The organism is Corynebacterium gottingense (genome assembly GCF_003693265.1).
Lineage (GTDB): Bacteria > Actinomycetota > Actinomycetes > Mycobacteriales > Mycobacteriaceae > Corynebacterium > Corynebacterium gottingense.
The window spans coordinates 1-112,214 of sequence record NZ_RDRE01000002.1 but is presented as its reverse complement, the minus strand read 5'-3'; the positions used below and the strand labels follow the sequence as shown (position 1 = coordinate 112,214).

Below are 112,214 nucleotides of genomic sequence, written 5' to 3'. Positions count from 1 at the left end.
AGTTCAGGATGACGACGACGCCCATCAGCGTGGCGTCGAAAAGCAGTGCCCGAAGCGGCAAGCCCTTCTTGGTGGTGGCGGAGAACCAGGCGGGGGCCTGGCCGTTGCGGGAGAGGTCGCGGAGCATACGGCTGCCGGAGTACGTCATGGTGTTGCACACCGAGGCCACCGCCACCAGGATCACCAGGTTGAGCAGGTGCGCTGCGCCGTCGACGCCGACCGCCGTGAGCACGCGGATGAACGGGCTGGCGGAGGAGCCTTGCTCGTCCCACGGGGCGAGGAGCAAGATGACGCTCATGCCGCCCAGGTAGAACAGGAGGATGCGCCAGATGACCGAGTTGACGGCGCGTGGAATGGACTTCGACGGGTCCTGCGCCTCGCCCGCGGCCGTGCCGATGGACATGATGCCGCCGAACGTAAACGTGACGGCAACCAGGGAGAACAGGACGCCGGTGACGCCGCTGGGGAAGAACCCGCCGTGGATGAACAGGTTGTCGGTGCCCACCGCGGGTTCTGGTCCCAGTCCCAGGACGAGCACGACGCCCAGCACAATCATGAGGGTGAGCGCGATGACCTTGATCAGGCTGAGCCAGTACTCGGCCTCCGCGAATACGCTCACGCGCGCCGCGTTGATGGTCACCACGACCAGGAGCGTGACCAGGGCGGTGAGCCAGTGGGGGATGGAGGGGAACCAGAAGTCGAGGAACGTGCCCATGGCGGTCAGCTCGATCATGCCCACCACGATGGTGGTGAACCACCAGTTCCAGCCCGCGATGAAGCCGGCGCGCGGGCCGATGAACTCGCGGGCGTAGGCGGCGAACGAGCCGGAGACCGGGCGGGCGACCGCCATCTCGCCCAGCATGCGCATGAGCAGGTAGACGATCGCGCCGACGATGAGGAACGCGAGCAGGACCGCGGGGCCGGCGTAGTTGATGGACTCGGCGGAGCCGAGGAACAGGCCGGTGCCGATCGATGAGCCAAAGGCGATCATCTGCATGTGGCGCTGCTTCACGCCGCGCTGCAGGCCACCATCGCTTTCTGGCGGTGTTGCTACGTCGGACACGGGACTCCTCACAATTCATTGCGGCCCCCGTACCGGCGTGCGGTCACGGGGGCTTATGGGAAAGTACGGCGGTGGGCTACTACGCCTGGCCCTCGAAGAGGGTGGTCACCGAGCCGTTTTCGAAGATCTCGCGGATCGTCTTAGCCAGCAGCGGGGCGATGGACAGCACCGTCAGGTTCTTCCAGCCCTCGGTGGACTGCGGCAGGGTGTCGGTGGTGATGACCTCCTCGGCGCCGCACTGGCTCAAGCGCTCGCGTGCCGGGTCGGAGAACACGCCGTGGGTGCAGGCGATGACGACGGACTTCGCGCCCGCCTCCTTCAGCACGCCGACGGCGCCGGCGATGGTGCCGCCGGTGTCAATCATGTCGTCCATGAGGATGCAATCCTTGCCCTTGACGTCGCCGACGACGCGGTTGGACACGACCTTGTTCGCGGCGTCGATGTCGCGGGTCTTGTGCACGAACGCCATCGGGGCGTCGCCCATCGCGTTCGCCCACTTCTCCGCAGTCTTCACACGGCCGGCGTCGGGGGAGACCACGACCAGGTTGTCCATCGGGTACTTGGACTTGATGTAGTCCACCAGGATGGGCTGGGCGTGCATGTGGTCGACCGGGCCGTCGAAGAAGCCCTGGATCTGGTCGGTGTGCAGGTCCACGGAGACAATGCGGTCGGCGCCGGCGGTGGTGAGCAGGTCCGCGATGAGGCGGGCGGAGATCGGCTCGCGGCCGCGGTGCTTCTTGTCCTGGCGGGCGTAGGGGTAGAACGGCAGGATCGCGGTGATGCGCTTCGCGGAGCCGCGCTTGAGCGCGTCGATCATAATGAGCTGTTCCATCAGCCACTTGTTCAGCGGCTGCGCGTGCGACTGCATGACAAAGCAGTCGGCGCCGCGGACGGACTCCTCGAAACGGATGAAGATCTCCCCGTTTGCAAAGTCGCGGGCGGTGGTGGGAACGAGGTCAATACCGAGCTCGTTGGCCACCTGGTTCGCCAGCGCCGGGTGGGCGCGGCCCGAAAAGACCTTGAGGTCCTTGTGGCTTTCGGTTGAGTATCCAGTCATTGCGATCCTTTAGCTCTCGCGTGCGTTCTTGGCAGCCTTCGCAGCATCGGTGTCCGGGCGGCGCTTTTCCACCCATCCCTCGATGTTGCGCTGGCGGCCTTCCTTGATGGCGAGTGCGCCTGCAGGCACATCTTCCGTTACCACTGTACCCGCGCCGGTGTAGGCGCCATCACCGATGTTCACCGGGGCGACAAACATGGTGTCGGACCCGGTGCGGCAGTAGTCGCCAATCGTGGTGTGGTGCTTGTTCACGCCGTCGTAGTTGGCAAAGACGGAGGAGGCGCCGATGTTGGACTCGCGGCCCACGGTGGCGTCGCCGATGTAGGTGAGGTGCGGGACCTTGGAGCCCTCGCCGATCTTCGCGTTCTTGGACTCGACGAACCCGCCGAGCTTGCCGCGCGCGCCCAGCTCGGTGCCGGGGCGGATGTAGGTGAACGGGCCGACGGTTGCGTCCTCGCCGATCAGGCCCAGCTCGCCCTGGGTGCGCACTACCTTCGCGCCGGCGTGCACCTCCATGTCGGTCAGCGTGGTGTCCGGGCCGATCTCGGCGCGGTCGCCGATCGAGGTGGCACCCCACAGCTGCGTGTTGGGGTAGATGATCACGTCCTGGCCGATCTCCACGTCTACGCCGATCCAGGTGGTCGCCGGGTCGACCACGGTGGCGCCCCCGCGCATCGCCTTCTCCACCTGGCGGCGGTTCAGCTCCTTGCCGGCGGCAGCCAGCTGCACGCGGTCGTTCACGCCGGCCAGCTCGCGGGCGTCGGGCGCCACAAAGGCCGCGACGGTCTTGCCGTCGCCGCGGGCGATACCGAGCACGTCGGTGATGTACAGCTCGCCCTGCGCGTTGTCCGAATTGATGCGGGTCAGCGCGTCGCGCAGCACGGCGCCGTCGAACGCAAAGACGCCGGAGTTGACCTCCTTGACGGCCTTCTGCTCGTCGTTGGCGTCCTTCTCCTCGACGATCTCGCGCACGTCGCCGGACTCGTCGCGGATGATGCGGCCATAGCCGGTGGGGTTCTGGAATTCCAGGGAGAGCACCGTCACGGCGGCCTGCGCCCGCTCGTGCTCGCTGATGAGCGCCTCGATGGTCTCCGGCTGCAGGAGCGGGACGTCGCCGTTGGTGACCACGACTGTGCCGTCGAAGTCGGGGATGGCGGTCAGGCCGCACTGGACCGCGTGGCCGGTGCCGTTCTGCTCCTCCTGCACCGCCTGGAGGATGGTGGTGTCCATCTCCTGGGCAATCTCGTCCACCGCCGGAGACACTTGGTCGCGCTGGTGGCCGACGACGGCGACGACGTGCTCCGGGTGCACGGAGGCTGCGGCATGCAGCGAGTGGGAGAGCAGGCTGCGCCCACCGATCTCGTGCAGCGTCTTCTGCTTCGTCGACTTCATGCGGGTACCGGCGCCTGCGGCGAGCACAACGACGGCGCACTGGGAGTGGTTTGGCACTCTTGGCTCCTTATGTATGGCTTTGAGTTGAGTAACTATCGTCCTGTTTACGTTAACGCATAACGCCTACGCGTTGCGGGCAGAGACATCCTTCAGGTTCGCGGCGGAGAACACACCAATGAAGCCGACGAGGGCCAGGAACACCAGCGTGGTCTGCGGTCCGAGCACCGAGATCGCTGAGGAGATCGCGCCGACCACCAGTAACACCACGCCCATCACGGTGTTCGCGGCCCCCGTGATCATCGTGCGGCGGTCGCCGTCCGCCATGTCCACCAGGTACGTCTTGCGGCTCACGCGCACGGCGGTGTGCGCCAGGTTGACCACGAAGAAGCCCAGCGGCATGATCCACGCGTTGGCGGCCGCGGGCAGCAGGTTTGCGCTCGCGACGAGCAGGAGCAGGCTTATCGACGCCACCGCCGCCGCCCAAGCCATCGTCGTCTTCGACGACTTATCGGACCAGATGCCGGAGATGCGCCCACCAATGAGCGCCGCGCCGCCAGAGGCAATGATGAACGAGCCCAGGTTGGAGAGGTTCGCGCCCTCCGATTGCGCCAGCACCACGATAAAGGGGGTGGACAGGGCGGTGACCAACATCAGCGAGCGCACGACGAGGAACTTCTGCAGCTGGCGGTCGCCCTTGACCAGGTCGTAGGTGGCCTTCGCCCAGTTGGTGTTGGACGCAGGAGTCGGCTCCTCGGCGGGCTCCTTGATCGTGCCAAAGACCAGCGAGGCGAACGCCCACGTGGACGCGCCGCCAGCCAGCAGCGCCACGATCACCCACCGGGGCAAGTCGTTGGGGAGAAAAGTGAGGAGGAGGCCGACGGCGAGGGTGAAGCCGCCGGACAGCGCGGCGGCGCGGCCCGTGATCCGGCCGCGGCGCCCCTTCTCAATGGTGCGCCCCTGCACGTCCTTGCCCGCGATGGAGCACAGCGCGCGGAACACCGCTTGCGCTGCGAGGAGGACGATGACTGCGGCGCCGAGGGCGGTGCCGTCGATAAGCATTGCACTGAGCGCGATCAAGCCTGCGGAGATCGCCTGGCCCCACGAGCCGATGAGCCAGGCGCGTTTGCGCTGCGCCTGCGAGGTGACCCACGGGCTGAGCGCGGCCTGGGGGAGCATCGAGCCGGACTCGCGGATCGGGACGAGGAAAGAAGTGAAGACGTGCGGCACGCCTGCCGCCGTGAAGAGCCAGGGCAGGACCGTTTTGGGGGCGACGATCTGGTCGCCGATGCCTTGCAGGCCGTTCGACCAGATGAACCTGCGCGCGTTGTACTCCTGATGTGGTTTCGGGCTGTTGCTCATGTGGGGAATAGTAGAGTTGAGGGGTGGCGTGCGCAGAATGAGGCGCACCAAACTTTTCGGCTGAGCAGGAGGCTTTGACCGTGGCACGCGGTATCAATCGGCGGACCTTTTTCCGGGGCATCGTCCTCTCGAGTGCGGCGGTACTCGCCGCTTGCGCGAGCGGGCAACCCACCCCGCGCGGGGCGAAAGAGGAGGCACGGCCCCTGCCTATCCCTCCGTTGGACCAGGGCCGGTTGGTCGGGGGAGCGCGCGAGTTCGAGCTGACCGCGCAGGAGGGGCACGCTGAGATCCTGCCCGGGGTGCGCACCAAGACCTGGGGCTTCAACGGCGATTTCCTCGGGCCGACCCTGTACATGCGCAACGGCGAGACCGTGCGGATGACGGTGCGCAACCAGGTGAGCGAACCCACCGTCGTGCACTGGCACGGCATGCACCTTCCCGCTGATGCGGACGGCGGCCCCGCGCTCGCCTTCGCGCCGGGGGAGCAGTGGCAGCCGGAGTGGACCGTGCGACAGGACGCCGCCACCCTCTGGTACCACCCGCACCCGCACGGGGTGTCCGCGCTGCACGCGTACCGCGGCCTCGCCGGGGGCATCGTGATTGCCGACGACGGCGCGGACGCCCTCGGCCTTCCCAGTACCTACGGCGTGGACGACATCCCGGTGGTGATCACGGATGCCAAGTTCACCGACGACGGCCAGCTGGACGAGACGATCGACCCGACCTACGGCCTGCTCGGGGACACCCCGCTGATCAACGGCATTACGAAACCGAAGCTGGAGGCCGAAGCGTCGCGGCTGCGGCTGCGCCTGCTCAACGGGACCACCATGCGGTTCCACAACCTCAGCTTCGGCACGCCGGTCCACGTCATCGCTACGGACCAGGGCTTGCTGGAGCGCCCCGTCGAGGTGGATTCGATCCTGCTCAGCCCGGGCGAGCGCGCCGAGGTCATCCTGGACCTCGAGTCGGGCAAGACCGCGAAGCTGCGCAGCATCGGGGTGCCGGACGGCGGCGGCCTCCCGGACGAGGAGGTGGCTAACGGCTTCGGGCTGGGCGACACGTTCGACCTGCTGGAAATAACCGGGCCTGCGTCCGGGAGCAACGGGGACCTGCCGTCGGAGCTCGCCGCGGCGCCGGAGGTGAGCTCCGACGATGTGCAGGCAGCGGTGGAGCGAGAGTTCCGCCTCAACGGGTTCCAGATCAACGAGCAGTCCATGGACATGGACCGGATCGACTTTGTCATTGATAAGGAGGGGCCGGAGGTGTGGACCGTGACCAACGAGAACGCGGATTGGCCCCACAACTTCCACATCCACAACGCGCGCTTCCGCGTGCTCGGCGTGGAAGGCGGCGAGTTAGCGTTCACGGACGGCTGGCACGACACCGTCTACATCCCGCCGCTGGCCACGGTCCGCCTCTACGTGGACATCCCGTTCCTCCCCAACCCCGAGTACGCCTTCATGTACCACTGCCACATGCTGTTCCACGAGGACGAGGGGATGATGGGCCAGTTTAAGATTTTGGACCGTCCGCAGTAACCTCCGCGTCCTTCGGGATGTCGCTGGTCTCGATGCCTTGTGGGAATGCGTGGGACAGTGCTGAGGCGAAGTGCTTCCCGCGCGCGTCGTTGCCCGTGGCGTTGTAGTGCACCTCGTCTCCGGCCAGGAACCAATACAGGTGGCCGCGGGCCTCGGACGCCCAGTCGTAGACCACGACGTCGCGACGCTCTGCCGCGACCTTGCGGAGTGCGTCGTTGAACTCCTGCATGTTCTCGTTGGAGTAGAAGCCGTTGCTCGGGTTGCCGGTGGCGGCGGTCGGCCACATGACGCGGTAGCCGTCGAGAAGCTCGAGCATCGTGCGAATGTTGGTCTCGATCTCGCCGGTGGTGTCGTAGCCGTAGGAGCGGGCGGCGTCCGCGTTGGCCGCGTCATTGACGCCGGTGGCGATCACCCAGCAGGTGTCCTCACCGGGCACGCCCATGTTTTGGAGCTGCTGGACGGACTCGATGGCAGACGGATAGTTTTCGCCGTTGCCGCTAAACCCTTGGTTGGTGGCGCGAGCGCCGAAGACGCTCGTCTCGACGCTGTCCGCCCCGGCGTCCAGGTAGCGGTCGATCGCGGTTTCCGCGCCCTCGGGGAGCTGGCCGGGGTCGAACATGCCGATTGAGGTGGAATCGCCCACGTGGATGACCTGGCCGCAGGCGGTGGTGACGTCTGCGGCCTGGTCGCTCCACGACGCCGCCTGCTCAGTGGTAGTCATAGATTCGGTCGTTTCCTCGGCCTCCTGTTCCCTGTGACCGCTGCTCTTCGCGGAGTTGGGCAGCGCCATCGCCGGCTTCGCGGGGCTGCCGGTGTCCGTGGCGAACAGGGCGGGGATGCCGATGGCGATCACGCTGATCAACGTCACCGTGGACCCCAGCGATACTGGGCGCAGCGCCTGCAGCGGCTTCGTCTTGTACGCCTTGAGTGGGCCGAACACACCGTGGCGGCGGATCGGGTTTTCAAACAGGGTCCAGCTGAGCGCTGCGAGCGCCACAGACAAACCGACGGTGAGCACGGAGGCCCAGAACAGGTGCTCCTGCAGCCACGTATCCGGCATGAAGTAGATGACCGGCATGTGCCACAGGTAGATGCCGTAGGAGCGTTCGCCGATCCAGCGCAGCGGCTCCCAGCCGAGGATCGCGGGCCAGGGGCCGCGCGTGCCCAAAACGGCGTAGATGGCCAGGACAGTCGCCGCGTTGAGCAGGAGGATGCCACCCTTGTACAGGAACATGTTCTCCTGGGCGACCACCATGCTCAGCGCGATGATGCCGGCAAAGCCGACTGCGCCGACGAGCGTGCCGGCCACCGGTGAAGCAGCCACCTGCTTCCCGGCGTTGCGGCGCGCAGCGACGATGATGGCGAGCGCCGCGCCCAACAGCAGGCCGCCGGCGCGGGTGTCGGTGCCCTCGTAAATGCGGGTCGGGTCCACGTCGGGTGTGGCCAGTGCCCACATCCACCCGAAGGAGGCGGCGGCGAGGAGGACGGTGGCGGTGGCGACGAACCAGGGGCGGCGCAGCACCTTGAGCAGGACCCAGAGCAGGAGCGGCCACAGGAGGTAGAACTGCTCCTCGATGGCAAGCGACCACATGTGGTCGAGCGGGCCGGGCCCGTTGAACTGGTCAAAATAGGACGTCCCGGTGGCGATGTTGTGCCAGTTGTTCACGTAGAACACCGAGCTGATGGCCTCGAAGGCGCGGTCGCGCAGGTGCTCGGCGTCGAAGGCGACCGAGAGGAGCAGGACCGTCAGGACGGTGGCCAACATCGCCGGCGCGAGACGACGGAACCGGCGTAGCCAGAAGGTGCCCAGGTGCAGCGAGTTGTCGCGCAGGTGGCCGTTCATCAGGTTGAGCGTGATGAGGTAGCCGGAGAGCGTGAAAAAGACGCCGACGCCGAGTAGCCCACCGCCAAAGCCCGGGAGGTTCAGGTGGTACGCAATGACCAACAGCACCGCGATCGAGCGGAGCCCGTCGAGCGCAGGGACATACCGGGTTGAGCCGTGAATTGGGCGCGGCATAGGGGAGGCCTTCCGACTAGCTGTTAAAACAATGGCAGTGTAGTCGGAAAAGGATTAAATTTACTATTTGAGCCACGCGAACCCGCTGCATAAAAAGCTTCCCCACCAGGACTCGAACCTAGAATGACGGTACCAAAAACCGTAGTGTTGCCGATTACACCATGGGGAATGACAAGAAGATAGTCTAGCGTATTGCGCGCGATTCCATAAAATGTCTCCAGCGGTGAGGCCTCGACGGGTGCGGGCCGCGCGGACGTAAAGTAGTACGCATGGCTCGTCAGCGAATGACCGGCAAACAGCGCCGGGACCAACTCATTGCCGTGGGCTGCGCCGCCTTCGCGGAGCGCGGCCTCGACGGCATCTCGGTGGAGGAGCTCGCCAGCCGGGCCGAGGTGTCCAAGCCGGTCATCTACGAGCACTTCGGCGGCAAGGAGGGGCTCTACCGCGCCGTCATCGACGTGGAGATGCAGAAGCTGGAAACGCGGATCTCCGCGGTGATCCAGGATGGGCGGTGGCGCGAGCGCATCGAGAAGGGGGTGGTCGCGGTGCTGGAGTACGTCGAGGAGGAAACCGACGGGTTCATCATTATCGTCCGCGGCCAAGCGCCGGGGGAGGAGCCCACTTACACCACACTGCTCAGCCGCGTCACCTCGCAGGTCTCCGCGCTGTTGGCGCAGGCGTTCCGCCAGCGTGGATTAGATGACTCGGTTGCGGCGTTGTACGGTCAGGCGCTGGTCGGCACGGTTTCCAACACCGCGCTGTGGTGGCTGGACGAGCGCCAGCCGGACAAGTACACCACCGCCGCCCATATCGCCAACATGTGCTGGAACGGGCTCCGCGGCCTGGAGGCGCAGCCCCACATCGTGCCGTGTGAACTTTCGGCTGCGGGTGGGGGCGGAGAAGGTGGCGTCGAGAAGCACTACAAGCCCACGGATGGGGAGAAGGACGAATGACACAGGACACCGTGCCCGCGCTTGGCGGGCTGCTCACCATGGCCATGACCGACCCCAAGCTCAAGGGGCTGGTGGCCAACGTGGGGATGGATTCGCTGCACGTGACGGGGCTGGACCAGGCGCGCGCCTGGGCAGCCGGGGCGATCGCGCGCGAGGTGCCGCTGCTGCTCATTACCGCCACGGGGCACGAGGCGGAGGACCTCGCTGCGGAGCTCAAGGCGCTGCTCGGCGAGGCGAAGGTGGGGCATTTCCCCGCCTACGAGACGCTGCCGCACGAGCGGCTCTCGCCTGCGCCGGACGTTGTGGGGCGGCGCTCGAAGGTGCTGTGGGAGATGCCGCGGGTGATCGTGGCCGCCGCGCGCGCCGCGTGCCAGCCCGTGCTCCCCGCGACGGAGCCGATCCGGATCGAAGCCGACCGCGAGTACGACTTTTCCCAGCTCACCGAGCAGATTTCCCTGTTCGGCTACGAGCACGTGGACATGGTGGCCAAGCGCGGCGAGTTTGCCACCCGCGGCGGCCTCATCGACATTTTCCCCACCACCGCCGAGCAGGCCGTCCGCATCGAATTCTGGGGCGATGAGGTCACCGACCTGCGCAGCTTCTCCGTCGCAGACCAGCGCGCCATCGACGAGGTCGCGGCCGTCGAGGTGTTCCCCGCCAGGCAGTTGCTTATCGACGCCACCGTGTCCGCCAAAGCCGACGAGCTTGCCAGGAAGTTCCCGTCCAACCCGACCTTGGTGCAGCTGCTCACCCGCGTGTCCGAGGGCATCCACGCCGACGGCATGGAGGCGCTCATCCCCGCGCTCACTGAGCAAAAGTACGCGGCGCTGCCGGAGCTGATGCCGTCCGGCGCGATCGTGATGGTGACCTCTCCGGAGAAGGTGCGCACCCGCATCGCCGACCTGGAGGCCACTGACCACGAATTCCTCGAGGCCGGCTGGGAGGCGGCCGCCATGGGCGCCGAGGGACCCGTCGCCGTGGAGGGCCTCGACCTGTCCGCGTCCTCCTTCCGTTCCTACGAGTCGCTGGAGGTTTCCGCGCGCAACGCGGGGGCGGCGTGGTGGACCTTCGCGCCGCCCGGCATGTTCGCCGCGGACGACACGGAGACGCTCCCGCTCGAGTTCGAGCCCGCGCCCGCGCCGAAGGGCGACCCGAAGGAGATTGAGAAGCTCTACGCCACCCTGAAGCTGCACGTGCAGCAGAACCACGGCAAGGTCGCCTTTGTCGCCCCGGCGAAGGGCTCAGTGGAGCGCACCGCGGAGCGCCTGCGCGAGCACGGCGTCTCCGCGCGCATCGCCACGCCGGGGCTCGAGCCCGTCGACGGCGCCGTGACCCTCTACCAGGCGCTCAGCCACGCGGGCATGGTGTTCCCGGGTCCGAACCTGGTCGTGGTGACCGAGACGGACGTGACCGGCAACAGGGTCGGCGACATCGCCGGCGCCAAGCGCCGCGCCCCGCGCCGCCGCAACCGCGTCGACCCGCTCGCGCTCACGCCGGGCGACTTTGTCGTCCACGACACGCACGGCATTGGCAAGTTTGTGAAGATGGCCGAGCGCACCATCAAGACGGGCGACGAGGACTCGCGGCGCGAGTACATCGTGCTGGAGTACCAGCCCGCCAAGCGCGGCCAGCCCGGCGACCAGCTGTGGGTCCCCATGGAATCGCTGGACCTGCTGAGCAAGTACACCGGCGGCGAGGCCCCGCGCGTGAGCAAGATGGGTGGCTCGGACTGGAAGAACACGAAGCGCAAGGCCCGCGCGGCCGTGCGCGAGATCGCCGGCGAGCTCATCGAGCTCTACGCCAAGCGCCAGGCCGCGCCGGGCCACGCCTTCGCCCCGGATACGCCCTGGCAGCAGGAGATGGAAGACGCGTTCCCGTTCGTGGAGACGGAGGACCAGATGGCGGCCATCGACGCGGTCAAGGACGACATGGAGAAGCCGACGCCGATGGACCGCGTCATCGTCGGCGACGTCGGGTTTGGCAAGACCGAGGTAGCCGTCCGCGCCGCGTTCAAGGCCGTGCAGGACGGCAAGCAGGTCGCGGTACTCGTGCCGACGACGCTGCTGGCCCAGCAGCACTACAACACCTTCGCCGGACGCATGGACGGCTTCGGGGTGACGGTCCGCGAGCTGTCCCGCTTCACCTCGGCCAAGGAGGCGAAGGAGATCACGGGCGGGCTTGCCGACGGCTCCGTGGACGTAGTCATTGGCACCCACCGCCTGCTCACCACCGGCGTGCAGTGGAAGAACCTCGGCCTGATCATCGTGGACGAGGAGCAGCGCTTCGGCGTGGAACACAAGGAGCACATCAAGGCCCTCAAATCCCACGTGGACGTGCTCACCATGACGGCGACGCCGATCCCGCGCACCCTGGAGATGAGCCTGACCGGCATCCGCGAGATGACCAGCATCACCACGCCGCCGGAGGACCGCCACCCGGTGCTCACTTACGTGGGCCCACAGGAGGACAAGCAGGTTGCCGCGGCGATCCGACGCGAGCTGCTGCGCGACGGCCAGGTCTTCTACATCCACAACAAGGTCTCCGACATTGAGAAGACCGCCCGCACCCTGCGCCAGCTCGTGCCGGAGGCCCGCGTGGTGGTGGCCCACGGGCAGATGAGCGAGCAGGTGCTCGAGCAGACCGTGCAGGGCTTCTGGGACCGCGAGTACGACGTGCTGGTGTGCACCACCATCGTGGAGACCGGCCTGGACATCGCCAACGCGAACACGCTCATCGTGGAAAATGCCCAGAACATGGGCCTGTCGCAGCTGCACCAGCTGCGCGGGCGCGTGGGGCGCTCCCGCGAGCGCGGCTACGCCTACTTCCTCTACCCGAAGGAAAAGACGCTTACAGAGACCTCCTACGACCGCCTGGCCACGATCGCCCAGCACAACGACCTGGGCGCGGGCATCGCGGTGGCGCAGAAGGACTTGGAGATGCGCGGCGCCGGCAACGTGCTGGGCGCCGAGCAGTCCGGCCACATCGCCGGTGTCGGCTTTGACATGTACGTCCGGCTCGTCGGCGAGGCGGTCGAAACGTTTAAGACCATGATGGACGGCGGCACCGTCGACGGCACCGACCAGGGCCCCAAGGAGATCCGGGTCGATTTGCCTGTCGACGCCCACATCCCGGAAACCTACGTCAACGCAGAACGCCTACGCCTGGAGATCTACCGCAAGCTCGCCGAGGCGCGCGAAGAACAGGACCTCGCGCGCGTCACCGAGGAAATGGTGGACCGCTTCGGGCCGATGCCGGTCGAGGTGTCGCGCCTGATGGCCGTGGCGCGGCTGCGCCACCAGGCGCGCAAGGCCGGGGTCTCCGACATCCTGGTGCAGGGCACGCGCATCAAGTTCCACCCCGTGGAGCTGCCGGACTCGAAGCAGGTGCGGCTCAAGCGCCTGTACTCGGGGGCGAACTACCGCGCCGCCGCGAAGACGCTCCAGGTGCCGATGCCGCGCGAGTCGAAGGCCATCAACAGCCCGAATCTGCGCGACGTGGAACTCGTCCAGTGGGTAGCCGACTTCCTGTCCAGCATGTTCGATGTCGAGGAGATTGACGTCAACGGCCCCAAGCCTGCCGGAGGGGAGGGCAAGAAGGGCAAGAAGAAGGTCATCTCGGTCAGCGAGTAAGCAGCCGATTCGGGGAGCCCGAATGGGGCCGGGTACGATGTTTGCCTGTTGCCCCTATAGCCCAATCGGCAGAGGCAGTCGACTTAAAATCGATTCAGTGTGGGTTCGAGTCCCACTGGGGGCACCGATTAGCTCACCGCGTCAACGGCGTCCTGCAGCAGCCGCGTGACCTGCTCCGGGTCCTCGCCGGAACCGGTGATTTGGACAACGGTGTTGCCAAAGCGGCCGTAGACCGTCTCTCCGGTGTAGGACATTGCGCCCTCGACGGTGGTTACGCCGGAGAAGGAATCGTCCGCGCCCTCAAACTTCAGGTCCGACTTCTCGTACGTGTTGTGGGAAGAGACGGCCTGCTCTCCGGTGCCGGACGTGATCGTGATGTCCGTGCAGTCGCCGCTGTAGACGTCGCTGCGCTTCAGCAGATCCTTCGCGTCGTCCTCGTTGCCAAATTCCGCGACGACCAGGTCCACCGACGGACCGCTTTCGGGCATCTCTGCCGGCTTGGACAGCAGGGTGGACTTCGAGTGCTTGGTCATGAGGTTGTCCAGGACCTTGGTCTCGTCTGAGAAGTCGCACTGCGGCGGATCCACGGTGACATCGCTGGGCGTCTCCATCGACTGGTCGTCGCCGCCCATCTGCTCGTAGAGCGCATTCAGGTCCGTTTCCTCCGCGGTGGGGTACTGCTCCTTAAACGCGGCGATGACCTTGTTGGCTTCCTCGCCGTACTCGGCGGGCGGCTCGCCGGTGCCTCGGTCTTCCGCCGGCGCAGCTTCCACGGGACTCTCAGTGCTCTCAGACGCTGGGGACTCCTGCGATGCCGTTGCGCTCGTGTCGGTGCTGGTCGAGTCATCGGCCGAGCAGCCGGCAAGCGCCAGGCCCACCGAGGTCAGCAGTGTCGCGGCAATTACGGTGTGTCGTTTCATGCGCCCGACCATACGTGATCGACGCCGTCAGGCGGTAGGTAAAGGCCCAGAACTTTTGTCGCCGCGGAGCCGTTTCACCACGTTCTCGGCAGAAATGAGGCACATCGGCACGCCTACCCCCGGCACCGTCGTCGCGCCCGCATAGTAGAGGTCGTCCAGTGTGCGAGACGCGTTGCGCCCGCGCAGAAACGCCGACTGCCGCAGCGTGTGCGCCGGGCCGATCGCGCCTCCGGACCACGCGCGGTAGCGGTCCGCGAAGTCTGCGGGCCCGACCGTCTTATGCACGACGATCCGCTCGCGCAGGTCCGGGATGCCGCACCACTCCGCGATCTGCGTCAGGGCAGCGTCGGCGATCGCTTCGACGCTTGTCGACGCCCCGCCTCCGTACGCATCTCCGCCCCCAACATCCGTCTGGGCGGGCACCGGGACGAGAACGAAGAGGTTCTCGTGCCCCTCGGGCGCCGTGCCGGGGTCCGTGGCCGACGGCTTGGATACGTAGATTGAGCGCGAGGCGCCCAGGGGACGCGCGTTGACGGGGCCGTCGAACACCGCGTCAAAGTCCGTGCCCCACTCGCGGCTGAACAGCAGGTTGTGGTGCGCCAGCTGGGGCAGTGCTCCGCGCACCCCCAGGGTGAGCAGGACGGCGCTGACCCCGGGGTTGCGCTTGGCAAAGTAGGGCTCGTCGTAGGTCCTCTTGTCCGCCGGGAGCAGGCGTGTTTCGGTGTGGTGGAGGTCGGCGGCGGAGACGGTGGCGTCGAAAAGCAATTGCTCCGTGCCAACGCGCACGCCCGTGGCGCGGCCGCCGGAGTGCGTGATGGCGGTGACCTCCGTGCCGAGGCGGAAGCGGACGCCCTGCTCGCGGGCGATGCGGTAGATGGCGTCGACGACGGCGGCGAATCCGCCCAGCGGGTAGCGCACGCCCTGGGTGAGGTCGGTGTGGCTCATCAGGTGGTAGAGCGACGGGGTCTTCGACGGGTGCGACGACAGGAACACCGCCGGATAGGTGAGCATCTGGCGCAGGCGGACATCGCTGAAGCGGCGCGCCACGAAGCGGTCGAGCGGGGTGGTGAGGAACCTGGCCAGGTCGGCGTAGCCGGCGCGCACCTCCGGCGCGAGGAACGCGGCGGGGGAGGAGAATGTGGTGTAGAGGAAGTGGCGCAACGCCAGGTCGTAGGTGCGCTCGGCGGAGTCGAGGTATTCGGTGAGTTTCGCGCCCGCGCCGGGCTCAATGGACTCAAAAAGCGCCGCAGCGCGCGCGGGGTCCGCGGGGACGTCGAGTGGCGCCTGCCCCTCGGGGAACAGGCGGTACGCGGGGTCCAGCGGAACGAGGTCGAGCAGCTCCTCCGTGCGGTAGCCAAAGAGCGCGAAGAAGTGGTCAAACGCGTCCGGCATGAGGTACCAGGACGGGCCCATGTCGAAGCGGAACCCGTCGAAGGTTTCCTCCCCGGCCCGCCCGCCGACTGCGTCCAAGCGCTCGAAGACGGTCACCTCGTATCCCTCGCGGGCCAGGAGCGCGGCGGTGGCGAGGCCGGCGAACCCGGCGCCGATCACGGCTGCGGTTGGTGACGAGGCTGAAGTGGACACGGGAAGTACACCTTTCTTTTCGAGGGGGCTAGAAGGCCTAGAGAGCAGTGTATCCGCCGTCGACGAGGTGGTAGGAGCCGTTGACAAAGGAGGCTTCGTCGCTGAGCAGGAAGCGGACCATGGCTGCGACCTCCTCAATGATGTGCCGCGATGTCGTCGTAGGCCGCTAACGCCACCTTGCGGGATGTCTGTACATCCACCATCGGCCCAGGATAGGCGGGGGTACTCACCTCGGGTACCCAGCGGCTGACGTACGCGCCGTCACGGTCGAACTTCTGCTGCTGCGTGAGCGGATTGAAGATACGGAAGTACGGCGCGGCGTCGTCCCCGCAGCCCGCGACCCATTGCCAGTTGAAGGGGTTGGAGGCCACGTCGGCGTCGACAAGCGGCACGCCCGTCTCCCCGCGCTGTCAGCGGGCGAGCTGCTCGAGGTGTTGCGCATCGGGGTCCATCTCTGGGTGCGCGACCGCGTGCCATACGGTCGCCGGGGGTGCAGTGCGCCGCAAGCGTTGCGCTCGACTCGGGCTCGTCCACGCTTGTCGACGCCCCCTCGACCCCCTCCAATCCCTCAACGGCAGGGGCGGGTGTGGGGGACGGAGGGGCGTCGAGAAGCATGCCCTGTGCCTTCTTGGAAAAGGGCGTGAATACGCGGTAGGGCGTGCCGGATCCAGTGCGGACCTCCCAGGGCTCGGTGAGCAGGAAGTCGGGGTGTGAGACCGCGCCGGTGGCCTCCTTGACCTGCGCGTCGATGTCGGTGAGGTGGTAGCGGCGGTTCCACGTCACCGCGCCGCCCAAGCAAGCGCCGCATTGTCGTGCAGGCGCAGGTCATCGCGGAACCACATGAGGGTGGTGGGGGCGTCTGCTTCGTGGCTCATTGCACCGATGCTCGTGCGGTTTAGCGCTGTGTATCCACGACGTGCAACTCGAGCGGGGCGGTGACGAGCCGGTACGTCCCCGGTTCCGCGTCCAGTTTGGCCAGGATTTCGTTGCGCACGTCCGGGGAGGTGGGCACGCGCAGACCGTCCTCCTCTGCAGTGATGGCTCCTGGGAGGTCGGGGTCGAACAGCAGCCAGTTGTGCTCTGCGACCAGGGCGAAAGGCCTGCCGAAGGGGAGGCGGTGGCGCATGGCGCGCAGGATCGCGCGGGCGCCGTCGACGGAGACGTCGATACGCCCGGTGCCCTCGACGCCGAGCAGCCGCGACTCGACGGCGCCCACGGTCGATCCCTCGCGGGCGGTGGCCGCGGCGACAATGCGGCGGGCGGCGCGGTGCGTGGCTACATCCGCGCGCGCCGGATCGCTCAGCCCGAGGGGGAACGTGTCTCCGAGTACGCCCGTGAACTTCAGCGGGTCCCACGCCAGCGCGTCCTCGAGGTCGCGCGCGGTCAATCCCACGGCGTAGGTGAAGCGGACCACGGCCAGGCGCGAATCGACGACGCCAAGCAGCGGGTCCGCGACGAAGCTGAACGCGGAAAGCCGCGCGCCATCTGCGACCGGCGCGTGGAAGTCGAAGTAGTGGCCGGGCTCGATGGGGCGGCCAGTCCTCCGGATGTGGCGGACCAACCGGCCCAGCACCGCCGCGGGCCAACCCGGGGGAAGCGGCGCGCCGGCTGGGGGAACCCGGAGCGTCAGCTCGGTGTGCGTGCCGGCGAGCGGGAGCGAGGAGCGCACCGGCGCCAGACCGAACGTGCTGAACAGGTAGTGGTCCACCGGGTGGCTGATCCGGAAGGCCAGGATTTCCACGTCCCCGTACTGCGCAGCAAACGGGTGCGCATCCCCCGTGAGCTCGAGCAGCCGCTCGCGCACGGCGTCGCCTACCGCGGCGGGGCGAAACCGTTGCTGGTGGGCGCGGGAAAACAGCTCCGGCGCGCCCCATTCGGGCAGATGCATACTCACACTTTAGGCCCGTGTGCCGGGAGCTTCATACGCGGATGGGAACTATCTGGGAAGGTGGGGCGTTACATAAGGTGACACGGACGATGGACAAGGAAAGGAATGGAAACCAGATGCGAAGTAGCAATCCGGTACTGAAGAACTTGCCCCAGGCCCAGCAGCAGGGCTACGGATACGGAAACAACGAGCACACCCCCTACGGTGGCGTCCAGACTGAAGCTGGGCAGGCCCCGCGGGCCCCGCAGGACTCACAGCGCCCGATGACGGTGGATGACATTGTGTCGAAGACCGGCATCACCCTCGCGGTGATCGTCGCGTTCGCCGCGGTGAATTTCGCCCTGTGCATGGGCGTGAACCAAGGCATCGGCATGATCCTGACGTTCGTCGGCGGTATCGCCGCGTTCATCACTGTGCTGGTCCACTCGTTTTCCAAGAGCTTTGGCTCGCCGACCGTCACGCTGCTCTACGCGGCGTTTGAAGGCCTGTTTGTCGGCGGCTTCTCCTTCCTCATCGGCGGGACGGCCGGTGAGCTCATCTTCCAGGCAATCCTGGGCACGATCGGCGTGTTTATCGGCATGCTGTTTGTCTACCGCACTGGCGCGATCCGCGTCACCCCGCGCTTCAACCGCGCACTGACTGGCATGATCTTTGGTGTCGCCATCCTCGCGCTGGGCAACTTCCTGCTCGCCATGTTCACCGGTATCAACCCGCTGCGTGGTGACGGCGTGATGGCCATCATCTTCAGCCTCGTCTGCATCGTGATCGCCTCGCTGTCCTTCCTGCAGGACTTCGACCTGGCCGACAAGCTGGTGCGTTCCGGTGCGCCGGCAAAGGAGGCATGGGGCGTCGCCCTCGGCCTGGCAGTGACGCTCATCTGGCTCTACACCGAGATTCTGCGCTTCCTGTCCATCTTCAATGATGATTAATCACTGAATACCAAACGCGCCCGGCCCGCACCTTGCAAGGAATCAAGGTTGCGGGCCGGGCGCGTTTCGCGTGCCCTGAGGCGGGGCGAAGTTACATGTCGCGCTCCGGGTACACCTGCGCGCCGTCCACGGTGATCGTGGTGTAGGCCAGTACGCCGTTGACAACCTCCGGTTCGGACAGGGAGACGGCGATGTCCTCCGGCTCCTGGCCCGGGGCCACGCGGGTGCCGGTGCCGGTAGCGGCGTCGGCCTCCCAGGAATCCCAGACGATGTCGCGCAGCAGGTTGCCCTGGTCGGTGCAATCCAGCACCAGCTCGGTCGGGCGCTCCAGCTCGACGGCGCCGCAGTTGGCGATGGTGGGGGTGCCGTCAGAGGCCGTGATAGTGGTCGGCTGCGCGGATGCGGTGCCAGACGCGGTAGCGGTGCCGGATGCAGCTGCGGTGCCGGACGGGGTCGCGCCGTAGGAAGCCAGCGAATCCGGGTCCTGGCTCTTCGCCGTGTCGACCTTCTCGGCGGAGTCAACCTGGTGCGGCGGGTGGCAGGCGGAGAGGGAAACTGCTGCCACGGCGAGCATGCCGGCCGCGGCCTTACGGGAAACGGAAATCACAGGTTTGATCCTTCAGTTAGTTCTAAGAGCGTGCAATAAAGCGGGGATGAGGCTGCGTGCTAGTGGTACTAGTCGCGCGGCGTGGAAGCCTTAACAGAATCATACGGCTCCGCGGAGAGAATCGTCACCGAAATCTCGCGGCCGTTCGGCGCGGTGTACTTGCGCGTATCGCCCTCGGAGGCGCCGACGACGGCTGCGCCAAGCGGGGAGTTCTCGGAGTAGGTCTCCAGGTCCTTGTTGTCGGTGGATGCAGCGCGGGTACCGATGAGGAAGGTCTCCTTATCGTTCTCGTCGCCGTTGTAGTACACGTGCACGACGGAACCGACGTGCGCGACGCCCTCGATGACGCCAGTGCGCTCGGTGGTGGAGTTGGCCAGCAGTTCGGAGATCTGCTTGATGCGGGCCTCTTCCTGGTCCTGCTGCTCACGAGCCGCGTCGTAGCCCGCGTTCTCCTTGAGGTCGCCCTCCTCGCGGCGCTCGTTGATCTCAGCAGCGATCACCGGGCGGTTATCAATCAGCTGCTGCAGCTCTGCCTCGAGCTTGTCCTTCATTTCCGGGGTGATGTACTGCTTTTGCGTCTCAGCCATGCGGAAAACCCTTCCCTCATACGTCAAAAACGAGCCCGCCTGTTTCCCAGGCCGGGCCCAGTCCGACGGATTACGTGGTCATACTCGTACAAATATACAGGCGGATCTTAACACACTGCCCGCAGGCTACCGGGCCGCGTAGTAGGCGCTTTCCGCGTCCATATAGTCCGGAATCTTCTCCGAGCACCCGTAGACGCGCCCCGACGCGAGATCGCCGCGCACCGGCATGTTAACGGCGAGTCGCTCCATTTCCTCGCCCCCCGCGGGGATGACCACTTCACGGCGACCGATCTCCGCGTGGTGGTAGTCCACCGCGGTGACGATGCAATAGGACGGCACGTCAGTATCTTCGCGGGTCACGTCGATCCACAGCCGCGAGGTCGAGTCATCGACCTTCTCCTGCGAAATGAAATCTGCGCTGATCGGCTGCGCGGACCGCTCGCTCATCACGCGTGCCACGGCAAAAATGGCAAAACCCACCAGCAGCACCGCAGCGATCGCCATGATGCGCCCGGGCAGTTTGCTTGTCGACGCCCCCGTGCCCCCTCCGTACCGCGTCCGCGAAGTACCGCCGTTGCCTGGTGCTGCGGGTGCATTCGAGGTAGTGGACACGGCGGCGACCTCTCCTTCTGGGTTAGCGGCGCGGGAGCGAACGATTGCTTCGCACTTGATGGTACTAAGATGGGCCGGAGTTGAAGCACTGCCCCCTACAAAAGTTGGAGTTCTCGTGACTGGTTTGCGGCTGATGGCAATCCACGCACACCCGGACGACGAATCGTCTAAGGGCGCGGCGACGATGGCGAAATACGCGGCAGAAGGCAATCGCGTCAAGGTGGTCACCTGCACTGACGGCCGCCGGGGCGACATTTTGAACCCAGCCATGGATCGCCCGGGGGTGCTGGACAACCTCATCCAGGTCCGCGAGCAGGAGATGGCCCGCGCGGTTGACGCACTCGGCGTCGAGCACGAGTGGATGGGCTACCAGGACTCCGGGCTGCCGGAAGGGGACCCGCTGCCCCCGTTGCCAGAGGGTTCGTTCGCCGTGCAGGATCCGGTGGAGGTGGCGGCCAAGCTGGTGGCGTCGATACGCGCATTCCGGCCGCACGTCATTATCACCTACGACGAAAACGGTGGCTACCCGCACCCGGACCACATCATGGTGCACACGATTTCCATGTTGGCCTGGGAAAAAGCGGGTGATCCGGAGTTTGCGCCCGAGGCGGGTGAGCCGTGGACGCCGCTGAAGCTGTATTACAGCCACGGGTTTATCCTGCAGCGGATGCGTCTGCTGCAGGAGCGACTCTACGCGCAGGGCAAGCCGAGCCCGTACGAGCTGATGATTGCGCGCTGGGAGCAGAACCAGGCCGACGTGATGAGCCGCGTGACCACGCAGGTGGAGTGCGGCGAGTACTTCGCGCAGCGCGAGGCGGCGCTCACCGCGCACGCCACCCAGATCGACCCGGCCGGCGCGTTTATGGCCAGCTCGGTGCAGGACCAGCGAGACGCCTGGCCCACCGAGGAGTTCGAGCTCGCGCAGACCAGGGTGAAAACGCACTTGCCGGAGGACGACCTGTTCGCCGGCATCGAAGAGGAGGCCGCGAAATGAGCATTGGGTTCACAGCATCGTTGACCGCGTCCGCGGTGAACGCGTCGAGCTACGTGCTCGCGCAGGCGCCCGCGGAGACCCCGGTGGGGCCGGACTTTGGCAAGGCATCGCCAATCGGCCTGCTCATCCTGGTGGTGCTGGCCGTGGTGATCCTCTCGCTCGGGTTTGCCTTCCACCGCCGCTACTCGCGGTTCCGGCGCCGCCAGCAGTTTGCCGAGGCGCACGGAATTGACCCGTTCGACCAGGAGGCGCTGGACGCCGCGATGCGCGAGGCCGGCGTGCTGGACCTCGGGAAGAAGCGTATTTTCTAAGCGCGAGCGCGCCACATGAGTAGAGTGAGGACTGTGACGTTGCTGGAGAAGGTGCTGTACCCGCTGTACGAGCTGCGCTTGAAGCGCGAGCTGCGCGGCAAGAAGCGGCCCAAGCATATCGCTGTGATGGCGGACGGGAACCGTCGGTGGGCGCGCGAGGCCGGGCTGACCGACATCTCCCAGGGGCACCGGGCAGGCGGCGCGAAGATCGGCGAGCTGGTGCGCTGGTCCGCGGAAATGGACGTTGACGTGGTCACGCTCTACCTGCTCTCCACGGAGAACCTCCAGCGCACCTCCGAAGAGGTGGAGCTGCTCTTTGACATCATTTCTGACGTGATCGAGGACCTCGCGACGGAACACTATTCGTGCCGCGTGCGCCTCGTCGGCCACCTTGACCTGCTGCCGCCGGACGTGGTGGAGCGCATGCAGCGCTCCGCGGAGTCAACCACGGGGAAGGCGGGGCTGACCGTCAACATCGCCGTCGGCTACGGCGGGCGCCAGGAAATCGTGGACGCGGTGCGTTCCCTCATCCGGGACGAAGCCGCCCGCGGCACCACGACAGACGCGCTGGCCGAGGCGGTCACGGTGGACTCGATCGGGGAGCACCTCTATACCTCGGGTCAGCCGGACCCCGACCTGGTCATCCGCACCTCGGGCGAGCAGCGGCTGTCCGGGTTCCTGCTCTGGCAGGCCGCCTACTCCGAAATCTGGTTTACGGATACCTACTGGCCCGCGTTCCGCAAGATCGACTTCCTGCGCGCGCTGCGCGAGTACTCCCAGCGGTCGCGTCGGTTCGGGAAGTAGGGGGCGCTGACAAGCGCTACAGCTTGCGCATGCGCACGCGCTGTACCGTATGGTCGAAGCCCTTGCGCAGCACAAGCGAGGCGCGGGGGCGCGTGGGCAAGATGTTTTCCACCAGGTTCGGCAGGTTGATGGTCTGCCAGATTTCGCGGGCGCGGTGGGTCGCCTGGGCATCATCAAGCTGGGCGTAGTCGGCGAAGTGGGCGCCCGGCTCGCGGAACGCGGTGTGGCGCAGCTTGAGAAAGCGCGAGATGTACCAGTGCTCGATGTGCTCGACCGAGGCATCCACGTAGATGGAGAAGTCGAACAGATCCGAGACCATGAGCGTGGGGCCGGTCTGGAGGACGTTGAGGCCCTCGAGGATGAGGATGTCGGGCTGGCGGACCTCGATGTACTCACCGGGCAGGATGTTGTACGCCGTGTGCGAGTAGATGGGCGCCTTGACCACGGGCTGGCCGGACTTGACCTCGGTGACGAAGCGCATGAGGTTGCGGCGATCGTAGGATTCCGGGAACCCCTTGCGCGACATGAGGTTGCGCTCCTGGAGCACCTCGGTGGGGTAGAGGAACCCGTCCGTGGTGATCAGGTCCACGCGGGGATGCGACTCCCAGCGCTGCAGCAGGAGTTGGAGCACGCGCGCAGTGGTCGACTTGCCCACGGCCACCGAACCGGCCAGGCCGATGATGAATGGGACGTGGCCGGGGTCGCCGCCGATGAAGGTCTCGGTGGCGTTGGTGAGCTTCTGGCGGGCGCGGACCTGGAGGTGGATGAGACGCGATAAGGGGAGGTAGATGTCCTCGACCTCCTGCAAGTCAAGGTTTTCGCCGATACCGCTGAGCTTCTCCGCCTCCTCGGCGGTGAGCACCTGCGGCATCGCCGCGCGGCGCTCGCGCCAATCCTGGCGGTGGAAGTCCAGATAGGGGCTTGAGTCCGCTCCCCGTACACCTTGAGCCATGGGGTCCATTGTTCCACTCGCTGGAGCAATGCTCGCGCTCAGGGCAGGGATTGAAGAGGACCGAAAGTTGCCCCCGTGGGCGTGGGGTGACGTTTATACTGCTAGGAAGTCACCGCGTTGCGGGGATATTGCCATCGAAACTTGAACCATTGAAAGGACCCGGAGCACGTGTCTGAAGACTTCCGTTACCAGGACCTCGCCACCTTCGACCCCGAAGTACACGAGGCCATCGTCAACGAGCTGAGCCGGCAGCGCAACACCCTGGAGATGATCGCGTCCGAGAACTTCGTGCCGCGCGCCGTCCTGCAGGCACAGGGCTCTGTGCTGACCAACAAGTACGCCGAGGGCTACCCGGGCAAGCGCTACTACGGCGGCTGCGAGCACGTCGACGTGGTGGAGGAACTAGCCCAGGAGCGCGCGAAGCAGGTGTTCGGCGCGAAGTTTGCCAACGTGCAGCCGCACTCGGGCGCGCAGGCGAACGCCGCCGTCCTCATGGCGCTGGCGGAGCCGGGCGACACGATCTTGGGCCTGAGCCTGGCGCACGGCGGCCACCTCACCCACGGCATGAAGATCAACTTCTCCGGCCGTCTTTACAACGTCGCGGCCTACGAGGTGGAGCAGGACACCCACACCATCGACATGGCGAAGCTGCGCGAGCAGGCGCGCGAGGTCAAGCCGAAGGTGATCATCGCCGGCTGGTCCGCCTACCCGCGCCACGAGGATTTCGCCGAGTTCCGCTCCATCGCGGACGAAGTCGGCGCGTACCTGTGGGTCGACATGGCGCACTTTGCGGGCCTGGTTGCCGCCGGGCTGCACCCGTCGCCGGTGCCGTACGCCCACGTCGTGTCCTCCACGGTGCACAAGACCATCGGCGGCCCGCGCTCCGGCTTCATCCTCACCAACGACGAGGACCTGAACAAGAAGCTCAACTCCGCGGTCTTCCCCGGCCAGCAGGGCGGCCCGCTGATGCATGTGGTGGCGGCCAAGGCGACCGCGTTCAAGATCGCCGGCATGCCGGAGTTCAAGGACCGTCAGGAGCGCACCATCGAGGGCGCGCGCATCCTCGCCGACCGCCTCACCCAACCGGATGCGAAAGAGGCCGGCGTGGACGTCGTCTCCGGCGGCACCGACGTGCACCTGGTCCTCGTGGACCTGCGCAACTCCAAGATGGACGGCCAGCAGGCGGAGGACCTGCTGCACAGCGCGGGCATTACCGTGAACCGCAACGCTGTGCCGTTCGACCCGCGCCCGCCGAAGGTCACCTCCGGCCTGCGCATCGGCACCTCCGCGCTGGCCACCCGCGGCTTTGGCAAGGAGGACTTCACCGAGGTCGCAGAGATTATTGCGGAGGCCCTGATCAAGGGCGAGGCTGCCGACACCGAGGCCCTGCACGCGCGCGTCGACGCACTGGCGGAGAAGTACCCGCTCTACCCGGGCCTCGAAGACTGGAAGATGCTCTAGGGCGCTAGTTGTCGCTGCGCTGCTCGGCGTGCGCCGCGCGGGCCTCGCGCAGCCACTCCGGCTGGTCTGCCAGCAGCTCGCTGATCTCCTTGGAGGTCAGCGGGCGGTCCATCTCGTGCTTCTTCAGCGCGGTGATGGAAATGCCCAGCTTGCGGGCGACCTCGGGGCGGGGGTGCGGCCCGTTGTGGCGCAGCTCCTGCAGCCACTCGGGTGGATTCTGCTGGAGCTCTCGCAGCTCAGCGTGGGTAACCGACCCGTCCTGAAACTCCTGCGGGGTGGCGGGCAGATACACACCGAGCTTCTTCGCGGCGGTTTCCGGCTTCATGGCCGTGCTGGACGGCGTCTCATTGCTCATGCTGCACACGGTAGCATTCTGGGCATGCTCTCCCTCGTCTTCGTCACAGGTTCCGCGCCCAGCAAATGGATCCGGCGCTATCAGGAGGCCACGGGGGACTCCGTCGAGGCCATCGATGCCGCCGACCCCTGGGCAGTGCTTATCGACGCCCCCTCTTCCCCACCCACCGTCGCCCTGCTCCGCCTCCCGGACCCGCGCCTCGACGCCGCGAGCGAGGACTTCCACATGGTCCGCCTCTACGAGGAAGCCCCCGGGGTCGCCGTGCCCAAGGACTCCGTGTACGCGGAGGTGGGGGAGCAGGTCGCGGAATCGGACCTCGCCGACGAGTACGTAAACCTGCCGTTTTCGCACCGGCCCGACGTGGACGCGCTGCGCGAAGCGCTGCAGGTCGTCGCTGCGAACGTCGGAGTGGCGTACGGACCGCTGCCGTTGCTCAAGCACCTGTCAAAGAAGCAGGTCGTGCCGCTCGAGGTGGCGGGACCATCGGTCGCGCCGACGCCGATCGCGCTGGTGTGGCGCAAGGACGACGACTGCGACGCGATCCAGGACTTCGTGGGGATCACCAAGGGGCGCTCGGTGCGGTCCTCGCGCGCCAACGCGGCCCAGAAGAGCCATAAGAGCCACAAGAAGCGGAAGAAGGGGAAAGCGATCCAGCCGCGTGGACGGGGAAGGCGGCGCGGACGGAACTAGTGCGGGATGTGCACACTTTTTGTTTGCTATCCATGGGGATGGTGCAGGATTCTGCAAGGGGAGCGGGAGATTTTACCCCCGTTCGGGTGGGGTAAAACGGCGTGGGAATGTATAGCTTGCATAATGGTCACGTCACGTAAACGACACAACGAAAGGTTTTGTTTATGAGCATCTCCCGCAAGATCGTCGCTTCCGCAGCTGCGCTGACCCTGGCCACCGGCCTGGTCGCTTGCTCCTCCGACGAGGGCGACAGCGAGAACGGCACCACCGTGGTCGAGGAGACCGCGACCGAGACCGCTACCGCCACCGAGACCGCTGGCGCCGAGGACGGCGCTGAGGGCGAAGACGGCGCTGCAGGCGCGGGCGCTGCTGCCGGCGCTGAGGGTGACACCACCGAAATCGCTACCGCGGACGGCGAGACCGCGATGGTCCCGAACGATCTGGCGGCGGCCATCGATAAGTACGCCGACCCGGCATGGGGCGAGCCGGCTTCCATCGAGGAGACCGCGAACGGCTGGATCGTCTCCTACGACGGCGAGCACTACGTCACCTGGAACGAGAACACCGGCGGCGCGCCGATCTGGGGCGAGATTGCGAACGAGTGGATCAACGGCAACCACGCCGAGACCCTCGGCTTCCCGCTCGAGGCGGAGACCCCGCTGCCGTCCGAGTCTGGCTGGATCCAGGAGTTCGAGCACGGCACCATCGAGTGGACCCGCGGCGACAACGGCGAGTTCGGCCCGATCATCAACCAGCACTAGTCTGGCGTAGCGTTACGCTATAGCTCGCGCCCCATTACCAGGAAAACCCTGGTGGTGGGGCGTTTTTCGTGCGCGGTTTGCGCGCTACTTCGAAGGCCATGACAATAGTGCGCATGGCCAAAAACGGTTTAAATATTCGTCCGATCCGCCCTGAGGACTACCCGCAGGTCCGTGAGATCTATGAGATGGGCTTGAGCACTGGAAACGCCACCTACGAGACGAAGGGGCAGACGTGGGAGGCGTTCTCCCGCGGTAAGATCATCGAGACCGTTTTCGTCGCCGTTGATGCGCTTGACGACGACAAGGTGCTCGGTTGGGTTGCCGCGGCGAAGGCGTCGTCGCGAAGCGTGTTCCATGGCGTGGTTGAGGATTCGATCTACACGCACCCCGATTCGCGCGGCATGGGCGTGTCCGGCGCGCTGCTGGACAAGCTGATCGAGACCTGCGTTGCGCTGGACAAGTGGTCGATTCACTCGTGGATCTTCCCGGAGAACACCGGCTCCGCGGGCCTGCACATCTCCCGCGGGTTTGAAAAGATCGGCACCTTCCACCACATGGCGAAGATGACGTACGGCGAGCGCGCCGGCGAGTGGCGCGACTCCGACATATACGAGCTGCTGCTGCCAAAGCCCGACGAAAAGTAGGTCCGAAGAACGCAGAAAAGGAGCCACCCTGGCGAGTGCCAGGGTGGCTCCTTTGTGTTGGTCAGTGGCTCTTCCTAGTCCACAGTTTCCTTCAGCGGATCCTCAGTGATCGGGATGAGCAGGAGGAAGGCGATGACGGCGAGCGGTACGATCATCAGGAAGACCGGGGTGAGGCCGTCGTTGTAGCTGGTCAGCACGACCTCGCGGATCGCGTCGGGCAGCTGCGCCACCTGGTGCGGCGTGAGGTTGCTGCTGCCGCCGCTGAACTGCTGGCCGATCGCCTGCGCCTGCTCGGGCGGCAGCTGTGCCATCGCCTCAGGCATGCGCTCCTCCATGTGGGTGCGCATGTTGTGGATGAACAGCGAGCCAACCAGGGAGGCGCCGATGGAGGAACCGAGCTGGCGGAAAAAGTTGTTCGTCGCCGTCGCGGTGCCGACCATGGCAACCGGGAAGGAGTTCTGCACGATCAGGACCAGCACCTGCATGACCAGGCCGAGGCCGAAGCCGAAGATGAACATGTAGATGCCCAGCATGACCAGCGAGGTCTCGACGGTGAGGCGGGAGAAGAGGAACATGCCGACGGCGGTGATGGCCATACCCACCAGCGGGTACATCTTGTAGCGGCCGGTGCGAGAGATGACAAAGCCGACGGTCATGCCGGTGCCCAGCATGCCCAGCACCATCGGAATCATCATGAGACCCGCGTTCGTCGGGGTCATCTCGTGCACCATCTGCAGGTAGGTGGGCAGGTAGGCGAGTGCGCCGACCATTGCCATCCCGAGCACCGTGCCGGCGGCGGTGGTGAGCGCCATGTTCCGGTTCTTGAACAGGCCCATCGGGATCATCGGGTTCTTCGCACGCAGCTCAACGAAGACGAATGCGACGATGGCAACCACGGCGATAGCGATCGTGGTCAGGATGGTCGTGCTGCCCCACTCGTACTGGGTACCGCCCCATGTGGTGGTGAGGATCAGGCTGGTGGTGCCGATAATCATCAGCACCATGCCGAGCCAGTCGGCGTTAAGCGGGCCCTCGGAACCCTTGCGCAGGCGAAGGACGGAGGCAGAAACCAGCATGGCCAGAATGCCGAGCGGGATGTTCATCCACAGGCCCCAGCGCCAGCCCGGGCCGTCGGTGAACCAGCCGCCCAGGACAGGGCCGAGCACGGAGGCGACGCCGAACATGGCGCCCATAACGCCCATGTACTTGCCGCGTTCGCGGGCGGGGACGACCTCGGCGATGATGGATTGCGAGTTCACCATCATGCCGCCGGCACCAAGGCCCTGCACGGCGCGGCCGATGATAAGCAGCGTCATGGTGTGCGCGAAGCCGCCCAGGGCGGAGCCGATGACGAAGAGGCCGATCGAGCCGACGTAAAACCACTTGCGTCCCAAGCCGTCGCCAAACTTGCCGTTGATCGGCATCGCGATGGTCATGGTGATGAGGAACGCGGAGATGACCCAGCTCATGTGGTCAACGCCGCCGAGTTCGCCGACGATGGTCGGCAGGGCGGTGGAGAAGATCATCTGGCCCATGGAGCTCATCAGCATGGTGAGCAGGAGGGCCGTGAAAATCAGTCCAATGTGTTGCTTTGCACCGCCTTCAACGACGGTGCTCCCGGTTGTTACGCCGGAGTTACCGGATTGTTCCATTTCAGTTCCTTTGTAAACTCAGTAAACATGGCGCCTGCGCGCAGCAGGTTGGCTTTCAGGGTGCCTTCCGGTCGTTCCGGAAGGTGGAGATAGCGGGAGACGGCGAAGAAGAAGATCTCCACAACTGCGTGGATTTCTTCCTCGACCGGTCCGTCGAGCTTTCGGTCTTGCGGATGTTGTGCAAAGTGCTTATCGACGGCACGCCACAATGCCTTCATTGCCTCCCTTTTGCGAACCATCGCGGCGCTCTCAAGCTCCACGTGCTGGTGGAGTAGCTTGCGCCGACGGGCGAGGTGCTCTTGGTCTGCGGCCTCGGGGTGCTCCTCGAGCGACTCGATGATGAGCGCGACAAGGTTGTCCGAGGGCGTTGACGCGATGGCCTCGAGTCCGTCTTCGGTGAGATCGAAGGGGAATGCTCCAAGGATTGCGTGGTCCTTGGAGTCCATGTAGTTGAAAAAGGTGCGCCGGGAGATGTCGGCGGCTTGGCAGATGTCCTCGACGGTCGTGTTGTCGATTCCGTGTGCCTCGACCAGGTCCATAGCCGCTTCAAAGATGCGCCGCCTGGTGCGCTGTCGCTTCACCTCCCACGCGTTTGCGGAAGACTGTGAATTTTGCACGGAGTGCAATCTTACACTCAGTGCAAAGTTTGGCAAATCGTCTGTTTATGCCCGGTCAAACCCGATTGAGAGAGTGCCGCCGGCGATCCGCTGGTCGTCCTCAAGGTAGGTGAGCTCGACGAGCCCGTTGTCGGGCACGGCAACCTCCCAGCGCGCGTCGGCGCCGTTCGCGGTCTCGCACTTGTCGGTGAGTGGGTGATGGTGGAGCGTGGCGTCGATAAGCGCACTGCACCCGCTGTTTGGGTAGGTGACGGTCGCCGTGCCGCCGCCGAACGTGGCGACGACCGGCCACGATAGCGTATTCGCACCATCGGTGGTCTCCGCGAGGCGGACGAAGGTGCCGGAGTAGGTGCCCGCCGGGGCGAGGTCCGGGCCGGGCGCGGACGGCTGCGCGGTGACGGTAACCGTGGCCGGGACGGAATTGTTGTGCGGGTTGCTTGACCAGTACGCGGCGGCGAGCGCGACGCCGATGAGGGCGAGCGCGAGCGCGAAGACGCCGCCGGCGACCCACGGCTTGTTGGAGCCGCCCGCGTGGCGCAGCTCGGAAAAGGAATCAGGCATGAAAAAGTCCCCAGCTCGGTAGTGATACTGGGGACTTATCCTAACCGGCGGGGCCGATTAGTTGCGATCGGTGTTGGCCATCGAGAGCACGTCGAGGCGCTTGTCCAGCTCCTCTTCGGTGAGCTTCTCGCCATCGACGAAGCCGAGGTCGATCACGGCCTGGCGGATGGTGATGCCCTCCTTGATCGCGTGCTTGGCCACCTTCGCCGCGTTTTCGTAACCAATCGCGGAGTTCAGCGGGGTCACGATGGACGGGGAGGACTCGGCAAGGCCGCGCATGCGCTCGACGTCGGGCTCGATCCCGTCGACAAGCTTGGTGGCAAACTGGCGGGCCGTGTTGGCCAGCAGACGCGAGGACTCGAGGACGTTGCGCGCCATCATCGGGATGAAGACGTTGAGCTCGAACTGGCCCTGGGTGCCGCCGAAGGCGATCGCGGCGTCGTTGCCGATGACCTGGGCGGAGACCTGGGTGGCGGTCTCGCACAGCACGGGGTTGACCTTGCCCGGCATGATGGAGGAGCCCGGCTGCAGGTCCGGCAGGTGGATCTCGCCGAAGCCGGCGAGCGGGCCGGAGCCCATCAGGCGGATGTCATTAGCGATCTTGTAGAAGGAAACGGCCACGGAGCGCATCGCGCCGGAGAACTCGACGAGCGCGTCGCGGTTCGCCTGGGCCTCGAAGTGGTTGGCCGCCTCGGACAGGGCGTCAACACCGGTGAGCTTCTTCAGCTCCTCGGTGACCTTGCCGCCGAACTCGGCCGGCGTGTTGATGCCGGTGCCGACGGCCGTGCCGCCGATGGCCAGCTCGCCGAGGCGCTCGACAGTGCCCTGGACGCGCTGGATGCCCAGCTCGATCTGGCGGGCGTAGCCGGAGAACTCCTGGCCCAGGGTCACCGGGGTGGCGTCCATGAGGTGGGTGCGGCCGGACTTGACCACCTCGTGCCACTCGTCAGCCTTTGCGGCCAGGGACTTCTGCAGGACCTCGAGGCCCGGAATCAGGTCCTGGACCGCGGCTTCCGTCGCCGCCACGTGGGTCGCGGTGGGGAAGGTGTCGTTGGAGGACTGGCCCATGTTGACGTCGTCGTTCGGGTGGACCTCAACGCCGTTCGCCTTCGCGATGGAGGCGATGACCTCGTTGGTATTCATGTTGGACGAGGTACCGGAGCCTGTCTGGAACACGTCGATGGGGAACTGGTCGTTGTGCTTGCCGTCAGCGATCTCCTTCGCGGCGGCAATGATTGCGTCCGCCTTCTCGGCGTCCAGCTTGCCCAGGTCCTTGTTCACCTGCGCGCAGGCAGCCTTGAGCAGGCCGAGAGCGCGGATCTGCTGGTCTTCCAGGCCGCGGCCGGAGATGGGGAAGTTCTCTACGGCGCGCTGGGTCTGGGCGCGCCAGAGGGCGTCGACAGGCACCTTGACCTCGCCCATAGTGTCATGCTCGATGCGGTACTGCTGTTCTGCCATAACTAACGTCCTTTACTTACTTGCGTGGTTGGTCACAATATTCTTGAGCTCACGATTATGCCCCTTTTTCCCGCCGGGCGCGGTCGTCCCAGTTCGCGACCGTCCGATGTGGGGGAGGGGCGCTACTCGTGGGTGGGGTCCGAGTAGTCGACGACGGAGTACTGCTGCAGCTTGGCCAGCTTGTGCAGGGACTCCACGTAGCGGACCGTGCCGGACTTTGAGCGCATCACCAGGGAGCGGGTGGTGGCGCCGTTCCTGCGGTAGGACACGCCGCGCAGCATGTCGCCGTTGGTCACGCCGGTGGCGGCGAAGTAGCAGTTATCGGAGGTGACCAGCTCGTCGATGGTCAGCACGTGGTCGAGGTCGTGGCCCGCGGCGAGTACCTTCTCGCGCTCCTCCTCGGACTGCGGTGCGAGCATGCCCTGGATGTCGCCGCCGAGGCACTTCAGCGCGCACGCGGTGATGACGCCCTCCGGGGTGCCGCCGATGCCCATGGCCATGTCGATGGAGTTGGTGTCTTGCGCGGCGGCGATCGCACCTGCGACGTCGCCGTCCATGATGAAGCGGACTTTGGCACCGGCGGCGCGGATTTCGTCGACAAGCTGCTTGTGGCGCGGGCGGTCCAACACGACCACCGTGACCTCATTCGGGCGCACGCCCTTCGCCTTCGCGACGGCCTGAACGTTGTCGGCGACAGACGCGGTGATGTCGATGTGGCCGGCGGCCTCCGGGCCGACCGCAATCTTGTTCATGTAGAACGCGTCCTTCGGGTTGTACATCGCCCCGCGGTCCGCAGCGGCGATGACGGAAATAGCGTTCGGACGGCCCTCCGCCATGAGGCGGGTCCCGTCGACCGGGTCCACCGCCAGGTCGACGCGGGCGCCCTCGCCGTTGCCTACCTGCTCGCCGTTGAAGAGCATGGGGGCCTCGTCCTTCTCGCCCTCGCCAATCACGATGACGCCGTCCATGCTCACGGAGTTGATCATCTTGCGCATCGCGTCGACGGCCGCGCCGTCGCCCTCGTTCTTCTTCCCGCGGCCAACCCAGCGCCCCGAGGCCAGCGCTGCGGCCTCCGTGACGCGGACGAGCTCCATCGCAAGGTTGCGGTCGGGGAAGTACTCTGTGGACTTCGATTCAGACATCGAAATGTGGCCTCCTGGGCGTAAATACATGCATCGAACATCAACGGGGGTGAACCGACACCACACCGCACCGTCTCATTGTCGCACTTTTGCGCCCGGTTTCGGCACCGAATTCCACCAATTCGGGGGACGACGCACCCCAGCAGGGCGGATGCGTGGCCCGCGCGTCGGTGCGGCCGCGGCGGCTGACAAATTCGGGGGTGGACCACGCCGCGTGCCATACTGGCCTACGTGGCAAGTAACAGCAGCACCCGCATCTTTCAGGACGGACGAAACATCGCGCTCAACATGGTGTTGATCGTGGTGATCATGCTCGTGGCGGTCGGCGCGACCGGTCTGTGCACGTTCAACCCCGGCAAGCCGGAGCAGGGGCCGGTACAGGAGGTCGACGCGCGTACGTTCCTGGACATGGAGGCCCGCTCCGTGAATTTCCCGGTGGTCTACCCCGAGGCGCCGGCGGGCTGGGTGACCAACTCCGCCCGCCGCGCGATGATTGAACAGGCGCCCGCGCCGACCGTCGGCTGGGTCACGGCCGACGGGGGCTACCTCCAGCTGACGCAGACGGGCGCCCCGCTGGACAAGGCGGTGCGGGGGGCCGACCAGAAACCGCGCGAGCTGCAGCGCTCCGTTGACGTGGGCGGCACGGAAGCGCAGGTGTACACCTCTGCGTCCGACGACGTGCGCGACCTGTGGGCCGTCGACGCCGGGCAGTCGCGGTTCCTCGTCACGGGCGCCGGCACCGAGGAGGAGTTCCGCGCGCTGATTGAGGCGGCGCTCACCGCGGCACCGCTGCCGGCGCAGAGTTAATTGGACGCGTTGCCGTCGTCGCCGTCCCCGGAGCGGGATTGGATGGCGGCTTCGACGCGCTGCGACGCTCCGTCGAGAAGCACCTCGCACCGCTTGGCAAGCGCCTCGCCGCGCTCCCAGTACTTAAGTGACTCGTCGAGGCTCATCTGGCCGAGCTCCAGGATCTTTACCGTCTCAATGAGCTCGTCGCGGGCCTGCTCGTAGCTGAGGTCCTGCGGGTCCGGGAACGCGTTCTCGCCGGCCTCGCCCGCGCCGAAAGTGTTGTCTGCCATAGTGTCTCCTTTAATCTGCTGGTGTGTTGGCCATCGAGGCCGCGGTAATAGAGCCGTCGCCCACGCGGATGCGCAGCTGCGCCCCGGGCGGTGCCTGTTCAATGCTGGTGACCACGTTCGGCCCGCTGCCGTCGCGGGGCAGGACCTGGACAATCGAGTACCCGCGCGCGAGTGTCGCGGAGGGGCCGAGCGCCGCAACCTGCGCGCGTAACGACGCCACGCCGCTGCGCTCCTGCTGCAGCAGGTACGTCACATCGCGGCGAATCTGCGTGCGAGCGCGCTCGAGCTCGTCGCGCCGCCTGGTGATGGGGGACATGGGGTCCGCGAGCGCGGGGCGACTCCGCACCGCAGCGAGGCTGTCCCGCTCGCGCCGCACCCAGCCGCGCAGCGCCGCCGCGGAGCGCTGGCGCGCCTCCGCGATAAGCGCGCGCTCCTGCGCCACGTCGGGCACGACGCGCTTGGCCGCATCGGTGGGCGTTGCCGCGCGCAGGTCCGCGACGTTGTCCAGCACCGGCGTGTCCGGCTCGTGGCCGATGGCGGAAACCACCGGAGTGCGCGCGGCCGCGACCGCGCGCTGGAGCGCCTCCTCCGAAAAGGGCAGCAGGTCCTCCACCGAGCCGCCGCCGCGGGCGATGATGATGACGTCCACGTCCGGGTTGCGGTCGAGCTGCTCGAGTGCCTCGATAATGGCCGGCACCGCGAGTGCGCCTTGCACCGGGGTATTGATGGTGCGGAACTGCACTGCAGGCCAGCGCTGCTGCGCCACGGACTGCACGTCGCGCTCCGCGGCCGAGCCCTTGCCGGTGATCAGCCCGATCGTGGTGGGCAGGTACGGCAGCCGCTGCTTCCGAGCCGGGTCGAACAGCCCCTCCGCGGCGAGCTGCTTGCGCAGCTGCTCGATGCGCGCGAGCAGCTCACCCTCACCGACGTGGCGAATCTCCGTGACCCACATAGAAAACGTGCCGCGCCCGGCGTAGAACGCGGGCTTGCCGCGCACGACAACGCGATCGCCTTCCTTCAGCGGGGTCGGCATGTCGCGCAACATGCCCGAGTTGACGGTGAGCTGCACGCTGACCTGCTCCTGCGTGTCGCGCAGCACCAGGTAGGACAGCTTCCAGGTTGGCTTCGCGTTGATCTGGGCGAGCTGCCCCTCAACCCACAGCCACCCGAGCCGCTCGATCCACCCCTTCACGGTGGTGTTGAGCTTGGAGACTGACCATGGCGCCTCGGGCGTGGTCTTCTCTTTCGCGGTTTCTGCCACCTTTTCTCCTTTCTTCCAAAGCCGAACTTACACAGCGCACTCGCACGGCACACGGGCACAGCGCTTCTCGACGCCACCGTCGCCACGTACGCAGCGCCCCGGGCCGTGCGAAGCCGCCTATTCTTTTAGACGCAGATTGGGTACTGTCGGTTCCATGACTGATCAGGGTAAAAAAGTTCTTCTTGCTGCGCCTCGCGGCTACTGCGCCGGGGTGGATCGCGCGGTAGAGACGGTGGAGAAGGCGCTGGAAAAGTACGGCGCGCCCGTCTACGTGCGCAAACAGATCGTGCACAACAAGTACGTTGTGGAGACCCTTGAGCAGCGCGGCGTAATTTTTGTTGATGAGACCGACGAGGTGCCGGAGGGCGCACACCTCGTCTTTTCCGCGCACGGGATTTCACCGGCGGTGCGTGAGTCCGCCGCGAACCTGAACCTGCGCACGCTTGACGCGTCGTGCCCGCTAGTGACCAAGGTGCACAACGAGGCGAAGCGCTTCGCCCGCGACGGCTTCCACATCCTGCTCGTCGGCCACGAGGGCCACGAGGAGGTCGAGGGCACCGCGGGTGAGGCACCGGAGGTGACGCACCTGGTCGACGGTGTCGAGGGAGTGGAGAGCCTGCCGGAGTCGCTGCAGGACCAGAAGCTGGTGTGGCTCTCCCAGACCACGCTGTCCGTGGACGAGACGATGGAGATCGTGACCAAACTCAAGGAGCGCTTCCCGCACCTGCAGGACCCGCCGAGCGATGACATTTGCTACGCCACCCAAAACCGGCAGGCTGCGGTGAAGAAGATCGCGGCGGACTCCGACCTGGTCGTGGTCGTCGGCTCGCAGAACTCGTCGAATTCGAAGCGCCTGGTCGAGGTGGCGCTGGAGGCCGGTGCGAAGGACTCGCACCTGGTGGATTACGCCTCGCAGATTGACGAGGCGTGGCTCGAGGGCGTGAACACCGTCGGCGTCACGTCCGGTGCGTCCGTCCCCGAGATCCTGGTGGGCCAGGTCGTGGATTTCCTCGCGGAGCGCGGCTACACCGACGTCGAAGAGGTCACCACCACGGTGGAAACCATTACGTTCGCGCTGCCCCGCGATCTGCGTGCGCGGCGCACGAAGGAAAATACCGCGGGCTAGACGCTAGTCGTAGAGGTTGTCGTTCAACCCGCCCCGCGTTCGCTGCGGGCGCGGGTTTTTCTCGCGCTCGGTCTTCGCGCGGTTGAGCAGCTCCTGCACGGACACACTCGAGGTGCGCTCGCGCGCGCGGCGGCTCTGCACGGAGGTGCGCTGGTTGCTCTCTGCGACGCGGTGGCGTTCCGCACTCTCGGAGCGGGCGCGCGCACGGTTTTGCCGCTCGACCAATTTGTAGCGGACCACCGCGATGATGATTGCGCCGATGGTGATGGTGATCAGCGCGGGAAACACTTCCGTGAGCGGGTAAAACACCGTGAGTAGTGCGGCGCGCGAGGAGGTGCCTCCGTTGGCGATCTGGCTGCGCGAGAGCACGTACCCCGTAGCCAACACGGCGATGACAAACATGATCGGCGCGGACGCGACGGTGAGGAAGAGCCCCTTCGGCTCGACGACGGTGGTGACCAGGATGACCCCGACGGCAAAGCATGCAAGCAACGGCCAACCGATTTGGCCGATCATGGTGCACAGCAGTGCTCCGGTCACGAGGGCTGCGAACTGGATGCCAATGGCAGAGCCTGTCGGCAGGCCCTGGAAGGGTGCAGACGGGGCGTTGGTATTCCGGATCACGTGAGACACGGTGACACAGTTTACCCGGCAGCGTGCCGCGGACGCGATGTGGCAGGCGTGAGCGGCGCGGCGTGTGCGCGGCCCGTGGGCACCTCCATATCCTCCAGCCGCCGGGCGGTCACCATGACGCGCGAGTCCATCGACGCCAGCGTGGCGTTGTAGGCTTCCACGGCCTTGTCCAGCGAGGCGCCCACTTTGTTGTAGTGCTCGCCCATCACGCGCAGGCGAGTGTGCAGCTCCGCGCCGAGCCGCTGGATCTCCTTCGCCTTCTCATTGACCGAGTCCTGCCGCCAGCCGAGCGCTACCGTGCGCAGCAGCGCGAACAGGGTGGTGGGGGTGGCGATGACCACGTCGCGCGCAAGCGCGTAGTCGAGGAGCTCAGGGTCGATGGTCAGGCCTGCGTCGAGGAACGGGTCCGCGGGCACGAACATGACCACAAACTCCGGAGTGGGCTGGAACGCCTGGATATAGGACTTGGACGAGAGCGTGTCCACGTGGCGGCGCAGCAAGTGCGCGTGCCGGCGCATGTATGCCTGCTTCTCCTCCGGGTCCTCCGTGTTCAACGCGTCCAGGTACGAGGAGAACGGCACCTTCGCGTCCACCACGACGTTGCGGTCCTGCGAGAGCCGGATCACCATGTCGGGGCGGACGCCTGGAGCGTCGATGCCGCCGCGCAGGTGCGCCTGCACGTCAAAGTCGACGTGCTCCACCATCCCGCCGAGCTCGACGACGCGCTGGAGCTGGATCTCGCCCCACCGCCCGCGCGTTTGCGGGCTGCGCAGGGCGTTAATGAGCTGATCGGTGCGGTCGCCCAGCCGGGCAGAGGTCCGTCCGATCGCCTGGACCTGGCTGGCCAGCGCGTTGCGGCCGACGGCCTGGTCTTTGTCCAGCTCGTCCAGCTGATCCTGGAGCTGCGTGAGTGCACGGGCGACGGGCGCCAGGTCCGCCGGCGGGGCGGGCGTGGGGGTGTTGCGCCTGAGCCAGCTCATGCCAGTGAACAGTCCCGCGATGAAGCCGAGGAGGAGGCCCGTGGCCAGGATGAGAAATGCGGTGGCGGTAGACATGCGCCCGAGTTAACCACACGCACCGAACACCTAAGCCTTGGTTTCGCCCTCCGAGTCGGAATTTCCGAACATTTTGGCGAATCGGGAGTTTTCGTGGGCGTCGATAAGCTTCTTCCAGCTCGACGACCCCTGGGGCTCGTCGGCCTCGAGCTCCTCGACGACCGGCGGGGCGGTCCACTGGCGTTCCTTGCGCCACTCCGCGCGCTCGTGGACGGACTCCTTCTCCTCGATCTCGGCGATGGTGCGGCCTTCCTCGGTGACAAAGTCGAGCTCGGCTGCGAACTTCTCGCCGGAGTGAATGCGCAGGATGTCCAGGACGTAGCGGTAGCACACCGCGATCATCGCGGCCGCGGGCACGGCGAGGAAGCCGCCGATGAGGCCGAACAGGCCGCCGCCGACGGTGACGGAGACCAGGACGATGACCGGGTGCAGGTTCATGGCGCGCGACTGCAGCATGGGGGAGAGGATGTTGCCCTCGAGCTGTTGGACCGCGCAGACGATGGCTAGGACGATGAGAGCCTCGGTGAACCCCAGGGAGACGAGGGCAACGAGGACGGCGAGGGCGCCTGCGGTGACGGCGCCGATGATGGGGATGAAGCCGGCGATGAAAGTGATGACGGCCAGCGTGAACGCCATCGGGACGCCAACGATGGAGATGCCGAGGCCGATGAAGACGGAGTCGACGAGCGAGACGATGGCCTGCGCGACGATGAAACCGCTCAGCGTCTTCCAGGCGCGCGTGAGTAGCTCGGTGGCGTGGAGGCCGGTACGGCCGCCCGTGGCGGAGCGTACCCACGGCAGGAAGCGGTGCCCGTCCTTGAGAAAGAAGAAGGTCAGCACAAGGAGGACCATGAGCGAGACCATGAGGCTCGCCGCGGTGCCCAGGCCGGAGAAGACGCCGCCGGCGATCGCGCCCGCCTGGTTTTGCATCCACTGGGCGACCTCGTTGATCGCCTGGCTGAGGTCGTCGGGGTCCATGTTGAGCGGCGGACCCTGCAGCCACAGCTGCATGCGCTGGATGCCTTCGAGGGCTTGCAGGTAGAGGACACGGGAATGCGAGACGATGTCCGGGGCGATGAGCAGGGCAATTGCGCTGAGCAGGCCGAAAAAGCCCAGCAGGGTGATCGTCGCGGCGAGGCCGGACGGCAGGCCCGCGTTGCGCATCCACGACGCGATGGGGGCCAAGACCGTACAGATGATCAGCGCCAGCACGATCGGCAGGACGCCGGCCCAGAATGCGCCGATGAGGTTGCCCAACGCGAACAGGAACACGGCGATGATGAGCAGGCGCAGCGTCAACATCGCGGCGCCCTTGACCCACGAGTTGATGACCACGCCGCGGTCCACGCGATCCTCCCGTTCGACCGCAGCGGTGTCCTGGGGGTCGGTGACGGTTTCGGTGTTTGCCTTGCTGCTACTCACCCGCACTATTGTGCCCCACTCGCATCCAAAGCGCTCGCACCCCCTGCGTGTCGGGGGAGGAGGCGAAGTGGGCTAGGATAGGCCGACGTGAGCCTTACACTTGGAATCGTCGGACTGCCCAACGTTGGTAAGTCAACCCTCTTCAACGCCCTGACGCGCAACGAGGTGCTTGCTGCCAACTACCCGTTTGCCACCATCGAGCCCAACGTGGGTCTGGTGGAGCTGCCGGACCCGCGCCTGGACCGCCTGGCCGAGATCTTTGAATCTGAGCGGATCCTGCCCGCGACCGTGTCCTTCGTGGACATCGCCGGCATTGTGAAGGGTGCCTCCGAGGGCGAGGGGATGGGCAACGCCTTCTTGGCCAACATCCGCGAGGCGGACGCGATCTGCCAGGTGGTCAGGGCGTTTAGCGACGACAACGTGATCCACGTCGACGGCAAGATCGACCCCGCGAGCGACATTGCCGTGATCAACACCGAGCTGATCCTCGCTGACCTGCAAACCATTGAGAAGGCCCTGCCGCGCCTGGAAAAGGACGGCCGCAAGGACAAGGACATCGCCGCGCAGGCCGAGGAGACGAAGAAGGCCCAGGCCGTGCTCGAAAGCGACCGCACGCTGTTCGCCGCCTCCAAGACCGGCGATATTGACCTCTCCCTGCTGCACCACCTCCACCTGATGACGGCCAAGCCGTTCCTCTACGTGTTCAACTCCGACGAAGACGTGCTGACCGACAACGCCCGTAAGCAGGAGCTGCGCGACGTCGTTGCCCCCGCCGACGCAGTCTTCCTCGACGCCCAGACAGAGACCGAGCTTTTGGAGCTTGACGACGAAGACGCGTCCGAACTCCTCGCCGCCGTCGGCCAGGACGAGCCGGGCCTGCAGACGCTGGCGAAGGCCGGCTTTGACACCCTGGGCCTGCAGACCTACCTGACCGCCGGCCCGAAGGAGGCGCGCGCCTGGACCATCCACAAGGGCGACACCGCCCCGCAGGCGGCCGGCGTGATCCACTCTGACTTTGAGAAGGGCTTCATCAAGGCCGAGATCGTCGCCTTCGAGGACCTGGATGAGCTTGGTTCCATGGCAGAGGCACGTGCCCACGGCAAGGTGCGCCAGGAGGGCAAGGATTACGTCATGGTCGACGGCGACGTCGTTGAATTCAAATTTAATGTGTAACGCGGAGCGTTAATGACGTTTCGCGTTATTGGGGGGAGGTTGAAGAGCGCTGTCTCTAACTCCGGTTTTCGTTCGGCCTCGGTCCATTCCGCTACCTCGTGTGTAGAATCTGCAAGCGGTATCGGGCCGTTGAACTATTAGGTTCACCCACAGTTCCCGTGCCTGCACGCATCGAGAAGGACCAGGTGGTGAACTCGAATGACTCGCCTGGTCCAACGTGTGTGCGCTCGGCGCGTGGTTTAACTCTTATAAGACTTGCCGGTCACAGCCTCAGCGTTTCGCTCGTGCAGCCCGCAGGCCGTTCAAGATCACGATGACTTCAGCGACTTCGTGAACCAACACGACGGCGGCCAGGCCCAGCACACCGCTGATCGCCAGTGGCATCAACACGATGATGATGGCCAGAGACAGCACGATGTTCTGGTTGATGATCCTGCTGCCTCGGCGGGCGTGCTGCAGCGCCTGCGGGATCAGCCGGAGGTCGTGGCCAGTGAAGGCGACGTCAGCGGACTCGATCGCGGCGTCAGAGCCGGTTGCTCCCATCGCAATGCCCACCGTCGCGCCCGCCAGTGCCGGCGCGTCGTTGATGCCGTCGCCGATCATCGCCGTCGGCGTCTTGGAGGAAAATTCGGCGACGATGCTTGCCTTGTCCTCAGGGCGCAGCTCGGCGCGCACGTCGTCGATTCCGGCGATTTCAGCCAGCGCCCGGGCGGTGCGAGTGTTGTCGCCGGTGAGCATGCTCACTTCCACATCGTTGGCGCGCAGGGTCTGCACGGCTTCGGGAACCTCGGGACGCAGCTCGTCGCGGACACCGATCGCTCCGGCGAGAGCGTCATCGACGGTGACTAGGACGCAGGTCTGGCCTTCGGACTCCATGCGCTCAACGTCTGCCTTCAGTGGCCCGGCGTCGATCCACCGGGGGCTGCCCACCAGCACCCGTCGGCCTTCGACGGTGCCGCTGATGCCGTGCCCGGCTTCCTCGCTGATGTCCTGGGCGGCGGGCGCTTCGGGCCCCGCTGCCGCGATCGCCGCGGCGAGGGGGTGCGTCGATTGCTGCTCAACTGCCGCCGCGAAAGTAAGCACCTGCGCCCGATCAAACCTGTCTGCCGGGACCACGCCGGTAACCTCGGGCTGGTTGCGGGTGAGGGTTCCGGTCTTGTCCACCGCCAGGTGACGGATGCCGCCGAGCCGCTCGAACGCCGCGCCAGACTTGATGACCACGCCGAACTGGCTGGCCGCGCCGATCGCGGCCACGACCGTCAGCGGCACGGAGATTGCCAGCGCGCACGGCGACGCTGCGACCAGAACCACCAACGCACGGGTGATCCACGTCTCGGGGTCGCCCAGCAGCGAGCCGATCACGCCGACTAGCACCGCCAGGATCATCACCCCGGGCACTAGGGGTTGGGCAATCCGGTCGGCGATCCGGGCGCGGTCGCCCTTTTCCGCCTGCGCCTGCTCGACCAGGTCCACGAGTGTGGTCAGCGAGTTGTCCGTTCCAGCTGCGGTCGTCTGGACTTCCAGCACACCGGCGGAGTTGATCGCTCCCGCGGGCACCTCGTCGCCGGGCGCAACCTCCTCCGGAATGGATTCTCCGGTGATCGCTGAGGTGTCAAGGCTGGAGCGCCCAGACCGAATGATGCCGTCCGTGGCGATCCGCTCTCCGGGGCGCACGAGCATAAGCTCGCCAGCCGCGAGGTCCTTCGCTGCGACCTCGACCGACGTGCCGTCGCGCAGCACCGTCGCGGTCTGCGGTACCAACTTCAACAGTGCCCGCAGTCCGCCCTGCGCCCGGTCCATCGCCTTGTCTTCCAGCGCCTCGGCGATCGAGTACAGGAACGCTAGCGCCGCGGCCTCTCCGACGTAACCGAGGATTACCGCGCCGACCGCGCTGATGGTCATCAGCAAACCAATGCCGAGCTTGCGCTTCGTGACAAGGTTTCGGATCGCGTCGGGCGCGAACGTATACGCCCCTAGCAGCAGGCCGACCCAGAACAGTACTGTCGCGGGTGTCGCTAGCCCGGACCAGCCCAGCGCCAGGCCTACGCAGAGGGCTACGCCGGAGAAGATCGGCAGTAGCAACTCGGGGTCCTTCCACCATGGCCGATCGAGTTCTTCGATCTCCGTGGCGGGTTCGTGTTCGCATCCACACGCCGAGCTCATGCGTCCTCTCCCTTCTCGCCGCAGCCGGGCACCGAGCACTCAGGGTCGATGCACGGGGCGTTTTCGTCGACAGCCAACGTCGCGTTCACCAGCGCGTTGAGCGCTGCCGCGAGGTGCGGATCGGCGATTTCGTAGCGTGTCTTGCGGCCCTCCGGCTCGGCAACGACGATGCCGCAGTCACGCAGGCAGGTCAGGTGGTTCGAGACGTTTGAGCGGGTCAGGCCCAGGTCGCGCGAAAGTACGGCCGGGTAGCTCGGGCCGTCGAGTAGTGTCATCAGGATTCTGGAACGCGTCGGATCCGCCATGGCCCGGCCGAGCCGGTTCATGACGTCGAGGCGTGAAGCAATAGTCAGCATGTGCTGAACAATACATCGTGTGCTGAACTATTCAAAGTGTGCTGAACTGACAGTTACGCGAAGGTCCTGCGACCTGCAAGAATTAGTCGATGGGATAGCAGATGACTGATCCTTTGTGGTTCGGCTGCCACCCAACGCGGGAGCGACGTGGGTGGCGAGGTTCTCGAGAAAGTTACTTTGCAACTACATACCGTGGAATTTAAGTTCAATGTGTAGGTTAGCCGAATAAGAAGCTCTGGCAGATGGTGGGGTAATCCTGCTCTGACATCTTATTCCAGCTTGGATGCGCTGGGATTAGGACTGGTCACGTGTGAGAAGGTTTCGTGTACAACTAGGGACATGAACTTTTTGTTGCTCGGTGGTACCGGTTTCCTTGGAGGGCACATTGCGTTTGCAGCAGTCGAGCGAGGACATCAAGTTACTTGCCTCGCGCGGGGTAACGGGAAGGTTCCCAACGGAACCGAATTTGTGAGTTCAGACCGTGACCGTGACGGTGCGTACGATGAGGTTGCGGGGAAAACTTGGGACACCATTGTGGATCTGACGAGTCAGCCGAAGCATGCGCGGGATGCGGCGGCGAAACTCCAGGCCAAGCATCGTATATTTGTGTCTTCGAGCAGCGTATATGAGGATCAGGGAAGTATTTCTTCCGAGTCTGATTCTGTAGTCGCTCCGCTTGAAATTGACTACATGGAGAACATGGGGCAGTACCCAGCCGCAAAGTCTGCTTGCGAAACGACTTATCGAAGCACAAATCGGTCGGTAATGGTAGTTCGACCCGGTCTGATCGCCGGCTACGGCGACGAAACAGGGCGCAGTGGTTACTATCCGTGGCGCTTCGCGCATCCCACGGGTGAGAACGTGATCGTCCCAGACCCGGCGTTTCCCGTCGCTATGATCGATGTGAAAGACCTTGCAGGCTGGATAGTTGAGTCCGCAGAAGTCGGGACTTTCGGAACCTTTAATGCTACGGGGTTTGCTACTTCCTTGTCCGATGTGTTCAAGATTTCGCGGGAGTTAACCGCATCGGAGTCTACGGAGCGACCTTGCTCTGATGAACTGCTTCTCGCTAATGATGTAACCCCGTGGATGGGCCCAAAATCGTTGCCGTTGTGGGTACCAGGTGAACAGTTTCGCAACATCGCGCTACTCGATTGCACCGCAGCCTACGAAGCGGGCCTGCGGATTCGCCCGTTGAAAGAAACATTGGCGGATGCGCTGCGATTCGAAGAGGAACAACACGGTGAAAGACTTGCCGGGCTCAGCGATGAAGAAGAAGTCGTGCTTCGCCAGCGGTTAGAAGATGGTATTTAGTTTCGGCACCAACAGTTCTAGCTGCAGCCAGGACCGTGCTCAGTTGGTTTTCGTTCCGCGACTGACTGTGAGAATGAGTCCGAATCTGGCGTGAGGGCAACTTCGGCGGTGCCAGCTCTTCGTGACGGGGAGCGATCTAGCCTGCGGAGGTTGCCTTTCCGAGCAGAAAACGCCTTGCGGCACACTTTTCAGGTTTCTCGAATCGCTTACAACTGAGTGAGGTAGCCTTCTTTCGCCACTCCGTCGAGTTCAAGTTCAACGTGTAGTGCTTAACCTCTGCGATGAACTCTTTGATCCCGGGACGTGATGAGGACTGGGGCTATTGTGCTCCCCCGAACGCTACGGCCCGGGGGCACGAGGCTGTGTCGCAGGTGCAAGCGAGAGGACCACTAGCGAAACACAGACCGCTGAGTCGACGCAGTCACGGTAAAGACGGAGCCGTCTAGGCGGTGCTCGAGGTTGCGCGAGATACGGTGACGCTGGGCGTCGGTAAGCGATGCGCATTCGGCGACATCGATGGAAAGCTGGACTTTGCCGTCCGTCGTGTTGACGCCCTGGCCGCCCGGAGTCGACGATTTCGCGAAACGCTCCGCGAGATCGGCGGCGATGACCGCACCGTCGGGGATCCCCGGGCCGGGCGCTATGGTCATGTCGTTCATGCCGCCCAGCCTAGGTGCCCACAACCCTTTCTCGTCTCGGCGGAAGCGGAGACCGCGTCGCGACGGCCGGGATCCAGCCTCAGTATTATCCTCGTTACCGGTTGATTCGAACGCTTTTTGCTCCTCCTTCTCCCGTCGGGCTTCGATTTTAGCGGCCTCCGCAGGTGGCAGTGATCGCTGGATCCGCTCGAACTACCGGTTCCGATCAGCGGTCGAAGGATTTTCGCAGCAGCCAGACCTGCGGCGCCGGTGCCGCCGCCGTAGCCTGACGAGCATCCCTGCCATGACGGCCATCACGACGGCGGTCCCGGCACCGATGATCCAGGGATTACCGAGGAGCCCACCGACGGCTGCGAGTGCTCCGCCCGCCGCGATGAACGGCAGGCCGCAGCAGAGCAGCGACGGAAGCGCGCAGCATGCCAGCAAGAGCAGCCCGGTCACTGCAGCGACGACGGGACCGGCGCGCCATTCGTCGCGGTCCTGATCGGCGCTCATCGTCTGCTTCAGGATGAGATCTCCCCGATTGCCTGCGTTGCCGTTCATACGCAGCACGACAGCAGCGACGGGTCGGTGGTGAAGGCCTTCGCGGCGATCCGGATGCCCTCGGCCATGGTCAGGTAGGGGGCCCAGGCGTTGGCGACCTCGGCGACGGTCCTGCCGAGCACGTGGACGCCTGCGGCGGCGAGCTCCCCGGCGTCTTTGGCGACGGCGGTCAGGCCGAGGATCTCGTTCGTCTCGGCGTTCACGACGATCTTGATGAACCCGCGGGTGTCGCGGTTCACCAAGGCGCGGGGCACGTGGTGCAGGGGCAGGACGCGGCAGTCGCAGCGGATCCCCGCGGCGAGGACGTCCTTCTCGGTCATCCCGACCGCGCCGATCGCGGGCCCGGTGAACGTCACCCGCGGCAGGCGGGCGTAGTCGACGGACCGGTCGGCGTCGGCGAACGCGTTCTCGGCGACGAGGGTGCCGTGGTGGGCGGCGACGTAGACGAACTCGGGGTGCCCGGTCACGTCGCCCGCGGCCCAGACCCGCGGGTTCGAGGACTGCAGCCGGTCGGAGACGACCACCTCGCCGGAGTCTCCGGTATTCACCCCGACCGCATCGAGGTTCAGGCCATCGGTGACGGGACGGCGTCCGAGGGCGACCAGGACCTGGTCGGCGCGGAACTCCTGCGAGCCGCCGGACAAGGCGGCGGTCACGACGGCCTCGCCTCCCGTGCCGCGGGAGACCCGGGTGGGCACTGCGCGGCTGACGACGCGGATGCCCTCGTCGGCGAACACCTCCTGGAGCGCCTTCGACACCTCCGGCTCCTCCTTCGAGGCGAGCCGGGACCGCACGAGCAGCGTGACCTGCGAGCCGAGGCGGGCGAACAGCTGCGCCTGCTCCAGGGCGACGTAGCCGCCGCCGAGCACCAGCAGCGACTCGGGGACCTCCGTCAGCTCCATCGCCGTGGTCGAGGTCAGGTATCCGGTCTCCTCCAGGCCGTCGATCGGCGGTGCCCACGGGCGAGAACCAGTCGCGACCAGGTAGTGGTGGGCCTCGATGGTCTCGACGCTTCCGTCGGATCCGGCAACATCGAGAACCGGCGCATCAGGGGTGCCCACGAACGAGGCGTCGCCGCGGAGGACCTGCCAGCCGTAGGAGTCGGCGACGTCGGCGTACTTCTCGCCGCGCAGCGACTCCACCAACGCTTGCTTCCCAGCGATCAGCGCGGGCATGTCGACGGGATCCGCCGTCGTCGCGATCCCGGGGAACCGGGTTGCGGCGTCGACCGCGACGTGCCGCGCGCCGGCCGCGGCAATGAGCGCCTTCGACGGGACGCAGCCCGTGTTCACGCAGGTGCCGCCGAGCGTCCCACGCTCGATCATCACCACCGACTTCCCGAGCGTGCTGGCGCGGATCGCAGCGGCGAACGCGCCGCCTCCCGATCCGATGATGGCGAGATCGTACTTCGTAGGCATCGCTGCTCCTGTCAACTCTTGGCTTTCTGCTCTGTCTCAGCCATACTGGACCTTCCAGTGCAGGGGAAGGTCAAGCGCTGCCACGGAGGGAGACAGTAATGTGGATCGGAGAACTCGCCGAGAGGGCGGGCACTACCGCGAAGACCCTTCGCTTCTACGAGGAACAGGGCCTTCTGCCCCCGACCGAGCGCACGCCGTCCGGATACCGCGACTACGCGCCCGAGACGGTCGCTCGGATCGACTTCATCCACCGCGGCCAGGCCGCGGGCCTCACTCTCGCCCAGATCCGCCAGATCCTCGACATCCGCGACGGCGGCCATGCGCCCTGCGAGCACGTGCGCGACCTGCTTGACGTGCGCCTCGCTGAGATCGAGCAGCAGATCGCGCAGCTCTCCGTGCTGCGCGACACTATCGCGGACCTTAGCCAGGACGCCGCGCACCCGGATCCTGAAACGTGCAGCACCGATCAAGTGTGTAGGTACTTGTAGACGGCGGGAGTCAATGACTCAAACGCTACAACCCCGATATGCGCTAGCGCATGTCGATGCCGCCGGTGCCCACCTCGATGATTTTGGTGGTGGCCGCGATAGCACACAGCAGCGGCATCGGGGGCGGAGGTCTGCAGCGCGAAGTGGTGGACTCGGAAGGACGCGTTGTTCACGCCGATTTCGTCCGCAGCCTGGGTGATCTCCAGACGAGTCTTGGCGATCTTTTCCGCAGATGGCCCGCACTAGCTGCCGAAGGCGTAATGCCCGAAGCTTAAGAAGCCGAACGCTTTCATTGGATAACACTCCTTTTGATGTTAACGAGAGGGGGTAACTTTGCAACGACATACCGTGGAGTTTAAATTTAACGTTTAGCGTTATTGACGCTTTGCGTTATGGGGGGATAGGGTGAAGCATGATCCAGTCATTCGGGAACCGAGAAACGGAACTCGTGTTTTTACGTGAGCAGGTTCCGAAACTGGATACTCGGATCCACAAATCGGCGAACAAGAAGCTCCACCAACTCGATGCTGCAGTTTCCCTGGACTCCCTTCGCGTACCTCCGGGGAATCGCCTAGAAGCTCTAAAAGGCGATAGGAAGGGGACGTTCAGTATTCGAGTGAACGACCAGTGGAGAATTACTTTTCGGTGGACGAGTGCGGGGCCCGAACAAGTGACCATCGAGGACTACCACTAAGGAATGCCATGTCGAACAAGCTTTACCCGCCGATTCATCCTGGAGAGATTCTGCTTGAGGATTTCATTGAAGGATTTGGAATCACTCAGCACAAACTTGCCGTGTCTATTGGGGTTCCCCCTCGTCGTATCAACGAGATTGTGCACGGGAAACGTGGAATTACGGCTGACACCGCGCTCCGGCTCGGAAAGTTCTTTGGCGTCGAGCCTATGTTCTGGATGAATCTGCAGAACCAGTATGAGATTGAGGTGGCGGAGGACAAGGCCCTTGCCGAGATCGAGCGGATTCAGCCGGTCCAAGCTGCCTCGGCGTAGACCCGACCTAGGGAATCTGGGGTCGCTTGCGAGTGGATTTCAGCTCCGAGCGCCTCTTCTTCGCTTCTTTGCGGCGCCTTACTGAGCCCCGGGTCGGCTTCGTTGTGCGACGCGGGGGAGGCGGCGGGGCGAGCGCCTCGCGCAAGAGCGCAGCCAGGCGGCGACGTGCCTCAGCGCGGTTACGAATCTGCGATCGTTGCGTCGACGCGCTCACGGTAAGCACGGTGCCGTCAAGGCGGTGTTCGAGGTTGCGCAAGATGCGGTGACGTTGGGCGTCGGTAAGCGATGCGCACGCAGCAATGTCGAGGGAAAGCTGGACCTTGCTGTCGGTGGTGTTGACGCCCTGGCCGCCCGGCCCCGATGATTTTGCAAACCGCTCCGTTAGATCGGCGGCAGCGATGACCGCGCCACCGGGGATCCCCGGGCCGGGGGCGATAGTCAGGTCGTTCATGTCACCCACCCTACGTTTGCGCTGGGGTCGATGAAGAATGGAGAGCCTACCGTGCGCACGATTAATCGCGGTAGATCTCGCGGCGATGGCCTATTGAAAGCACCTCGATTGTGATTGTGCCTTCGTTGATGAGGGCGAGGATTCGGTACGCGCCGACGCGATAGCGCCACTCTCCGGTGTGATTCGCGGAGAGCCCTTTCCCGAATGCTCGTGGGTCGGTGCAGCCTTCCAAGTTGTCTTTGATCCAGGTGGCGATGAGCCGTGCATCAAAGCGGTCCATCTTTTTGAGTTGCTTGCGTGCGCGGGCCGTGAATTCGACTTTGTAGTGGCCGGACGGTGTGGTCATCGGGAGCGCTACTGATCGAGGTCGGCCAGGATGTCATCAAGGCTGTACCGCTCACCGGTGTCGTGAGCGAGAGCGTCGCGAAGCTCCTGTACATCGTGCGCGTCTTCGATTTTCTCCAAGATCGCAGTGCGGGCGAAGTCGGAAAGAGTGACGCCTTCGAAGCGTGCGTACTTGCGCACGAGCTCCGCATCGTTGTCATCCATCCGGATCGTCATCGTTGCCATGGTTGCCCCCTTGGTGAGTTTGAATACAGTGTATTCAGTGGCTGAGTATCGCGCAATGGTTGGAGTGCTCGAACTGCGCAAGTTGAGCAGTACACGTCATACCTCGCCGCATCCGCCTAGCGTGGGACACTCGGACATGGACTCACAGTCCCACTGAGGAGCAAGAGGGAAACGCGCATGAACGAACAAGCAAAGCTCGAGCGGGTCTTCGCCTACCCATTCGGCGACATTTACGGCAACTACGTGGCCAAGGTGGAGCGGAAGGGGCACACCCGCGAGGATCTCGACGACGTGCTCGGGTGGTTCACGCAGCTGAGTCCGGAACAGCTGCAGGCTGCCGCGGATTCGGGAAAGTCGCTGCGCGAATTCTTCGCAGACCTCACGCTCACCCCGAATGCCGACATGATTACCGGCAAGGTGTGCGGGGCGCGCGTAGAGGAAGTTGAGGACGAGCTCATGCGTCAGATTCGCATGATGGACCTGCTTGTCGACGAGCTCGCGCGCGGCAAGAAGATGGAAAACATCAAGCGCGGCGAGTAGGTGAATAAAGGACCTGACCCGCCTAGACGGGGCAGATGACGGGGACGCCGGAGTCGCTGAGGATCTTGGCGCGGATGCCGTAGACCTCGTCGAGCAGGTCCGGGGTGAGCACCTCGGTGGGTGGGCCCTGCGTCACGCGCTGCCCGGCCTTCATGACGAGGAGCTCGTCGCAGTAGCGGGCCGCGAGGTTGAGGTCGTGGATTGCCACAATTGCCAGCTTGTTGGTACCGGCGATCTCCTCGCGGATCAGTCGCAGGACTTCCACTTGGTGGCGGAGGTCGAGGGCGGAGGTGGGCTCGTCGAGAAGCAAAATGCTCGGTTCGCGCACGAGCATCTGCGCAATGCCGACGAGCTGACGCTGGCCGCCGGACATCGCGGTGATCATGCGGTCGGAGAGGTGGGAGATGTTGAGGCGGTGCATGACGCGCGCGGTGGCGTCGACGGGGTCACCGCTTGTGCTGCCGCCGTGGTTGGCGGAGATCATGATGGATTCAAACGCCGTGAGCGACGCGCCGGAGAGGAGGTCTTGGGGGACGTAACCGACGTGGTTCGGGCGGTCCTTGTCCTTGACTTCCTGGCCGTCGATGGTGACGGTGCAGGAGCCGGAGGCGGCTTTCTTTACGCCGGCGAGTGTCTTCACCAGGGTGGACTTGCCGGCAGCGTTGGGCCCCAGCAGCCCGACGACTTTGCCGCCGTCGAGCGGGGCGAAACTCATGGCGTCGATGATGGTGTTGCGGCCGTACTGGACGGTGAGGTCATCAGCCTGAATAGTCATGGCGTTATCCTTTCCGCTGGGCGCGGGTGAAAATCAGGAAGACGAAGAACGGGACGCCGACGAGCGCGGTGATGATGCCGATCGGAATGGCCACCCCGGGGATGATGGACAGCGAGACCGCGTACGCGATGCTGAGCAGCATCGACCCGGCAGCTGCCGCGGCGGGGAGGAAGAACTTCTGGTCCTCGCCGACGAGCATGCGGGCGACGTGCGGGCCGACCAGCCCGATGAAACCGATGATGCCGGTGAACGCAACCGAGGCTGCGGCCAGCACAGAGGCGACGATGAGGGTGGTGATGCGCAGGCGCTGCACGTCGACGCCGAGCGCGGCGGCGCGGTCCTCTCCCAGGCGCAGCGCGGTGAGCCGCCACGCGTTGACGATGCAGAAGGGGATCGCGCAGACGATGACGGCGGCGAGGATGATGTTGGCGGTCCAGTTGGCGCGCTGCAGCGAGCCCATGGTCCAGAAGACGATCTGTTGCAGCGCCTCGGTGTTCGCGCCGTACTGCAGGAGTGAGAGGAGCGCCTGGAAGAGGAAGGACAGCGCGATGCCGAGCAGGATCATTGACTGCGCGTTCGCGCCCTTCCACACGGACGCCGCTGCGACAATAAGCGCCGCGATCAGTGCGGTGAGCGCGGCCATGGTCGCCAGGTTGAACTGTGGGTTGGGGATGAGGGCCCAGCCCATGACGATCGACACCGCGGCGCCGAATGCGGCCGCCGCAGAGATGCCGAGGGTGAACGGCTCGGCCAGCGGGTTATCCAGAATGGTCTGCATCTGCCCGCCCGCGAGGCCCAGCGCGGCACCCACGAGAACGGCCATCACGGCCGCGGGCAGCCGCAGCGTCCGGATGACGGTCCGCGTCTGGTCGTCGACGCTTTCCGGGTCGAAGACGGCGTTCCAGACGTCGGCAAGCGACAGGTTCAGCGGGCCGACGATGATGGCGATGAGGAAGCTCACCGCCGCCGCGATAATCAGGCCCACGATCGCAAGTGCTTTTCGACGCCCACGCTTCCGGTACGAACGAATCGCATCGTTCCGGGCGGTTTCCGCCGAGGCCGGGGCGTCTGCCCCGGCGCGCTCTGCGCCGCTGGGGTCGGTCTGTCGAAGGGTTGTCGAAGTGGTCATTTAAGAGGTTTCACTGTTGGGGTCGGCGAAAAACGCGCCGCTGTATTCGAAGGGGAGGAAGTCCTTGTGGAACTGCTCGAAGTCTGCGGCCGGGTCCATGTCCTCGAACTCCTCCGGGTGGAGCCACTTGGCAAAGGCCTCGAGTGCGAACACGTTGAAGGGGTTGTCGTAGAACTGGTGGTACACGGCAAAGTAATTACCGTTTTTCGGCGCGTCAAGCAGGTCAATGCCCGGGATCTTCAGCGGGCCGGAGCAGGACTCGATCGCGGTCTGTTCGTCCGCTTGGTAGCCCAGCTCGACGTGGTGGTAGGACTCGGACTTCGACGGGTCGCTTGCCCATTCGCCACCGGTGACGATGAGCTTCTCGGGGTTGATCTCCACGAGCTTTTCTGTAGTCAGCTGGGTGGAATCCGTGCCGAGCACCTCCGGGCCGAGGTTGTGGCCGCCCGCGGCCGTGACCAGGGTGCCGAGGTGGACGTCGCCAGCGACAGAGCAGCAGTCTTGGAAGCCGGCCGCGGTCCACACCAGCGTGTCTGGGCGGTCCTCGATGTTGGCTACGCGGTCTGTAATCGTCTTCACCTTCTCGTCGTAGAAGGCGTTGAACTTCTCCGCGCGCTCCTGCTGGCCCAAGAGCTCGCCCAGCATGGTCATCGATACGGTGGTATTTTCCAGCGGCTTCTGGCGGAAGTCGATGAACGCGTACTTGATCCCCAGCGCGTCGAGGTTGGAGAGGAAGCCGTTCTCCTCGCTCGCCTTCTTTTGGTCGAGCGTCATGATGATGACGTCCGGCTTTTGGGCGAGGAGGTTCTCAGCGGTGACGTCGCCCTTCTGGATGGAGCCGATCATTGGCATATCCTTGGCTTCGGGGTAGTCCTCGAGCAGCTTTTCCTGCAGGGCCGGGGCCGCCTTGTTGAGGTCGTCGCCGTACGCGACCACGTTGTTGAATGGGTTGTCCTGCAGGGTCGCGGTGGCGTACACCGCGCGGCCCTCGGCGAGCACGATTCGCTCGGGGCGCGCCTCGAAGTCGAGCGTGCGCCCGGCGGCGTCGGTGATGTGGACGGCGTCCGCGCTCCGTGCGGCGGACGAGGAGGCGTTCTGCGTCTCGGTCACCGCGGCGGTGTTGTCGTCGCTTCCAGAGCAGGCGGCGAGCCCGAGGACCGTGGCTGCGGAGACAAGGAGTGCTCCGGCGCGTTGGAAAAGTTTCAACTGCAGACCTTTCTTGCTTTAGGTAAGGCTCGCCTTTGCAAGCACTCCTTCTAAAGTAAGGCAAACCTTTCTTTGGGTCAACCCCCTGGTTTTCATTGTGCAATCCAATTCTTCTCACCGGCCTGAGCGGTGGCCAACGGGCGACCGACGATCCACGGATGTAGCGTTGTGCCGGCTGTATGAAACCCGAAAGAATAGGAGAGGAAACTCAAGTGGATCGCGTGCGTGATTTCGCGTTCGGCGCAAGACAGCAACCGAACTACTCCTGGTGGAAACCGTTGGCCGAAATGCTCACCGTGATCGTCATGGTGATCGCGATGACAGTGGTCGTCGGGCTCTCGCTGGAGGCGGCAGGGCTTGACACCTCATCTCCTGACGTCGACGGCTGGTTTACCTACGCCACGGTGATCGTCGAGATCATTGCGGTGCTCGTGGCAGTCAAACTGGTGGGGCGGCGCTCCGCGGCTTCGGTGCTGTGGAGTGGGAAAGCGCTGCGGCCGCTCACGCTCGTCGCGGCATATCTGTTGGCGTTTGCCGTCATAGCCGTCACGCTGGGACTGATCAGCGTCTACGCGTTCGGCTCGTCGTGGGACAAGGCGTTTGCAGGCTTTTCCAGTACGTTCCCGCTCGAGCTCGTGGCGATTCTGCTTGCCGCGCTTGCCGAGGAAATGCTGTTCCGCGGGCTTGTGTTCCAGGCCTTTACCGCGTGGACGCGGCACCCGCTCGTCGGCGCGATCGCCGCTGCGCTCCTGTTCGTTGCCGTGCACCCCGCAGCTTGGAGCGAACCCCTCGCGTTCGCACACTTCTTCCTCGATGGCCTGCTCTACGCCTGGCTCGCCTGGTATTTCAACGGCATCGGCATTGCCGTCGTGGCGCACGCGGCGTGGAACACTGCGGCCAGCCTGCAGGACTACGGGGTGCCGTTGTCGCTGGGCGGGACCGCCACACAGTTTGTCGCGGCGGCGCTCGCAGTAGTCGTGCTCACCGTTGCGTTCCGTCGAGCACTGCGCCCCCTGCGCCCGTAACCTCCTCCGCCGGGCAACATCGGCGCTGTGCGTCTACGCTTGGCCGCATGGCAATTCACACATGCACCTATATCGCATTCCCCGGCAACGCTCGCGCGATGCTTGAGTTCTACCACTCCGTCTTCGGTGGCGAGCTCCGCATCCTCACCTACGGCGAGCAGCTGGACAACGGCGTGCAGTTCCCGTTCGACCCGCCCCGTGACAAGGTCGCGCACGCGTTGCTGCGCGGCCCGTTCACCATCTCCGGCGGCGACGACCTCGAGCACGACCGCGAGCAACTCAGCGCCAGCGAGTACGGCTTCACCGTCGAAGCGGACTCGCCCGAGGAGGCAAAGAAGCTTTACGACGCCCTCGCTGCAGACGGCGGCGAGGCGCGCATGCCGTTCGCCCAGGCGCCGTGGGGCGAGCACTTCGGCATGGTGGTCGACCGTTTTAACGTCGCGTGGAACGTCACCGCCCCGGGCGGCGACAGCGGCACCAACGCTGCGCAGGCGTAGCACGGTTGCGATTGGGCAGCGGGGCGCGGGTTGCCGTCACGGGGGTTGACCGGGGCGGGGAGCGTCGCAAAGCTCATCGCTGGGGACCACGGGTACGTGGTGCTTGCGGAGTCGCCCGAGCCCGTCTTACGACGGCCCGATCGCAACGCTCGATGAGTTCTTCGTGCGGCCTGGACTCCGAGGGGAGGGCATTGGCACCCGCCTCAGGGACTGCACGGATACACCAACATTGAGGCGGGCCAGGACGTGGCCATGCTGTGCTACATCCGGGAGTTTGGCTCGCCTGCCGGCACTGCGTAGCGCTTCGCGGCCGTGCCGTACCCTTGGGCAGCATGGCCACGAAGTACAAATTCTCCCTTCCGAATAGCAACTGGGTCCAGGCGACCACGCCCGCGAACATGGACTTCCTCCTCGCCCGAGCGGCCGAGGTGGAGCAGCCCGTGTTCATGCCGCCGACCATCAGCGGGCTGACCGCGGCGCTGGCGGAGGACGCCGATATGCAGGCGGTCATGAAGGACAACCTCGCTCGGCTCGAGCAGGCTGGTCAGAATCCGCGCGTGGAGCAGGGGGAGGTTAGCCCCGACGGTAATGCGGGCCTGCAGCAGGTGACGCTGTCCGCCTCGGCGGAAGACGGCACGCGCGGCGAGGTCGCCCAGCTGCAGAACTACCTCATCTTGCGCGAGCAGGGCGGCGCGCAACGGTGGGTGGTCATGCTCGCGCTCACCGCGGACGTGGGCCGGATCCAGGAGCTCGCCCCGGAGTTTCAACAACTCCTCGATTCGGTCGAGTTTGTCTAACTCGGGAAACGACCGACTGGAATGTCCTCGCGCTCGCCGGAAAACATCCTGTTGCGCCTCCCCGACACGGAGGAAGAGCAGGTCCGCGGGATCTTTGACGCGCTGGAGCAGCGGGGATTCCCGCGCCAGCACCAGCGCCCCCATATCTCAGTGACGTTTGCACCACGGATGCGCCAGAGCGCGGTAGAAAGCGCGGCGGCGCTGCTGCCGCCACTGCTCCCCGCGAGACTGGATCGGGTGGGCACCGTCGTCTTTGGCACCAAGTCCAAGCAGACGGTCGCGTGGTTACTCGAGGCGCCGGAGGCGCTCGAGCGCGCCGCCCGACAGCTCAGCGCAGAGAACCCTAATGGGCGAGGGGAGCGGTGGGTACCGCACCTGACGCTGGGGCTGCGCCTGCCAAAGTCAATGGTGCCCGGGTATATCGGGGCGCTCGCCGAGGTGACGAACCCGCACCTCAGGGCGCTGACTGCGGATCGGGCTGTGTACTACCGGCCGACTGTTGGCCAAGACCTGCAGCTTTAGGGAGCACCACGGTCGGGTACTTGCGTACGTAGCCGATCGCGATGATGACCAGCGCCGCGGCCGCGCCCAGGATCGTCTCAGCCGTGCGGGCAAGCAGCATCGGCGCGACGGGGGCAGCCTGCACCGTCTGGATCATCAGCAGCGCGGTTGGGGTGATGAAGCTGCCGGCGATGGTGTAGTTGCGGGTCACGTACATCTCAGTGAGGTACTGCAGCACGATGATCCACACCACGATCTGCCACCCCTGCATCGGGTGCGAGAGCAGGAAGCCCGCGACCAGGATGCCCGACAGCGTGCCCAGCACGCGCTCTATCGCGCGGAAGTACTGCACCTTGAACCGCGAGTTCACCAGCGGCGCGACCGCGGCCACCATCGCCCAGTAGAAGTGCGAGAGGGGGTCGATGAGCATCACCGAGAACAGTCCGATCACGCCCGCGAGGAGCGGGGAGAAGAAGAAACGAGCGGCCTCAACGCGCAGCCGCTTGCGGGGCACGGGGCCGGCGTCGGGGGCGCGCGACGGGCGCTCGGGGGCCTTCGCGTTGCCGCCGGGCCCTTCGCCGATGTACTGGGAACACTGGCCGAGCACCAGGCAGAGCAGCGCCGAGCTGCCCGCGATGCCGAACGCCATGAGCGGGTGCACCGGGTCGCGCAGCGAACCGACCGCGGCGACCGAGAAGATCACAAAGACGGAACCGGTCGGCTTCATGTCGGCGGCGAGGGCAATCGTCGCCCACACCGAGGACACCAGCGAACTGACCAGCAACAAGATCCAGGGGCTGAGGCCCACCCAGGCAATTGTTGCGCCGATCGTCACCGACAGGGTCAGCGCGCTCCCGGCCAGCAGATGGTGCTTGCGCCGCACCTGCGGGGTGGCGTGGCGGCCGTACACGCCGGTGAACGCGCCGAAGTTTGCGTAAATTGCCAGGTCAAGTCGTCCAAGCGCCAGCAGTGTAAACATCGGGATCGCCACGCCGAGCGCGGTGCGGAACGCGGGAATATGGTCGCGCTTCGCAGGCCCCATCTGAAACAGCGGGCTGAAATGGTGCAACGTTGGCCTCCTGTCGCTTCGCTTCGGGAACTCGCAACACTGTAATCAGTCGCGGAGTGGGGCGCACTCGTTGGCGTCGATAAGCAAGGCCCCGTCGAGCGCAATGCTGCTTGTCGACGCCCCCACGACCACATTCCCGTACCCCCGACCCTCGGAGCGAGCGGCGGTGTGGCCGAAGACGAGTTCCAGGCCGGCGAGCTCGGCGCGGGTGCGCGGCAACCCCTCCGTGTCGCCGATGTTGGCCATGAATAGGCCACCAGGGCGCAGGGCGCGCCGCGCGGCGGTGAAGAACTCGACGGTGGTCAACGCGCGGGGCGTGTCCGGCCCCGCGAAGACGTCGCGGACGATCACGTCGACGGAGCCGGGCGCAAGCGCGTGCGTGAACGCCCGGGCTTCTGCAACCGCGAGCTGCACCGGCGGGTCGAACGCCCAGCGCACGAGGTCGGCGAGTGCGCTGTCCAGCTCGACGGCAACGTTGGTGGAATCCGGGTAGCGTTGTTGGAGAAACGATGCGAATGTGCAGCCCGCGGCGCCGAGGTGCACGGCGGTGAACGGGCGCGGGAGGTTGCCGGCCGCCTCGTGCGCGCTGATGAGCTGGGCGAACCAGCGAATGTAGTCGTACTCCAGCACCTCGGGCGCGCCGGGGACCACGTAGGAAGACGGGACGTTGTTGACCTCGAGGGTGTAGCCACCGTCGCGGGACGGGTCCGCCACGATCGCGGCGGTGCCCGTGTCGATGGAATAGGTGCCGGTGATGTGCCGTTTCTCGGCGCGCGGCTTACCGCGGCCCATGTGCATCACCGGCAGTCATGAGCGGAGTGGCCTTAACGCTTGGCAATCGGTCCGAGCACCTGGTCGACCTGCTGTGGCAGAAGCAGCGCGATGAGGCTGCCCAGGCCGGCGAGGCCAGCGAGCGCAACCGGCAGGATCCAGGCGAGGTCGGCGGCGGAGCTGCCTGCGGGGGCCGGGGTGCCCGGCTCGTCGGCGTCCCGCGCCGGTGCGACCTCGACCGGGACGGTCGCGTCGGTGCCCGCGTCGGTGGTGACGTGCAGTTCCTGGGTACCGGACATGTCGGCCGGGACGTCGAGAGCCACGGTCGCCTTGCCCTTTTCGTTCATCCCCTCCGGGCCGTAGGCCGGGTCGATGTCTGCGGTTGCCGTCGCATCACCGAGCGACACGGTGACCTGCTTCGCGGTCTCGCCAAGTGTGTACTGCAGCGAGGAGAGGTTGATCGTCGCGGGCGTGCCCGCGGTCAGCGGGGCGTCCAGGTGCACGCCGACGTTGGACTGGCCGCCACGCGGGGCCTTCGCCTTGCCTGCCCCGAGCGCCTCGACGAGTGCGTTGAGGTCCAGGTAGCCCAGGCTGGCCGGTGCGGTGCCGCGGGTGAACGCCTCAAAGTGGTCGCCGCCGCCCAGGATGAAGGTGGAGCCGGCGATGACGTACTTCTTCGCCGGATCGATCGGCGCGCCGTCGACGGTGACCGAGGTGATGCGCGAGCCCTGCGGCGCCTCCGGGTCGTAGGTGTAGGTGACGTTGTCGGACACACCGAGCGCGGCGAACGGCATGGAGTCGCCGTCGCGCCACTGCTGCTCGAGCGCGTCGACGAAGTCCTTGCCCGTGATCTCCACGTAGGTGTTCTCGCCGCCGAACGGCTGGACCGCAAAGGCCTCGGCGTAGGTCACGTCGCCCTGCTCCAGGTCCGAGCGCACGCCGCCCGCGTTCATCACACCGATGTCGGGGGTGATGGCGGAGTTCTGGTCCACACCCCAGCGGGTGATCTCCGCGACGAAGTTGTTCAGTTGGGATTCCACGCCCACGGAGGAGCCGGATTCCTTGCCCTCCTTCGCGCCGCGGTAGAAATCCGTGCCCGCGTTGCCCACGATGCGCTCGCCCTCCGCGCCAGCTTTCTCCTCGGCCTGCTGCATGATGGCGTCGACCTCCGGTTCGGGGGTGTCGCAGGCGCGGATAGCGTCGGCGTCGAGAAGCTCTGCGTGCTTGACGGTCGCCTTCTTGGTCGCGCGATCGAAGGAAAGATCGACGTTGGCCAGGTGCTTGCCGTACTCGCCGGCCTGGATAACCACGGGACTGGTCTGACCAGGCTCGATGACCTGGTGGGTGTGGCCGAGGAACGCGAGGTCGACGTCTTTGCTGAAGTCGTCCGGCCCGAGGTTGCCCTCGTGCACGAGCGCGACGACAACGTCTGCCTCGCCGGAGTCCTTCAGCTTTTTCGCCAGCGCGTTGGTGGTCTCGACCGGGTTATCCCAGGTAATGCCCTTGATGTTGTCGGGGGAGACCAAGTTCGGCATGTCGTCGGTCACGGTACCCACGAAGGCGACCTTCACGCCGTCGAGCTCCTCGACCGTGTAGTCCTTCACACCGTCGATGGTGTGGGCGTTCGCGCCCAGGTAGTCAAAGTCGGCCTGCTTGACCACGCGTTCCTCGACGTCCGATGCGCCGTGGTCGAACTCGTGGTTACCAATCGCGGAGACTTTTAGCCCCATGAGATTGAGCAGGTCCAGCGTCGGCTGGTCATCCAGTAGCATCGATTCGAAGGGGGAGGCGCCGATGTTGTCGCCCGCGGAGGTGAAGATGTGGGTCTTGCCCTCGGCGGCCTTGTCCACGGAGCACTTCAGCGCCGCCGCGCCGGGCACCTTGTCGGTGGGCTTCCAATAACCGTGGAAGTCGGTGATGTTGGAGATGGTGAACTCTGCGGTGTCATCGGCAGCGAGCGCAGCGGGCGCCAGCGAGACGGCGAGCGCGGCGGCTGTGGTGGTGGCGAGGAGTTGGACGTTGCGGCGGAAGCGCACGGGCGAGGCCTTTCTGACGAACTGGTGGGGGCAGTACAAAATGCTGTCCTAAAACTTAGAAAGCCTTGCTTTCCGCAGGGTGACCTGCCGGTAAATTTCGGGTGACCGTTGGGGCTTGGAGCTTATCGACGTCCCGCTTCCGAGACTCGTACGCGCCTAGAGTTCAGTGACCTCGTAGTCTGCTCCTTCGGAGGTGAACCTGAGTGACCCGAGTGGGTAGCTCACGTCACTTGGCCACGACAACGTGCTGGGATCGAGCGAAACTTTCACGCGCTTGCCCACGTACTGTGCCCACTCAGTACCGGCCTCATGATTTCCGTAGGAGGTGATCTCCGAGTACCCCAAACGCATGTACTCCGTAGTTTGCGTCACCGGCCCCCGCGACCCGCCCTTGTTTGCCGAGATATCCTGTGGGCCATCGAAGTGCAGCACCCAGTACTTGCTGCCGGATTCAGGCGCTGACGGATCATCAGCGCCAGCTTGGGCCAGTGCTTCCTCGATGGTGAGCTCCTCGACGGTGCCCACGAACTCACCTTCGCCGAGAACCATGTCATCCGCGGGAGCTTCATCTTGCGCACCTTCTGCCGGGGCTGCTGCCGCAGGTGCCCCCTGCTGCAGCGCCGACGGATCGGTCGTCGAGGTCCATGTGATCTGCTGGTACTTCTCCGGGATGGCATCGATGTGGGCTTCCTCTGGGGCACCAACCTTGGTCAACGTGTCGCCGTCGACGGAGTAGAGCTGGAAGTTCGCATCCGGTTGGGTGGAGTAGTGGTCCTCCTGGTAGAGGCCGTTTTGCGACGCGGACGCGAACACCGCAGCGCGGCTGCCGCCAGCGGAGCGCACCCCGTCCAACAACACCGGCGACGAGGGGCGGGCCTTGCCCTCCTCATCCAGGTGAAAGACCAACACGGGCGCGAACTCGCGCGAGTCCTTCTTCAGCAGCAGCTCGGGCGTCCCGTCGCCGGTTGCTTCGATCAGGGCGTAGCTGTACTTGCCCGTGGGCTCTACCAGCGCGTCGGTGTCAAATGCGTACTCGTCCGGGTGCGCGATGACGTTCTCGTACTCGCTCTTCCAATCGCCCTCGCCGGACTGCTGCGAAGAGCTGGGTTCCTTCGCCCACTCGGGGAAGTCCTCGGGATCGACCTCGGACCCGTCCGGGTTCACAAAGGTCGTGGACTTCACCACGACGGTTTCGCGCTCCCCGTCGCCGGAGCTGCAGGCGGTAAGGGAGACGGCGGTGAGCGCAGCAACGAGAAGCGCGCTCGTGGGGGCAGGAAGGCGTCGAAGGTTCACACGCCACAGTGTACAAGCAGCCTGTACACATGTTGGTGCGTTGAGGGGAGTCTACTTGCCCAGCTCCTTGCGGCGCTCGTAGGCGATGCGGAGTCGCTCCGCCCGCTCCGACTTATCCTTCTTCTCTATCTCTTCGAGCACGTCGTACTCTTCATCGGAGATTCCGGCGATGGTGTAAACCGCGAGTGCCGCAATGGCCGCGACCGGCCAGGCGACCCAGGCCAGCGACACGTGGAAGGCGAACTGCAGCAGGAAAAACACGGCCGCACCGCAGCTGACGATGGCGCCTGCAGCAATATCGCAGTTGCGCTTCACCTTCAGCTTTCGCTCGAGCTCCGCCTCGCGCGCTGCGTTTACCGAGGGGGAATCGTCGCGCTGCTCGAGGATGCCGCCGCTGGAGGGGTGCGGGAGGTCGCTGAAAAGCGCAGCGAGCTCACCGCGAGTGGTTGCGGACGCGGCGCGGGCGGTGCGGGCGTCGAACTCGGCGACGTCGAGGTAGCCGTCGGCGAAGTGCTCGCCGAGGCGGTCGAGGGCGGAGGTACGCTCTGGGTCGCCGATACGCATCTCGGGACTCTCGGCCACGGGGACATCCTTTCGTTCGGGAACTGCTTCCGACACCCTAACTTAAGGCGTGTATTGCAGCCCACCGAGACTTATTGAGTCAGTCTCCCTAGAGGCCGAGCCTTTGCTGGCGATCGTATGCGATGTGGAGTCTCTCGACCTTCTCAGCGTGTTCGAGGTCTACCAACTGCTGCAATTCCTTGTTGATTGCATCTTCCTCTCGAGTGCGGCCAGCGGATGCCACAATCGCAATGCAGGGGAGTCCGATGATTGGCCACGCCAGCCAGGCGAAACTTATGCCGAACCCGAACTTGAGCAGGAAAAACAATGCGGTACCGAGGCCGAATGTAAGGCAAAGGGCGGAGTCCCCGAATTTCCCGGCGGAACAGCTTGTTCTCCAATTCCCTCTCGCGGGGAAACGCGGTCAGGGACCTGGCCCGTTTCAGTTCCTTGAGCTCCTCCTGGGTCGGCGGTGAAGGCAGGTCACTGAAAACGCCGTCTAGCTCTCCTTGGGTGGTAGCGGCTGCAACACGCTGAGCCCGCTCATCAAGTTCGTCGACGCTGAGGTAGCCCTCGGCGAAGTGAATGCTCAACCGGGACGAGGCGCAGGATCGCTCGCGGACGCCAACGCGAATGCTGGGATGCTCGGTCATGGTGCTTCCTTCCTTTGCGGTGCGGTGTGACTCTCGGGGTGGGGACTAGCGGGAGGAGCGAATACCAGGACCGACATTCCACCAATGATTCGTACGAGTGTGCGAGCGTGGGGTGGTTGGATGCGACAACTGCCGTAGGGCGCCTAGTCGTTCCAGCTCTTCGTTCGTGCGAAGAAGCAGGCCATCACGGCACCCAGCAGCGAGACTGCGGCCGGGAGGAGCAGCGAGTGTGACATGGCGAGTGCGAACGGGGCGTGGAGCGCCGCCGGCATCCCGCTGCTCGCACCGGCGCCGCCGACGGAAGCCTCGCCCGCGCCGGGGCCGAGCTGGGCGTTGAGCTGCGCGTCCATGAGCGCGGCGATCGCGGCGGAGCCAATGACGGCGCCCACCTGGCGCAGCGTGTTGTACACGCTGGAGCCGGCGCCGGCGAGCGCGGGCGCGAGGTTGCGCGTGGCAATCATGGACAGCGGTCCCCACACCATCGAGTTCGCCACGCCGTTGAGCACGGAGATGGCGAGCAGCCAGTACGGGCTGATCGTCGGGTCGGCGATCCAGGCGGTCATCGCCACCGAAAGGCCCAACATGGTCAGGCCCGCGATGGCGAATGGCTTGGGCTGGTGCGTGTTGGTGAGCTTGCCAATCCAGGGCGACAGCACGCCCGAGACCAGCCCCGCGGGCACGAGAAGGAGCGCGGCGCGGGTGGGGGAGAAGCCCTGGACGGACTGGATGTAGATCATCCACGGAATCATGTACGTCGACACGGTAAAGCCCACCGTGGCGATCGTGACCGCGGAGAGCGAGAAGTTGCGGTCCGCAAAGAGGGCGAGGGGCACAAGTGCGTCGCGACGCGTGCGCGACTGCCAGGCAACGAACGCACCGAGCAGGACAAGGCCGGCCGCGATGAGGCCGAGCGCGCGCCAGTCCCAGTCGAAGCGCTCACCCTCTTGGATGCCCAGGATGAGGCAGAACATGCCCGCTGCGCTCAGCACCACGCCGAGCCAGTCGAGGCTGCGGGAGGTGAGCTCGAGGCGCGGGACGTAAATCCACGCGAGCACCAGGCCGATCACGCCGATGGGGACGTTGACAAAGAAGATCCAGGGCCAGCCGGAAGCGTCGACAAGCAGCCCGCCCAACAGCGGGCCGACGATGGTGGCGACACCCGCGGTCGCGCCCCAGACACCCATGGCGCTGCCGCGCTCGTGGGGGCTGAAGGTACGGATCATCACCGCCATCGTCTGCGGGGTGACCATCGCGCCGCCGAGGCCTTGGAAGACGCGGGCGACGATGAGCGCCTCGATTGTGCCGGCCAGTCCGCACGCCAGCGAGGACAGCGTGAAGAGTGCGAGGCCGGAGATGTAGAGGGCGCGGGGGCCGAAGCGGTCGCCAAGTCTGCCGGTGATCAGCAGCGGCACCGCGTACGCGAGCAGGTACGCGCTGTTGACCCAGATCACCGAGCTGTAGCTCGCGCCGAGCCCGGCGGTGATCGCGGGGATCGCTACGGAAACGATCGTCGAATCGACCAGGATCATGAAAAAGCCCAGCATCATGGACCACAATGCGGGCCAGGGGGATCGTTGTTGCGTCACCTCGGACACTCTACCCCGCGGCGCGCAATATGCTTTCTCGCATGAACCGCACCTTCTCCGGCATTGACCTCGCCGCCGACCCGGCCAAGACCGGCACCGCAACCATCCAGGAAACGCCCGCCGGGCTCACGCTTGTCGACGCCACCGCCTCCGCCACCGACGCCACCCTCATCGCACTCGTGACCGGCGCCGAGCTCACCGGCGTGGACGTGCCCGTCGGATGGCCGCGCGCGTTTCGGGAGTTCGTGAGTGCGCACGCGGACCAGCGCATGGCTGCCCCGGCGACCTACGGCCCGGACGAGCGCCGCCGCTTGGTCAACCGCTTCACCGACCTAGAGGTGCGCCGCAACGCCGGGGTGACCCCGCTGCCGGTGGCCGCCGAGCGCATCGCGCACCCGGCGCTGCGCTGGGCCGGCGTGGAGTCGCGGTTGCGCGCGGCGGGCGCCAACGTGGACCGCGCCGGGCGCGGCCGGGTCGCCGAGGTCTATCCGGCGGCTGCGCTGAAGCAGTGGGGGCTGCGCCACCGCGGGTACAAGGGCGCGGACGTCGCGGGGCGCGGTGCTCGCGAGGAGATTGCGGCGGGACTCACCGAGCGCTTCGAGCTGGACTGGGGTGGGATGCAGCGCCGTGCCGTCGAGAATGCGGACTGCCTCGACGCGGTCATTGCCGCGCTCGTCGCGCGAGAGGTGCGTGCCGGGCGTTGCATAGCACCGCCGTCTGACCAGGCGGAACTCGTCGCGGAAGAGGGCTGGGTCTGGGTGCCGCGCCCGTCCGCTTGACCTTGTCCCTACGGCAACCTGTTCACTGATCACCATGACCGCAACCACCATCGGAGAGGCCGCCGAGATCCTCGGCGTCACGCCGAAAGCTCTGCGCCACTGGGAGGCGCTCGGACTCATGCAGCCGGAGCGCACCAGCACCGGCTACCGCCTATACCACGCATCCGACCTCGAGCGGGGCGCCGCGATTGCCCTCTACCAGGGAATCGGGGTCCCACTCGCACAGGTCGCAGTGCTTCTCGACGCCTCCCCGTCCCACCTCGCACGCGCCCTTAGCGCCCACCGCGAGGCCCTGGTGCACCAGCGTGACTCCCTCGAGGCGCAGCTGGACGCGGTCGAGACGTTGATCCGCAAACACAAGAAAGGAACGCTCAGCATGTCTGACATGAAGTACTATTTCGGCGAGGAGTTCGCTGCCTACCAGGAGGAGGCGCAGCAGCGCTGGGGCAACACCGCGGAGTGGCAGCAGTCCCAGGACGCGCTGGCCAACATGGATGCATCGAAGGCGGAACAGCTCAAGCGCGAGCAGGAGGAGCTGGCCGCCGAGCTGGTCGCCGCCCGCGACGCAGGCGTCGAACCTGGCTCGGAGGAGGCAGAACGCATTGTGGCGAAACACCGCGACTCGATCGCGCAGTGGTACGAGGTCACCCCGGCGCGCCAGCTGATCCTCGCCCGCATGTACGTCTGCGACGAGCGCTTCCACAAGGCATACGACGGCGCGCAGGACTACCTCCTCGAGCTCATCACCACGCACGCCGAGGCCGCGGGCGTGGATCTGGACGCTCCGCAGTGGTAGGCACCCACCGCGTAGGGTAGGGGCCATGAACGAAAAGTACTCAGCAGACGTTTCGCAAACTGTCATCCTTCCTCAGTCCAAGGACGCGATCTTCCTCACCGTCACGCTCAACGAGGGCACCGAGAAGCAGGCGCTCGAGGTCATCACCGGTCTGAAGGGCCTGGTCAACGGCGTTGGGTTCCGCTGGCCCGAGGCACAGCTGAGCGCCGTGGTGGGCATCGGCGCGAACCTGTGGGACCGCCTGTTCACCACCCCGAAGCCGGAGGGCCTGCACCCCTTCCGCGAGCTGCAGGGGGCGAAGCACCACGCGCCGTCCACCCCCGGCGACCTTTTCTTCCACATTCGCGCCGACGAGTACGACGTCGCGTTCGAGCTCGCCCGGCGTATCAACGCGCAGTTGGAGGGCGCGGTGGCCGAGTACGACGAGGTCCACGCGTTCCAGTATCAGGACTTCCGTGACCCGCTCGGTTTTGTCGACGGCACCGAGTCCCCGCGCGGGCAGGCCGGCGTGGAAACCGCGCTGATCAAGGACGGCGACTGGGCCGGCGGTTCCTACATTGTGGCGCAGAAGTACATCCACAACCTCAAGGCGTGGAACGACCTGCCGGTAGAGGAGCAGGAGAAGGTCATCGGTCGCACCAAGCACTCGGACGTGGAGATGGGCGAAGATGTCAAGCCCGCCAACTCCCACGTGGCGCTGAACTCCGTGAAGGACGAGAACGGCGAGTCGTTGGAGATCGTGCGCAACAACCTGAGCTTCGGCGACGCCATGGGCAACCAGGGCACCTACTTCATGAGCTACGCCAAGGATGTGCGCATCACCGAGCTCATGCTGCGCCGCATGTTCATCGGCGAGCCGGAAGGCAACTACGACCGCATCCTGGACTTCTCCGAGGCGCTCACCGGCGTGAACTTCTTCGCCCCCTCCGCGAAGTTCCTGGAGGAGGCTGCCAGCCACGCCAAGCAGGAGTTCCTCCCGGAGGAGGAGACCCCGGCTGCGCCCCAGCCCGCCACCACGGCCTCGCAGGGCAAGGTCATCTACGGCGAGTAGGGCGAGGCGCGTCGCCCGGCGCAGCTAGATGTGCAGGAACTCGCGCAGCTGCGGCGGGAGCGCCCCGCGCCAGTACGGGAAGGACATCGCGGCGAGCGCGGCGATGCCGGCAAGCACGCCGACGATGGTGACGATGCGCTCCGTCTCTTCATCCATGTTGGCGCTCAGGGACGCGCCACCGCCGCCACCATTACCGCGGCCGGTCGGCTCGTCCTTTGCCGGGACTACCTCGCGCAGCGGCGGCAGCTTGCTCGAGTCGATGCCGTAGAACGTGTCCAGCCCGCGCACGTTGAACTGCGTGGACATGTAGCGCTTGTTGGTGTCGGTATTCCACTGCGAGACGACGACGTCCAAGTTGTCGATGGTGGAGCCCGGAACGATGTAGCCGCCGTAGGGCTGCGACCAGTTGGTGGGGGACTGCTTGTCGCTCCAGCTTCCCGCCTTGGCAATGGTGGAGACCGGCACGTCGTTCCAGTCGCGCTCCAGCGTGTCCGAGATGCGCACCTCGATCGCGTCGGTCGCGTCATTGAACATCACCAGCACCCAGTACCCCTGGATGTAGCGCAGGTTCATCTCGCCGGCCTGGACATTCTTGGACAAGATCGGGGCGGCCTCATCGGTCCAGTTGTCCGTGTCCGGGTCGTAGAGCTCCCACTTCGTGCGATCGTCGATGTCCTCGAGCTTGAAGCGGGACAGGTAGACCGGGTCGGCGCGCTTGAAGGAGGAGGAGACGGCGTAGATGTAGCCGTCGTCGCCCTCCTCCCAGCTGATCAGGTCGCCCATGCCGCCCATGTAACTGTTGCCGGTGTAGCCGATCGACGTCCACTCGCGACCGCGGGACGTGGACTTCCAGATCTGGGTGTTGCTCACGTTGCCGATGCCGTTGTTCCACATCGCCTGCATGTACAGCGTGCCGTCGATATTGATGATGTCCGACGGGATGAGCGTGAGGTTGCCCTCCTGGTAGTAGCTGATCAGCTTTTCCACCTTGCTGCCGCTGTTCATCGGGCGCTGAACAGTAACGAAGCCGTCGCTGTCGGTTTGGGCGATGACGCCGGTGGGGCTCATCCAGGTGCCCTTGCCAAACGCCTTGCCGGTGAAGGAATCGCCGAAGACCATCGCGTACTCGCGGTCATCCAGCGGCGCCATCACGCCGAGGTCGGTCGCGCCCATCCCGATGCCCTCCGTCCAGGGGCCGAGGATGTCGCCCTTGACCTGGACAGTCGTGCCGTTTGGCATCGCCACCGGGCGGGAGGCTTTTACGGCCGCCTGGCCGGCAAAGTTCTCGACGTGCAGTTCCGCCGCGGATTCAGGGTCGGAGCTGATCGCATCGCTCGTCTCCTCTGCATTGTCCAGGGTATCCAGGAAGTCAGCCGGGCCTTCAAGCTGAATCTTCTGCGCCTGGGCTGCCTGCGGGGCGGCGACTGAGGAGAGGGCGATGGAACTTGCGACGGCGGCGCACAGCAGTGCGCGGCGGCGGGAAGAGGAGTGCATGCTGTCTCTGTTCAAACTTGGGGTGAGTAAGGGCACTTATAAGAAGCACAATGAATGTATCAAAGTGGCTGCGATTGCGTAGGGCATTGTGAAACGGGGGTACCACGTGTCTGTGTATCGGGTGTGAAACTCGTCGAAGGCGCGAAACTTGGCTAGTCTGAAGGGCATGTCTCGTTTCAGCCCCTTGAACTGGCCGGTGGTGCGCCAGGTGCGGGACGGTGACCTTTTCGCTCGTGGAGCGAATACGGAATCGTCGAAAAGCAAAGACCTGAAGGGCCGCATTGAAGATGCGGACCGGGTGGTCAAGAGCGTGTGCCCGTACTGCGCCGTCGGCTGCGGTCAGCGCGTGTACGTCAAGGATGAGAAGGTCATCCAGATCGAGGGCGACCCGGATTCGCCACACTCCCGCGGGCGGCTCTGCCCCAAGGGTGCTGCCTCCGAGCAGCTGGTGAACGCGCCGGGGCGCCTCACCGAGATTCTCTACCGCGCCCCCGGTGCCACGGAATGGCAGACGCTGGACCGCGACACCGCGCTGGACATGGTCACCGACCGCTTTATGGAGGCGCGCAAGAACGGGTGGCAGGATTTTGACGAGGAAGGGCGGCCGCTGCGCCGCACCATGGGCATCGCCGGGCTCGGCGGCGCGGCCATGGATAACGAGGAAAACTACCTGATCAAAAAGCTCTGGACCGCCTCTGGCGCGGTGCAGATTGAGAACCAGGCCCGCATATGACACTCGTCCACGGTTCCCAGTTTGGGATCCTCGTTTGGACGCGGCGGCGCAACCCAGCCGCTGCAGGACATGGCCAATGCGGACTGCATTGTGATCCAAGGCTCGAACATGGCCGAGGCACACCCGGTCGGGTTCCAGTGGGTCATTGAGGCGAAGGCGCGCGGCGCCAGGATCATTCACGTTGATCCGCGGTTTACGCGGACGTCGGCAATCGCTCACAAGCACGTGCCCATCCGCGGCGGCTCGGACGTCGTGCTGCTCGGCGCGGTGATCAACTACGTGCTGCAGAACGACCTGTTCTTCCGCGACTACGTCACCGCGTTCACGAACGCCTCGACGCTGATCAGCGAGGAATTCCAGGACACCGAGGACCTCGACGGGCTGTTCTCCGGGTACGACCCGGAGACCGGTGCCTACGACAACGCGACGTGGCAGCCGCAGAAGGCGTGGGATGCGAAGGTGTCGTGGGACAATAAGACGGACCCGACGCTGGAGGACCCCAACACGGTCTTCCAGATTCTCAAGCGCCACTACTCGCGCTACACGCCCGAGGTGGTGGAGCAGGCCTGCGGTATCTCGCAGGAGGACTTCTTCTACCTGGCGGACTCCATCGTGGAAAACTCCGGGCGCGAGCGCACCACCTGCTTCGCGTACGCACTCGGCTGGACCCAGCACACCATGGGCGCGCAGTTCATCCGCACCTGCGCGATCCTGCAGCTGCTCATGGGCAACGTGGGCCGCCCCGGATCCGGCATCATGGCGCTGCGCGGGCACGCCTCCATCCAGGGCTCCACGGACGTGCCCACGCTGTTCCACCTGCTGCCCGGCTACCTGCCCATGCCGCAGTCCACGGTGCAGACGTGGGACCAGTACCTCGACGCCGTGTCCAAGCGCGACCAGAAGGGCTTCTGGCAGCAAGGCGAGAACTACGCGGTCTCGCTGATGAAGGCCTACTGGGGCGATGCCGCCACCGAGGACAACAACTGGGGCATGGACCTCATGCCGCGCCTGTCGGGCGCGCACTCCACCTACCACACCCTGCAGCTCATGGACCAGGGGCTTATCGACGGCTACTTCGTCTTCGGCCAAAACCCCGCCGTTGCGCAGTCGAACGGGCGGATGCAGCGACTGGCCATGTCCAAGCTCAAGTGGATGGTCGTGCGCGACTTCCAGGAGATTGAGACCGCGACGTTTTGGAAGGACTCGCCCGAGATCAAGTCCGGCGAGCTGGTCACCGAGGAGATCGACACGGAGGTGTTCCTCTTCCCGGCGGCGAACCACGTGGAGAAGGCGGGCACGTTTACCCAGACCCAGCGCCTCCTGCAGTGGCGCTTCAAGGCGAAGGACGCGCCGGGGGATGCGGACAGTGACCTGCAGTTCTTCTACGAGCTGGGGCAGCGCATCAAGGAGCGCGTGAAGGACTCGACGGACCCGCGCGACATCCCGCTGCAGCGGATCACGTGGGACTACGAGACGGATGCCGAGGGCGAGATCGATCCCGAGTCCGTGCTGCGCGAGATTAACGGCTACTACATCGACGGCCCGCGCAAGGGCCAGGTGGTGGACAAGTTCGCGGACCTCAAGGCGGACGGCTCGACGGCGTCCGGCTGCTGGATATACTGCGGCGTGTTCGCCGGCGACGTGAACCGTTCGGCGAAGAAGCGCCCCGGCCAGCAGCAGGACGAGATGGCCCTGGACTGGGGCTGGGCGTGGCCGATGAACCGCCGCGTGCTGTACAACCGCGCCTCGGCGGACGAGGACGGTAAGCCCTGGTCCGAGCGCAAGCGCCTCGCCTGGTGGGATGAAGATGAGGAGCGGTGGGTCTCCAAGGACATCGTGGACTTCCCCGTGGACCGCGCCCCCGGTTACAAGCCGGAGCGCGACGCCGTGGGGCCCGCCGCCATCGCGGGCAACGACGCCTTCATCATGCAAGACGACGGCCGCGCGTGGCTCTTCGCGCCCACCGGCATGGTGGACGGCCCGATGCCCACGCACTACGAGCCGCAGGAGTCACCGTTCCCCAACGTGCTCTACGGCCAGCAGCAGTCGCCGTCGCGCATCGTGATGCGCGGGGAGCACAACCTGTCGGCGCCGAACTACGGCGAGCCGGGCACGGACGTCTACCCGTACATGCTCAACACCTACCGGTTGACCGAGATGTACACCTCCGGCGCGATGACGCGCACGCTGCCGTTTTTGGCGGAGCTGCAGCCGGAGCTGTTCTGCGAGGTCTCGCCGGAGCTGGCGGAGCGCGTCGGGCTGAAAAACGGGGAGTGGGCGACGATCGTCTCGCCGCGCAACGCCATTGAGGCGCGTGTCCTGGTCACCGACCGCATCAAGACGCTCACCGTTGGCAACCGCGCGTTTGAGCAGATCGGCATGCCGTTCCACTACGGTCGCGGCAACTACGCTGAGGTGGCTGGCGACGGGCCGAACGACCTGCTCGGCATCATGCTGGACCCGAACGTGAACATCCAGGCCTCCAAGGTCTCGGCCGTGGACATCCGCCCCGGCCGCCGGCCCCGCGGTGCCGCGCGCGTCGAGTTGGTGCGCGAGTACCAGCAGCGCGCCGGCCTGGACGAGAACACGGGCACAGTGCTTCACGACGCCACGTCGCAGGCCGCCGTCCGCCAGGGACAAGGCGACGCCTCGGCAGCCAAGGACGACCCCACGAAGGACAACATGTCGAACCAGGAGGGCTAAGACCAGTTGCAGACGAAAAACCGGATCACAGAATCGCCCTCCAATGTGGGCTACGACGGTGAGCAGCGCAAGGCGTTTTTCACCGACACCTCAATCTGCATCGGCTGCAAGGCCTGCGAGGTGGCCTGCAAGGAGTGGAACCGCAACCCGCAGGACGGCGACTACGCCATGTCGGGCATGTCGTACGACAACACCGGCTCCCTCGGGGCGAACACGTGGCGCCACGTGGCGTTCATCGAACAGAGCGAGGAGCAGATTGCCAACGCCCGCGAGGAAGGCAAGAAGCTGGTCACGCTTGGGATGCCAGGCATGCCGGGTGCATCGGGGGAGGGTGACGGTGGCGTCGATAAGCATGAGCCCCAGCTGCCAGATACCCCGGACTTCCGCTGGCTGATGTCCTCGGACGTGTGCAAGCACTGCACCAACGCGGGCTGCCTGGATGTGTGCCCGACGGGCGCGCTGTTTCGCACCGAGCACGGCACCGTGGTGGTGCAGGACGACGTGTGCAACGGCTGCGGAACGTGCGTGGCCGGCTGCCCGTTCGGAGTGATCGAACGGCGCGCCGACGGCGGGGTGCAAAAACGCAACGAGCGTGCGAAGGTAGGAGACGACTTCACCGTCGGCGAGGTCGCGCCAATCAAGAACGTCGGCGTGGCGCAGAAGTGCACAATGTGCTTCGACCGCCAACAGGTCGGCGAGGGGCCGGCGTGCGCGAAGACGTGCCCGACCAACTCCATCCAGTACGGCACCTACACCGAGATGCTCGCCGCCGCGAAGGCGCGCGTGGCCGAGCTGCACGCCCAGGGCATGACCGAGGCACGCCTCTACGGCGCCAACAGCGACGACGGCGTGGGCGGCACCGGCTCGATCTTCCTGCTTCTCGACGCCCCCGAGGTCTACGGCCTGCCGCCGGACCCCGAGGTGCCCACCGCAAACCTGCCCGAGATGGCCAAGCGGGCCGTCGTCGCGGCCGCGGGGCTCGTCGGCGCCGCCGCGGCGGCATTCGTGATCGGAGGAAAGTAGATGGCAGAGTTCGATTCCTTCCGCCCACCGGAGCCGCCGCGCGGACCGAAGCGACGGGGCGGCTCGACCCGCTACGGCGGCAAGAAGCGGCGGCGCGGCGAGGAGCTCATGGTGCCGCGCGCGGACTTTGAGCAGTACGACTCCTACTACGGGCGGCCGATTGTGAAATTCCCGCCGTGGGAATGGCCGATCGGCGTCTACCTATTCCTGGGCGGCATGGCGGGCGGGTCCTCGCTGCTGGCCGTGGGTGCCGGCGCGACCGGCAACAGGGAGCTGCAGCGCAACACGCGCCTGACCGCGGCGGTTGCCGCGGCGGTGGGATCCGGCTGCCTGGTCATCGACCTCGGGCGCCCCGAGCGCCTGCTCAACATGTTCCGCGTGTTCAAGCTGTCCTCGCCGATGTCGGTGGGGTCCTGGATCCTCGGTGCCTTCTCCGGCGGCGCGATGGTCGCCGCCGCGGCGGAGGCGGACGCGCTCACCGGCGAGCGGGCCCCGCTGCCGGGGCCGACACGGAAGCTCCTGCACGCGCTGGCCACCCCGGCCGGCGTCGCCTCCGGGCTGATGGGCGCGCCACTGGCCGTCTACACCGCGGTGCTGCTTGGTAACACGTCCGTGCCCATGTGGCAGGACGCGCACAAGGAGCTGCCCAACCTGTTCGTCTCCTCGGCGGCGTGCGCGTCCGCGGGTGCTGCGGTGGTGACGACTTCCACCGCGAACAACGGCCCGGCCCGCGCGCTGGCCGGGGTTGGTGCGGTGGCGGACGTGGTGGCGTCGTCAGTGCTCACCCGCAGGCTGACCGAACCGTTGGAAGAGACGGTGGAGCACGGCAAGGCGGGGAAGTTCCTCAAGGCCGCGGAGGCGTTGGTCATCGCCGGCGGGCTCGGGGCGGTGTTCGGCGGGAAGCGCCGCGCGGTCGCGGCGGCGAGCGGTGTCGCGCTGGCTGCGGCGTCGTGCCTGACCCGTTTCGGCATCATCGCCGCGGGCAAGCGCTCCACCGAGGACCCGAAGTACGTAGTCGAGCCGCAGCGCGCCAGGTTGCGCGCCCGCCAGGAGGCCGGCCAGGTCGGCGACTCCATCACCACCGCGTCCTAGCTAGCGCACGCGCACGCGCCCGGTGCCCCCGGTGGTTTCGCCGATGATGGGGTAGCCGGGCACCTCGCCGATGACCAGGAGGCCGCCGGAGGTCTGCGCGTCGGCGAGCAGGAGCAATTCTTCTTCGTTGATGCCGTCGGCATCTACGTGCGGGCGCACCCAGTCCAGGTTGCGCTGCGAACCGCCCGGGATGAAGCCTTGCGCGAGGGTGTCACGCGCGCCGTCGATAAGCGGGACCTTCGTGTGGTCGATGACCGCGTCGACGCCGGAAGCGCGCGCCATCTTGTACAGGTGGCCGAGTAGGCCGAAACCGGTGACGTCGGTGGCGGCGCGCGCACCGGCGGCGACGGCGGCGCGGGAGGCGTCGCGGTTGAGCGTGGTCATGACCTCGATGGCCTCGTCGAACCACTCGCCGGTGGCCTTGTGGCGGTTGTTCAGCAGGCCCGAGCCGATCGGCTTGGTCAGCGTGATGGGCAGGCCGGGGGCGGCGGCGTCGTTGCGCATGAGGCGCGCGGGGTCGATGGTGCCGGTGGCGGACATGCCGTAGATCGGCTCGGGCGCGGAGATGGAGTGCCCGCCGGTGACGGAGATGCCGGCCGCGCTTGCGCCGTCGAGCCCGCCGTGGAGGACCTCGCGGATGAGCTCCTGCGGCAGGACGTCGCGCGGCCAGCCGAGCAGGTTGATGGCGGTGATGGGGGTGCCGCCCATGGCGTAGACGTCGGAAAGCGCGTTGACCGCGGCGATCTTTCCCCAGGTGTACGCGTCGTCCACGACGGGGGTGAAGAAGTCGGCGGTGGAAATGACGGCGAGGTCGTCGCGCACGCGGATCGCGGAGGCGTCGTCTCCGTCGTCCAGGCCGACAATCACGCTGGGGTCGTGCACGCCGACGAGGCCCTTGACGGCGTCTTCCAGCTCGCCGGGCGGGATCTTGCAGGCGCAGCCGCCGCCGGCGGCGAACTGGGTGAGGCGAATCTTGGGGTCCGTGGTGCTCATGTGGCCTATGGTAGCGTTTTGCGCGGAGGCGTACGTGTCCTGGTGGGCGCCCCAGTCTTCAAAACTGGTGAGGTCGAGCAGCTCGACCTGGCAGGTTCGATTCCTGTCCGTCTCCGCCACGCTTTTCGAGGAGGACACGAGCTTGACCGACCCGCGCCGCCACATCCCCCGCACCGACGCGCTGCTGGCGTTGGCGCAGGACACGCCGCTTGCTGCGCACGCGCTCAAGGCCCTCGCGCGCACTACGCAGGACGCTTGTCGACGCCACCTTATCCCACCCCACGCCGCCGAGTCCTACTTCCTCGCACTGGTTGCCAAGGGTGTCGCCTCTATGACGCCGGTGCTCAACGCGACGGGCGTGGTGGTGCACACCAACGTGGGGCGCGCGGCACTCGCGCCGGAGGCCGTCGACGCCCTCGTCGACGCCGCGGGCTACGTGGACGTGGAGATGGACCTCGCGACCGGCCGCAGGTCGCGCAACCGCGGGGCGGGCGCGCGCGACGCGCTGCTCGCGGCGTGCCCGGCGGCGGAGGATGCGCTGGTGGTCAACAACGGCGCGGGCGCGCTCCTGCTAGCTAACGCGGCGCTGGCGGAGCACGGCCGCGTGCTCATCTCGCGGGGCGAGCTCATCGAGATCGGGGCGGGGTTCCGCCTGCCGGAGCTCATCGAGTCGGCCCGCGTCGAGCTCGTCGAGGTGGGCGCAACGAATCGGACGCACCCGCACGACTACGAGCGCGCCGCCGCGGGCGCGAGCGCCATCCTGAAGGTGCACCCGTCCAACTACCGAGTCCACGGCTTCACCGCCGAGGCGGGCGTGGCCCAGCTGCGCGGCATCGCCGACGCGCACGAGCTTTCCCTCATCGTGGACACGGGCTCCGGGCTGCTGCGCCCGGACCCGGCGCTTCCCGACGAGCCCGACGCCACCACCGCGCTGCGCGCCGGCGCCGACATCGTCCTCTTCTCCGGCGACAAGCTGCTCGGCGGGCCGCAGGCGGGCGTGATCCTGGGGCGCAAGGACGCCGTCGAGCGGCTGCGGCGGCACCCGCTGGCGCGCGCGGTGCGCGTGGACAAGCTGCGCCTCGCCGCGCTCGAAGCGACCGTCCGGCTGCGGAACACACCCACCTCAGCGGCGCTGCACGCCGACCCCGACAAGCTGCGCACCCGCGCCGACGCGCTCGCCGCGGCGCTGCAGGAGCGCGGCACGGAGGCGTGCGTCGTGCCGCACGACGGCCGCGTCGGCGGCGGGGGAGCGCCCGGCGTGCCGCTCGCCGGCTGGGCGGTGGCGGTTGACCAGTCGCTCGCCGAGCCACTCCGCCTCCAGCGCCCCGCTGTCCTCGGCCGCGTCCACGACGGCGCGCTGCTGCTCGACCTGCGCTGCATCCCACCCGCGCGGGACGCCGAGCTCGCCCGCGCCGTCGCCGAAGCGGGGCAGCCATGACGCCCCCGACGTACGTCATGGCAACCGCGGGCCACGTCGACCACGGCAAGTCCACCCTGGTCAAGGCGCTCACCGGGATGGAGCCGGACCGCTGGGAAGAGGAGAAGCAGCGCGGGCTCACCATCGACCTCGGCTTCGTCTGGGCACGCCTGCCGCAGGGAGCCGGCGACCCCGTCGACGTGGCCTTCGTCGACGTGCCTGGCCACGAGCGCTTCATTGCTAACATGCTCGCCGGCGTCGGCCCCGCGCCCGCCGTCCTCTTCGTCGTCGCGGCCGACGAGGGGTGGATGGCGCAGTCCACCGACCACGCCGCCGCCATCGACGCGTTCGGCATCACCGACGCAGTCATCGCGATGACCAGGGCCGATCGCGCCGGCCGCGCGCGCCGAGACGAGGTGCGCGCCGAGATCGCGCGCCACGTCGCCGGCACCACGCTGGAGGGCGCGCCGGTCGTCGAGGTCTCCGCATACACGGGTGAGGGGATGGTGGAGTTGGGGCGCGTGTGCGTCGATAAGCTGCGAAATGCGCCGCGCCCCGACCCGGACGCGCGCGTGCGACTGTGGGTCGACCGCGCATTCACCATCAAGGGGGCGGGCACCGTGGTCACCGGCACGCTCACAGCGGGCACGATCCGCCCCGGCGACACGCTGCGGCTCGGCGCGCGGGACGTGCAGGTGCGCGGCATCCAGTCCGAGGACACGCCGATCGGCGCGGCTGTCCCCGCGATGCGCGTCGCGCTCAACCTGCGCGGGGTCAGCGCCGAGGACCTCGGTCGCGGCGACGCGCTGTGCACCCCGGGCGCGTGGGAGCAGACCTCGCTTATCGACGCCCACATCACCACCGGTCAACCCGCCACCAACCTCCCGCACGAACTGGTCGCGCACGTAGGCACCGCGCAGGTCCAGGCGAAGGTGCGGCCGTTCGGCGCCGACTACGTGCGGCTGGTGCTCGACCGGCCGCTGCCCCTGACGCTCGGCGACGCGCTCGTGCTCCGCGGCCCCGGCGCCCAGCACATCCTGGCGGGCGTGCGCGTGGTCGACGCGGACCCGCCGGAGCTGCGGCGCCGCGGCGACGGCAGACGCCGCTCCGAGCAGCTGCCGGCGCTGCCGTCGTTGGATGCGGAGATCGCGCGGCGCGTGGCGGTCACGCCCGCGCACCTGGTTCGGCTCGGCTTTGACGTGCCGGCGGCGCCGCCGGCGGGCACGGTGGCGTTCGCCGGGTACTGGGTCCGCGCGAGCCAGGTGATGGTGTGGAAGCGCGAGCTGGCGGCGGCGGTGGCGGAGCACGAGCGCGACAACCCGCTCTCCGCGGGCCTCTCGGCCGGCGCGGCGTCCGACCTGCTTGGGCTGCCCGACCCGAAGCTGCTCGCGCTGGCGGCCGCGGCGGCCAAGCTCACGCTCGCCGGCGGGGTGGTGGCCAGCGGCGCGCAGCGGGACCTGGGGCCAGGCGTGGCCCGCCTGGAGGAGCACCTGCGCGCCCAGCCGTTCCGCGCGCCGGAGGCGGCGGACCTCGCGCGCTGGAACGTGGGCGAGAAGGAGTTGGCGGCGGCGGAGCGCGCGGGCCGCATCGTGCGCCTCGGCGACGGCGTCGTGCTGCTCGCCTCGGCCCCCGCCCGCGCCGCGGAGCTGTTGCGCGACCTCGACTCGCCCTTCACCGCCTCGCAGGCGCGCCGCGTGTGGGACACGACCCGCCGCGTGGCGATTCCGCTGCTCGAGCTTCTCGACGCCCACGGCATCACCCGCCGCCTCGACGGCAACCTCCGCGCGCTGCGTTGAAAATCCCGAACTCTATTAGACGTTGAAAACACCCCGCCGGTTCCCTGCTCGGCCGAAAGTGGAATCCTTCTCACAAACCATTGAACCCGCAGGTCAAGCAGGTTTATGCTGTGTGGCATGACGCTTCTCGACGACCTGATCACCCTCGACAACCGCGGTATCGACCTTGTTGCCGCGGCCGCGTCGTCAAGCGCCGACACGCTGATCTCCCGCGGCATGGACCCCGACCGCGCCGCCCAACTGACCACCGCCGCCGAGGTCTTCTTCGCCCCGGTGCGCAACCGCCGGGCGCAGACCGCCTGCGTCGACGCCGCACGCGACCGCGGCCACCGGATAGACACCCTCGCTTTTATCGCCCGCTCGTCTCGCAGCCTGACCAAGGATGCGGATCGCTGGAAATACCGCCGCGCCCTGTGCGAGACCGACGGCGATTTGCGCACCATCATGCGCGAGGCGAAGAAACTCAAAAAGAAACTCGCCCCACCTACTCCGCGGGCGCCGAAAGCAAGCATCACCTACCACGACAAGGGACTGTCCACCCTGCACGTGACGGGGCGCACCAGCGACGTGCTCGCCGCCTACCACGCAGCACGCCCCGACCCGGCAGCCTGGCTGACCGGTGATGCCACCACCCGTGCTGCCGCACCTGCGGTCACCACGGTGCTTAACATGGACATCGGCGAGTTCGCCGCCTGGCGCACCCACCCCGACAACGCCGCCGAGATCCAGGTGCAGCTGACCAACGGCGAGTGGCTTGACGGTGCCGAGTTGGTCAACCGGAAGCTCGACAAGGCGGGCTATATCGCGTTGATCTCGCCGACTGACGGGCCGGTCAACCTGTATGCGACCACCCTTGCCGGTGATGACCCTGCCAACCCGAGGCGGGCTACCCGGGAGCTGCGGCTGTTGATGAGTGCGGACGGGCCGACGTGCGCCTGGGCGGATTGCCACCAGCCGGCGGATGTCTCCGAGGCGCACCATCTCACTGAGTGGGCGAGCGGAGGTGGGACGGAGATTGGGAACCTGTGTTGGTTGTGCACGTATCATAATCGGCAAAACGGCAGGCCCTCCCGCGGCCGGATGCACCGGCACCGCGGGCGCGTCACCTGGCAGAGCCCGAGTGGGTATCGAATACCCGGCGGGGTCGACCACGCCGACCCCGACAGACGCGAACAACGCCTCGCCCACATCTGACACACGCCCGCCTAGTCGGCCGGCGTGACTCCGTCGCGCTCTGCTATGAAATGCTGCAGCGTGCGGTCGGGGGCGCGGTGGTGCCCCTCGGCCTCGAGGCCCGACGCCGCCTGCGCGCGTTGCCGGCGGCGCAGCTGCACCTTCTCCACTTCGGTGAGATAGTCGCCCGCGCCGCTCCACGAGTGCTGGGGCGCGAACCCCGCGAGGCGCGCGCTGTGCAGGTCCGCGAACGATTCGGTTGGCGTGGGGTCCGGTTCCGGTGCTGGCGCTGGTGCTGGTTCCGGGTCCGGGTCGGGGGCGGGAGTGTCGTCGACGATGCCGAAAATCTCCGTCGGCGCGGCCATCTCGGCCGGACGGTCGCCGCCGGTGAGCGAGACGTAGCGCGCCGTGTGCAGTGGCTTGACCTCCTCGTCGGGGTCGGTCGCGTAGTCGTGTTCCACGGTGACAGCCCACGATCCGTCGGGGAAGTCGACCACGGACCAGGGGCGGCGCGGGCGCGTGTCGGGGACGCTCAGCGCGGGGACGAGTACGGGCCCTTCGCCCGGTGAAGCGACGTCGAGGGCGGCCATGGCGTCGATAAGCACTGCCCTGGCGTAGACCTCTGGGGCGCCGAGGGCCGTGGCTTCTTCGACGAACTCGACGAGGTCGAGCGCGTCGTCGCCGGTGAAGCCGCCGAGCACGCGGCCGTCGTAGACCGCGACGACGGTGTCGGCGATGCGGTGCAGGGCCACGAGCCACTGGCCGGGGGAGAGCATCTCCAGCTCCTCGGCGGAGAACTCGCCCGCGGCGGTGTCGATGACCATCATGTCGCCGGGCGGGAGGACCCACGCGCCGGCCGGGGTGTCGTTGCGTGGCACGGCGAGCTGGGTGGGAGGCAGGATCACGGCCACGTCGAACTGGCCGGTGGCGGCGTTGAACCGCAGCTCTGCGGTCGTGCCCGGGCGGAGCAGCGACTTGTGCACGCGTTCGATGTCGGGGAAGCGGGCGCGGTCCTCGGCGGGGACGGTGCCGATCACCGCGCCGTTGTAGCGGACGCGCCACGACCCGGTCAGCGGGTTCGCCTCGAGGTCGACGTCGATGTACGAGGTGGCGCGGTTGGCTTCGAAGTCGGTGAAGAGCGCGGCCTGCACCACGTGGGTGAGCCGGATCTCTTCGCCCGCGCCCCAGATAGCGGGGGAGAGGGGGTAGCGCTGGAGTCCCACGGCCTTGGCCTCCTTCGGCTTGTGTCGTTCGTTGCCGTTTACTTTAGGCGCTCCGACACACTACGCGGCCTGGTGCCCCGCTTCCTTGTCGCGAGACGGCAGCACCTTCTTCACGCCGGAGACAATGGCCAGCACGATGAGACCCACGATGAGGCCGGTGACCAGGGAGATGCCGGTGTCGACGAGCCAGCCGAGCGCGCCGCCGCCGACGGCCTCGACGCCGCGCTCGATGAGGTCGTGCGGCCAGTGCCAGCCGAAGACCTCGTGGAAGCCGCGGATGATCAGGTGTCCGCCGACCCACAGCATGGCGACGGTGCCGATGATGCCGATTGCGGCGAGCACGTACGGCATGCCCTTGACCAGCGCGCGGCCGAGTCCTGGCGTGCGGCCGCGTTCGATCATGCCGCGGCCGATGTCGTCGACTTTCACCAGCAGCGCAACGGCGCCGTAGACCAGCACGGTGAGGAAGATGCCCACCGCGATGAGGACGGCAGCTTCCATCCAGATGGGCTGGTCGGCGACCTCATCGAGCGAGATGATCATGATCTCGGCGCTGAGGATGAGGTCTGTCGTAATGGCGGACTTCACCAGCGAGTCTTCGTCCGCAGCCGACTTGTTCGCGGCGCGCTCCTGCTCGGCCTTGTCGTCGGCGGTGAGCTTGTGCACGATCTTTTCGGCACCCTCGAAGCAGAGGTAGGTGCCGCCGACCATGAGCAGCGGCACGAGCGCCCACGGCGCGACCGCGTTGAGCAGCAGCGCGATCGGCAGGATGATGAGCAGCTTGTTGCGCAGCGAGCCCTTGGTGATCTTCCAGATCATTGGCAGCTCGCGCGCGGGCGTGACGCCGGAGACGTACTGCGGGGTCACGGCGGCGTCGTCGATGATGACGCCGACCGCCTTGCTCGAGGTTTTCGCGGTCATCGCGGCCACGTCGTCTGTTGATGCCGCGGCGGTGCGTGCGATCAGCGCGACGTCGTCAAGCAGCGCGAGGAGTCCACCAGCCATATTCTTACCTTTCTGTTGACAGCGCTCCAAGCTTATCGACGATCACCTGCCCCCGCCGACTCCGCACGAATCGGGCGGTTCCGGCGGCCCCGTTGCGCTCGGGTACGCTAATGATGCACTACACGGGAGCTGGGCGCGCGCCTGGCTGAGATTCCGCGATACGCGGTAAACCGTCGAACCTGATCCGGGTAATACCGGCGATAAGGAAGGAAGATTCGCATGACTGCGGCACCGAAATCCAACTCCTGGCGCGTGATCGACATTGTCACCGCCGCCGTCCTCGGCGTGGCCTGCGGCCTGCTGTTCGTGTTGTGGAACGGCGTGGGTTACGCGGGCTACAAGGCTATCGACGCCGTCACCCCCGGCCTCGGCGGCCTGTTCACTGGCATCTGGCTGATCGGCGGCGTGCTGGGCGGGCTTATCATCCGCAAGCCGGGCGCGGCCGTGTTCGTGGAGGTGCTCGCGGCGTCGGTCTCCGCGCTGCTGGGCAGCCAGTGGGCGATCGAGACCGTGTACTCCGGCCTGGCCCAGGGCCTCGGCGCGGAGCTCATCTTCCTCATCTTTATGTACAAGCGCTTCTCGCTGGACGTCGCGGTGCTCTCCGGCATCGGTGCGGGCGTGGGCGCGTTCGTGCTCGAGCTGTTCACCTCCGGGAACCTGGCGATGAGCCTGAGCTACAACCTGATCTACCTCGTGTGCACGGCCATCTCCGGCGCGGTGCTCGCGGGCCTGCTCGGCTTCGTCCTGGTCAAGGCGCTGGCGAAGACCGGCGCGCTGGACCGCTTCGGCGCGGGCCGTGAACGGCTGCGCGCACAGGCAGGCACGCCGAACCCGGGCCGCTAGATGCCCGCGATCCTGGCCGAGGGCCTGAGCTACCAGTACGCCACCCGCGCCGAGCCCGCGTTTACCGGCGTGGACCTGCGCGTCGAGCGCGGTGAGCGCGTCATCCTCACCGGCGATTCCGGCTCCGGGAAGTCCACGCTGCTTGCCGTGCTCGCCGGTCTGGCGGGCGGCGACGACGAGGACGGCCACAGCACCGGCACGCTCAGCGTCGACGGCACGGTCGGCATGGTGATGCAGGACCCGGAGGCGCAGACCATCCTCACCCGCGTGGGCGACGACGTCGCCTTCGGCGCGGAGAACCTCGGCGTGCCACGCGAGGAGATCTGGCAGCGCGTGCGCGCCTCCCTCGACGCCGTGGGCCTCGACGTGCCGCTGGATCACAACACCGCGCACCTCTCCGGCGGGCAGAAGCAGCGGCTCGCGCTCGCCGGCGTGCTCGCGATGGGGGCGGACATCCTCATCCTCGACGAGCCGACCGCCAACCTGGACCCCGCGGGCCGCGACGAGGTCATCGCGGCGGTGGAGCGCGTGTGCAACGACACCGGCGCCACGCTCATCGTCGTGGAGCACCGCCCGCGTCCGTGGGCCCACCTGGCGACGCGCGCGGTGCGGCTGGGCGCGGAGGGGGTGGATGAGGTGGGCGTCGAGAAGCTGCCCGGCGCCCCGCAGCTGCCGCCTGCGCGCGGTGTGCCGAGCGGAACCCCCGCGGCGCTGACGACGCGCGGTGTGCAAACGCGCGTGGGGCCGCCGCGCGACCTGACCATCCCCGAGGGTGCGTCGACCGTGATCACGGGGCCGAACGGCGCGGGCAAGACGACGCTCGCGCACGTGCTGGCGGGCCTGGACGCGCCGAAGGCGGGCGAGATCGCCTACGCGGAGTCGATCACCCGCGGGCTGACCACGCCCGCGATCCGGTGGAAGTCGGCGCAGCTCGCAGAGCGCATCGGCTTCGTCTTCCAGGAACCGGAGCACCAATTTGTCACCTCGACGGTGCGCGAGGAGATGGCGCTGTCCGGCGCGACGCAGGAACGCATCGACGAACTGCTGCGGAGGCTGCGCCTTTCGCACCTCGTCGGCGCGAACCCGTTCACCCTCTCGGGTGGGGAGAAGCGCCGGCTGTCGGTCGCGACCGCGCTGGTCAACGCGCCGAGCCTCGTGCTTTTCGACGAGCCCACGTTCGGCCAAGACGACCGCACCTTCACCGAGCTGGCGCGCCTAATCCGCGAGCTCACCGAGGTGGGTGTGACGGTGGTGTCGATTACGCACGACGAGGTGTTCATCGACTCGCTCGGCGACCACATCATCCGGTTGGAGACTGCATCGTGAACCTGCTCGAGGGGATGAACCCGGTCACACGCATCCTGGGCCTTGCGCTGCTGACAACGCCGCTGTTGGTGAGCATCGACTGGGTCTCCGCGACCGTCGCCATCGTGGCGACGCTCCTGCTCGCGCCGCTGTGCGGGGTGGGCTACGGCAGGTTCGTGCGCCGCGCCTGGCCGCTTCTGTTGCTGGCGCCGCTCGCCGGCATCCCGATGGCGCTGTACGGCCAGTCGGGCGGCGAGGTCTACCTGGACTACGGGCTAATCCAGGTCTCGGAGCTGTCGGTGTCGCTGGCGTGGGCGATTACGTTGCGCGTGCTGGCGGTGGCGCTGCCGGTGGTGGTGCTCTCCGCCGACGTGGATCCGACGGATCTTGGCGACGGGCTTGCCCAGGTGCTGCGCCTGCCGGCGCGGTTTGTGCTGGGGTCGGTCGCCGCGCTGCGCATGCTCACGCTGCTGCGCGAGGACGTGGAGGCGATGCGACGCGCGCGGCGCTCGCGCGGGATCGCGGACATGAACCGGGTTCGCTACGCGTTTTCGCTGGCCTTTGGCCTGCTGGTCATGTCGCTGCGCCGCGCCGGCAAGCTCGCCACCGCCATGGAGGCGCGTGCGTTTGGGCGGTCGGGGACGCGCACGTGGGCTCGAGAGTCGAAGATGCACGCGCGCGACTGGGTGGTGCTGGCGGTGTGCGTGGCGCTCGCCGCCGTCGCGCTCGGCGCGGCTTGGGCGACGGGGGAGTTTCGCCCGGTGTGGGCGGTGGGCTAAGTGCCGTACACGCTGCTTATCGACGGCCCCTCCGGCGCCGGAAAGACCTCGCTGGCCAACCAGATTGGCGCCGCGCTCGGCATCCGCGTGGTGCACCTGGACGACTTTTATCCCGGCTGGTCGGGTCTCGCGGAGGGGGCGGCGATGGTGGCCCGCGACGTGCTCGACCCGGTCGCACCCGGGTACTGGCGGTGGGACTGGGAGCGCGACAGGCGAGGGGAGTGGGTGCCCCTCGACCCGCGCGCGGATGTGATTGTGGAGGGGGTGGGGGCGGTCACGTGGGCGTCGATAGGCAAGGCCCGGGCGCGAGGGAACGTGGATACGCTGCGGGTGAGCGCCGACGATAGCTTGCGCAAGCGGCGGGCGCTTGCACGCGACCCGTACTACGCCGAGTATTGGGACATGTGGGCCGCGCAGGAGGCGCAGCTCGCCTGCGTTCCGGTGGACGTGGAGGTGCGGCGCGTTTAGCCGGCCGGGGTGAGCTCGACCTCGTCGGCCCAGGTGAGCTCGATGCCGAGGGCGCGGAGCCACTCCATCGCGTCGTCGTCGTGGCGAGTGATGCCCTCGACCGCGCGAAGGGTGACGTCGATCGCCTTTTCGGCTTCTTCGGCGGTGATGAGGCCGGCGGAGCAGGCGGCGGCGAGCTCGTCGATGTCAAGCACATCGATCGGGTTGCCGGTCAGCGACACAAGGTCGACGTAGAGGTCGCGGGTGCGCCAGACGTCGCCGTCAACGTCAATGTCCGCGACGTCGAAGTAGAAGTCCTGCTCCTTTTCCGCGCCCTCGCGGAAGTGGAAGATGTTGGCGCGCAGACCAAGCTCGGGCAGCAGCCAGCTCTCCAGGTAGCCGAAGCGGGGGTGGTTCGCGCCGCGGGCCATGTAGAGGCCGAAGTCCGTCACCTTGTACGTGTCCACCTCGCGGAGGAAGCCCTTCGGGTCGGTGTTGGTGTTCGACGTGGTGTCGAAGCTTTCCTGCTTCACGGGGTGAAGGTCGGCGCTCATGGTTACTACCTCACGTGGAAACTAGCTGCGGTCGGGGCGAACTTGCAGACGTTGTCGGCGGTGCGGGCACTGCCGTCAATGACTGCCAGGACGCGGCCGGCGCCTGTCGCGGCGGTGCCGGACAAGGTGGTCGGTCCTGTCGGGTTTATCCCGTGGTTGCCCAACGGCGTTACACCGGTGCGGAAATTGTCGAGGTTGATCCAATACGCATTCATGAGGCCCTGGTCCTGCGCTGCCGCCGGCGTGCCGAGCGCCGTGAAGACGAATGTGGCCTCGCCCGCGGCGGCGCCAGGCTGGGGGCTCGTGGCGGGGCCGGGGACCACGAGCGCGGAAGCAGTGGAGTGCATACCAGGGCCGATGCAGTTGGAGGAGACGGTCGGCCAGGCGAACTGCGTGAACGCGGGCGCGTCCTGCGGCAGCTCGGGGCCGCCGAGCTCGTCCTGCCCGGCGTAGAAGGCGAGGGCGGTGCGCAGCAGGTTTGCCGCGTCAGCGGGGACGAACGGCTGGCTGGCAAACGCCTCGACGCGCGCAATGGTCTCGTCGTTCGGGCGGCCCAGCGTGTCGAGCGGGTTGGAGGACGTCGTGGAGCCGACGGTGACGGGCCCCGCGGAGGGAGCGGCGTGCGCGGCCGGGGCGACGGCGAGCGTGGCGGCGGCAAGTGCGCTAGCAGCGGCGATGGCGGTGGTTCGCACGGCGGTGACGTCTTCCTTCGGGGTCTCGGGGCTGGGGGCTCGACGCGGGGTCTGGCGCGCACGAACGCGCGCAACACACCCGCACCTTGCGCAACTACAGCAACAGTAGTCACTTTTGTCACACTGTCAAGGTGGGGTGGAGGGGCGTCGATAAGCGAAATGCTCCAAACGTGCGAGTTGGGCGCGGCAGGGGTAAGGTTTAAGCGTTCTACCGCCTATGTATAAGGAGCACCGGATCAGTGTCGCATCCTGAATTTCGTAACGTCGCCATCGTCGCCCACGTTGACCACGGCAAGACCACCCTGGTGAACGGCATGCTGGAGCAGTCCGGTGTGTTCGGCGACCACGGCGAGCACGGCGACCGTGTGATGGACTCCGGCGAGCTTGAATCCGAGCGTGGCATCACCATCCTGGCCAAGAACACGGCGATTCGCCGTAAGGGCAAGGGCAAGGACGGCCGCGACCTGGTCATCAACGTTATCGACACCCCGGGCCACGCCGACTTCGGCGGCGAGGTCGAGCGCGGCCTGTCCATGGTGGACGGCGTGGTGCTGCTTATCGACGCCTCCGAGGGCCCCCTCCCGCAGACCCGCTTCGTCCTTGGCAAGGCCCTCGAGGCCAAGAAGCCGGTGATCATCTGCGTGAACAAGACCGACCGCCCGGACGCGCGTATCGACGAAGTCGTGGAGGAAGCACAGGACCTTCTCCTCGAGCTCGGCGCGTCCCTGGAAGACCCGGAGGCCGCAGAGGCCGCCGAGAACCTGCTCGAGCTGCCGGTGCTCTACGCCTCCGGCCGCGAGGGCCGCGCGTCGCTGGAGAACCCGGGCAACGGCAATGTCCCGGAGAATGAGGACCTCCAGCCGCTCTTCGACGTCATTTACGACACCCTGCCGGAGCCGTCCGCCGAGATCGACGCGCCGCTGCAGGCCCAGGTGACCAACCTGGACTCCTCCTCCTTCCTCGGCCGTATCGCGCTGATCCGCGTGTACAAGGGCACCGTGAAGAAGGGCGACACCGTCGCGTGGGTGCACTACGACGCCGAGGGCGAGCAGCACGTGAAGAACGTGAAGATCGCCGAGCTGCTGGTCACCGAGGGGCTCGACCGCGTCCCGGCGACCGACGACGTGGTTGCCGGCGACATCGCCGCGGTCTCCGGTATCGACGAGATCATGATCGGCGATACGCTGTGCGACCCGGAGCACGTCGAGCCGCTGCCGCGCATCAAGATCGATGACCCGGCGATCTCCATGACCATCGGCGTGAACACCTCCCCGATGGCCGGCCGTAACGGCGGCGACAAGCTCACCGCGCGTATGGTCAAGGCCCGACTCGACCAGGAGCTCATCGGTAACGTCTCCATTAAGGTGCTGCCGACCGAGCGCCCGGACGCCTGGGAGGTCCAGGGCCGTGGCGAGATGGCGCTGACCGTGCTCATTGAGACGATGCGCCGCGAGGGCTTCGAGCTCACCGTGGGCAAGCCGCAGGTGGTGACCAAGGAGGTCGACGGCAAGACCTACGAGCCGTACGACCACATGATCATTGACGTCCCGTCCGAGCACCAGGGTGCCGTCACCCAGCTCATGGCCAACCGCAAGGGCCAGATGACGACCATGGGCAACGCCGGTTCCGGCGACTGGGTCCGCATGGAGTTCGACGTGCCGTCGCGCGGCCTCATCGGCTTCCGCACCACCTTCCTCACCGAGACCCGCGGCGCTGGCATTGCCAACTCGTACTCCATCGAGCACCGCCAGTGGGCCGGCGAGATCAAGGGCCGCCCGACCGGCTCGCTCGTGGCCGACCGCTCCGGCCAGGTCACCGCGTACGCGCTGCAGAACCTCGCAGACCGTGGCGACTTCTTCGTCGAGCCGGGCGCCGAGGCGTACGAGGGCATGGTCGTCGGCGCGAACAACCGCGACGAGGACATGGACGTCAACATCACCAAGGAAAAGAAGCTGACCAACATGCGCTCCGCCACCGCGGACGCGACCGTCACCCTGGCGAAGGCGCGCACCCTGTCCCTGGACGAGGCCATCGAGTTCTGTGACGACGACGAGTGCGTCGAGGTTGCCCCGGAGGCCATGCGCGTGCGCAAGATCATCCTCGACGCCACCGAGCGCGGCCGCGCTCGTTCCCGCGCGAAGGCAAAGAACAAGTAAGCGGTCTCCCCATGCACGTCCCCGCACGCAGGTGGTGTGCCGCGTTCGGCGCAGCGCTGCTGCTCGCGGGGAGTGCCGGGTGCGCCGCCAACCCAGGTCCGCCGCCACTGGTGGACCCCGCCGAGGTGCAGGACGCCCCCGGCGGCGACACCAGCGCCAACGATGCTGGTGACGGTGCCGCGGAGCCGGACGAGGAGACGTCGACAAGCAAGCCCACGCAAGGCCCCGAGCGGACCCAGATCACGGTCGGCACGGACACGCTGCGCAACGGCCTGAACCCGCACCTGCGCGCCGACGAGTCCGCGATGGTGCGCAGCATTGCCAACCTCGTGCTGCCCAGCGCGTTTGTGGACGGCGTCCGCAACGACGAGCTGCTCGTCGCGGCGACGCGGCTGCCCACCTCGAGCTACGCCATGACGGTGCGCTACGTCATCGCGCCGGAGGCGCAGTGGTCCGACGGCACGCCGATTACCGGCGCTGACTTCGCCTACCTGTGGCGCGGGATGTCGCACACCCCGGGCGCGATCGACGCGGAAGGCTACGGCGCGATCGTGGGCGTGCGCGTCAGCGGCGACGGCGGAAAGGTCGTCGACGTGGACTTCGCCCGCCCGGTGGGGCAGTGGCAGAGCCTGTTCCAGCACCTGCTTCCCGCGCACCTCTTCGCGGCGGACGCGTCGGACTTCCGCGCGGCGCTGCACGACACGATCCCGGCGTCGGCCGGCCGCTACATGGTGCGTGAGGTGGACCGCGGCCGCGGCACGGTCACGCTCAACCGCAACGACAGGTTTTGGGGCGAGTCGCCCGCGCAGATTGACATCATTAACCTCCAGGAGGTGCGCACGACCACCCAGGTTGCGGACCAGCTGCGCGCGGGCCAGCTCGCGTTCCTGGACAAGACGCCGCAAGAGACGTCGTCGCGAGTGCTCGACCTGCTGCCATCAACGCAGACGCGCCTGATCAGCACCCCGCGCACGCTCGGCGTGAACGTGTCAGTGAACTCGGGCCTGTCCCGCGGGATGCGCGAGGAGCTTCGCTCGCTTATCGACGTTCCACTGCTCGCCCCCATCAGCGCCGGCCGCTCCGCGGACCTGGACCCAGCCGAGCCTACCCCGCCCCTGGAAGGCGAGCCTGTGCGGCTGCAACAGTTCGTGGAGAAGTACCGGCCGCTGCGCATCGGCGTGGACGCCTCCGACACGGCCGCGTCCGCCGCGGCGCGCTCGCTCGCGGACATCCTCAACGGCCGCGGAGTGCGCGCGAGCGTCGTGTCCACCGATACCGCGTCGCTGCTGTCCAGCAGCATGCCCGATGGCAACGTTGACGTGCTGGTGGGGTGGCGGTACGACGCGGGGACCACCACCCAGCTGGCCGGGCGCGTGGCCTGCCCTACAGGCAAGTACCTGGAGGAGAACGTTTCCGGGCTGTGCACGCAGGAAAACCAGCTACTGGCCAGCGCCATCCTTTCCGGCGAGGTGGGCCAAGGCGAGGCGGCGCGGCGCGTCGCCGACATCGAGCAGCAGGAGGTGCTCTGGGTGCCGGTGGTGCGGGAGCGCCGCATCCTGGCGCTCGGGACTACAATCGACGGCCCCGACGCGGACCTGCAACGATGGAACCAAGGCCTGTCGAGCGCCGCGCAGTGGACGCTCACCGGCACTGAGTAGCAGCCGAGCAGCGCACGCCGCCCAAACCAATTCAACGCAAGGAGTAGACAATGCACACCACCAACAGGGACCTCGCCGGCTACCGCGTGGTGGCGGTCCACGCACACCCGGACGACGAGGCGATCACGATGGGCGGCACGCTCGCGGACCTGGCGGCCCGCGGGGCGGACGTGCTTGTGGTGACCTGCACGCTGGGGGAGGAAGGCGAGGTCATCGGCGAGCCCTACCAGCAGCTCACCGTGGACCACGCCGACCAGCTCGGGGGCTTCCGGATCCGGGAGCTGCAGGAGTCGCTCGCGGCGATGGGCGTGCGCGGCGCGTTCCTCGGCGGCGCGGGCTGCTACCGGGACAGCGGGATGGCCGGGTCCAAGGCGCACGAGAATCCGCGGGCGTTTGTGCATGGGGGGCAGGGGAGCGTCGATAAGCTTGCTGCCCTGCTCGAGGCCGAGCGGCCGCACCTGGTGCTGACCTACGGACCGGACGGTGGGTACGGGCACCCCGACCACATCCGCGCGCACGAGATTGCGCACGCGGCCGCCGAGCAGGTTGGCGTGCCGCGCATCCTGTGGGCAGTGCGGCTGGAAGAGGAGACCAACGCGCTGCTTCCCGCCGAGGCTCCGGAAGGCTGGCGGCTGCCGGAGGACGGCGAGCTCGACGGCGTTGCGCATTCCGACGTCGCGGTGCGGCTTTCCCACACCGCGTACAGCGCGAAGGTGGCGGCGATGCGCGCGCACGCCACCCAGCTGTGGATCGCGGACGGGCGCACCAGCGCCACCAACCCGCACTCGGTCGTGGGGCAGGGGCCGGTGGTGTACTACGCGTTGTCCAACCTCATCGTGCAGCCGATTCAGCCGTACGAGCACTTCCAGCTTGGCGCGGGCGTGCCGATTGAGCGCCCGGAGGACGGGGTGCTCGGGGGTCTGGCTCGGTGACGGAGCCGGCCGTGCGCACGGACTACTCGCGCGGCGAGGTCGTCGCCGCGATGGTGTGGCTGGGCATCGGCGCGCTGGTGTCACTGCTGCTTGAGGTGGTCTACCTGGGCGCGCGCGTGGGCAGCGTCCCCGTGCCCGCGACGGTGCTGGTGGCGCTCGCGTTCAATGTGGTGCTGACCAGGACCGCCCGGTTGTGGGCGCGCGGTGGAGCGTGGATCGCCTTCGTACCCCTGGCGGTGTGGCTGGGCGGGTTCTTCGCCCTCATGTTCGTGCTTCCAGCTGGCGGCCCGCAGCTCGTGCCGGATAATATTCTGACGTTGCTCCTGCTGTTCGCCGGAATTTTGGGTGGCGTTTTCCCGATGCTCCGAGCGAAGTGACATACTGGACAGCATGACTTACGTGATTGCTCAACCATGCGTGGACGTGCTGGACCGCAGCTGCGTCGAGGAGTGCCCCGTCGACTGCATCTATGAAGGCAAGCGCATGCTCTACATCCACCCGGACGAGTGCGTCGACTGCGGCGCGTGCGAGCCGGCTTGCCCCGTCGAGGCCATCTTCTACGAGGACGACCTCCCGGACGAGTGGGCGGAGTACTACGACGTCAACGTCAGCTTCTTTGACAAGCTGGGCTCCCCAGGCGGCGCGGCCAAGACGGGCCCGACCGGCTACGACCACCCGTTTGTAGAGGCACTGCCGCCCCAGAACCAGGACTAGGACCATGCCCGCACAGCCTCGTCGCACGCCCCTGGGGGAGCGCCTGCCCGAGTTCCCGTGGGACACCATCGCGGAAGCGAAGGCGAAGGCGGCTGCCCACCCGGACGGCATCGTCGACCTCTCCGTGGGCACCCCCGTCGACCAGGTCGCGCCGTCCATCCAGCTGGCGCTCGTCGAGCACGCGGCGGAGCCGGGGTACCCGCAAACCGTTGGGCTCCCGGAGCTGCGCGAGGCGATCGTGGGCGCGATGGCGCGCCGCTTCGCCGTCACCGGGTTGGATGAGCGCTCCGTCCTGCCGGTGATTGGCACCAAGGAAGCCATCGCGTGGCTGCCCACGCTGCTTGGCCTGCAGGGGCAGAAGGTGGTCATCCCGGAGCTCGCGTACCCGACGTACGAAGTCGGCGCGCTGCTCGCCGGCGCTGAGCCCGTGCGTTCCGACGCACCCGTCGAGGGCGCCGCGCTGGTGTTTATTAACTCGCCGTCGAACCCCTCGGGGCGTGTGCTCAGCGAGTCCGAGATGCGCGAGTGGGTTGAGTTTTCGCGCGATACTGGCGCGATCATCGCGTCCGACGAGTGCTACCTCGGCCTGCCGTGGTCTGCGGAGCCGCTGAGCGTGCTCGACCCGCGCGTGTGCGGCGAGGACATGACCAACCTGCTGGCACTGCACTCGCTGTCCAAGACCTCCAACCTGGCCTCCTACCGCGCTGGCTGGATCGCGGGTGACACAGACTTGGTCCAGGAGCTCCTGTTTGTGCGCAAGCACTCCGGGCTCATGGTGCCGGGCCCGATTCAGCACGCCATGCGCGCCGCGCTTATCGACGACACCCACGAGGAACTCCAGGCCTCGACCTACGCCAAGCGACGCGCTACGCTCATGGCCGCGCTGCTCAAGGCCGGCTTTACCGTCGACCACTCCGAGGCCGGCCTGTACCTGTGGTCGCGCCGCGACGGGATGGAGGCCCGCGAAACTCTGGACTGGCTCGCGGAGCGTGGCATCCTGGCGGCGCCCGGCGACTTCTACGGACCGGCCGGTGGGGCCCACGTCCGCATCGGCCTCACCGCGACGGACGAGCGCATCGCCGCCGCCGCGCAGCGACTCACCGCGGCGTAAACACTGCGTATCCACCGCGCGCGTTTTTCTTCTCAATACGGCCACGTACTAAGCTACATGGGTTAGCACGTGGCCGTTTCGCGCTGCCGGGCGCCGGCGATCGGCGCGGCGGCGGAGACGGCGCAGGACAACGTCCCGGCAGGAAGAAGGAGGCGCGGGTAGCGTGAACAGCTCAGCAACCACCGAGCGTATGGCGAACGGTCTGCGCGAATTTATCAAGTTCGGTCTCGTCGGCGGCTCCGGCGTGGTGGTCAATCTCGCCGTCTTTTACGTGGCGAAGAAGTCGCTCGAGGCAGGGCTGGACCTTCACGAGGCCGACGCGCTCATGAGCATCCCGGGCACCCGGTTCAACATCCGCTGGTACCACCTGCTCTCTACGCTGGCGTTCGTCATCGCCAACGTCTGGAACTACCAGCTCAACCGCTCCTGGACGTTCCGCAAGATCGAGCAGCGCAACTGGTTCGCGGGCTTCTTCCCGTTCCTCGCCACGGGTGCCATCGCCTTCCTTGTCTCGCTGACGTTTATGACGCTGTTTATGAACCCGACCTCGCCCATCGCGCTGCCGGACCACATCTTCGACGATTCCTCCGGACTGCGCACCAAGTCGTACTGGGCCCAAGGCTTATCGACGATCATCGCCACCCCCGTCAACTTCATCATCAACAAGTTCTGGGCGTTTGCGAAGCCGAAGCCGTCGGCTCCGCACGCGGGGGAGGAGACGTAAGAAACTCCCCACCAGCCCGAGCAGGCCAGGTGGGGAGTGATGGGGGGCAGAGCGCCTAGTTGGCGTGCAGCGCCTCGTTGAGCTCGATGCCCTTTGCGGCAACGACCTCGATGGCTCCGGAGGTGGAGTTGCGGCGGAACTGCAGGCCGTTGGCGCCGGAGAGCTCGAGCGCCTTGATGGTGGCGCCTGCTTCCTTGCTGAGTGCCTCGGCAACCTCGGCGGTGAGCACGACCTTGGCGCCGGCGGTGACGTAGAGGCCGGCTTCGACCACGCAGTCGTCGCCAAGCGAGATGCCAATACCCGCGTTCGCGCCGAGCAGGCAGCGCTCGCCGAGGGTGATGGTTTCCTTGCCACCGCCGGACAGGGTGCCCATGATGGAGGCGCCGCCGCCGATGTCGGTGCCGTCGCCGACGGTCACGCCGGCGGAGATGCGGCCCTCGACCATGGAGGCGCCGAGCGTGCCGGCGTTGAAGTTGACAAAGCCCTCGTGCATCACGGTGGTGCCCTCGGCGAGGTGGGCGCCGAGGCGGATGCGGTCGGCGTCGCCGATGCGCACACCGGCGGGGACGACGTAGTCGACCATGCGGGGGAACTTGTCCACGGAGTAGACGATGACGGGGCCGCGGGCGGCGAGGCGGCCGCGGGTCATCTGGAAGTCGGAGACCTCGCAGGGGCCGTAGTTGGTCCACACCACGTTGGCGAGCAGACCGAACACGCCGTCCATGTTCGCGCCGTGCGGCTTGACCAGGCGGTGGGAGAGCAGGTGCAGGCGGAGGTAGACATCGTAGGCGTCGATCGCCGGCTCGTTGATGTCAGCGATCTGGGTCTCGACGGGGACGCGTGCCACGCCGCGGTCCTCGTCGGGGCCGACCAGGTGGGAGAAGCGCGGGTCTTCCTCCTCCAGGCGGGTGGTGCCGGTTTCCGTCACGGGCTCGCCCAGCTTGGGGGCGGGGTACCAGACGTCGAGGACAGTGCCATCATGGGTCACCGTGGCAATTCCACGGGCAATCGCTGAAGTCATGCCTGTTAGCTTAGATCATCCTGTCGGAGCGCTGCAGCCCTGCCCCGTGTGAATAGGGACGCGACAACAAGTGCTGCGGAAACGATAAGGACGGCGAGGATCTGACCGCGCGCGGAGGCGTCGATAAGCATGAGCCCCACGAGCGCGAGCAGGGCGGCGAGCGTAGCCCACGGCACGAACATCCCACCTTGTACCTCGACGGCGGAATGGCCTTCGCCCGCGCGCATTTCCGGGCGCAGGCGGATGTAGCTCAGCGTGATCATGATCCAGGTGACGATGAGGCAGCCGCCGACCGCGTTCATGAGGAAGCTGAGCAGCCCCGGCGGGTTCCACCACTGCAGACCGACCGCGACGAACGCGAAGAACATGGAAACCAGCACCGAGTTGAAGGGGACGCCACTCGCGTTGGTCTTGGCAAGCCACTTCGGGGCGTCGCCCTCGAGCGCTTGCTGATACGCCAGGCGAGAGGTGCCGAAGATCTGCGCGTTGAACGCCGAGAGCAGCGCGAGCACGATCACGACTTCCATGAAACCGACAACACCGGGCAGGTTTGCCATGGACAAGACCTGGGTAAACGGCGAGTCCGCGGCGGAATCGGCGGCGTCGATCTGCGCGTAGGGCAGTAGGAGGATGATCACCACGACGGAGCCGACGTAGAACAGCGCGATACGCCAGATAATGGAGTTGACCGCGTTCTTCACGGCCTGGGCGGGGTTTTCGGACTCAGCCGCCGCGATGGTGACGACCTCGATGCCGCCGAATGCGAAGGCGACGGCGAGCAAGCCGGCGGCGATACCCGGGATGCCGTTCGGCGCAAAGCCGGATTCCTTCACGTGGGTGAGCCCGACAAAGTCGCTGCCCGGCAGCACGCCCAAGAAGAGGAGGGCACCAATGACCAAAAAGCCCATGATGACCACGATCTTGATCATGGCAAACCAGTACTCAAACTCGCCGAAGCCCTTGACCTGCGCCAGGTTGACCACGGCGAAGAACACCACCGCGACGAGCGCGGGGATCCACTGGGGGACGCCGAACCAGCCGCCCATTATCGCGGCGGCGCCGGTGATTTCCGCGCCGCCGACCATGATGAGCAGGAACCAGTACAGCCAGCCGAGCAGGAACCCCGCCCAGTGGCCGAACGCCTGGCGCCCGTATGTGGCAAACGATCCGGAGGATGGGCGGGTCGCGGCCATCTCGCCGAGCATGCGCATCACAGCGATGACGATAAGACCGGCGATGAAGTAGGCGATCAGGATCGCGGGCCCGGCGGCGCGGATGCCCTCGCCCACGCCGAGGAACAGGCCCGCGCCGACGGCCATCCCAAGGCCCATCAGCGTGAGGTGGCGCGATTTCAGGCCGGTGCCGAGCTCGGAATCAGGGCCGTTGTGGGTGGTAGCTCTGCTCATCGGATGTTCCTTTCGGCCGCCTTCGCGGCGTTGATGCGGAAGGAGTCGGTGCGCGTCCACAGCACACCTGCAATGGCGGCCACGCCGACGACGACGGCCACCGCGAGTAGCTGCGTGCGCCCGTCGGGTGTGGTGAGCATGAGGACGACGAGCGCTGCAGCGAGCGCGATGGTCGCCCAGGGCAGCACGGACGGCGCCCACATGCGCACCTGCGTGATCTCGCCCGTGGCTACGAGGCGTGGGTGGAGGCGCAGGAAGGAGAAGCTGATGGCAAACCAGATCACGATCAGGCAGCCGCCGACCGCGTTGAGCAGGAATGCGAGCAGCCCCGGCGGGTTCCAGTACTGCAGGGCGACGGCGCCGAACCCGAAGCAGACGGAGACGATGACTGCGCGCATGGGCACCCCGCGCGTGTCCGTGGTGGCAAACATCTGCGGGGCGTCGCCGCGCAGCGCCAGGTTGTGCAGAAAGCGGGAGGAGCCGTAGATCTGCGTGTTGCACGCCGACAGGAGCGCGACCACGATGACGGCCTCCATGATGCCCACCGCGCCCGGGACGTTGGCCAGGTGGAGGACGGCGGTGAAGGGGGACTCGGAGGCGTCCTTGGCTCCGCCGATCTGCCCGAATGGCAGCAGCATGACGATGAGGAGGACCGAGCCGATGTAGAAAAACCCGATGCGCCAGATGATGGAGCGGATCGCGGCGTGGACCGCCACCTCGGGGTCTTCCGACTCGGCGGCGGCGATGGTGACCAGCTCGATGCCGCCGAAGGCGAATGCGACGGCGAGCATGGCGGTGGCCACGCCGCCCCAGCCGTTGGGCATGAACCCGACCTCGGCGATGTTGCTTTTGCCGACGAAACTGGTGCCGGGCAGCAGACCAAGCCACAGGGCCACGCCCAGGACCAGGAACGCGATGATGACGGAGACCTTGATGAGGGCGAACCAGAACTCGAATTCCCCGAAATTCTTCACCGCGGCGAAGTTGATCACGGTAAACACCACGATGGCCACGAGCGCCGGGATCCACGGCGAGATGCCAAACCAGGCGGCGATGATGGCGGAGGCGCCGGTGATCTCCACGGCCATGATCATGATCATCATGAACCAGTACAGCCAGCCGATGGCAAACCCGGCCCAGGGGCCGAGCGCCTGCTCCGCGTAGGTGGAAAAGGTGCCGGAGGACGGCCGCGCCGCCACCATCTCTGCAAGCATCTGCATGATGCACACGGTGATCGCGCCGGCGATGAGGTAGGCGATGATCACCGCCGGCCCGGCAGCGGCGATGCCCACGCCGGTACCGAGGAAGAGCCCGGCGCCGATTGCGGAACCGAGCCCCATCATGGTCAGATGGCGGGTTTTGAGGCCACGCTCAAGCGAGACGGAGGCAGAAGTCGGTGCGATGACCGACGCGCTGCCAGGGGAATCCTGAGAAGACATGGTCTTACTCTAATCGTTGGCACCGCGACGCGGGCCAATAAGGCTCGCATCGTCCCAGCTGGGGGCTTGAATGCTAATCGACGCTTCCCTGATCCCTCACAACCGGACAATTGCTCATCGCCTCGCGCCGGATGAGCAAGTCGTCCTGCCCGGCGATCTCTTTGGCGGGGATCTCGCGGTCCAGGCGGGCGTCGTACACCACCGATTCCGGCTCGATCATGACGTTGACGCCGACGGTGCAGTTATCGCCCAGGTCCACGCCGAACACGCCGGCTGAGGGGTGCATCGTGCAGTGCTTGCCCACCCGCATTGGGCCGCGGGTGCGTTGCGTGGCGCGCGACGCCATGAGCACGGATGACAACGCCAGGTCCGCGCCCTCGCCGACCACCACGGACGAGGACAGGCGCCCCTCCACCCGCGAGGGGCCGAGCGTGCCCGCGTTAAAGGAGACGTAGCCCTCGCGCAGGACCGACGTGCCCGGCGCGAGGTAGGCGCCGAGGCGGACGCGCTCGGCCTGCGCGATGGACACGCCCGAGGGAACGACGTAGTCCACCATGCGCGGCACCCGCTCGATGCCCCAGACGTGGATCGTGCCGCGGGAGCGCAGGTTGGTGCGGATGAACTCGAAGTTGTCCGTCAGGCACGGGCCCTTATTGGTCCACACCACGGGCACGAGGTGGCTGAGGCAGTCCTCCATGTTCAACTCGAGCGGCTTGACCAGGCGGTGGGAGAGCAGGTGCAGCCGCAGGTAGACGTCGTGCGCGTCCACCGGTGGCTGTGACAGGTCCGGGATGCGGGTGCGCACCGGAACGAGCTCCACCAGCCGGTCGCGGTCCAGGCCGACGAGGTTGAGGAACCGGTCGGAAAGCTCGTTCGCGCTGACGCGCTCGGTGCTCGCGGGGGCGGGTGGCTCGGACGGTGTGGCGTCGATAAGCGCTGGGCTCGGGTACCAGGTGTCCAAGACGGTCCCGTCCATAGCGATGTTGGCAATTCCGGTTGCTTCCGCTCCAATGGGCATGTCCTCATCCTAGGCGGATTGCCGCCCGTAGGATGAGTGAGGTGAACACGCTAGACCTCTTTGCAGACCCAGTCGATCTCACCGCCGCGCTCGTGGACATCGATTCGCCGTCCCACCACGAGGAGGCGATCGCCGACGCCGTCGAGGGGGCGCTTCGGGCGCTTGCCGACGCCTCCGGGGACGGCGCAGTCGACGTGCAGCGGATTGGCAACACCGTCGTCGCCCGCACGCACTTCGGGCGCGAGCAGCGCGTCGTGCTGGCGGGACACATCGACACGGTGCCGCTGGCAGACAACACGCCGCACCGCATTGAGGGCGACACCATGTTTGGCTGCGGGACCGTGGACATGAAAAGTGGCATGGCGTGCTACCTCGGGGCGTTCGCGCGGCTCGTGCGTGGCGAGGCCGAGGCACCGGGGGAGCGCGCGGCGTTTGATATGACTGTCATTGCCTACGAGGCCGAGGAGGTCGCCCAGGAATACAACGGGCTGTTCCACCTCGAGCGGGACCACCCGGAGCTGCTTGCGGGCGACATCGCGCTGCTTGGCGAGCCGTCCGGCGGGGTGATCGAGGCCGGCTGCCAGGGCACGATCCGCGTCTTCGTAGACGCGCACGGCACCCGAGCGCACTCCGCGCGCTCGTGGCTGGGTCACAACGCGGCCCACGACCTCGCGGGTGTGCTGACCCGCATCGCCGCCTACGAACCGCGCCGTGTCACCATCGCCGGGTGCGAGTACCGCGAGGGCATCAACGTCGTCGGCATGGAGGGGTTCGTGGCCACCAATACGATCCCGGACCACGCCCGTCTGATTGTCAACTTCCGCTACGCGCCGGACCGTGACGTGGAGAACGCGAAGGCGCACCTCGAGGAGGTGCTCGCCCTGGAAGACGGGTTGACGCTTGCGTACGACGACGTGGCGCCGGCCGCGCTACCGGGGCTGGACCACCCGGTGGCGGCCAACCTGGTGAAGGCCGTGGGTGGGAACTTCCGTGCGAAGTTCGGATGGACGGACGTGTCCAGGTTCTCTAACCTTGGTGTTCCGGCCGTGAACTTCGGCCCCGGCGATCCGGGCTTTGCTCACAAGAAGGACGAGCAGTGCCCGATCAGCCAGATCCGTGAGGTGTTCGCGCAGCTCATGGACTACCTGTCCCTTCACTGAACATAGAAAACTTTCCTCACACAATTACTATGGCACCGCACACCACACCCCGCCCCGACCGTGACCGCAAGCTCCGCGGCCCGCTCATGCTGCGCAGCGACAACGAGCAGGCGTCCACGCACGACCGCCGCCTGCTCGAATCGCTCGGCTCCTCCGACCATGACTGGAAGCACGCAGACCCGTGGCGCGTCATGCGCATCCAGTCCGAGTTCGTGGCCGGCTTCGACGCACTCAGCGAGCTGCCGAAGGCCGTGACTGTCTTCGGTTCCGCGCGGCTGGGCGAGGGCACGCCGGAATACGAGCAGGCGTACCAGGTTGGCCACGGGCTGGTCGAGGCCGGCTACGCCGTGATCACCGGCGGCGGCCCGGGCCTGATGGAGGGGCCGAACCGCGGTGCGCATAACGCCGGCGGCATGTCGGTCGGCCTGGGCATCGAGCTGCCGTTCGAGCAGGGGCTGAACGACTGGGTCGACCTCGGCCTGAACTTCCGCTACTTCTTCGCCCGCAAGACCATGTTCCTGAAGTACTCGCAGGCGTTTATCGCGCTGCCCGGTGGCTTCGGCACGATGGACGAGGTCTTCGAGGTGCTGTGCATGGTGCAGACCGGCAAGGTGACCAACTTCCCGATCGTGCTCATCGGCACCGACTTCTGGTCCGGCCTGGTCGATTGGATGGTCAACCAGCAGCTCGAGCGCGGGCTCATTTCGCCTGGCGACGAAAAACTGTTCCTGGTCACTGACTCGGTTGAGGAGGCCATCGCGCACATCGTGGAGACGCACCAAGTGATGACGGACGAGCGCCTCGGCGACGCGCAACGCGCTGGTGGACATGAGTAACTCGCTCGCGCGGGTGATGGCCATTGTGAACCGCACCCCGGACTCCTTTTACGACAAGGGCGCGACCTTTGCCATTGAAAAGGCAGCTCAGCGCGCGGACGAGGTCATCGCGGCGGGCGCGTCCATCGTGGACGTCGGCGGCGTCAAAGCCGGGCCGGGGGATGAAGTGGACGTCGACGAAGAGATCGATCGCGTTGTCCCGCTGATTGCCGAGGTCCGCGCGCGCCACCCCGAGGTGTCCATCAGCGTGGACACATGGCGAGCGAGCGTCGCCGAAGCGGCTATCGACGCCGGCGCGGACCTGATCAATGACACCTGGGCGGGCTGGGACCCCGAGCTCGTCGAGGTGGCGGGCCGCCACGCGGTCGGCTACGTCTGCTCCCATACCGGCGGGGTAGTGCCGCGCACCCGCCCGCACCGCGTGCATTTTGATGACGTCGTCGCCGACGTGATCCGTGAAACTTCAGCGCTGGCCGAGCGCGCCGTGGACTGCGGCGTGCCCGCCGAGCGCGTGTTCATTGACCCCACCCACGACTTTGGCAAGAACACGTTCCACGGCCTGGAAATCCTGCGCCGGATCGACGAGCTCGTTGCCACCGGCTGGCCGGTGCTCATGGCGCTGTCCAACAAGGACTTCGTGGGCGAGACGGTTGGCCGCACCGACCCAGCGCAACGCGTCGCGGGCACGCTCGCTGCCACTGCCTGGTCGGCCACCCGCGGCGTCGCCGCCTTCCGCGTCCACAACGTCGCGGAAACCGTGGACGTGATCCGCATGACCGCGGCGATCCAGGGCACCGCCGCGCCGCTTGCCACCGTCCGGGGGCTCGCGTGAGCAGCCCGCGCGTGAGCGTGGTCATCCCGGCGCTGAACGAGGAGCGCACCGTCGCCGGCGTGGTGCGCACCTGCCTCGAGTCGCGCGCCGCGCGCGATGGCGGGGAGGTGCTGGTCATCGACTCCGACTCCACCGACGCCACCGCCAGCGAGGCCGCAGCGGCGGGCGCCCGCGTGGTGAACTGGCGCGATGTCGGTCCCGCCAAGACCGTTCCCGGCAAGGGCGAGGCGCTGTGGCGCGGGGTGCGCGCCGCGAGCGGCGACGTCGTCGTCTTCGTCGACGCGGACGTGACCTCGCTGCGACCCGGCTGGGTCGATGCGCTCGCGGCGCCGTTTGCGGACCCGGCGATCCACCTGGTCAAGGCCGCCTACACCCGCGAGCTCAACGGCGGCCCCGGCGGCGGCCGCGTCACCGAGCTCACGGCGAAGCCGCTGCTGCGCGCGCTGTTCCCCGAGCTCGGCCACATCTCCCAGCCGCTCGCCGGAGAGTACGCCATCCGTCGCAGCACCGCGCTGAGCCTGCCGTTTGTCGCCGGCTACGGGGTCGAGGTGGGCTTGCTCCTCGATGTCGCGTCCTCCCACACGCCCGCCGCCGTCACCGAAGTGCAGCTCAGCGCGCGGCGACACCGGAACCGTCCGCTGGAGGAGCTCGCGCCGATGGCGGATATGATCGTGGCGACGATCCTGGATCGGGCCGCGGGGCGCGGCGCGCTGGGCGAGGTACAGCAGCGCGCTGCGTGGGGCGGGAAGTAGAATAGCGCCCATGCTCTCTTGGATTATCCTGATTCTTGTCTTGGCGCTGTTCAGCGTGCTGGGGACGCTGCTGGCGTCGTCGATTTTTGGGCGCGGTGAGACGCAGCCGCCGATGCCTGATACGGAAGATGTGAAGGCGGCGAATCGCCGCGCGGTTGAGGACGGCAACTTTGACGACATTCAGTTGGAGGTTGTCCACCGCGGGTACCGGATGGACCAGGTCGACGCACTCATCGCGCAGCTGACCGGCCAGGACACCGCGGAGTGGCGCGACGACGAGGCCGCTGAGGCTCGCCCGGCGCAACCCCGCAACCCGCAGAAGGTGGACTCGCACTCGCTCACCGAGGGCGTGAGCGCGGCGGAGTTTGAGTCGCCCGCGACGCTGGAGCCGGCACCGAAAGCTGGGGAAAATCCGTACGGAAAGGCATAGTTAGCTACGGAAATGCTGCTTGGCCCGGATGGTCGGGCCCATACAGGCGTATCATTGACTCCATACGTCATTGAGTTCAAAGGAGAGAATACGCATGGCAGCAATGAAGCCGCGCACCGGTAGCGGCCCGATGGAAGCTGTAGAAGAGAGCCGAAAGATTGTGATGCGCATTCCATCCGACGGCGGCGGGCGGCTCGTCGTGGAGATGAGCAAGGAAGAGGCAGCCGAGCTGGGCCAGCTGCTTATCGACGCCGCGGGGCAGTAACCCACGCCGTCACCGCATTCACCCTGCACCGCTTGGCCCGGCCGGCGGTGCGGTAAGCTTTCCACATGCTCAAAGACATCGTGGACGTGCTTGCAGACCCGGCAGATCTTTCCCCGTTGCGGGGCGAGGACGACTTTTCGCGCCTCGTCTCCGAGACGGGGCATTCTTATGACGTGGCCAAGCAGGGCTACGTTACGCTGGCCAGCGGAAAGGGCCTGAACCACGAGGGCGACTCGATCGAGATGATCCACGCCCGCGAAGCCTTCCTCTCGCAGGGGCACTTCGCGCCGTTCGTCGAGGCCGTGACGCAGCAGGTGCAGGACGTACTGGAGCACAGCGCGCCCGAGCCGGGCGACCCGTCAGCGGAGGAGGCCCACGGCGTGGCCGAACCTGCCGTGCTGGAGGTGGGGGCCGGCACCGGCTACTACCTGGCGCACACGCTGGACAGTGTCGGCGGCGCGCGCGGCATCGGGCTGGATATTTCTGTGCCCGCCGCAAAGCACCTGGCCAAGTCCCACTCGCGCGTCGGCGCCGTGGTGGCCGACGTGTGGAGCCAGCTTCCGGTTCGTGACGGCAGCGTTCACGCCATCATGGATGTCTTCGCGCCCCGCAACCCGGCGGAGTTCGCCCGCGTTCTTGCGCCCGGCGGTGAGGTTGTAGCGCTCATCGCGCACCAGGGGCACCTGGACGAGCTGCGCGAACCGCTGGGCATCCTCGGCGTTGAGGCGGGCAAACTCGAGCGCATGGTGGAGCAGGCCAAGGGCCACCTGGAGTTGGCCGCGGAGCCGCAGCTCATCGAGTACACGATGCGCCTGGAGCGCGACGCGATTGCCGCGCAGGTAGGGATGAGCCCGTCGGCGCGCCACGTGGCGCCGGACGTGCTGCAGGAGCGCCTCGCGGCGCTGCCGGAGCACATGGACGTGACGGCGCGCGGCCAGCTGGTCCGGCTGCGCAAGGCGTAGGCCGGAGCGGGCGCCTACCGGGCGCTGGGGAACCCCCGGCGCCACTCGTTGTAGATCTCGGCGTCGCCCGCCGCGCGGGAGCGGATTCCGCTGTAGCCGGTGGAGGACCAGATGCGGGATGCGGTGACGACGCTGCCGCCGCCCGCGTAGACCTCGAGGGTGGAGCCGTCGACGATGACGGTGATGTTGTCCTCATCGTCGTCGTGCACCTCCGCGACAGCGGGGTTGCCGTCGAGACGGTCGACGGTGAGGGTCTCCCCGTTGTGGCTGATCACAGCCACCGGCTCGCCGTTGCCGTCCAGCACCTCGGCCTCCACGGACGAGCCCGCAGGGATGTCGCACAGCGCCGTCCACATCAGTGCGTGGCGCGACGACTGCACCGCCTCCGGCAGCCCGCCGGCGGGGACCTGGTAGAGCTGCCCGTGCTGCAGGGTCGCGCGGCGCGGCAGCGTCAGCGTGTTCGCCCAGCCCTCGGACTCCCAGTTCGGTTCCTTCGTGGGGTCGCCGTGGCGGCCGGAGTCGGTCATGAAACCGAACAGGTAGGTCCGCTCGTAGCGGTCCTCGGCGTTCGACGGCTCCAGGGTGTAGGCGGAGTTGCGGGGGCGGGTGAAGTCGTGGCCGTAGTCTAGCGGCTTTGCCTGGGATGTCACGGTGAAGACGCTGCCCTTGAGCACGCCGACGAGGTACACGGTGCGGTCCTTGCCGTCGATCTCGGCGGTGAGGAAGAGGACGTCGTAGATCTCGCCGTCCACTTCGTCGCGCAGGCGGGAGATGCGCGGGGCGACGAGCGGCTTGGTCACATCGAGGCCGGGGTCGCCGTCGAAGGTCAGCGCGCCGTCGACAAGCCAGCTCTGGCCGTCGTGCGAGGAAAGGACGACGGGCACGGGTGCCTCGAGCGAGCCGGTGACCGCGAGCATGAGCCAGCCGTCGTGGCCGCGCTCGCGGTTGCCATCTTCCTCCCAGTCAGGGACGACGCAAGGGGAGCGGAAGTTGGTGTATACCTGGCCGTCGACCTCCGTGTCCTGGACCACCGCGCCGAGGCGCTTGACGCCGGAGGAGGGGAGCAGTTGGCCGGTTTCGGACTCCTCCAGCTCCTCGCAGAGCGCGGCCAGGTCGTCGGCGTGCGCGCGCTGCACGGTGTCGCCCGCAGCGGTGTTGGAGGTGAAGTACAGGTCCGCGCCGTCATCGGTGGCGACGACCGCACCGGCGCGGACGTTGAGCTCACCGCCGATGGCGACGAGGGCGTCGTTGCACTCGAGCCAGCTGAACGGGTCCTGCTCGCTCATGTCGTGCCCCCACGCGCTCGGGGCGTCTGGGGTGAGCTTGTACTGGTAGAACATGTGCCACACGCGCTCGCCGCGCTCGCCGGCGCGGATCACACCTGCGGGGCCCTCGAGGATGCCGCGCTCGGCGGTCACGTGCAGTTCGGGTCTGTAAACGCTCATACTTAGTTCTGTTTCCTCTACAGCAGCTTCTTGTATACGTCCACGGTTTCCTGCGCGATAGTAGACCAGGAGAACGTGTCGCGGGCGCGCGCCAGGCCCGCGGCACCCATGCGCTTCGCCGTCTCCGGGTCCCCGGCCAGCGCGTTGACTGCCTCGGCGAGGGCGTGCTCAAAGGCCTCCGGATCGTGCTCGTCGTAATCAACGAGGGTGCCGGTCTCGCCGTCAACCACGACCTCCGGGATGCCGCCGACTCGCGACGCCACCACGGCGGTCTCGCACGCCATGGCCTCCAGGTTGACGATGCCCAGCGGCTCGTAGATCGACGGGCAGACGAACACGTCCGACGAAGCGTAGACCTCGCGGATCTTCTCCGGCGGCAGCATGTCCTGCACCCAGAAGATGCCGTCGCGCTGCGCGCGCAGCTTCTCGACGAGCCCCTGCGTCTCCGCCGCAATCTCCGGGGTGTCCGGGGCGCCGGCGCAGAGGATCAGTTGCACATCCTCGTCGAACTGCTGCGCCGCCTTGAGCAGGTGGGGCACACCCTTCTGGCGGGTGATTCGGCCGACGAACGAGACGACCGGCTTCGCCGGGTCCACCCCGAGCTCCTCCAGAATCGTCGCCTGGCCGGGATACCAGTTATCGGTGTCGATCCCGTTGAGCACCACGTGGACCTTGTCCGGCTCAATGCGCGGGTACGCCCGCAGGATCGCGTCCTTCATGCCGGAGGACACCGCGATGACCGCGTCGGCGTACTCCATGGCATTCCGCTCGCTCCAGGAGGAAACGTTGTAGCCTCCGCCGAGCTGCTCGCGCTTCCACGGGCGGTCCGGCTCCAGCGAGTGCGCGGTGACCACGTGCGGGATTTCGTGGAGCTGGGATGCCAGGTGGCCGCCCAGGCCCGCGTACCAGGTGTGGGAGTGCACCAGGTCCAACCCGCTCGCCGCGTTGGCCATGCGCAGGCCGGTGGACAGCGTCTTGATCGCGCCGTTCGCGTCGGTGAGCTCCGGGTCTACGCCGTGGACGTAGACGTTGTCCATCTTGCGCGGCTTCCCCATGCAGTGCACGTCGACGTCGATAAGCTCGCGCATAAAGCGCGTCAGCTCAGTGACGTGCACGCCGGCACCACCGTAGACCTCCGGTGGGTACTCTCTGGTCATCATTCCGACTCTCATGAGCCCCAACAGTAGTGAGGAATGCGCGACGCTGCAGGAACCTGAACGGGAGGTGTGGTGCGTCCCCCTAAAGTGGTGAAAATGTGTACATAGCCACTGCGGGAGACGTTGCTTTTCAATACTCTGGTGGGCGTGAAAAGCCAGCCAAGAGTCCTCGCCATCGTCCTCGCGGGCGGCGAAGGGAAGCGACTGTTCCCCCTGACCGCCGACCGTGCCAAGCCTGCAGTCCCGTTTGGCGGTAACTACCGCCTCATCGACTTCGTTCTGTCCAACCTGGTCAACGCGGGGTACATGCGCATCGCCGTGTTGACGCAGTACAAGTCCCACTCGCTCGACCGCCACGTCGCCACCGCGTGGAACGTGTCCGGCCCAACCCCGCAGTACATCGCGTCCGTGCCCGCGCAGCAGCGCCGCGGTAAGCGCTGGTACAACGGCTCGGCGGACGCGATCGTGCAGTCGCTCAACCTCATTTATGACGACAAACCGGACTACGTCCTCGTCTTCGGCGCGGACCACGTCTACCGCATGGACCCGTCGCAGATGGTGGAAAACCACATCGCCTCGGGCAAGTCAGCCACCGTCGCCGGCATCCGCGTGCCGCGTGCGGAGGCCACAGCGTTCGGCTGCATCCAGTCCGACGAAAACGGCACGATCACGGAGTTCCTGGAAAAGCCGGCCAACCCGCCGGGTACCCCGGATGACCCGAACGTGACGTTCGCGTCCATGGGCAACTACGTCTTTTCCACCGAGGCGCTCGTGCAGGCCTTGCTGGAGGATGAGCAGAACGAGGACTCCGCCCACGACATGGGCGGGGACATCATCCCGTACTTTGTGAACCAGGGCGAGGCGAACGTCTACGACTTCTCCGAGAACCACGTGCCGGGCGCGACCGAGCGCGACAAGGGGTACTGGCGCGACGTCGGCACCATCGACTCGTTCTACGAGGCGCACATGGACCTGATCTCCTCGCACCCGATCTTCAACCTCTACAACAACGCGTGGCCGATCCACTCCACCGAGGACGGCAACCTCCCGCCCGCCAAGTTCGTCATGGGCGGCATCGCACAGGAGTCCATCGTGGCCTCCGGTTCCATCATCTCCGGCGCGACGGTGCGCAATTCCGTCCTGTCCACGGACGTGCGCGTGGAAGAGGGCGCGACCGTGGAGGGGTCCGTGCTCATGCCGGGCGTGCGCGTGGGCAAGGGGGCAGTGGTGCGCCACTGCATTCTGGACAAGAACGTCTACGTGTCCGATGGTGAGATCATCGGCGTGGACCCGCAGCGCGATCGCGAGCGCTACAAGGTCTCCGACAACGGCGTGGTCGCCGTTGGCAAGAACGAAGTGATCTAGCGCTTCGTTACCAGCGTCAGGCCCCCGTCGAGGGGCAGACGCGTGACGACGCCACCGTGCTCTGCCGCGAAGGTCTCCGCGTAGTCGTCCGCCTCGCGGGCGGCCGCGGTCGCGCGGTCGCGGCGGGTGGCGTCGGCGACCGTGCCGTCCAGCAGTGAGCCGGCGAGCACGAGGGTGCCGCCGGGGGTGAGGAGGGGCCACGCGGCGTCGATGATCGCCCCGAGCTCAACGGGCGAGACGTCCGCGTAGATGACCTGGTAGGCGTCATTGGCCAGGCGGCCCATCACATCGAGCGGACGGGCGGTGAGGAAGCGGACCCGAGAGGGCGCGTACCCCGCGGCGCGCACTGCGGCCTTCGTGCCGGACTGCAGCGCGGCCTCGGGCTCGATGCAGGTCAGGGTGGACTTTTCCGGCAGGCCGCGCAGCAGGTGCAGGCCCACGGTGCCCGCGGCCGGGGTGACGGCGACGGCGCCCTGCGCGGCGTCTGCGCGCGCGCCCGCCGCGGCGAGGGTTGTCAGCAGCGTGCCCACGGTCGGGGAGGGCAGGCTCACGCCGTTCTCCTCGGCCTCAACGCGGGCGACCTCGAGCCCTTGGCTGAACGGGTCCGCGTCCGCCGCGCCGTTCGCGTGGTTCGCGCGCTGGTCGATGTAGGCGATCATTTGGGAAAAAGCTGTCTCACTCACACCGCACATCATAGCGAGCTGCGGATCGTGAGCGGATTGTTACCCGCCACCAGGCAAAGTGCCGGGCAAAGTGTTGCCCAGGCTTAGTTATCTCTGCCACAATAGAGCAATGACTTCACCGCGCGAGCAGCCCACCCCGAACGCCGACACGCTGACGGGCACTGCGGCGTTTGACGCTGGCCAGGGCGGGATGCCCACCTGGGCCGAGTTGGTTGCGGAGCACGCGGACAGCGTCTACCGCCTTGCGTTCCGCCTCTCCGGCAATCAGCAGGACGCGGAGGACCTCACGCAGGAGACGTTCATGCGCGTCTTCCGCAACCTGAAGAGCTACAAGCCCGGCACATTCGAGGGCTGGCTGCACCGCATCACCACCAATTTGTTCCTGGACATGGTGCGCCACCGCGCCACGATCCGGATGGAGGCGCTGCCGGAGGACTACGAGCGCGTCCCCGGCACCGACATGACGCCGGAGCAGGCGTACACGGTGGCCAACCTCGATCCCGCGCTCCAGCACGCGCTGGACGAGCTCGGCCCGGACTTCCGTGTCGCCGTGGTGCTTTGTGACGTCGTCGGGATGACCTACGAGGAGATCGCCGACACCCTCGGCGTGAAGATGGGGACGGTCCGCTCGCGCATCCACCGTGGCCGACAGCAGCTGCGCGCGTCGCTGGAGGCGCAGGCACAGCACGATCAAGCGGCGAAGGACCTGATCCGGGCGCGGTAGTTTGGACCTGCTGCGCGGGGCGGTGAGCGCACTCGGCGCCGGACGGGCGTACGCTAGGTGCAAATTGGGCCAGTGGCCTGAACATGCGATCGAGCGAGAACGAGGAGTAAAGGAGCGCACTGAGTGGGCGAGGTGAGCAGGGTGAGCAAGAAGATGCCGTCGGCCGCGTCATCCGGCGCACCCCGGCGCAAGCAGTTTTCCTCCACCGAGCACCTCAGCCCCGAGGCCATCGCCGCATTCACCGACAACGAGCTCAGCGCTACGGCGGCGCGTCGCGCCCGTTCGCACCTGATGCAGTGCGCGGAATGCTTCGCCGAGGTGCAGGCGCAGCGAAGCACCTCCCAACGGGTGCGCCGTTGCAACGACGACGACCTGCACGCCCCGGACTCGCTGGTCGAGCGGCTGGCGCAATTGTGCAGCGACGACGTCGCCGACCGTCCGGGGGCGGATCCCTCCGCGCAGTCTCACGGCAGCATGTTGGACAAGATGGAAGTAGTTTTCCGTACGCTGAGGCGCCGCGGGTAGAGGGAGCAGGCAGTGTTTTCCAACATCGGCTGGGGCGAGATTTTCTTCATCCTCATCATCGGCCTCATCGTCATCGGCCCCGAGCGTCTGCCGGGCGTGATCCAGGACGTCCGCGCAGCCATTTATGCGGCCCGCAAAGCCATCAACAATGCGAAAGCGGAGCTCAACGGCGAATTTGAGGAGTTTGAGGAGTTCCGCGCGCCCATGCAGAAGGTAAGCAAGTACGCCGCCATGGGCCCTAAGCGTGCGATGGCGCAGATGCTTTTCGACGATGACGTTAAGGACGCGAACGCCCCCGGACACACCGACCCGCGCGAGGCGCTTAGCGACGACCCGCAGGCCCGGACCCCCAAGCCGCCCGTCAACCCGGGCGAGCCCGGCGGGGGCTCCACCCGCCAGGTGGCGCGGCGCGACGCCCAAGGAAAGCGCAAGCCGGACGCATCCGGCGGCGGATTCTCCTGGGCCGACATCACCTAGGCGCAGGCAGCGCCAGGGGCTACTTCACGCCGAGGTTCAAGCTCTTGCCCGCCAGCGAGGTGCGGCGGATCTTTAGTTTGTTTGCAACCTCCGTGATGGCCTTGGCGGCGGGGGAGTCGGGCTCATCGAGCACGACCGGCGTGCCCGTGTCCCCGTGCTCGCGCAGCTTCGGGTCCAGCGGGATCGACCCGAGCAGCGGGACCTCATTATCCGTCAGCGCGGTGAGGCGCTCGGCGACCTGCTCGCCGCCGCCCTCGCCGAAGATGTGCATGGTGGAGCCGTCCGGCATGACCATGCCCGCCATGTTTTCAATCACGCCCGCGATCGGCTGGTCCGTCTGCTGCGAGATCGTGCCGGCGCGCTCCGCCACCTCCGCGGCCGCGGCCTGCGGGGTGGTGACGATGAGCAGCTCGGCGTTGGGTACCAGCTGCGCCACGGTGATGGCCACGTCGCCGGTCCCCGGCGGCAGGTCCATGAACAGGACGTCGAGGTCGCCCCAGTACACGTCCGCGAGGAACTGCTGGATGGCGCGGGTGAGCATCGGGCCGCGCCACACGATCGGGGCGTTGCCCTCCACGAACTGGCCGACGGAGATGTGGCGGACGCCGTGCGCGATCGGCGGCATGAGCATCTCGTCCACCACAGTCGGGCCCTGCCCCGCGGAGCCCATGAGGCCGGGGATGGAGTGGCCGTAGATGTCGGCGTCGATAATGCCCACGGAAAGCCCCTGCTTGGCCAGCGACGTGGCGAGATTGACGGTCATGGAGCTCTTGCCCACGCCACCCTTGCCCGAAGCGACCGCGAAGACGCGAGTCCGCGAGTTCGGGTCGGCGAACGGGATCGCGGGGCCGCTCTGCTGGCCGCGGAGGGACTGCGCGAGCTCGCGCCGCTGCTCGTCGCTCATTGTGTGCAAGGTGACCGAGACTTCGCCTATGCCCTCGAGGTCCTCGAGCACCGCGCGCGTGTTGGACTCGATGGTGTCTCGCATCGGGCAGCCGGCGATGGTCAGGTATACGCCCACGGCGACATCGTTGCCGTCAATGGACACGGACTCGACCATGTTGAGCTGCGTGATCGGCTTGCCAATCTCGGGGTCCTCGACACGCGAGAGGGCCTCGTAGACGGCGTCTTTGGTAATCGGGGAAGTGTCAGTCATAACGCCTACCAAGTATAGGGTGGCGCGCGACGTGGCAGAAACGGCGTAGCGCGGTCCAGCCATGAGCGCGGGCGGTAAGATGTGGACGTTGCACGCGCAGGCCGCTGACTCCCCGGAAAGGACACCGACCATGACATCCCCCTCGCTCCGAAGCCCGCAAAACCGCGAGATCCCAACCGGCTGGCCGGTGGGCAGCTTTGGCACCTACCAGGACGCGCAATCGGCCGTGGACAACCTGTCCGACAACGAGTTCCCGGTGGAAAAACTCACGATCGTCGGCGTCGACCTGATGCAGGTGGAAAACATCACGGGGCGGCTCACCTGGCCGCGCGTGCTCGGCGGCGGTGCGCTCTCCGGCATGTGGTTCGGGCTGTTCATCGGCCTCATTATGGGGATGTTCGCCTCCGAGGGCAGCACTTGGCTGCTGGTGTCTATGTGCGTCATCGGCGGTGCTGTGTTTGGGCTCATTTCCGCGGCGTTTGCGTACGGGTTCACCGGCGGCAAGCGCGACTTCGCCTCCGCGACCACGATCGTGGCGGGCCGCTACGACGTGCTCGCGGAGCAGGACGTGGCCACTCGCGCCCGCGACATGATCGCCGCGATGGGGCAGCCGCAGCGCCCGTTACCGGGGGCCGACGGCGACGAGCGTTAGGATCAAGAGGACCAAACGGCCGAACGTACTGACCGAGAGGACGGGATCTGTGTGGGCAAGGTGAATCAGCGGTGGCGACGCGTCGCCACCGCGGCGATAGTGACAGCGAGCGCGCTGTCCCTCGCGTCCTGCACGCCGTTTGAGCGGCCGGAGATTGCCACCGTACTCAACGTCGGAGCAGAGGGGACGCTCGCTATCGCCGTCGACCCGGCGTCGCCGGAGCAGCTGGTCATCGGAGAGATCTACAACCAGGTCCTCGCCGCGTACGGCCGCCCGGTCGGCCTCGCGGCGAACTCGTCGTTTGCGTCGCGCAGCCCGTTGGACATCCTGAAGGAAGACAACGTCGACATCGTGGTCGGCTGCACGGGCCAGGTCCTCACGCAGCTGGATCCGCAGACCGCGGCAAGCTTCGCGCAGCCGAGCGACGAGGCGGCCGGAGCCGCGGACGAGAACACGACGAGTAGCGCGTCCGAGGCCGAGCGCCAAGATGAGGTGTATGCCGCCATGGTCGCCACGTTCCCCGCAAACGTTCGCTCGGTGGATCCCTCGCCCGCGCAGGCCTGCCAGGACAGCGAGGCCGCGAAGCAGGGTCTGCCGGAGAACATCGTCCCCATCATCAAAGACGGCAGGCTCACCCGCACCGAGTCGACCCGGTTGAACTTTATTACGCGCGTGATGTCCACCAAGGACATCGAGGAGATGACGGAGCGCGTGGAAGAGGGGGAGACTGTGCGTTCTGCGGTGGCAGAATGGTTGATGGAGTACGCGAGCATCAACATCAACGCCCCGACAACCAAGGACGAGGACGAGAAGGACGGGACGCAGCGCGCGGCGTAGCGGGAGGCGTCGAGAAGCGCGCGCCCTAAGTGCGACCAAGAAGAAAGGCCCCCAGGATGAACTGGCCCCCGAAAGTTGGACTGGTTTAACTCTAGGTGGTTAGGGCTTCAAGGGTCTGATTTCGATATTGCATCGGGGTCAGGCCCTTGAGTCGTTGTTGGATGCGTTCGGTGTTGTACCACTG

Annotated in this window: 113 protein-coding genes, 2 tRNA genes and 4 pseudogenes (1 of these 119 running past the window's edge); 58 read left to right on the top strand and 61 right to left on the bottom strand. The window is 66.7% G+C overall.

Going from position 1 to position 112,214, the window contains the following annotated elements:
• The 4 genes from EAW56_RS02175 to EAW56_RS02160 all read right to left on the bottom strand — a co-directional run.
• Positions 1-1,063: the 5' portion of an amino acid permease gene (locus EAW56_RS02175; RefSeq protein ID WP_244213322.1), read on the bottom strand. The gene continues 299 nt to the left of window position 1, outside the view; the window shows 1,063 of its 1,362 coding nt (coding positions 1-1,063); its start codon is at positions 1,061-1,063; the stop codon falls past the left edge of the window.
• A gap of 79 nt (positions 1,064-1,142) precedes the next feature.
• Complete coding sequence (locus EAW56_RS02170) at positions 1,143-2,120, bottom strand: ribose-phosphate diphosphokinase (RefSeq protein ID WP_095535692.1); 978 nt, start codon at positions 2,118-2,120, stop codon at positions 1,143-1,145.
• A gap of 9 nt (positions 2,121-2,129) precedes the next feature.
• A complete protein-coding gene (gene glmU / locus EAW56_RS02165; RefSeq protein WP_122084846.1) occupies positions 2,130-3,569 on the bottom strand; it encodes a bifunctional UDP-N-acetylglucosamine diphosphorylase/glucosamine-1-phosphate N-acetyltransferase GlmU in 1,440 nt (479 codons plus the stop codon).
• A 66-nt stretch (positions 3,570-3,635) separates the two neighbouring features.
• Positions 3,636-4,871: an MFS transporter gene (locus EAW56_RS02160; protein WP_122084845.1), complete on the bottom strand. Its 1,236-nt coding sequence runs from the start codon at positions 4,869-4,871 to the stop codon at positions 3,636-3,638.
• An 80-nt stretch (positions 4,872-4,951) separates the two neighbouring features.
• Here EAW56_RS02160 and EAW56_RS02155 point away from each other — a divergent pair, with 80 nt between their 5' ends.
• Positions 4,952-6,409, top strand: coding sequence for a multicopper oxidase family protein (locus tag EAW56_RS02155; protein WP_244213321.1), 1,458 nt, complete (start codon positions 4,952-4,954; stop codon positions 6,407-6,409).
• On the opposite strand, the gene EAW56_RS02150 is transcribed toward EAW56_RS02155, so the two are convergent.
• Positions 6,384-8,426, bottom strand: a complete 2,043-nt coding sequence (locus tag EAW56_RS02150) for an acyltransferase family protein (RefSeq protein ID WP_122084843.1) — start codon at positions 8,424-8,426, stop codon at positions 6,384-6,386. The genes EAW56_RS02155 and EAW56_RS02150 overlap by 26 nt on opposite strands.
• Before the next feature lie 269 nt (positions 8,427-8,695).
• On the opposite strand from EAW56_RS02150, the gene EAW56_RS02145 reads away from it, so the two are divergent.
• The 3 genes from EAW56_RS02145 to EAW56_RS02135 all read left to right on the top strand — a co-directional run bounded on the left by EAW56_RS02145 (position 8,696) and on the right by EAW56_RS02135 (position 13,132).
• A complete protein-coding gene (locus tag EAW56_RS02145; RefSeq protein WP_095276876.1) occupies positions 8,696-9,379 on the top strand; it encodes a TetR/AcrR family transcriptional regulator in 684 nt (227 codons plus the stop codon).
• Positions 9,376-13,008: a transcription-repair coupling factor gene (gene mfd / locus EAW56_RS02140; protein WP_095554986.1), complete on the top strand. Its 3,633-nt coding sequence runs from the start codon at positions 9,376-9,378 to the stop codon at positions 13,006-13,008. The genes EAW56_RS02145 and mfd overlap by 4 nt, the downstream gene beginning before the upstream one ends.
• Before the next feature lie 50 nt (positions 13,009-13,058).
• Positions 13,059-13,132: transfer RNA gene (locus EAW56_RS02135), tRNA-Leu, on the top strand.
• A 4-nt stretch (positions 13,133-13,136) separates the two neighbouring features.
• Here the strand turns inward: EAW56_RS02135 and EAW56_RS02130 are convergent.
• From EAW56_RS02130 to EAW56_RS02110, 7 genes and pseudogenes are all read right to left on the bottom strand, one after another.
• A complete protein-coding gene (locus tag EAW56_RS02130) occupies positions 13,137-13,928 on the bottom strand; it encodes a hypothetical protein (protein ID WP_133064842.1) in 792 nt (263 codons plus the stop codon).
• Positions 13,929-13,955: 27 nt separating this feature from the next.
• On the bottom strand, positions 13,956-15,512 hold the full coding sequence (gene crtI / locus EAW56_RS02125) for a phytoene desaturase family protein (protein ID WP_122084841.1): 1,557 nt from the start codon (positions 15,510-15,512) through the stop codon (positions 13,956-13,958).
• A gap of 37 nt (positions 15,513-15,549) precedes the next feature.
• A complete protein-coding gene (locus EAW56_RS02120) occupies positions 15,550-15,633 on the bottom strand; it encodes a hypothetical protein (protein ID WP_415528314.1) in 84 nt (27 codons plus the stop codon).
• Between the two features lie 13 nt (positions 15,634-15,646).
• Positions 15,647-15,898, bottom strand: a pseudogene (locus EAW56_RS12965) (FAD-binding domain-containing protein); the annotation flags it as partial.
• A gap of 262 nt (positions 15,899-16,160) precedes the next feature.
• Positions 16,161-16,295, bottom strand: a pseudogene (locus EAW56_RS13210) (deoxyribodipyrimidine photo-lyase); the annotation flags it as partial.
• Positions 16,292-16,387, bottom strand: coding sequence for a deoxyribodipyrimidine photo-lyase (locus EAW56_RS12960; protein ID WP_167457375.1), 96 nt, complete (start codon positions 16,385-16,387; stop codon positions 16,292-16,294). The pseudogene EAW56_RS13210 and the gene EAW56_RS12960, both read right to left, overlap by 4 nt.
• A 20-nt stretch (positions 16,388-16,407) precedes the next feature.
• Positions 16,408-17,400, bottom strand: a complete 993-nt coding sequence (locus tag EAW56_RS02110; protein ID WP_122084840.1) for a suppressor of fused domain protein — start codon at positions 17,398-17,400, stop codon at positions 16,408-16,410.
• Between the two features lie 116 nt (positions 17,401-17,516).
• On the opposite strand from EAW56_RS02110, the gene EAW56_RS02105 reads away from it, so the two are divergent.
• Positions 17,517-18,329, top strand: coding sequence for a Bax inhibitor-1/YccA family protein (locus EAW56_RS02105; RefSeq protein ID WP_122084838.1), 813 nt, complete (start codon positions 17,517-17,519; stop codon positions 18,327-18,329).
• A gap of 91 nt (positions 18,330-18,420) precedes the next feature.
• On the opposite strand, the gene EAW56_RS12635 is transcribed toward EAW56_RS02105, so the two are convergent.
• From EAW56_RS12635 to EAW56_RS02085, 3 genes are all read right to left on the bottom strand, one after another.
• Positions 18,421-18,936: a hypothetical protein gene (locus EAW56_RS12635; RefSeq protein WP_095548445.1), complete on the bottom strand. Its 516-nt coding sequence runs from the start codon at positions 18,934-18,936 to the stop codon at positions 18,421-18,423.
• Between the two features lie 68 nt (positions 18,937-19,004).
• Positions 19,005-19,523 carry a transcription elongation factor GreA gene (gene greA, locus EAW56_RS02090; RefSeq protein WP_095276849.1) on the bottom strand — a complete coding sequence of 173 codons (519 nt, stop codon included), beginning with the start codon at positions 19,521-19,523 and terminating at the stop codon, positions 19,005-19,007.
• A 126-nt stretch (positions 19,524-19,649) separates the two neighbouring features.
• Positions 19,650-20,135: a DUF4307 domain-containing protein gene (locus tag EAW56_RS02085; protein ID WP_244213318.1), complete on the bottom strand. Its 486-nt coding sequence runs from the start codon at positions 20,133-20,135 to the stop codon at positions 19,650-19,652.
• Between the two features lie 133 nt (positions 20,136-20,268).
• Here EAW56_RS02085 and mca point away from each other — a divergent pair, with 133 nt between their 5' ends.
• Genes mca through EAW56_RS02070 form a run of 3 tightly spaced genes read left to right on the top strand, consistent with a single transcriptional unit; the run spans position 20,269 to position 22,244 of the window.
• Positions 20,269-21,129, top strand: a complete 861-nt coding sequence (mca, locus tag EAW56_RS02080; protein ID WP_122084836.1) for a mycothiol conjugate amidase Mca — start codon at positions 20,269-20,271, stop codon at positions 21,127-21,129.
• A complete protein-coding gene (locus EAW56_RS02075; protein WP_095535680.1) occupies positions 21,126-21,440 on the top strand; it encodes a hypothetical protein in 315 nt (104 codons plus the stop codon). The genes mca and EAW56_RS02075 overlap by 4 nt, the downstream gene beginning before the upstream one ends.
• A gap of 15 nt (positions 21,441-21,455) precedes the next feature.
• A complete protein-coding gene (locus EAW56_RS02070) occupies positions 21,456-22,244 on the top strand; it encodes an isoprenyl transferase (RefSeq protein ID WP_186439380.1) in 789 nt (262 codons plus the stop codon).
• Between the two features lie 16 nt (positions 22,245-22,260).
• Here EAW56_RS02070 and coaA read toward each other — a convergent pair whose 3' ends face one another.
• On the bottom strand, positions 22,261-23,196 hold the full coding sequence (gene coaA, locus EAW56_RS02065; protein WP_095276839.1) for a type I pantothenate kinase: 936 nt from the start codon (positions 23,194-23,196) through the stop codon (positions 22,261-22,263).
• A gap of 168 nt (positions 23,197-23,364) precedes the next feature.
• Between coaA and glyA the strand changes: the two genes are divergently transcribed.
• The gene (gene glyA, locus EAW56_RS02060) at positions 23,365-24,657 is read left to right on the top strand and encodes a serine hydroxymethyltransferase (protein WP_122084834.1); all 1,293 of its coding nucleotides are present in this window, start codon (positions 23,365-23,367) and stop codon (positions 24,655-24,657) included.
• Positions 24,658-24,661: 4 nt separating this feature from the next.
• On the opposite strand, the gene EAW56_RS02055 is transcribed toward glyA, so the two are convergent.
• Positions 24,662-25,012, bottom strand: a complete 351-nt coding sequence (locus EAW56_RS02055) for a DUF5997 family protein (RefSeq protein WP_095535677.1) — start codon at positions 25,010-25,012, stop codon at positions 24,662-24,664.
• A gap of 24 nt (positions 25,013-25,036) precedes the next feature.
• Here EAW56_RS02055 and EAW56_RS02050 point away from each other — a divergent pair, with 24 nt between their 5' ends.
• The 3 genes from EAW56_RS02050 to EAW56_RS02040 all read left to right on the top strand — a co-directional run bounded on the left by EAW56_RS02050 (position 25,037) and on the right by EAW56_RS02040 (position 27,107).
• Positions 25,037-25,702, top strand: coding sequence for a type 2 periplasmic-binding domain-containing protein (locus EAW56_RS02050; protein ID WP_095276833.1), 666 nt, complete (start codon positions 25,037-25,039; stop codon positions 25,700-25,702).
• Between the two features lie 164 nt (positions 25,703-25,866).
• Entirely contained in the window at positions 25,867-26,463 is a 597-nt protein-coding gene (locus EAW56_RS02045) for an LGFP repeat-containing protein (RefSeq protein WP_095548440.1), read from the top strand.
• A gap of 113 nt (positions 26,464-26,576) precedes the next feature.
• Positions 26,577-27,107: a GNAT family N-acetyltransferase gene (locus EAW56_RS02040; RefSeq protein WP_122084832.1), complete on the top strand. Its 531-nt coding sequence runs from the start codon at positions 26,577-26,579 to the stop codon at positions 27,105-27,107.
• 74 nt (positions 27,108-27,181) lie between these two features.
• On the opposite strand, the gene EAW56_RS02035 is transcribed toward EAW56_RS02040, so the two are convergent.
• The 5 genes from EAW56_RS02035 to glpX all read right to left on the bottom strand — a co-directional run bounded on the left by EAW56_RS02035 (position 27,182) and on the right by glpX (position 32,537).
• Entirely contained in the window at positions 27,182-28,759 is a 1,578-nt protein-coding gene (locus EAW56_RS02035) for an MDR family MFS transporter (RefSeq protein WP_095276826.1), read from the bottom strand.
• Positions 28,732-29,376: a TetR/AcrR family transcriptional regulator gene (locus EAW56_RS02030; protein WP_133064045.1), complete on the bottom strand. Its 645-nt coding sequence runs from the start codon at positions 29,374-29,376 to the stop codon at positions 28,732-28,734. The genes EAW56_RS02035 and EAW56_RS02030 overlap by 28 nt, the downstream gene beginning before the upstream one ends.
• A 45-nt stretch (positions 29,377-29,421) precedes the next feature.
• Positions 29,422-29,937 carry a hypothetical protein gene (locus tag EAW56_RS02025; protein WP_095276822.1) on the bottom strand — a complete coding sequence of 172 codons (516 nt, stop codon included), beginning with the start codon at positions 29,935-29,937 and terminating at the stop codon, positions 29,422-29,424.
• Positions 29,938-29,994: 57 nt separating this feature from the next.
• Positions 29,995-31,395 (bottom strand): class II fumarate hydratase, encoded by a 1,401-nt coding sequence (locus EAW56_RS02020; RefSeq protein WP_095537666.1) that lies wholly within the window; start codon positions 31,393-31,395, stop codon positions 29,995-29,997.
• A gap of 122 nt (positions 31,396-31,517) precedes the next feature.
• On the bottom strand, positions 31,518-32,537 hold the full coding sequence (gene glpX, locus EAW56_RS02015) for a class II fructose-bisphosphatase (protein WP_122084830.1): 1,020 nt from the start codon (positions 32,535-32,537) through the stop codon (positions 31,518-31,520).
• 231 nt (positions 32,538-32,768) lie between these two features.
• On the opposite strand from glpX, the gene EAW56_RS02010 reads away from it, so the two are divergent.
• A complete protein-coding gene (locus tag EAW56_RS02010) occupies positions 32,769-33,344 on the top strand; it encodes a DUF4245 domain-containing protein (RefSeq protein ID WP_095276816.1) in 576 nt (191 codons plus the stop codon).
• On the opposite strand, the gene EAW56_RS02005 is transcribed toward EAW56_RS02010, so the two are convergent.
• Together EAW56_RS02005 and xseA are read right to left on the bottom strand one after the other, a co-directional pair.
• Positions 33,341-33,616, bottom strand: coding sequence for an exodeoxyribonuclease VII small subunit (locus tag EAW56_RS02005; protein ID WP_095276814.1), 276 nt, complete (start codon positions 33,614-33,616; stop codon positions 33,341-33,343). The two genes, EAW56_RS02010 and EAW56_RS02005, sit on opposite strands and share 4 nt — an antisense overlap.
• A 10-nt stretch (positions 33,617-33,626) precedes the next feature.
• A complete protein-coding gene (gene xseA, locus EAW56_RS02000) occupies positions 33,627-34,877 on the bottom strand; it encodes an exodeoxyribonuclease VII large subunit (RefSeq protein ID WP_122084829.1) in 1,251 nt (416 codons plus the stop codon).
• A 154-nt stretch (positions 34,878-35,031) separates the two neighbouring features.
• Here xseA and EAW56_RS01995 point away from each other — a divergent pair, with 154 nt between their 5' ends.
• Positions 35,032-36,003, top strand: coding sequence for a 4-hydroxy-3-methylbut-2-enyl diphosphate reductase (locus EAW56_RS01995; RefSeq protein ID WP_095537663.1), 972 nt, complete (start codon positions 35,032-35,034; stop codon positions 36,001-36,003).
• Positions 36,004-36,006: 3 nt separating this feature from the next.
• Here EAW56_RS01995 and EAW56_RS01990 read toward each other — a convergent pair whose 3' ends face one another.
• From EAW56_RS01990 to EAW56_RS01980, 3 genes are read right to left on the bottom strand one after another with little or no spacing between them, the layout of a single operon-like run.
• Entirely contained in the window at positions 36,007-36,636 is a 630-nt protein-coding gene (locus tag EAW56_RS01990; RefSeq protein ID WP_186439381.1) for a DUF6542 domain-containing protein, read from the bottom strand.
• Between the two features lie 11 nt (positions 36,637-36,647).
• Positions 36,648-37,691: a DNA recombination protein RmuC gene (locus tag EAW56_RS01985; RefSeq protein WP_095276808.1), complete on the bottom strand. Its 1,044-nt coding sequence runs from the start codon at positions 37,689-37,691 to the stop codon at positions 36,648-36,650.
• 30 nt (positions 37,692-37,721) lie between these two features.
• The gene (locus EAW56_RS01980) at positions 37,722-39,113 is read right to left on the bottom strand and encodes an AI-2E family transporter (RefSeq protein WP_415528248.1); all 1,392 of its coding nucleotides are present in this window, start codon (positions 39,111-39,113) and stop codon (positions 37,722-37,724) included.
• An 87-nt stretch (positions 39,114-39,200) separates the two neighbouring features.
• Between EAW56_RS01980 and ychF the strand changes: the two genes are divergently transcribed.
• A complete protein-coding gene (gene ychF / locus EAW56_RS01975) occupies positions 39,201-40,286 on the top strand; it encodes a redox-regulated ATPase YchF (protein WP_122084827.1) in 1,086 nt (361 codons plus the stop codon).
• Positions 40,287-40,556: 270 nt separating this feature from the next.
• On the opposite strand, the gene EAW56_RS01970 is transcribed toward ychF, so the two are convergent.
• Positions 40,557-42,449: a heavy metal translocating P-type ATPase gene (locus tag EAW56_RS01970; RefSeq protein ID WP_005291011.1), complete on the bottom strand. Its 1,893-nt coding sequence runs from the start codon at positions 42,447-42,449 to the stop codon at positions 40,557-40,559.
• The gene (gene cmtR, locus EAW56_RS01965; RefSeq protein WP_005291009.1) at positions 42,446-42,805 is read right to left on the bottom strand and encodes a Cd(II)/Pb(II)-sensing metalloregulatory transcriptional regulator CmtR; all 360 of its coding nucleotides are present in this window, start codon (positions 42,803-42,805) and stop codon (positions 42,446-42,448) included. The genes EAW56_RS01970 and cmtR overlap by 4 nt, the downstream gene beginning before the upstream one ends.
• A 339-nt stretch (positions 42,806-43,144) precedes the next feature.
• On the opposite strand from cmtR, the gene EAW56_RS01960 reads away from it, so the two are divergent.
• On the top strand, positions 43,145-44,119 hold the full coding sequence (locus EAW56_RS01960; RefSeq protein ID WP_005291014.1) for an NAD-dependent epimerase/dehydratase family protein: 975 nt from the start codon (positions 43,145-43,147) through the stop codon (positions 44,117-44,119).
• A gap of 269 nt (positions 44,120-44,388) precedes the next feature.
• On the opposite strand, the pseudogene EAW56_RS01955 reads toward EAW56_RS01960, so the two are convergent.
• The 3 genes and pseudogenes from EAW56_RS01955 to merA form a co-directional block, all read right to left on the bottom strand.
• Positions 44,389-44,778: pseudogene (locus tag EAW56_RS01955) on the bottom strand (peptide chain release factor I).
• A 192-nt stretch (positions 44,779-44,970) separates the two neighbouring features.
• Positions 44,971-45,321 carry a hypothetical protein gene (locus tag EAW56_RS01950; RefSeq protein ID WP_122084917.1) on the bottom strand — a complete coding sequence of 117 codons (351 nt, stop codon included), beginning with the start codon at positions 45,319-45,321 and terminating at the stop codon, positions 44,971-44,973.
• A complete protein-coding gene (gene merA / locus EAW56_RS01945; RefSeq protein ID WP_122084825.1) occupies positions 45,318-46,739 on the bottom strand; it encodes a mercury(II) reductase in 1,422 nt (473 codons plus the stop codon). The genes EAW56_RS01950 and merA overlap by 4 nt, the downstream gene beginning before the upstream one ends.
• 98 nt (positions 46,740-46,837) lie before the next feature.
• On the opposite strand from merA, the gene EAW56_RS01940 reads away from it, so the two are divergent.
• Positions 46,838-47,227 (top strand): heavy metal-responsive transcriptional regulator, encoded by a 390-nt coding sequence (locus EAW56_RS01940; RefSeq protein ID WP_005290994.1) that lies wholly within the window; start codon positions 46,838-46,840, stop codon positions 47,225-47,227.
• Between the two features lie 46 nt (positions 47,228-47,273).
• On the opposite strand, the pseudogene EAW56_RS12955 reads toward EAW56_RS01940, so the two are convergent.
• A pseudogene (locus EAW56_RS12955) lies at positions 47,274-47,520 on the bottom strand (LLM class flavin-dependent oxidoreductase); the annotation flags it as partial.
• A gap of 119 nt (positions 47,521-47,639) precedes the next feature.
• Between EAW56_RS12955 and EAW56_RS01930 the strand changes: the two are divergent.
• Positions 47,640-47,921 (top strand): type II toxin-antitoxin system RelE/ParE family toxin, encoded by a 282-nt coding sequence (locus EAW56_RS01930; RefSeq protein WP_122084824.1) that lies wholly within the window; start codon positions 47,640-47,642, stop codon positions 47,919-47,921.
• Between the two features lie 8 nt (positions 47,922-47,929).
• The gene (locus tag EAW56_RS01925) at positions 47,930-48,235 is read left to right on the top strand and encodes a HigA family addiction module antitoxin (protein ID WP_122084822.1); all 306 of its coding nucleotides are present in this window, start codon (positions 47,930-47,932) and stop codon (positions 48,233-48,235) included.
• A 7-nt stretch (positions 48,236-48,242) separates the two neighbouring features.
• Here the strand turns inward: EAW56_RS01925 and arfB are convergent, their stop codons facing one another.
• The 3 genes from arfB to relB all read right to left on the bottom strand — a co-directional run bounded on the left by arfB (position 48,243) and on the right by relB (position 49,256).
• Positions 48,243-48,686, bottom strand: a complete 444-nt coding sequence (arfB, locus tag EAW56_RS01920; RefSeq protein WP_122084820.1) for an alternative ribosome rescue aminoacyl-tRNA hydrolase ArfB — start codon at positions 48,684-48,686, stop codon at positions 48,243-48,245.
• Positions 48,687-48,747: 61 nt separating this feature from the next.
• Positions 48,748-49,032, bottom strand: a complete 285-nt coding sequence (locus EAW56_RS01915) for a type II toxin-antitoxin system RelE family toxin (protein ID WP_095545698.1) — start codon at positions 49,030-49,032, stop codon at positions 48,748-48,750.
• Between the two features lie 8 nt (positions 49,033-49,040).
• Complete coding sequence (gene relB / locus EAW56_RS01910) at positions 49,041-49,256, bottom strand: type II toxin-antitoxin system RelB family antitoxin (protein ID WP_095535155.1); 216 nt, start codon at positions 49,254-49,256, stop codon at positions 49,041-49,043.
• A gap of 177 nt (positions 49,257-49,433) precedes the next feature.
• Between relB and EAW56_RS01905 the strand changes: the two genes are divergently transcribed.
• Entirely contained in the window at positions 49,434-49,796 is a 363-nt protein-coding gene (locus EAW56_RS01905) for a DUF2200 family protein (protein ID WP_122084818.1), read from the top strand.
• Positions 49,797-49,818: 22 nt separating this feature from the next.
• Here the strand turns inward: EAW56_RS01905 and EAW56_RS01900 are convergent, their stop codons facing one another.
• The 3 genes from EAW56_RS01900 to EAW56_RS01890 are packed head-to-tail and all read right to left on the bottom strand — an operon-like array spanning position 49,819 to position 52,906.
• Entirely contained in the window at positions 49,819-50,571 is a 753-nt protein-coding gene (locus EAW56_RS01900; RefSeq protein WP_095278917.1) for an ABC transporter ATP-binding protein, read from the bottom strand.
• A 4-nt stretch (positions 50,572-50,575) separates the two neighbouring features.
• Positions 50,576-51,700, bottom strand: a complete 1,125-nt coding sequence (locus EAW56_RS01895) for a FecCD family ABC transporter permease (protein WP_095278916.1) — start codon at positions 51,698-51,700, stop codon at positions 50,576-50,578.
• Positions 51,701-52,906, bottom strand: coding sequence for an ABC transporter substrate-binding protein (locus tag EAW56_RS01890; RefSeq protein WP_095535153.1), 1,206 nt, complete (start codon positions 52,904-52,906; stop codon positions 51,701-51,703). It abuts the gene before it with no gap.
• 287 nt (positions 52,907-53,193) lie between these two features.
• Here EAW56_RS01890 and EAW56_RS01885 point away from each other — a divergent pair, with 287 nt between their 5' ends.
• The 4 genes from EAW56_RS01885 to EAW56_RS01870 all read left to right on the top strand — a co-directional run bounded on the left by EAW56_RS01885 (position 53,194) and on the right by EAW56_RS01870 (position 55,747).
• Positions 53,194-53,931 (top strand): CPBP family intramembrane glutamic endopeptidase, encoded by a 738-nt coding sequence (locus tag EAW56_RS01885; RefSeq protein ID WP_165765721.1) that lies wholly within the window; start codon positions 53,194-53,196, stop codon positions 53,929-53,931.
• Positions 53,932-53,978: 47 nt separating this feature from the next.
• Entirely contained in the window at positions 53,979-54,428 is a 450-nt protein-coding gene (locus EAW56_RS01880) for a VOC family protein (RefSeq protein WP_095535151.1), read from the top strand.
• A gap of 332 nt (positions 54,429-54,760) precedes the next feature.
• On the top strand, positions 54,761-55,225 hold the full coding sequence (locus EAW56_RS01875) for a hypothetical protein (RefSeq protein ID WP_095535150.1): 465 nt from the start codon (positions 54,761-54,763) through the stop codon (positions 55,223-55,225).
• 21 nt (positions 55,226-55,246) lie between these two features.
• Entirely contained in the window at positions 55,247-55,747 is a 501-nt protein-coding gene (locus EAW56_RS01870) for a 2'-5' RNA ligase (protein WP_095278911.1), read from the top strand.
• Here EAW56_RS01870 and EAW56_RS01865 read toward each other — a convergent pair.
• The 7 genes from EAW56_RS01865 to EAW56_RS01835 form a co-directional block, all read right to left on the bottom strand.
• Positions 55,680-56,795, bottom strand: coding sequence for an FUSC family protein (locus EAW56_RS01865; protein ID WP_133064706.1), 1,116 nt, complete (start codon positions 56,793-56,795; stop codon positions 55,680-55,682). The two genes, EAW56_RS01870 and EAW56_RS01865, sit on opposite strands and share 68 nt — an antisense overlap.
• A 45-nt stretch (positions 56,796-56,840) precedes the next feature.
• Positions 56,841-57,587: a spermidine synthase gene (locus EAW56_RS01860; protein ID WP_165765364.1), complete on the bottom strand. Its 747-nt coding sequence runs from the start codon at positions 57,585-57,587 to the stop codon at positions 56,841-56,843.
• Between the two features lie 32 nt (positions 57,588-57,619).
• Positions 57,620-59,602, bottom strand: coding sequence for a bifunctional metallophosphatase/5'-nucleotidase (locus EAW56_RS01855; RefSeq protein ID WP_122084816.1), 1,983 nt, complete (start codon positions 59,600-59,602; stop codon positions 57,620-57,622).
• Between the two features lie 156 nt (positions 59,603-59,758).
• Positions 59,759-60,895 carry a PQQ-binding-like beta-propeller repeat protein gene (locus EAW56_RS01850; protein ID WP_095537030.1) on the bottom strand — a complete coding sequence of 379 codons (1,137 nt, stop codon included), beginning with the start codon at positions 60,893-60,895 and terminating at the stop codon, positions 59,759-59,761.
• A 51-nt stretch (positions 60,896-60,946) separates the two neighbouring features.
• Positions 60,947-61,477: a DUF1707 SHOCT-like domain-containing protein gene (locus EAW56_RS01845; protein ID WP_233126897.1), complete on the bottom strand. Its 531-nt coding sequence runs from the start codon at positions 61,475-61,477 to the stop codon at positions 60,947-60,949.
• A 143-nt stretch (positions 61,478-61,620) separates the two neighbouring features.
• On the bottom strand, positions 61,621-62,109 hold the full coding sequence (locus EAW56_RS13205) for a DUF1707 SHOCT-like domain-containing protein (protein WP_122084815.1): 489 nt from the start codon (positions 62,107-62,109) through the stop codon (positions 61,621-61,623).
• A gap of 143 nt (positions 62,110-62,252) precedes the next feature.
• A complete protein-coding gene (locus EAW56_RS01835) occupies positions 62,253-63,695 on the bottom strand; it encodes a DHA2 family efflux MFS transporter permease subunit (protein ID WP_244213317.1) in 1,443 nt (480 codons plus the stop codon).
• Positions 63,696-63,736: 41 nt separating this feature from the next.
• On the opposite strand from EAW56_RS01835, the gene EAW56_RS01830 reads away from it, so the two are divergent.
• From EAW56_RS01830 to EAW56_RS01820, 3 genes are read left to right on the top strand one after another with little or no spacing between them, the layout of a single operon-like run.
• Positions 63,737-64,474 (top strand): DUF429 domain-containing protein, encoded by a 738-nt coding sequence (locus tag EAW56_RS01830; protein WP_122084915.1) that lies wholly within the window; start codon positions 63,737-63,739, stop codon positions 64,472-64,474.
• Between the two features lie 34 nt (positions 64,475-64,508).
• On the top strand, positions 64,509-65,270 hold the full coding sequence (locus EAW56_RS01825) for a MerR family transcriptional regulator (RefSeq protein ID WP_122084812.1): 762 nt from the start codon (positions 64,509-64,511) through the stop codon (positions 65,268-65,270).
• A gap of 25 nt (positions 65,271-65,295) precedes the next feature.
• Positions 65,296-66,321 carry a Dyp-type peroxidase gene (locus tag EAW56_RS01820; RefSeq protein WP_095553160.1) on the top strand — a complete coding sequence of 342 codons (1,026 nt, stop codon included), beginning with the start codon at positions 65,296-65,298 and terminating at the stop codon, positions 66,319-66,321.
• A 24-nt stretch (positions 66,322-66,345) separates the two neighbouring features.
• Here EAW56_RS01820 and EAW56_RS01815 read toward each other — a convergent pair whose 3' ends face one another.
• Complete coding sequence (locus EAW56_RS01815) at positions 66,346-67,815, bottom strand: DUF4185 domain-containing protein (RefSeq protein ID WP_244213316.1); 1,470 nt, start codon at positions 67,813-67,815, stop codon at positions 66,346-66,348.
• A gap of 166 nt (positions 67,816-67,981) precedes the next feature.
• Between EAW56_RS01815 and fdnG the strand changes: the two genes are divergently transcribed.
• Genes fdnG through nrfD form a run of 3 tightly spaced genes read left to right on the top strand, consistent with a single transcriptional unit; the run spans position 67,982 to position 73,366 of the window.
• Entirely contained in the window at positions 67,982-71,251 is a 3,270-nt protein-coding gene (gene fdnG / locus EAW56_RS01805) for a formate dehydrogenase-N subunit alpha (RefSeq protein WP_208636476.1), read from the top strand.
• Between the two features lie 6 nt (positions 71,252-71,257).
• On the top strand, positions 71,258-72,274 hold the full coding sequence (locus tag EAW56_RS01800; RefSeq protein ID WP_208636475.1) for a 4Fe-4S dicluster domain-containing protein: 1,017 nt from the start codon (positions 71,258-71,260) through the stop codon (positions 72,272-72,274).
• On the top strand, positions 72,275-73,366 hold the full coding sequence (gene nrfD / locus EAW56_RS01795; RefSeq protein WP_122084808.1) for an NrfD/PsrC family molybdoenzyme membrane anchor subunit: 1,092 nt from the start codon (positions 72,275-72,277) through the stop codon (positions 73,364-73,366).
• Here nrfD and selD read toward each other — a convergent pair whose 3' ends face one another.
• Positions 73,367-74,359, bottom strand: coding sequence for a selenide, water dikinase SelD (gene selD, locus EAW56_RS01790; protein ID WP_122084807.1), 993 nt, complete (start codon positions 74,357-74,359; stop codon positions 73,367-73,369). It abuts the gene before it with no gap.
• A gap of 24 nt (positions 74,360-74,383) precedes the next feature.
• On the opposite strand from selD, the gene EAW56_RS01785 reads away from it, so the two are divergent.
• The 4 genes from EAW56_RS01785 (at position 74,384) to EAW56_RS01770 (ending at position 78,766) form a co-directional block, all read left to right on the top strand.
• Positions 74,384-74,478, top strand: a tRNA-Sec gene (locus tag EAW56_RS01785).
• A gap of 23 nt (positions 74,479-74,501) precedes the next feature.
• Positions 74,502-75,797, top strand: a complete 1,296-nt coding sequence (gene selA, locus EAW56_RS01780) for an L-seryl-tRNA(Sec) selenium transferase (RefSeq protein ID WP_208636474.1) — start codon at positions 74,502-74,504, stop codon at positions 75,795-75,797.
• Positions 75,794-77,572, top strand: coding sequence for a selenocysteine-specific translation elongation factor (gene selB, locus EAW56_RS01775; RefSeq protein ID WP_244213315.1), 1,779 nt, complete (start codon positions 75,794-75,796; stop codon positions 77,570-77,572). Before selA ends, selB begins: the two co-directional genes overlap by 4 nt.
• 117 nt (positions 77,573-77,689) lie before the next feature.
• A complete protein-coding gene (locus tag EAW56_RS01770; protein ID WP_147453239.1) occupies positions 77,690-78,766 on the top strand; it encodes an HNH endonuclease signature motif containing protein in 1,077 nt (358 codons plus the stop codon).
• An 11-nt stretch (positions 78,767-78,777) separates the two neighbouring features.
• Here the strand turns inward: EAW56_RS01770 and EAW56_RS01765 are convergent, their stop codons facing one another.
• A complete protein-coding gene (locus EAW56_RS01765) occupies positions 78,778-79,968 on the bottom strand; it encodes a hypothetical protein (protein WP_095553152.1) in 1,191 nt (396 codons plus the stop codon).
• Between the two features lie 60 nt (positions 79,969-80,028).
• Positions 80,029-80,973: a DUF808 domain-containing protein gene (locus EAW56_RS01760; RefSeq protein WP_122084802.1), complete on the bottom strand. Its 945-nt coding sequence runs from the start codon at positions 80,971-80,973 to the stop codon at positions 80,029-80,031.
• Between the two features lie 219 nt (positions 80,974-81,192).
• On the opposite strand from EAW56_RS01760, the gene EAW56_RS01755 reads away from it, so the two are divergent.
• Genes EAW56_RS01755 through EAW56_RS01740 form a run of 4 tightly spaced genes read left to right on the top strand, consistent with a single transcriptional unit; the run spans position 81,193 to position 84,368 of the window.
• Positions 81,193-81,816, top strand: a complete 624-nt coding sequence (locus tag EAW56_RS01755) for an ECF transporter S component (protein ID WP_095535184.1) — start codon at positions 81,193-81,195, stop codon at positions 81,814-81,816.
• The gene (locus EAW56_RS01750; RefSeq protein WP_122084800.1) at positions 81,817-83,142 is read left to right on the top strand and encodes an ABC transporter ATP-binding protein; all 1,326 of its coding nucleotides are present in this window, start codon (positions 81,817-81,819) and stop codon (positions 83,140-83,142) included.
• Positions 83,139-83,900, top strand: coding sequence for an energy-coupling factor transporter transmembrane component T family protein (locus EAW56_RS01745; protein ID WP_095553150.1), 762 nt, complete (start codon positions 83,139-83,141; stop codon positions 83,898-83,900). Before EAW56_RS01750 ends, EAW56_RS01745 begins: the two co-directional genes overlap by 4 nt.
• Positions 83,901-84,368 carry a nucleoside/nucleotide kinase family protein gene (locus tag EAW56_RS01740; protein ID WP_095537014.1) on the top strand — a complete coding sequence of 156 codons (468 nt, stop codon included), beginning with the start codon at positions 83,901-83,903 and terminating at the stop codon, positions 84,366-84,368. It abuts the gene before it with no gap.
• On the opposite strand, the gene EAW56_RS01735 is transcribed toward EAW56_RS01740, so the two are convergent.
• Positions 84,365-84,901, bottom strand: coding sequence for a ribonuclease FAU-1 family protein (locus EAW56_RS01735; RefSeq protein ID WP_095553149.1), 537 nt, complete (start codon positions 84,899-84,901; stop codon positions 84,365-84,367). The genes EAW56_RS01740 and EAW56_RS01735 overlap by 4 nt on opposite strands.
• A gap of 5 nt (positions 84,902-84,906) precedes the next feature.
• Positions 84,907-85,593, bottom strand: coding sequence for an Rv1157c family protein (locus EAW56_RS01730; RefSeq protein WP_095553148.1), 687 nt, complete (start codon positions 85,591-85,593; stop codon positions 84,907-84,909).
• A gap of 239 nt (positions 85,594-85,832) precedes the next feature.
• On the opposite strand from EAW56_RS01730, the gene typA reads away from it, so the two are divergent.
• The 7 genes from typA (at position 85,833) to EAW56_RS01695 (ending at position 92,888) form a co-directional block, all read left to right on the top strand.
• On the top strand, positions 85,833-87,749 hold the full coding sequence (gene typA, locus EAW56_RS01725) for a translational GTPase TypA (protein ID WP_095275818.1): 1,917 nt from the start codon (positions 85,833-85,835) through the stop codon (positions 87,747-87,749).
• 11 nt (positions 87,750-87,760) lie between these two features.
• Positions 87,761-89,407: an ABC transporter family substrate-binding protein gene (locus EAW56_RS01720; protein ID WP_122084799.1), complete on the top strand. Its 1,647-nt coding sequence runs from the start codon at positions 87,761-87,763 to the stop codon at positions 89,405-89,407.
• 50 nt (positions 89,408-89,457) lie between these two features.
• Complete coding sequence (gene mshB / locus EAW56_RS01715) at positions 89,458-90,339, top strand: N-acetyl-1-D-myo-inositol-2-amino-2-deoxy-alpha-D-glucopyranoside deacetylase (RefSeq protein WP_095275823.1); 882 nt, start codon at positions 89,458-89,460, stop codon at positions 90,337-90,339.
• An 11-nt stretch (positions 90,340-90,350) separates the two neighbouring features.
• Entirely contained in the window at positions 90,351-90,716 is a 366-nt protein-coding gene (locus tag EAW56_RS01710) for a hypothetical protein (RefSeq protein WP_095276197.1), read from the top strand.
• A 13-nt stretch (positions 90,717-90,729) separates the two neighbouring features.
• Positions 90,730-91,053 (top strand): ferredoxin, encoded by a 324-nt coding sequence (gene fdxA, locus EAW56_RS01705; protein WP_122084797.1) that lies wholly within the window; start codon positions 90,730-90,732, stop codon positions 91,051-91,053.
• A 4-nt stretch (positions 91,054-91,057) separates the two neighbouring features.
• Positions 91,058-92,164, top strand: coding sequence for a succinyldiaminopimelate transaminase (dapC, locus tag EAW56_RS01700; protein ID WP_095548383.1), 1,107 nt, complete (start codon positions 91,058-91,060; stop codon positions 92,162-92,164).
• Positions 92,165-92,354: 190 nt separating this feature from the next.
• Positions 92,355-92,888 carry a GtrA family protein gene (locus tag EAW56_RS01695; protein WP_095546426.1) on the top strand — a complete coding sequence of 178 codons (534 nt, stop codon included), beginning with the start codon at positions 92,355-92,357 and terminating at the stop codon, positions 92,886-92,888.
• A 55-nt stretch (positions 92,889-92,943) separates the two neighbouring features.
• Here the strand turns inward: EAW56_RS01695 and dapD are convergent, their stop codons facing one another.
• The 4 genes from dapD to EAW56_RS01675 all read right to left on the bottom strand — a co-directional run bounded on the left by dapD (position 92,944) and on the right by EAW56_RS01675 (position 97,772).
• Positions 92,944-93,909 (bottom strand): 2,3,4,5-tetrahydropyridine-2,6-dicarboxylate N-succinyltransferase, encoded by a 966-nt coding sequence (gene dapD / locus EAW56_RS01690; RefSeq protein ID WP_095548384.1) that lies wholly within the window; start codon positions 93,907-93,909, stop codon positions 92,944-92,946.
• A 5-nt stretch (positions 93,910-93,914) separates the two neighbouring features.
• Entirely contained in the window at positions 93,915-95,315 is a 1,401-nt protein-coding gene (locus tag EAW56_RS01685) for an amino acid permease (RefSeq protein WP_122084795.1), read from the bottom strand.
• On the bottom strand, positions 95,312-96,718 hold the full coding sequence (locus EAW56_RS01680; RefSeq protein ID WP_415528312.1) for an amino acid permease: 1,407 nt from the start codon (positions 96,716-96,718) through the stop codon (positions 95,312-95,314). The genes EAW56_RS01685 and EAW56_RS01680 overlap by 4 nt, the downstream gene beginning before the upstream one ends.
• Positions 96,719-96,827: 109 nt before the next feature.
• Positions 96,828-97,772 carry a 2,3,4,5-tetrahydropyridine-2,6-dicarboxylate N-succinyltransferase gene (locus EAW56_RS01675; RefSeq protein ID WP_122084792.1) on the bottom strand — a complete coding sequence of 315 codons (945 nt, stop codon included), beginning with the start codon at positions 97,770-97,772 and terminating at the stop codon, positions 96,828-96,830.
• Positions 97,773-97,804: 32 nt separating this feature from the next.
• Between EAW56_RS01675 and dapE the strand changes: the two genes are divergently transcribed.
• The 7 genes from dapE (at position 97,805) to EAW56_RS01640 (ending at position 103,009) form a co-directional block, all read left to right on the top strand.
• The gene (dapE, locus tag EAW56_RS01670) at positions 97,805-98,932 is read left to right on the top strand and encodes a succinyl-diaminopimelate desuccinylase (protein ID WP_122084791.1); all 1,128 of its coding nucleotides are present in this window, start codon (positions 97,805-97,807) and stop codon (positions 98,930-98,932) included.
• A 29-nt stretch (positions 98,933-98,961) separates the two neighbouring features.
• The gene (locus tag EAW56_RS01665) at positions 98,962-99,768 is read left to right on the top strand and encodes an LOG family protein (RefSeq protein WP_095275845.1); all 807 of its coding nucleotides are present in this window, start codon (positions 98,962-98,964) and stop codon (positions 99,766-99,768) included.
• Positions 99,761-100,600 carry a dihydropteroate synthase gene (gene folP / locus EAW56_RS01660; RefSeq protein ID WP_244213314.1) on the top strand — a complete coding sequence of 280 codons (840 nt, stop codon included), beginning with the start codon at positions 99,761-99,763 and terminating at the stop codon, positions 100,598-100,600. The genes EAW56_RS01665 and folP overlap by 8 nt, the downstream gene beginning before the upstream one ends.
• Positions 100,597-101,352, top strand: coding sequence for a glucosyl-3-phosphoglycerate synthase (locus EAW56_RS01655; protein WP_244213313.1), 756 nt, complete (start codon positions 100,597-100,599; stop codon positions 101,350-101,352). The genes folP and EAW56_RS01655 overlap by 4 nt, the downstream gene beginning before the upstream one ends.
• A gap of 10 nt (positions 101,353-101,362) precedes the next feature.
• Entirely contained in the window at positions 101,363-101,782 is a 420-nt protein-coding gene (locus tag EAW56_RS12840) for a cell division protein DivIVA (protein ID WP_205691357.1), read from the top strand.
• A gap of 94 nt (positions 101,783-101,876) precedes the next feature.
• The gene (locus EAW56_RS01645) at positions 101,877-102,047 is read left to right on the top strand and encodes a DUF3117 domain-containing protein (protein WP_095275850.1); all 171 of its coding nucleotides are present in this window, start codon (positions 101,877-101,879) and stop codon (positions 102,045-102,047) included.
• Positions 102,048-102,112: 65 nt separating this feature from the next.
• Complete coding sequence (locus EAW56_RS01640) at positions 102,113-103,009, top strand: methyltransferase domain-containing protein (RefSeq protein WP_122084787.1); 897 nt, start codon at positions 102,113-102,115, stop codon at positions 103,007-103,009.
• 14 nt (positions 103,010-103,023) lie between these two features.
• On the opposite strand, the gene EAW56_RS01635 is transcribed toward EAW56_RS01640, so the two are convergent.
• Together EAW56_RS01635 and glgA are read right to left on the bottom strand one after the other, a co-directional pair.
• Positions 103,024-104,454 carry a GH32 C-terminal domain-containing protein gene (locus tag EAW56_RS01635; RefSeq protein WP_122084785.1) on the bottom strand — a complete coding sequence of 477 codons (1,431 nt, stop codon included), beginning with the start codon at positions 104,452-104,454 and terminating at the stop codon, positions 103,024-103,026.
• Between the two features lie 17 nt (positions 104,455-104,471).
• Entirely contained in the window at positions 104,472-105,626 is a 1,155-nt protein-coding gene (gene glgA, locus EAW56_RS01630) for a glycogen synthase (RefSeq protein WP_167457373.1), read from the bottom strand.
• A 132-nt stretch (positions 105,627-105,758) separates the two neighbouring features.
• Between glgA and glgC the strand changes: the two genes are divergently transcribed.
• On the top strand, positions 105,759-106,976 hold the full coding sequence (gene glgC, locus EAW56_RS01625; protein WP_369825006.1) for a glucose-1-phosphate adenylyltransferase: 1,218 nt from the start codon (positions 105,759-105,761) through the stop codon (positions 106,974-106,976).
• On the opposite strand, the gene EAW56_RS01620 is transcribed toward glgC, so the two are convergent.
• Positions 106,973-107,659 carry an O-methyltransferase gene (locus EAW56_RS01620; protein WP_122084907.1) on the bottom strand — a complete coding sequence of 229 codons (687 nt, stop codon included), beginning with the start codon at positions 107,657-107,659 and terminating at the stop codon, positions 106,973-106,975. The genes glgC and EAW56_RS01620 overlap by 4 nt on opposite strands.
• A gap of 109 nt (positions 107,660-107,768) precedes the next feature.
• On the opposite strand from EAW56_RS01620, the gene sigE reads away from it, so the two are divergent.
• The 3 genes from sigE to tatB all read left to right on the top strand — a co-directional run bounded on the left by sigE (position 107,769) and on the right by tatB (position 109,385).
• Positions 107,769-108,383, top strand: coding sequence for an RNA polymerase sigma factor SigE (gene sigE, locus EAW56_RS01615; RefSeq protein ID WP_095535114.1), 615 nt, complete (start codon positions 107,769-107,771; stop codon positions 108,381-108,383).
• Positions 108,384-108,524: 141 nt separating this feature from the next.
• Positions 108,525-108,908, top strand: coding sequence for an anti-sigma factor family protein (locus EAW56_RS13105; RefSeq protein ID WP_279629689.1), 384 nt, complete (start codon positions 108,525-108,527; stop codon positions 108,906-108,908).
• Between the two features lie 12 nt (positions 108,909-108,920).
• Complete coding sequence (gene tatB, locus EAW56_RS01605) at positions 108,921-109,385, top strand: Sec-independent protein translocase protein TatB (RefSeq protein WP_095553136.1); 465 nt, start codon at positions 108,921-108,923, stop codon at positions 109,383-109,385.
• Between the two features lie 19 nt (positions 109,386-109,404).
• Here the strand turns inward: tatB and EAW56_RS01600 are convergent, their stop codons facing one another.
• Positions 109,405-110,541: an Mrp/NBP35 family ATP-binding protein gene (locus tag EAW56_RS01600; RefSeq protein ID WP_095275865.1), complete on the bottom strand. Its 1,137-nt coding sequence runs from the start codon at positions 110,539-110,541 to the stop codon at positions 109,405-109,407.
• Positions 110,542-110,620: 79 nt separating this feature from the next.
• Here EAW56_RS01600 and EAW56_RS01595 point away from each other — a divergent pair, with 79 nt between their 5' ends.
• Both EAW56_RS01595 and EAW56_RS01590 read left to right on the top strand, forming a co-directional pair.
• A complete protein-coding gene (locus tag EAW56_RS01595; protein ID WP_205691174.1) occupies positions 110,621-111,193 on the top strand; it encodes a YflT domain-containing protein in 573 nt (190 codons plus the stop codon).
• A 51-nt stretch (positions 111,194-111,244) separates the two neighbouring features.
• Positions 111,245-112,030 (top strand): type 2 periplasmic-binding domain-containing protein, encoded by a 786-nt coding sequence (locus EAW56_RS01590; protein ID WP_122084781.1) that lies wholly within the window; start codon positions 111,245-111,247, stop codon positions 112,028-112,030.
• Between the two features lie 91 nt (positions 112,031-112,121).
• On the opposite strand, the gene EAW56_RS01585 is transcribed toward EAW56_RS01590, so the two are convergent.
• Positions 112,122-112,214 (bottom strand): IS3 family transposase (locus EAW56_RS01585; protein WP_147453238.1); only part of this gene is annotated, 93 nt, incomplete at its 5' end.

Coding starts and splice junctions, on each gene's coding strand:
- EAW56_RS02170 (WP_095535692.1), bottom strand. CDS start 2,120: ATGACTGGATACTCAACCGAAAGCCACAAGGACCTCAAGGTCTTTTCG.
- EAW56_RS02160 (WP_122084845.1), bottom strand. CDS start 4,871: ATGAGCAACAGCCCGAAACCACATCAGGAGTACAACGCGCGCAGGTTC.
- EAW56_RS02150 (WP_122084843.1), bottom strand. CDS start 8,426: ATGCCGCGCCCAATTCACGGCTCAACCCGGTATGTCCCTGCGCTCGAC.
- EAW56_RS02145 (WP_095276876.1), top strand. CDS start 8,696: ATGGCTCGTCAGCGAATGACCGGCAAACAGCGCCGGGACCAACTCATT.
- mfd (WP_095554986.1), top strand. CDS start 9,376: ATGACACAGGACACCGTGCCCGCGCTTGGCGGGCTGCTCACCATGGCC.
- EAW56_RS02130 (WP_133064842.1), bottom strand. CDS start 13,928: ATGAAACGACACACCGTAATTGCCGCGACACTGCTGACCTCGGTGGGC.
- EAW56_RS02120 (WP_415528314.1), bottom strand. CDS start 15,633: ATGGTCCGCTTCCTGCTCAGCGACGAAGCCTCCTTTGTCAACGGCTCC.
- EAW56_RS12960 (WP_167457375.1), bottom strand. CDS start 16,387: ATGAGCCACGAAGCAGACGCCCCCACCACCCTCATGTGGTTCCGCGAT.
- EAW56_RS02110 (WP_122084840.1), bottom strand. CDS start 17,400: ATGCATCTGCCCGAATGGGGCGCGCCGGAGCTGTTTTCCCGCGCCCAC.
- EAW56_RS02105 (WP_122084838.1), top strand. CDS start 17,517: ATGCGAAGTAGCAATCCGGTACTGAAGAACTTGCCCCAGGCCCAGCAG.
- greA (WP_095276849.1), bottom strand. CDS start 19,523: ATGGCTGAGACGCAAAAGCAGTACATCACCCCGGAAATGAAGGACAAG.
- mca (WP_122084836.1), top strand. CDS start 20,269: ATGGCAATCCACGCACACCCGGACGACGAATCGTCTAAGGGCGCGGCG.
- EAW56_RS02075 (WP_095535680.1), top strand. CDS start 21,126: ATGAGCATTGGGTTCACAGCATCGTTGACCGCGTCCGCGGTGAACGCG.
- EAW56_RS02070 (WP_186439380.1), top strand. CDS start 21,456: ATGAGTAGAGTGAGGACTGTGACGTTGCTGGAGAAGGTGCTGTACCCG.
- coaA (WP_095276839.1), bottom strand. CDS start 23,196: ATGGCTCAAGGTGTACGGGGAGCGGACTCAAGCCCCTATCTGGACTTC.
- EAW56_RS02055 (WP_095535677.1), bottom strand. CDS start 25,012: ATGAGCAATGAGACGCCGTCCAGCACGGCCATGAAGCCGGAAACCGCC.
- EAW56_RS02050 (WP_095276833.1), top strand. CDS start 25,037: ATGCTCTCCCTCGTCTTCGTCACAGGTTCCGCGCCCAGCAAATGGATC.
- EAW56_RS02045 (WP_095548440.1), top strand. CDS start 25,867: ATGAGCATCTCCCGCAAGATCGTCGCTTCCGCAGCTGCGCTGACCCTG.
- EAW56_RS02040 (WP_122084832.1), top strand. CDS start 26,577: ATGGCCAAAAACGGTTTAAATATTCGTCCGATCCGCCCTGAGGACTAC.
- EAW56_RS02035 (WP_095276826.1), bottom strand. CDS start 28,759: ATGGAACAATCCGGTAACTCCGGCGTAACAACCGGGAGCACCGTCGTT.
- EAW56_RS02025 (WP_095276822.1), bottom strand. CDS start 29,937: ATGCCTGATTCCTTTTCCGAGCTGCGCCACGCGGGCGGCTCCAACAAG.
- EAW56_RS02020 (WP_095537666.1), bottom strand. CDS start 31,395: ATGGCAGAACAGCAGTACCGCATCGAGCATGACACTATGGGCGAGGTC.
- glpX (WP_122084830.1), bottom strand. CDS start 32,537: ATGTCTGAATCGAAGTCCACAGAGTACTTCCCCGACCGCAACCTTGCG.
- EAW56_RS02005 (WP_095276814.1), bottom strand. CDS start 33,616: ATGGCAGACAACACTTTCGGCGCGGGCGAGGCCGGCGAGAACGCGTTC.
- EAW56_RS01995 (WP_095537663.1), top strand. CDS start 35,032: ATGACTGATCAGGGTAAAAAAGTTCTTCTTGCTGCGCCTCGCGGCTAC.
- EAW56_RS01985 (WP_095276808.1), bottom strand. CDS start 37,691: ATGTCTACCGCCACCGCATTTCTCATCCTGGCCACGGGCCTCCTCCTC.
- EAW56_RS01970 (WP_005291011.1), bottom strand. CDS start 42,449: ATGAGCTCGGCGTGTGGATGCGAACACGAACCCGCCACGGAGATCGAA.
- cmtR (WP_005291009.1), bottom strand. CDS start 42,805: ATGCTGACTATTGCTTCACGCCTCGACGTCATGAACCGGCTCGGCCGG.
- EAW56_RS01960 (WP_005291014.1), top strand. CDS start 43,145: ATGAACTTTTTGTTGCTCGGTGGTACCGGTTTCCTTGGAGGGCACATT.
- EAW56_RS01950 (WP_122084917.1), bottom strand. CDS start 45,321: ATGAACGGCAACGCAGGCAATCGGGGAGATCTCATCCTGAAGCAGACG.
- merA (WP_122084825.1), bottom strand. CDS start 46,739: ATGCCTACGAAGTACGATCTCGCCATCATCGGATCGGGAGGCGGCGCG.
- EAW56_RS01940 (WP_005290994.1), top strand. CDS start 46,838: ATGTGGATCGGAGAACTCGCCGAGAGGGCGGGCACTACCGCGAAGACC.
- EAW56_RS01930 (WP_122084824.1), top strand. CDS start 47,640: ATGATCCAGTCATTCGGGAACCGAGAAACGGAACTCGTGTTTTTACGT.
- EAW56_RS01925 (WP_122084822.1), top strand. CDS start 47,930: ATGTCGAACAAGCTTTACCCGCCGATTCATCCTGGAGAGATTCTGCTT.
- arfB (WP_122084820.1), bottom strand. CDS start 48,686: ATGAACGACCTGACTATCGCCCCCGGCCCGGGGATCCCCGGTGGCGCG.
- EAW56_RS01915 (WP_095545698.1), bottom strand. CDS start 49,032: ATGACCACACCGTCCGGCCACTACAAAGTCGAATTCACGGCCCGCGCA.
- relB (WP_095535155.1), bottom strand. CDS start 49,256: ATGGCAACGATGACGATCCGGATGGATGACAACGATGCGGAGCTCGTG.
- EAW56_RS01905 (WP_122084818.1), top strand. CDS start 49,434: ATGAACGAACAAGCAAAGCTCGAGCGGGTCTTCGCCTACCCATTCGGC.
- EAW56_RS01900 (WP_095278917.1), bottom strand. CDS start 50,571: ATGACTATTCAGGCTGATGACCTCACCGTCCAGTACGGCCGCAACACC.
- EAW56_RS01895 (WP_095278916.1), bottom strand. CDS start 51,700: ATGACCACTTCGACAACCCTTCGACAGACCGACCCCAGCGGCGCAGAG.
- EAW56_RS01885 (WP_165765721.1), top strand. CDS start 53,194: ATGCTCACCGTGATCGTCATGGTGATCGCGATGACAGTGGTCGTCGGG.
- EAW56_RS01880 (WP_095535151.1), top strand. CDS start 53,979: ATGGCAATTCACACATGCACCTATATCGCATTCCCCGGCAACGCTCGC.
- EAW56_RS01875 (WP_095535150.1), top strand. CDS start 54,761: ATGGCCACGAAGTACAAATTCTCCCTTCCGAATAGCAACTGGGTCCAG.
- EAW56_RS01870 (WP_095278911.1), top strand. CDS start 55,247: ATGTCCTCGCGCTCGCCGGAAAACATCCTGTTGCGCCTCCCCGACACG.
- EAW56_RS01860 (WP_165765364.1), bottom strand. CDS start 57,587: ATGGGCCGCGGTAAGCCGCGCGCCGAGAAACGGCACATCACCGGCACC.
- EAW56_RS13205 (WP_122084815.1), bottom strand. CDS start 62,109: ATGACCGAGCATCCCAGCATTCGCGTTGGCGTCCGCGAGCGATCCTGC.
- EAW56_RS01830 (WP_122084915.1), top strand. CDS start 63,737: ATGAACCGCACCTTCTCCGGCATTGACCTCGCCGCCGACCCGGCCAAG.
- EAW56_RS01825 (WP_122084812.1), top strand. CDS start 64,509: ATGACCGCAACCACCATCGGAGAGGCCGCCGAGATCCTCGGCGTCACG.
- EAW56_RS01820 (WP_095553160.1), top strand. CDS start 65,296: ATGAACGAAAAGTACTCAGCAGACGTTTCGCAAACTGTCATCCTTCCT.
- EAW56_RS01815 (WP_244213316.1), bottom strand. CDS start 67,815: ATGCACTCCTCTTCCCGCCGCCGCGCACTGCTGTGCGCCGCCGTCGCA.
- nrfD (WP_122084808.1), top strand. CDS start 72,275: ATGGCAGAGTTCGATTCCTTCCGCCCACCGGAGCCGCCGCGCGGACCG.
- selD (WP_122084807.1), bottom strand. CDS start 74,359: ATGAGCACCACGGACCCCAAGATTCGCCTCACCCAGTTCGCCGCCGGC.
- selB (WP_244213315.1), top strand. CDS start 75,794: ATGACGCCCCCGACGTACGTCATGGCAACCGCGGGCCACGTCGACCAC.
- EAW56_RS01770 (WP_147453239.1), top strand. CDS start 77,690: ATGACGCTTCTCGACGACCTGATCACCCTCGACAACCGCGGTATCGAC.
- EAW56_RS01760 (WP_122084802.1), bottom strand. CDS start 80,973: ATGGCTGGTGGACTCCTCGCGCTGCTTGACGACGTCGCGCTGATCGCA.
- EAW56_RS01755 (WP_095535184.1), top strand. CDS start 81,193: ATGACTGCGGCACCGAAATCCAACTCCTGGCGCGTGATCGACATTGTC.
- EAW56_RS01750 (WP_122084800.1), top strand. CDS start 81,817: ATGCCCGCGATCCTGGCCGAGGGCCTGAGCTACCAGTACGCCACCCGC.
- EAW56_RS01735 (WP_095553149.1), bottom strand. CDS start 84,901: ATGAGCGCCGACCTTCACCCCGTGAAGCAGGAAAGCTTCGACACCACG.
- EAW56_RS01720 (WP_122084799.1), top strand. CDS start 87,761: ATGCACGTCCCCGCACGCAGGTGGTGTGCCGCGTTCGGCGCAGCGCTG.
- mshB (WP_095275823.1), top strand. CDS start 89,458: ATGCACACCACCAACAGGGACCTCGCCGGCTACCGCGTGGTGGCGGTC.
- fdxA (WP_122084797.1), top strand. CDS start 90,730: ATGACTTACGTGATTGCTCAACCATGCGTGGACGTGCTGGACCGCAGC.
- dapC (WP_095548383.1), top strand. CDS start 91,058: ATGCCCGCACAGCCTCGTCGCACGCCCCTGGGGGAGCGCCTGCCCGAG.
- EAW56_RS01695 (WP_095546426.1), top strand. CDS start 92,355: ATGGCGAACGGTCTGCGCGAATTTATCAAGTTCGGTCTCGTCGGCGGC.
- dapD (WP_095548384.1), bottom strand. CDS start 93,909: ATGACTTCAGCGATTGCCCGTGGAATTGCCACGGTGACCCATGATGGC.
- EAW56_RS01685 (WP_122084795.1), bottom strand. CDS start 95,315: ATGAGCAGAGCTACCACCCACAACGGCCCTGATTCCGAGCTCGGCACC.
- EAW56_RS01675 (WP_122084792.1), bottom strand. CDS start 97,772: ATGCCCATTGGAGCGGAAGCAACCGGAATTGCCAACATCGCTATGGAC.
- dapE (WP_122084791.1), top strand. CDS start 97,805: ATGAGTGAGGTGAACACGCTAGACCTCTTTGCAGACCCAGTCGATCTC.
- EAW56_RS01665 (WP_095275845.1), top strand. CDS start 98,962: ATGGCACCGCACACCACACCCCGCCCCGACCGTGACCGCAAGCTCCGC.
- folP (WP_244213314.1), top strand. CDS start 99,761: ATGAGTAACTCGCTCGCGCGGGTGATGGCCATTGTGAACCGCACCCCG.
- EAW56_RS12840 (WP_205691357.1), top strand. CDS start 101,363: ATGCTCTCTTGGATTATCCTGATTCTTGTCTTGGCGCTGTTCAGCGTG.
- EAW56_RS01645 (WP_095275850.1), top strand. CDS start 101,877: ATGGCAGCAATGAAGCCGCGCACCGGTAGCGGCCCGATGGAAGCTGTA.
- EAW56_RS01640 (WP_122084787.1), top strand. CDS start 102,113: ATGCTCAAAGACATCGTGGACGTGCTTGCAGACCCGGCAGATCTTTCC.
- EAW56_RS01635 (WP_122084785.1), bottom strand. CDS start 104,454: ATGAGCGTTTACAGACCCGAACTGCACGTGACCGCCGAGCGCGGCATC.
- glgA (WP_167457373.1), bottom strand. CDS start 105,626: ATGAGAGTCGGAATGATGACCAGAGAGTACCCACCGGAGGTCTACGGT.
- sigE (WP_095535114.1), top strand. CDS start 107,769: ATGACTTCACCGCGCGAGCAGCCCACCCCGAACGCCGACACGCTGACG.
- EAW56_RS01600 (WP_095275865.1), bottom strand. CDS start 110,541: ATGACTGACACTTCCCCGATTACCAAAGACGCCGTCTACGAGGCCCTC.
- EAW56_RS01595 (WP_205691174.1), top strand. CDS start 110,621: ATGTGGACGTTGCACGCGCAGGCCGCTGACTCCCCGGAAAGGACACCG.